Source organism: Streptomyces sp. NPDC020597 (genome assembly GCF_044335095.1).
Lineage (GTDB): Bacteria > Actinomycetota > Actinomycetes > Streptomycetales > Streptomycetaceae > Streptomyces.
Map to the genome: position 1 here is coordinate 25,227 of NZ_JBIRUL010000004.1, position 112,999 is coordinate 138,225.

General features: G+C 73.1%; 97 protein-coding genes and 2 pseudogenes (1 of these 99 running past the window's edge). 53 read left to right on the forward strand and 46 right to left on the reverse strand.

The window, feature by feature from the left end:
• A partial coding sequence (locus ACH4ZA_RS08710; protein WP_398428597.1) for a helix-turn-helix domain-containing protein occupies positions 1 to 440 on the reverse strand: 440 nt, incomplete at its 3' end.
• Positions 441 to 687: 247 nt separating this feature from the next.
• Between ACH4ZA_RS08710 and ACH4ZA_RS08715 the strand changes: the two genes are divergently transcribed.
• The 3 genes and pseudogenes from ACH4ZA_RS08715 to ACH4ZA_RS08725 all read left to right on the forward strand — a co-directional run.
• Positions 688 to 1,233, forward strand: coding sequence for a DUF4232 domain-containing protein (locus tag ACH4ZA_RS08715; protein WP_398428599.1), 546 nt, complete (start codon positions 688 to 690; stop codon positions 1,231 to 1,233).
• A 280-nt stretch (positions 1,234 to 1,513) separates the two neighbouring features.
• Entirely contained in the window at positions 1,514 to 1,864 is a 351-nt protein-coding gene (locus tag ACH4ZA_RS08720; RefSeq protein WP_398428601.1) for a cation transporting ATPase C-terminal domain-containing protein, read from the forward strand.
• 33 nt (positions 1,865 to 1,897) lie between these two features.
• A pseudogene (locus ACH4ZA_RS08725) lies at positions 1,898 to 2,191 on the forward strand (hypothetical protein); the annotation flags it as partial.
• A gap of 63 nt (positions 2,192 to 2,254) precedes the next feature.
• On the opposite strand, the gene ACH4ZA_RS08730 reads toward ACH4ZA_RS08725, so the two are convergent.
• From ACH4ZA_RS08730 to ACH4ZA_RS08750, 5 genes are all read right to left on the reverse strand, one after another.
• Positions 2,255 to 2,863 carry a hypothetical protein gene (locus ACH4ZA_RS08730; RefSeq protein WP_319275884.1) on the reverse strand — a complete coding sequence of 203 codons (609 nt, stop codon included), beginning with the start codon at positions 2,861 to 2,863 and terminating at the stop codon, positions 2,255 to 2,257.
• Positions 2,860 to 4,392, reverse strand: coding sequence for an ATP-binding protein (locus ACH4ZA_RS08735; RefSeq protein WP_398428883.1), 1,533 nt, complete (start codon positions 4,390 to 4,392; stop codon positions 2,860 to 2,862). Before ACH4ZA_RS08735 ends, ACH4ZA_RS08730 begins: the two co-directional genes overlap by 4 nt.
• Entirely contained in the window at positions 4,392 to 5,075 is a 684-nt protein-coding gene (locus ACH4ZA_RS08740) for a response regulator transcription factor (protein WP_319275885.1), read from the reverse strand. The genes ACH4ZA_RS08735 and ACH4ZA_RS08740 overlap by 1 nt, the downstream gene beginning before the upstream one ends.
• Positions 5,076 to 5,098: 23 nt before the next feature.
• Positions 5,099 to 6,721, reverse strand: coding sequence for a murein biosynthesis integral membrane protein MurJ (murJ, locus tag ACH4ZA_RS08745; protein WP_398428884.1), 1,623 nt, complete (start codon positions 6,719 to 6,721; stop codon positions 5,099 to 5,101).
• A gap of 164 nt (positions 6,722 to 6,885) precedes the next feature.
• Positions 6,886 to 8,082, reverse strand: a complete 1,197-nt coding sequence (locus ACH4ZA_RS08750; protein WP_319275886.1) for a peptidoglycan bridge formation glycyltransferase FemA/FemB family protein — start codon at positions 8,080 to 8,082, stop codon at positions 6,886 to 6,888.
• Positions 8,083 to 8,299: 217 nt separating this feature from the next.
• Between ACH4ZA_RS08750 and ACH4ZA_RS08755 the strand changes: the two genes are divergently transcribed.
• Positions 8,300 to 9,502, forward strand: a complete 1,203-nt coding sequence (locus tag ACH4ZA_RS08755) for an Ig-like domain-containing protein (protein ID WP_398428603.1) — start codon at positions 8,300 to 8,302, stop codon at positions 9,500 to 9,502.
• Positions 9,503 to 9,512: 10 nt separating this feature from the next.
• On the opposite strand, the gene ACH4ZA_RS08760 is transcribed toward ACH4ZA_RS08755, so the two are convergent.
• Both ACH4ZA_RS08760 and ACH4ZA_RS08765 read right to left on the reverse strand, forming a co-directional pair.
• On the reverse strand, positions 9,513 to 9,947 hold the full coding sequence (locus tag ACH4ZA_RS08760; RefSeq protein WP_319275888.1) for a DUF2809 domain-containing protein: 435 nt from the start codon (positions 9,945 to 9,947) through the stop codon (positions 9,513 to 9,515).
• A gap of 33 nt (positions 9,948 to 9,980) precedes the next feature.
• Positions 9,981 to 10,928 (reverse strand): ACP S-malonyltransferase, encoded by a 948-nt coding sequence (locus tag ACH4ZA_RS08765; RefSeq protein WP_319275889.1) that lies wholly within the window; start codon positions 10,926 to 10,928, stop codon positions 9,981 to 9,983.
• Between the two features lie 299 nt (positions 10,929 to 11,227).
• Here ACH4ZA_RS08765 and ACH4ZA_RS08770 point away from each other — a divergent pair, with 299 nt between their 5' ends.
• From ACH4ZA_RS08770 to ACH4ZA_RS08820, 11 genes are all read left to right on the forward strand, one after another.
• Positions 11,228 to 12,772: an acyl-CoA carboxylase subunit beta gene (locus tag ACH4ZA_RS08770; RefSeq protein ID WP_398428885.1), complete on the forward strand. Its 1,545-nt coding sequence runs from the start codon at positions 11,228 to 11,230 to the stop codon at positions 12,770 to 12,772.
• Positions 12,769 to 13,002, forward strand: coding sequence for an acyl-CoA carboxylase subunit epsilon (locus ACH4ZA_RS08775; RefSeq protein WP_398428604.1), 234 nt, complete (start codon positions 12,769 to 12,771; stop codon positions 13,000 to 13,002). Before ACH4ZA_RS08770 ends, ACH4ZA_RS08775 begins: the two co-directional genes overlap by 4 nt.
• Before the next feature lie 131 nt (positions 13,003 to 13,133).
• On the forward strand, positions 13,134 to 14,183 hold the full coding sequence (locus ACH4ZA_RS08780) for an AfsA-related hotdog domain-containing protein (protein WP_398428605.1): 1,050 nt from the start codon (positions 13,134 to 13,136) through the stop codon (positions 14,181 to 14,183).
• A complete protein-coding gene (locus tag ACH4ZA_RS08785) occupies positions 14,180 to 15,226 on the forward strand; it encodes a ketoacyl-ACP synthase III family protein (protein WP_398428606.1) in 1,047 nt (348 codons plus the stop codon). The genes ACH4ZA_RS08780 and ACH4ZA_RS08785 overlap by 4 nt, the downstream gene beginning before the upstream one ends.
• Before the next feature lie 143 nt (positions 15,227 to 15,369).
• A complete protein-coding gene (locus ACH4ZA_RS08790; protein ID WP_398428607.1) occupies positions 15,370 to 17,163 on the forward strand; it encodes an FAD-dependent monooxygenase in 1,794 nt (597 codons plus the stop codon).
• Positions 17,160 to 18,179 carry a beta-ketoacyl-ACP synthase III gene (locus tag ACH4ZA_RS08795; protein WP_398428608.1) on the forward strand — a complete coding sequence of 340 codons (1,020 nt, stop codon included), beginning with the start codon at positions 17,160 to 17,162 and terminating at the stop codon, positions 18,177 to 18,179. The genes ACH4ZA_RS08790 and ACH4ZA_RS08795 overlap by 4 nt, the downstream gene beginning before the upstream one ends.
• Positions 18,180 to 18,315: 136 nt before the next feature.
• Complete coding sequence (locus ACH4ZA_RS08800; RefSeq protein WP_319275895.1) at positions 18,316 to 18,579, forward strand: phosphopantetheine-binding protein; 264 nt, start codon at positions 18,316 to 18,318, stop codon at positions 18,577 to 18,579.
• Entirely contained in the window at positions 18,576 to 19,820 is a 1,245-nt protein-coding gene (locus tag ACH4ZA_RS08805) for a beta-ketoacyl-[acyl-carrier-protein] synthase family protein (RefSeq protein WP_319275896.1), read from the forward strand. The genes ACH4ZA_RS08800 and ACH4ZA_RS08805 overlap by 4 nt, the downstream gene beginning before the upstream one ends.
• A gap of 56 nt (positions 19,821 to 19,876) precedes the next feature.
• Entirely contained in the window at positions 19,877 to 20,848 is a 972-nt protein-coding gene (locus tag ACH4ZA_RS08810; RefSeq protein ID WP_398428611.1) for an aldo/keto reductase, read from the forward strand.
• A gap of 191 nt (positions 20,849 to 21,039) precedes the next feature.
• Positions 21,040 to 22,758 (forward strand): 3-hydroxyacyl-CoA dehydrogenase family protein, encoded by a 1,719-nt coding sequence (locus tag ACH4ZA_RS08815; protein ID WP_398428612.1) that lies wholly within the window; start codon positions 21,040 to 21,042, stop codon positions 22,756 to 22,758.
• Between the two features lie 213 nt (positions 22,759 to 22,971).
• Positions 22,972 to 23,715: an HAD family hydrolase gene (locus tag ACH4ZA_RS08820; protein ID WP_319275899.1), complete on the forward strand. Its 744-nt coding sequence runs from the start codon at positions 22,972 to 22,974 to the stop codon at positions 23,713 to 23,715.
• On the opposite strand, the gene ACH4ZA_RS08825 is transcribed toward ACH4ZA_RS08820, so the two are convergent.
• A complete protein-coding gene (locus ACH4ZA_RS08825; protein ID WP_398428613.1) occupies positions 23,675 to 24,607 on the reverse strand; it encodes a ScbA/BarX family gamma-butyrolactone biosynthesis protein in 933 nt (310 codons plus the stop codon). The two genes, ACH4ZA_RS08820 and ACH4ZA_RS08825, sit on opposite strands and share 41 nt — an antisense overlap.
• A 116-nt stretch (positions 24,608 to 24,723) precedes the next feature.
• Between ACH4ZA_RS08825 and ACH4ZA_RS08830 the strand changes: the two genes are divergently transcribed.
• Together ACH4ZA_RS08830 and ACH4ZA_RS08835 are read left to right on the forward strand one after the other, a co-directional pair.
• Entirely contained in the window at positions 24,724 to 25,407 is a 684-nt protein-coding gene (locus ACH4ZA_RS08830) for a ScbR family autoregulator-binding transcription factor (RefSeq protein WP_398428615.1), read from the forward strand.
• Positions 25,404 to 26,168: an HAD family phosphatase gene (locus ACH4ZA_RS08835; protein ID WP_398428616.1), complete on the forward strand. Its 765-nt coding sequence runs from the start codon at positions 25,404 to 25,406 to the stop codon at positions 26,166 to 26,168. Before ACH4ZA_RS08830 ends, ACH4ZA_RS08835 begins: the two co-directional genes overlap by 4 nt.
• 54 nt (positions 26,169 to 26,222) lie before the next feature.
• Here ACH4ZA_RS08835 and ACH4ZA_RS08840 read toward each other — a convergent pair whose 3' ends face one another.
• Entirely contained in the window at positions 26,223 to 26,993 is a 771-nt protein-coding gene (locus ACH4ZA_RS08840; RefSeq protein WP_319275903.1) for a glucose 1-dehydrogenase, read from the reverse strand.
• A 182-nt stretch (positions 26,994 to 27,175) separates the two neighbouring features.
• Between ACH4ZA_RS08840 and ACH4ZA_RS08845 the strand changes: the two genes are divergently transcribed.
• The 3 genes from ACH4ZA_RS08845 (at position 27,176) to ACH4ZA_RS08855 (ending at position 30,405) form a co-directional block, all read left to right on the forward strand.
• A complete protein-coding gene (locus ACH4ZA_RS08845; RefSeq protein WP_319275904.1) occupies positions 27,176 to 27,796 on the forward strand; it encodes a TetR family transcriptional regulator in 621 nt (206 codons plus the stop codon).
• Positions 27,797 to 28,153: 357 nt separating this feature from the next.
• Positions 28,154 to 29,329, forward strand: coding sequence for a transposase (locus ACH4ZA_RS08850; protein WP_319275905.1), 1,176 nt, complete (start codon positions 28,154 to 28,156; stop codon positions 29,327 to 29,329).
• Between the two features lie 269 nt (positions 29,330 to 29,598).
• Positions 29,599 to 30,405, forward strand: a complete 807-nt coding sequence (locus ACH4ZA_RS08855; RefSeq protein WP_319275906.1) for an AfsR/SARP family transcriptional regulator — start codon at positions 29,599 to 29,601, stop codon at positions 30,403 to 30,405.
• A gap of 79 nt (positions 30,406 to 30,484) precedes the next feature.
• On the opposite strand, the gene ACH4ZA_RS08860 is transcribed toward ACH4ZA_RS08855, so the two are convergent.
• Entirely contained in the window at positions 30,485 to 31,441 is a 957-nt protein-coding gene (locus ACH4ZA_RS08860) for a LysR family transcriptional regulator (protein WP_398428619.1), read from the reverse strand.
• A gap of 141 nt (positions 31,442 to 31,582) precedes the next feature.
• Here ACH4ZA_RS08860 and ACH4ZA_RS08865 point away from each other — a divergent pair, with 141 nt between their 5' ends.
• Positions 31,583 to 33,055 carry an MFS transporter gene (locus tag ACH4ZA_RS08865; protein WP_398428620.1) on the forward strand — a complete coding sequence of 491 codons (1,473 nt, stop codon included), beginning with the start codon at positions 31,583 to 31,585 and terminating at the stop codon, positions 33,053 to 33,055.
• Positions 33,056 to 33,301: 246 nt separating this feature from the next.
• Positions 33,302 to 34,129: an MBL fold metallo-hydrolase gene (locus ACH4ZA_RS08870; protein WP_319275909.1), complete on the forward strand. Its 828-nt coding sequence runs from the start codon at positions 33,302 to 33,304 to the stop codon at positions 34,127 to 34,129.
• Between the two features lie 85 nt (positions 34,130 to 34,214).
• Here ACH4ZA_RS08870 and ACH4ZA_RS08875 read toward each other — a convergent pair whose 3' ends face one another.
• Positions 34,215 to 35,600: a phosphatase PAP2 family protein gene (locus ACH4ZA_RS08875; RefSeq protein ID WP_319275910.1), complete on the reverse strand. Its 1,386-nt coding sequence runs from the start codon at positions 35,598 to 35,600 to the stop codon at positions 34,215 to 34,217.
• A gap of 646 nt (positions 35,601 to 36,246) precedes the next feature.
• Here ACH4ZA_RS08875 and ACH4ZA_RS08880 point away from each other — a divergent pair.
• The 3 genes from ACH4ZA_RS08880 to ACH4ZA_RS08890 all read left to right on the forward strand — a co-directional run bounded on the left by ACH4ZA_RS08880 (position 36,247) and on the right by ACH4ZA_RS08890 (position 38,591).
• On the forward strand, positions 36,247 to 36,450 hold the full coding sequence (locus ACH4ZA_RS08880; RefSeq protein ID WP_057577987.1) for a cold-shock protein: 204 nt from the start codon (positions 36,247 to 36,249) through the stop codon (positions 36,448 to 36,450).
• Between the two features lie 177 nt (positions 36,451 to 36,627).
• Positions 36,628 to 38,103, forward strand: a complete 1,476-nt coding sequence (locus tag ACH4ZA_RS08885; RefSeq protein WP_398428623.1) for a DEAD/DEAH box helicase — start codon at positions 36,628 to 36,630, stop codon at positions 38,101 to 38,103.
• A 107-nt stretch (positions 38,104 to 38,210) separates the two neighbouring features.
• Entirely contained in the window at positions 38,211 to 38,591 is a 381-nt protein-coding gene (locus tag ACH4ZA_RS08890) for a CBS domain-containing protein (RefSeq protein WP_398428625.1), read from the forward strand.
• Positions 38,592 to 38,660: 69 nt separating this feature from the next.
• Here the strand turns inward: ACH4ZA_RS08890 and ACH4ZA_RS08895 are convergent, their stop codons facing one another.
• Positions 38,661 to 39,032: a hypothetical protein gene (locus tag ACH4ZA_RS08895; protein WP_319275912.1), complete on the reverse strand. Its 372-nt coding sequence runs from the start codon at positions 39,030 to 39,032 to the stop codon at positions 38,661 to 38,663.
• A gap of 349 nt (positions 39,033 to 39,381) precedes the next feature.
• On the opposite strand from ACH4ZA_RS08895, the gene ACH4ZA_RS08900 reads away from it, so the two are divergent.
• Positions 39,382 to 39,720, forward strand: a complete 339-nt coding sequence (locus ACH4ZA_RS08900) for a MerR family transcriptional regulator (protein WP_319275913.1) — start codon at positions 39,382 to 39,384, stop codon at positions 39,718 to 39,720.
• A 116-nt stretch (positions 39,721 to 39,836) separates the two neighbouring features.
• Here the strand turns inward: ACH4ZA_RS08900 and ACH4ZA_RS08905 are convergent, their stop codons facing one another.
• Both ACH4ZA_RS08905 and sigJ read right to left on the reverse strand, forming a co-directional pair.
• Positions 39,837 to 41,129 (reverse strand): NAD(P)/FAD-dependent oxidoreductase, encoded by a 1,293-nt coding sequence (locus ACH4ZA_RS08905; protein WP_398428626.1) that lies wholly within the window; start codon positions 41,127 to 41,129, stop codon positions 39,837 to 39,839.
• Positions 41,130 to 41,232: 103 nt separating this feature from the next.
• On the reverse strand, positions 41,233 to 42,177 hold the full coding sequence (gene sigJ / locus ACH4ZA_RS08910) for an RNA polymerase sigma factor SigJ (protein WP_319275915.1): 945 nt from the start codon (positions 42,175 to 42,177) through the stop codon (positions 41,233 to 41,235).
• Between the two features lie 437 nt (positions 42,178 to 42,614).
• Between sigJ and ACH4ZA_RS08915 the strand changes: the two genes are divergently transcribed.
• Positions 42,615 to 45,062, forward strand: coding sequence for a SpoIIE family protein phosphatase (locus ACH4ZA_RS08915; protein ID WP_398428627.1), 2,448 nt, complete (start codon positions 42,615 to 42,617; stop codon positions 45,060 to 45,062).
• Positions 45,063 to 45,096: 34 nt separating this feature from the next.
• Here ACH4ZA_RS08915 and ACH4ZA_RS08920 read toward each other — a convergent pair whose 3' ends face one another.
• Both ACH4ZA_RS08920 and ACH4ZA_RS08925 read right to left on the reverse strand, forming a co-directional pair.
• On the reverse strand, positions 45,097 to 45,972 hold the full coding sequence (locus ACH4ZA_RS08920; RefSeq protein WP_319275917.1) for a polysaccharide deacetylase family protein: 876 nt from the start codon (positions 45,970 to 45,972) through the stop codon (positions 45,097 to 45,099).
• A gap of 220 nt (positions 45,973 to 46,192) precedes the next feature.
• Positions 46,193 to 47,770, reverse strand: a complete 1,578-nt coding sequence (locus tag ACH4ZA_RS08925) for a carbohydrate-binding protein (protein ID WP_398428629.1) — start codon at positions 47,768 to 47,770, stop codon at positions 46,193 to 46,195.
• A gap of 552 nt (positions 47,771 to 48,322) precedes the next feature.
• On the opposite strand from ACH4ZA_RS08925, the gene ACH4ZA_RS08930 reads away from it, so the two are divergent.
• Positions 48,323 to 49,147, forward strand: coding sequence for a hypothetical protein (locus ACH4ZA_RS08930; RefSeq protein WP_319275919.1), 825 nt, complete (start codon positions 48,323 to 48,325; stop codon positions 49,145 to 49,147).
• Positions 49,148 to 49,163: 16 nt separating this feature from the next.
• Here ACH4ZA_RS08930 and ACH4ZA_RS08935 read toward each other — a convergent pair whose 3' ends face one another.
• Complete coding sequence (locus tag ACH4ZA_RS08935; RefSeq protein WP_398428631.1) at positions 49,164 to 49,526, reverse strand: DUF952 domain-containing protein; 363 nt, start codon at positions 49,524 to 49,526, stop codon at positions 49,164 to 49,166.
• Positions 49,527 to 49,590: 64 nt separating this feature from the next.
• Positions 49,591 to 49,929: an SCO0607 family lipoprotein gene (locus ACH4ZA_RS08940; protein WP_398428633.1), complete on the reverse strand. Its 339-nt coding sequence runs from the start codon at positions 49,927 to 49,929 to the stop codon at positions 49,591 to 49,593.
• Between the two features lie 303 nt (positions 49,930 to 50,232).
• Here ACH4ZA_RS08940 and ACH4ZA_RS08945 point away from each other — a divergent pair, with 303 nt between their 5' ends.
• Entirely contained in the window at positions 50,233 to 50,436 is a 204-nt protein-coding gene (locus ACH4ZA_RS08945; RefSeq protein WP_057577999.1) for a cold-shock protein, read from the forward strand.
• Between the two features lie 104 nt (positions 50,437 to 50,540).
• Positions 50,541 to 52,037, forward strand: a complete 1,497-nt coding sequence (locus ACH4ZA_RS08950; protein ID WP_398428635.1) for a DEAD/DEAH box helicase — start codon at positions 50,541 to 50,543, stop codon at positions 52,035 to 52,037.
• A 39-nt stretch (positions 52,038 to 52,076) separates the two neighbouring features.
• Here ACH4ZA_RS08950 and ACH4ZA_RS08955 read toward each other — a convergent pair whose 3' ends face one another.
• Complete coding sequence (locus tag ACH4ZA_RS08955) at positions 52,077 to 53,252, reverse strand: sensor histidine kinase (protein WP_398428636.1); 1,176 nt, start codon at positions 53,250 to 53,252, stop codon at positions 52,077 to 52,079.
• A gap of 339 nt (positions 53,253 to 53,591) precedes the next feature.
• Positions 53,592 to 54,923 (reverse strand): LCP family protein, encoded by a 1,332-nt coding sequence (locus ACH4ZA_RS08960; protein ID WP_398428886.1) that lies wholly within the window; start codon positions 54,921 to 54,923, stop codon positions 53,592 to 53,594.
• A gap of 377 nt (positions 54,924 to 55,300) precedes the next feature.
• Here ACH4ZA_RS08960 and ACH4ZA_RS08965 point away from each other — a divergent pair, with 377 nt between their 5' ends.
• Together ACH4ZA_RS08965 and ACH4ZA_RS08970 are read left to right on the forward strand one after the other, a co-directional pair.
• Complete coding sequence (locus ACH4ZA_RS08965; protein ID WP_398428638.1) at positions 55,301 to 56,440, forward strand: glycoside hydrolase family 26 protein; 1,140 nt, start codon at positions 55,301 to 55,303, stop codon at positions 56,438 to 56,440.
• A complete protein-coding gene (locus ACH4ZA_RS08970) occupies positions 56,353 to 57,225 on the forward strand; it encodes a M23 family metallopeptidase (RefSeq protein ID WP_398428640.1) in 873 nt (290 codons plus the stop codon). Before ACH4ZA_RS08965 ends, ACH4ZA_RS08970 begins: the two co-directional genes overlap by 88 nt.
• Here the strand turns inward: ACH4ZA_RS08970 and ACH4ZA_RS08975 are convergent.
• The gene (locus tag ACH4ZA_RS08975; RefSeq protein ID WP_319275925.1) at positions 57,204 to 57,692 is read right to left on the reverse strand and encodes a hypothetical protein; all 489 of its coding nucleotides are present in this window, start codon (positions 57,690 to 57,692) and stop codon (positions 57,204 to 57,206) included. The genes ACH4ZA_RS08970 and ACH4ZA_RS08975 overlap by 22 nt on opposite strands.
• A gap of 181 nt (positions 57,693 to 57,873) precedes the next feature.
• Here ACH4ZA_RS08975 and ACH4ZA_RS08980 point away from each other — a divergent pair, with 181 nt between their 5' ends.
• Positions 57,874 to 58,416 carry a hypothetical protein gene (locus ACH4ZA_RS08980; protein ID WP_398428642.1) on the forward strand — a complete coding sequence of 181 codons (543 nt, stop codon included), beginning with the start codon at positions 57,874 to 57,876 and terminating at the stop codon, positions 58,414 to 58,416.
• 39 nt (positions 58,417 to 58,455) lie between these two features.
• On the opposite strand, the gene ACH4ZA_RS08985 is transcribed toward ACH4ZA_RS08980, so the two are convergent.
• The 3 genes from ACH4ZA_RS08985 to ACH4ZA_RS08995 all read right to left on the reverse strand — a co-directional run bounded on the left by ACH4ZA_RS08985 (position 58,456) and on the right by ACH4ZA_RS08995 (position 63,142).
• Positions 58,456 to 61,941 (reverse strand): tetratricopeptide repeat protein, encoded by a 3,486-nt coding sequence (locus ACH4ZA_RS08985; protein ID WP_398428643.1) that lies wholly within the window; start codon positions 61,939 to 61,941, stop codon positions 58,456 to 58,458.
• A 51-nt stretch (positions 61,942 to 61,992) separates the two neighbouring features.
• On the reverse strand, positions 61,993 to 62,322 hold the full coding sequence (locus tag ACH4ZA_RS08990) for a trypco2 family protein (RefSeq protein ID WP_319275928.1): 330 nt from the start codon (positions 62,320 to 62,322) through the stop codon (positions 61,993 to 61,995).
• Between the two features lie 115 nt (positions 62,323 to 62,437).
• Positions 62,438 to 63,142 (reverse strand): DUF6445 family protein, encoded by a 705-nt coding sequence (locus tag ACH4ZA_RS08995; protein WP_319275929.1) that lies wholly within the window; start codon positions 63,140 to 63,142, stop codon positions 62,438 to 62,440.
• Positions 63,143 to 63,398: 256 nt separating this feature from the next.
• On the opposite strand from ACH4ZA_RS08995, the gene ACH4ZA_RS09000 reads away from it, so the two are divergent.
• Positions 63,399 to 63,653: a hypothetical protein gene (locus ACH4ZA_RS09000; RefSeq protein WP_319275930.1), complete on the forward strand. Its 255-nt coding sequence runs from the start codon at positions 63,399 to 63,401 to the stop codon at positions 63,651 to 63,653.
• Here ACH4ZA_RS09000 and ACH4ZA_RS09005 read toward each other — a convergent pair.
• Complete coding sequence (locus ACH4ZA_RS09005; protein WP_398428645.1) at positions 63,650 to 64,357, reverse strand: MOSC domain-containing protein; 708 nt, start codon at positions 64,355 to 64,357, stop codon at positions 63,650 to 63,652. The two genes, ACH4ZA_RS09000 and ACH4ZA_RS09005, sit on opposite strands and share 4 nt — an antisense overlap.
• A 77-nt stretch (positions 64,358 to 64,434) precedes the next feature.
• Positions 64,435 to 65,118, reverse strand: coding sequence for an O-methyltransferase (locus tag ACH4ZA_RS09010; protein ID WP_398428647.1), 684 nt, complete (start codon positions 65,116 to 65,118; stop codon positions 64,435 to 64,437).
• Positions 65,119 to 65,320: 202 nt separating this feature from the next.
• Between ACH4ZA_RS09010 and ACH4ZA_RS09015 the strand changes: the two genes are divergently transcribed.
• The gene (locus tag ACH4ZA_RS09015) at positions 65,321 to 66,061 is read left to right on the forward strand and encodes a DUF4142 domain-containing protein (protein ID WP_319276003.1); all 741 of its coding nucleotides are present in this window, start codon (positions 65,321 to 65,323) and stop codon (positions 66,059 to 66,061) included.
• A 30-nt stretch (positions 66,062 to 66,091) separates the two neighbouring features.
• Here ACH4ZA_RS09015 and ACH4ZA_RS09020 read toward each other — a convergent pair whose 3' ends face one another.
• A complete protein-coding gene (locus tag ACH4ZA_RS09020; RefSeq protein WP_398428648.1) occupies positions 66,092 to 67,750 on the reverse strand; it encodes a glycoside hydrolase family 13 protein in 1,659 nt (552 codons plus the stop codon).
• Between the two features lie 313 nt (positions 67,751 to 68,063).
• Here ACH4ZA_RS09020 and ACH4ZA_RS09025 point away from each other — a divergent pair, with 313 nt between their 5' ends.
• Positions 68,064 to 69,011 (forward strand): LAETG motif-containing sortase-dependent surface protein, encoded by a 948-nt coding sequence (locus tag ACH4ZA_RS09025; RefSeq protein ID WP_398428649.1) that lies wholly within the window; start codon positions 68,064 to 68,066, stop codon positions 69,009 to 69,011.
• 100 nt (positions 69,012 to 69,111) lie between these two features.
• Here ACH4ZA_RS09025 and ACH4ZA_RS09030 read toward each other — a convergent pair whose 3' ends face one another.
• Both ACH4ZA_RS09030 and thrS read right to left on the reverse strand, forming a co-directional pair.
• Positions 69,112 to 70,074: a nucleoside hydrolase gene (locus ACH4ZA_RS09030; protein ID WP_319276004.1), complete on the reverse strand. Its 963-nt coding sequence runs from the start codon at positions 70,072 to 70,074 to the stop codon at positions 69,112 to 69,114.
• Positions 70,075 to 70,170: 96 nt separating this feature from the next.
• Positions 70,171 to 71,526 carry a threonine--tRNA ligase gene (gene thrS, locus ACH4ZA_RS09035; RefSeq protein WP_398428651.1) on the reverse strand — a complete coding sequence of 452 codons (1,356 nt, stop codon included), beginning with the start codon at positions 71,524 to 71,526 and terminating at the stop codon, positions 70,171 to 70,173.
• 352 nt (positions 71,527 to 71,878) lie between these two features.
• Here thrS and ACH4ZA_RS09040 point away from each other — a divergent pair, with 352 nt between their 5' ends.
• On the forward strand, positions 71,879 to 72,721 hold the full coding sequence (locus tag ACH4ZA_RS09040) for a hypothetical protein (protein ID WP_319275936.1): 843 nt from the start codon (positions 71,879 to 71,881) through the stop codon (positions 72,719 to 72,721).
• Positions 72,722 to 72,772: 51 nt separating this feature from the next.
• On the opposite strand, the gene ACH4ZA_RS09045 is transcribed toward ACH4ZA_RS09040, so the two are convergent.
• The 3 genes from ACH4ZA_RS09045 to ACH4ZA_RS09055 form a co-directional block, all read right to left on the reverse strand.
• Positions 72,773 to 73,495 carry a GAF and ANTAR domain-containing protein gene (locus tag ACH4ZA_RS09045; RefSeq protein ID WP_398428653.1) on the reverse strand — a complete coding sequence of 241 codons (723 nt, stop codon included), beginning with the start codon at positions 73,493 to 73,495 and terminating at the stop codon, positions 72,773 to 72,775.
• A 231-nt stretch (positions 73,496 to 73,726) separates the two neighbouring features.
• Positions 73,727 to 75,070 carry a tetratricopeptide repeat protein gene (locus tag ACH4ZA_RS09050; protein WP_398428654.1) on the reverse strand — a complete coding sequence of 448 codons (1,344 nt, stop codon included), beginning with the start codon at positions 75,068 to 75,070 and terminating at the stop codon, positions 73,727 to 73,729.
• 508 nt (positions 75,071 to 75,578) lie between these two features.
• Positions 75,579 to 79,349, reverse strand: a complete 3,771-nt coding sequence (locus ACH4ZA_RS09055; RefSeq protein WP_398428655.1) for a helix-turn-helix domain-containing protein — start codon at positions 79,347 to 79,349, stop codon at positions 75,579 to 75,581.
• Positions 79,350 to 79,534: 185 nt separating this feature from the next.
• Between ACH4ZA_RS09055 and ACH4ZA_RS09060 the strand changes: the two genes are divergently transcribed.
• Both ACH4ZA_RS09060 and ACH4ZA_RS09065 read left to right on the forward strand, forming a co-directional pair.
• Positions 79,535 to 80,506 (forward strand): ribosome-inactivating family protein, encoded by a 972-nt coding sequence (locus ACH4ZA_RS09060; protein WP_398428656.1) that lies wholly within the window; start codon positions 79,535 to 79,537, stop codon positions 80,504 to 80,506.
• A 373-nt stretch (positions 80,507 to 80,879) separates the two neighbouring features.
• The gene (locus ACH4ZA_RS09065) at positions 80,880 to 81,734 is read left to right on the forward strand and encodes an NPP1 family protein (RefSeq protein ID WP_398428657.1); all 855 of its coding nucleotides are present in this window, start codon (positions 80,880 to 80,882) and stop codon (positions 81,732 to 81,734) included.
• A gap of 70 nt (positions 81,735 to 81,804) precedes the next feature.
• On the opposite strand, the pseudogene ACH4ZA_RS09070 reads toward ACH4ZA_RS09065, so the two are convergent.
• Positions 81,805 to 82,224 (reverse strand): annotated as a pseudogene (locus tag ACH4ZA_RS09070) (hypothetical protein); the annotation flags it as partial.
• Positions 82,225 to 83,920: 1,696 nt separating this feature from the next.
• On the opposite strand from ACH4ZA_RS09070, the gene ACH4ZA_RS09075 reads away from it, so the two are divergent.
• Positions 83,921 to 84,367 carry a hypothetical protein gene (locus ACH4ZA_RS09075; RefSeq protein WP_319275942.1) on the forward strand — a complete coding sequence of 149 codons (447 nt, stop codon included), beginning with the start codon at positions 83,921 to 83,923 and terminating at the stop codon, positions 84,365 to 84,367.
• A gap of 77 nt (positions 84,368 to 84,444) precedes the next feature.
• On the opposite strand, the gene ACH4ZA_RS09080 is transcribed toward ACH4ZA_RS09075, so the two are convergent.
• Positions 84,445 to 85,020 carry an SH3 domain-containing protein gene (locus ACH4ZA_RS09080; protein ID WP_398428658.1) on the reverse strand — a complete coding sequence of 192 codons (576 nt, stop codon included), beginning with the start codon at positions 85,018 to 85,020 and terminating at the stop codon, positions 84,445 to 84,447.
• A 133-nt stretch (positions 85,021 to 85,153) separates the two neighbouring features.
• On the opposite strand from ACH4ZA_RS09080, the gene ACH4ZA_RS09085 reads away from it, so the two are divergent.
• The gene (locus tag ACH4ZA_RS09085; RefSeq protein WP_319275944.1) at positions 85,154 to 86,074 is read left to right on the forward strand and encodes a hypothetical protein; all 921 of its coding nucleotides are present in this window, start codon (positions 85,154 to 85,156) and stop codon (positions 86,072 to 86,074) included.
• A 52-nt stretch (positions 86,075 to 86,126) separates the two neighbouring features.
• Here ACH4ZA_RS09085 and ACH4ZA_RS09090 read toward each other — a convergent pair whose 3' ends face one another.
• Entirely contained in the window at positions 86,127 to 87,470 is a 1,344-nt protein-coding gene (locus ACH4ZA_RS09090; RefSeq protein ID WP_398428659.1) for a PLP-dependent aminotransferase family protein, read from the reverse strand.
• 188 nt (positions 87,471 to 87,658) lie between these two features.
• Between ACH4ZA_RS09090 and ACH4ZA_RS09095 the strand changes: the two genes are divergently transcribed.
• The 5 genes from ACH4ZA_RS09095 to ACH4ZA_RS09115 all read left to right on the forward strand — a co-directional run bounded on the left by ACH4ZA_RS09095 (position 87,659) and on the right by ACH4ZA_RS09115 (position 95,167).
• The gene (locus tag ACH4ZA_RS09095; RefSeq protein WP_319275946.1) at positions 87,659 to 88,441 is read left to right on the forward strand and encodes an alpha/beta hydrolase; all 783 of its coding nucleotides are present in this window, start codon (positions 87,659 to 87,661) and stop codon (positions 88,439 to 88,441) included.
• A gap of 136 nt (positions 88,442 to 88,577) precedes the next feature.
• Positions 88,578 to 90,542: an FUSC family protein gene (locus tag ACH4ZA_RS09100; protein WP_319275947.1), complete on the forward strand. Its 1,965-nt coding sequence runs from the start codon at positions 88,578 to 88,580 to the stop codon at positions 90,540 to 90,542.
• A gap of 149 nt (positions 90,543 to 90,691) precedes the next feature.
• On the forward strand, positions 90,692 to 92,635 hold the full coding sequence (locus ACH4ZA_RS09105; protein ID WP_398428660.1) for a VWA domain-containing protein: 1,944 nt from the start codon (positions 90,692 to 90,694) through the stop codon (positions 92,633 to 92,635).
• Between the two features lie 169 nt (positions 92,636 to 92,804).
• Positions 92,805 to 94,535: a methionine--tRNA ligase gene (gene metG / locus ACH4ZA_RS09110; protein WP_398428661.1), complete on the forward strand. Its 1,731-nt coding sequence runs from the start codon at positions 92,805 to 92,807 to the stop codon at positions 94,533 to 94,535.
• A 140-nt stretch (positions 94,536 to 94,675) separates the two neighbouring features.
• Positions 94,676 to 95,167, forward strand: a complete 492-nt coding sequence (locus tag ACH4ZA_RS09115; protein WP_398428663.1) for a hypothetical protein — start codon at positions 94,676 to 94,678, stop codon at positions 95,165 to 95,167.
• Positions 95,168 to 95,190: 23 nt separating this feature from the next.
• Here ACH4ZA_RS09115 and ACH4ZA_RS09120 read toward each other — a convergent pair whose 3' ends face one another.
• Positions 95,191 to 95,400 carry a DUF397 domain-containing protein gene (locus tag ACH4ZA_RS09120; protein ID WP_319275950.1) on the reverse strand — a complete coding sequence of 70 codons (210 nt, stop codon included), beginning with the start codon at positions 95,398 to 95,400 and terminating at the stop codon, positions 95,191 to 95,193.
• Positions 95,397 to 96,272: a helix-turn-helix domain-containing protein gene (locus tag ACH4ZA_RS09125; protein ID WP_398428665.1), complete on the reverse strand. Its 876-nt coding sequence runs from the start codon at positions 96,270 to 96,272 to the stop codon at positions 95,397 to 95,399. The genes ACH4ZA_RS09120 and ACH4ZA_RS09125 overlap by 4 nt, the downstream gene beginning before the upstream one ends.
• 508 nt (positions 96,273 to 96,780) lie before the next feature.
• On the opposite strand from ACH4ZA_RS09125, the gene ACH4ZA_RS09130 reads away from it, so the two are divergent.
• A complete protein-coding gene (locus tag ACH4ZA_RS09130; RefSeq protein ID WP_319275952.1) occupies positions 96,781 to 97,746 on the forward strand; it encodes a helix-turn-helix domain-containing protein in 966 nt (321 codons plus the stop codon).
• Between the two features lie 21 nt (positions 97,747 to 97,767).
• Complete coding sequence (locus ACH4ZA_RS09135) at positions 97,768 to 98,652, forward strand: hypothetical protein (RefSeq protein WP_398428666.1); 885 nt, start codon at positions 97,768 to 97,770, stop codon at positions 98,650 to 98,652.
• Positions 98,653 to 99,067: 415 nt separating this feature from the next.
• On the opposite strand, the gene ACH4ZA_RS09140 is transcribed toward ACH4ZA_RS09135, so the two are convergent.
• Positions 99,068 to 100,411, reverse strand: a complete 1,344-nt coding sequence (locus ACH4ZA_RS09140) for a polysaccharide lyase family 1 protein (protein ID WP_319275954.1) — start codon at positions 100,409 to 100,411, stop codon at positions 99,068 to 99,070.
• 337 nt (positions 100,412 to 100,748) lie between these two features.
• Between ACH4ZA_RS09140 and ACH4ZA_RS09145 the strand changes: the two genes are divergently transcribed.
• Together ACH4ZA_RS09145 and ACH4ZA_RS09150 are read left to right on the forward strand one after the other, a co-directional pair.
• Positions 100,749 to 101,114, forward strand: coding sequence for a PH domain-containing protein (locus ACH4ZA_RS09145; protein WP_319275955.1), 366 nt, complete (start codon positions 100,749 to 100,751; stop codon positions 101,112 to 101,114).
• 33 nt (positions 101,115 to 101,147) lie between these two features.
• Positions 101,148 to 101,825, forward strand: coding sequence for a hypothetical protein (locus tag ACH4ZA_RS09150; protein WP_319275956.1), 678 nt, complete (start codon positions 101,148 to 101,150; stop codon positions 101,823 to 101,825).
• Positions 101,826 to 101,855: 30 nt separating this feature from the next.
• On the opposite strand, the gene ACH4ZA_RS09155 is transcribed toward ACH4ZA_RS09150, so the two are convergent.
• From ACH4ZA_RS09155 to aspS, 3 genes are all read right to left on the reverse strand, one after another.
• A complete protein-coding gene (locus ACH4ZA_RS09155) occupies positions 101,856 to 102,896 on the reverse strand; it encodes an intradiol ring-cleavage dioxygenase (protein ID WP_398428667.1) in 1,041 nt (346 codons plus the stop codon).
• Between the two features lie 134 nt (positions 102,897 to 103,030).
• Positions 103,031 to 103,453, reverse strand: a complete 423-nt coding sequence (locus ACH4ZA_RS09160) for a hypothetical protein (protein ID WP_398428669.1) — start codon at positions 103,451 to 103,453, stop codon at positions 103,031 to 103,033.
• Positions 103,454 to 103,754: 301 nt separating this feature from the next.
• Entirely contained in the window at positions 103,755 to 105,518 is a 1,764-nt protein-coding gene (aspS, locus tag ACH4ZA_RS09165) for an aspartate--tRNA ligase (protein ID WP_319275959.1), read from the reverse strand.
• 187 nt (positions 105,519 to 105,705) lie between these two features.
• Between aspS and ACH4ZA_RS09170 the strand changes: the two genes are divergently transcribed.
• The gene (locus tag ACH4ZA_RS09170) at positions 105,706 to 107,859 is read left to right on the forward strand and encodes a SpoIIE family protein phosphatase (RefSeq protein WP_319275960.1); all 2,154 of its coding nucleotides are present in this window, start codon (positions 105,706 to 105,708) and stop codon (positions 107,857 to 107,859) included.
• Here the strand turns inward: ACH4ZA_RS09170 and ACH4ZA_RS09175 are convergent.
• Complete coding sequence (locus tag ACH4ZA_RS09175) at positions 107,832 to 108,875, reverse strand: AI-2E family transporter (protein WP_319275961.1); 1,044 nt, start codon at positions 108,873 to 108,875, stop codon at positions 107,832 to 107,834. The genes ACH4ZA_RS09170 and ACH4ZA_RS09175 overlap by 28 nt on opposite strands.
• 145 nt (positions 108,876 to 109,020) lie before the next feature.
• Positions 109,021 to 109,221 (reverse strand): hypothetical protein, encoded by a 201-nt coding sequence (locus tag ACH4ZA_RS09180; RefSeq protein WP_398428887.1) that lies wholly within the window; start codon positions 109,219 to 109,221, stop codon positions 109,021 to 109,023.
• Here ACH4ZA_RS09180 and ACH4ZA_RS09185 point away from each other — a divergent pair.
• A complete protein-coding gene (locus tag ACH4ZA_RS09185; RefSeq protein ID WP_398428671.1) occupies positions 109,187 to 109,987 on the forward strand; it encodes a Bro-N domain-containing protein in 801 nt (266 codons plus the stop codon). The two genes, ACH4ZA_RS09180 and ACH4ZA_RS09185, sit on opposite strands and share 35 nt — an antisense overlap.
• A 94-nt stretch (positions 109,988 to 110,081) precedes the next feature.
• Here the strand turns inward: ACH4ZA_RS09185 and ACH4ZA_RS09190 are convergent, their stop codons facing one another.
• Both ACH4ZA_RS09190 and ACH4ZA_RS09195 read right to left on the reverse strand, forming a co-directional pair.
• On the reverse strand, positions 110,082 to 111,053 hold the full coding sequence (locus ACH4ZA_RS09190; protein ID WP_398428673.1) for a pirin family protein: 972 nt from the start codon (positions 111,051 to 111,053) through the stop codon (positions 110,082 to 110,084).
• Positions 111,054 to 111,173: 120 nt separating this feature from the next.
• Positions 111,174 to 111,656, reverse strand: a complete 483-nt coding sequence (locus ACH4ZA_RS09195) for an SseB family protein (RefSeq protein ID WP_107443105.1) — start codon at positions 111,654 to 111,656, stop codon at positions 111,174 to 111,176.
• Between the two features lie 189 nt (positions 111,657 to 111,845).
• Between ACH4ZA_RS09195 and ACH4ZA_RS09200 the strand changes: the two genes are divergently transcribed.
• A protein-coding gene (locus ACH4ZA_RS09200; protein WP_398428675.1) for an acyl-CoA dehydrogenase crosses the window boundary here: on the forward strand, positions 111,846 to 112,999 show its 5' portion. The gene runs 673 nt beyond the window's last position; 1,154 of the gene's 1,827 nt are visible here — the first part of the coding sequence; it begins with the start codon at positions 111,846 to 111,848; its stop codon lies beyond the right edge, outside the window.

The window sequence follows — 112,999 nt, forward strand, 5'->3', positions numbered from 1 at the left end:
GCGGGGCCGGTGTCCGGGCCGGGGCCGGTGTCCGGGCCGGGGCCGGTGTCCGGGCCGGGGCCGGTGTCCGGGCCGGGGCCGGTGTCCGGGCCGGGGCCGGTGTCCGGGCCGGGGATCGAGATCGGCGTGGTCGCTCCGGGCCGGGCCGCGGAGTCCCGGTCCGCGTCCGCCGCCGCGCGCCGCACGCGTTCCCGTGCCGCGTCCGCCAGGACCCAGCGCCGGTGTAACTCGACCAGCTCCTCGGGGGTCGCCCGGCACACCCGGGCGAAGCGGGCGACGGCCGCGTTGTCACCCGGCACCCCGTCCCCCTTGCAGTACCGGTGCAGCGTCGAGGTGCTCATGTGCGCCCGTTTCGCCAGAGCTTCGTAACTCAGCCCGGATCGTTGCTTCAACTCGCGCATCAGCGCCGCGAAATCAGCGATCTCTTCCGCCGCCTTCACCAGTCCTCCATTCCGTTCGACATCCCAGGAGGGTCGCGTTTCTCCAGGTGAGAGCCGGTTCGCGCATCCCGTCGTCCCGAAACTTCCCAGGGGCATGGCGGATGGGACGCCGCACGGCACAGGCTTCTGTCATCCAAGCACGGCGCCCGGCGCGACCCGCTGCTCGGGCCCACGCAACTCCGCTTGCACGGACCGCACTTCCGGCGCGCCCACCAGCACGCCATGCACTAGAGAAAGCAGTTCTTCCATGCGTACCGCCCCTCGTTCCGTCTTCCGCGCGTCCGCCTCCTCCGTGGTCGTCGCCGCCCTCGCGCTCGTCGGCGTCCAGGCCGCCGCGCAGACCGCGACCGCGGCCACGAAGGAGGCCTCCTCGATCGTCACGTGCACCACGGCCAACACCAGGCTGACCGTCGCCGAGGCGGCCCGCCCGATCAACCACCTGCTGCTCAAGGCCACCAACACGGGCACCAAGTCCTGCTACGCGTTCAGCGCCCCCTACCTGCGGGCCGGCGTCGACGCCCAGGCCGCGATGGCGTGGGCCGACGAGAGCACACCGCAGTCCGTGGTGACGCTCAAGCCCGGCCAGAGCGCGTACGCGGGCATCCTGACGTACTCCCCCGACGGCGAGGGCGGCGCCACGGAGAAGACCCTGGGCGTGTCCCTCGCCGACCGGAACGGCGACGCGACGGGCCAGGAGAAGACCCTGAACCTGCCGAACGGCGGTGTCTTCTTCAACAGCGCCGCCACCGTCACCTACTGGCAGGACAACGCGGCGGACGCCCTCGTCTGGTAGCCGCCCGGAGTCACGCTCCCGCCGCACGCCACGGCGATCGCCCCCGTCCTTCGGGGGCGATCGTCGTGCCCGTCCTGCGGTGCGATCTTGTGCGGGCGCGCGGAAAATGAGCGCGAGGGATTCCGTCGCGCACCCCGGGGACCGCCCGAGCGGGGTCCCCGTTCGGCACGCCGTACGCACCCCACCGGCGAAGGGCTGATCGTGATGTCCGACGATGTACTTGGTGAGGTTGTCGTAGATCCGCCGGCCCTGTTCCACGGCGTACACGATGGTGGCGAAGGTGTCGTCGGAGACCGAGCTGGGCCGGCACCGCTTCGACAGCGTCGGGACCGGCCGGTCGATCGCGTTCACCGCCTTCGCCCTCTGTCTGATCGTCGCCGCGTTCGAGTGCCGCAGCGAGACGGACTCGGTGCTGACGACGTCCACCTTCGACAGCCGGCAGATGAACTGGGTGGCGCTGACCCAGTTCGTTCTCGCGGTGCTGGTGACCCAGCTGGACGGCTTCCGCCGCATCCTCGGCACGACCCGGATCGACGCGCGCCAGTTCGGCTGGGCCCTGCTCGCCGCCCTCGCGCTGCTGCTCCTGTGGGAGGCGGGCAAGTTCCTGGCCCGTAGGATCCGGAACGCCTGACGCAGGCGGCGGGGCAGAACGGGAGGACGGCCCGTGACGAGCCATCACAGCAGGCGCGGGCCGCGCTTCCCGTGGCGGGCCGTGCCCGGCATCCGCGCGATGTCGTCCTACCGGCGCGAGTGGCTGGTCAAGGACCTGGTCGCGGGGGTCGTCCCGACCATGCTGCCGGTGCCGCAGGGCATGGCGTACGCCGAGCTGGCGGGCCTCCTGATCGGCCAGCTGCCCAAGCTGCTCGGCTTCATGGTCGAGGCGGACGACCTGGTCGGCGAGTGCGTCGGCCTCGTGCGCAAGCTCGCCGACGGGGCGGCGGTGCCGGCCGCCGGCGCAGACCCCGACACCGGTGCCGAAGCGGGGCCGCCCGACGGCGGGCGGTGACCGTCGGCGCGCTCGTCAGCGGGTGACGGCGTCCGCGCCGGCGCTGCCGGGGGCGAGGCCGCAGGTCCCGGACGTCGACGCGCCGTCGCGTCCCGTCAGCTCCACGACGGACCGGCCGTCGGCGTCCAGGCCGTAGGCGATCGTGCAGGTCAGCTGACGCAGCGCGGTGTCGTCCAGGCGGTCCAGGGCGAGGGGCACGCGGGCCGTGGCCCTGCCGGCCGTGGCGGCTCCGATCCGGACCGGCACGCCGGGGAGGGCGGCGGGGAGGGAGGTGTCCAGGCCGGCGGCCCGGTCCTCCTCGTGCGGGCCGGCGAGCAGCATCATGACGATCTTCTCCGGCGCCACCGGTGCCGCCGGCGGGCCGGAGCCCTCGTCCGCCGAGCCGTCCCCGACGGTCACGGTCGAGACCTTCACCGTCCGTATCACGGGCCGCACCCGGCCGTCGGGGGAGCGGAAGAAGAGCAGCACGTCGGTGCCGCGGGTGAGGAACGCCTGGACGGTGGCGGGACCGCCCGCCTCGATGACGTCGGTCTCCGGGATGCCGCAGCCGCCGAGCAGCGGTGCGGCGAACGCGACGGCGACCGCTACGGCCGCGGCCCGCCGGCGTATCCGCGCAACGCTCATCCGCCGGCCTCCTCCGCGTGGAGCGGTATCTCGACGGTGAAGACGGCGCCGCCGCCCGGCAGGTTCCCCGCGTGGATCGTTCCGCCGTGCAGCTTCACGTTCTCCTGGGTGATCGCCAGCCCCAGCCCGCTGCCCGCCGAACGGGTACGGGCCGCGTCGGCCTTGTAGAAGCGGTCGAAGATGCGCGGGAGGGACTCGGAGCGGATGCCGGGCCCGCTGTCCACGACCTCGGTGACCAGCACGGACGGGCCCGTGGGACGCGTCTCGGTGCGCAGGCGCACCGTGACGGGCGCGCCGCCGTGCCGCAGGGCGTTGCCGACGAGGTTGGCGATCACCACGTCGAAGCGGCGCGGGTCGAGGCGGGCCCGGATGCCGCCGGGCAGCTCGACGCGGACCCGGCCGTCGGTCCAGTGCCGGTGTTGCAGCGTCTTGCCGATGGCCTCGGCGACGTCGACCTCGTCGGTGTTCAGCTCGGCCGCGCGCGCGTCGAAGCGGGAGATCTCCATGAGGTCCTCGACGAGCACGGCGAGCTTCCCGGTCTCCGCGCTGACCAGCCGGACCGCCCGCGCGGTGTCGGCGTCCAGGTCGTCGGCGTCCTCGTCGAGGACCTCCGTGACGGCGAGCATCCCGGCGAGCGGGGTGCGCAGTTCGTGCGAGACGTCGGAGGCGAACCGGCGGGCGCGTTCCTCGGCCTCGCGCAGTTCCCGTACGGAACGCTCGAGTTGGGCCGCCGACTCGTTGAACGTGCGAGCCAGGTCCGCCAGTTCGTCACTGCCGCGCACCGGGATCCGGGTGTCGAGCCGGCCGCTGCCCATGCTGCGGGCCGCCCGGCTCAGTTCGCGCACCGGGCGCAGCACGCTGCGGGCGGCGAGCAGCGCGGGTATCAGCGCGACGACGAGGCCGGGCAGGGCGCCGTCCCTGGCGGCGGTGAGCAGCGCGTCGACGTTGAGCTGCTCGTCGGTCATCCGCATGACGGCGTACAGGACGAGTCCGCTGGGCAGCACGCCCGACGCGCTCGCCTTGAAGACGGTGGGCATGGCGATGGTGAGGTAGGGGACGCCGTCCTTGACGACCCGCTCGAAGCTGCCGTGGGGGTCGGCCACCGCGGCGCGCCGCAGTTCGGGCGTGATGACGGTGGAGACGGGGTTCTCGCCCGAGGAGGCGCGCAGCGAGCCGTACTCGGCGAACACCACCCACGGGTGCGGCTTGCCCTTGCGGGCGATGTCCCGCAGCACCTCCTCCAGGCCCTCCCTCCGCACCGGCAGGGAGAAGCCCGTCTGCTGGACCTGGTCGCGGAACGACGTGACCGCCGTGTCCTGGGCGGTCTCCAGCAGCGCGTTGCGGGCCTCACGGTAGGTCAGGGCGGCCGTCGTGCCGGCGCTGACGGCCGCGACCAGCAGGAAGGCGAGCAGCAGTCGGGTGCGCAGGCCGAACGCCCGTACCCGCGAGCGCTCTTCGGCGCGCGAGCGGCCGTCTCGTCCCTCGTCGTCGGCGCCGCGGCGCGGACGCCCGCGCAGGAGGCGGGTGATCACAGCGGACCGAAGCGGTACCCGAAGCCCCGCAGCGTCTGGACGTACCGCGGGCTGCCGGCCTCGTCCTCGATCTTGCCGCGCAGCCGTGCCACGCAGGCGTCGACCAGGCGGGCGTCGGCGTGGTAGCTGTGCTCCCAGACGTGCTCCAGCAGCTGCTGCCTGCTGAAGACCTGCTCGGGGGCGGCGGAGAGGTGCAGCAGGAGCTTGAGCTCCGAGGGGGCGAGGGCGAGCGGCCGGCCGGCTTTGGCGACGGTCAGCCCGACCCGGTCGACGGTGAGCGCGCCGTACACCTCGATGGCCGGGCGGCCCGGGTTGCCGTCGTCCAGGCGGCGCAGCACGGCCCGGATGCGGGCCTCGATCACCTCGGTGCGGGCGGGCTTGACGATGTAGTCGTCGGCGCCGGCCTCCAGGCCGATGACCACGTCGAAGTCGTCGCCGCGCGCGGTGAGCATGATGATCGGCAGCTGGCTGCGCTCGCGGACCTGCCGGCAGACCTGCACGCCGTTCATCCCGGGCAGCATCAGGTCCAGCAGCAGCAGGTCGGGCCGGAACTCGGCGAGCGCGGCGAGGCCGGCCTCGCCGGTCGCGGCCGCCCGTACCTCGTGGCCGCGGCGGCGCAGACCGAGTTCGACCCCTTCGCGTACGGAGGGGTCGTCCTCGATGAGGAGCACGCGGGGCATCGGCGGTTCTCCCTCGGTGGTGGTCAGGTCCGGCGCGATCGCCGGCGCAGGCCGCGCAGCAGCGCGTCGAGTTCGGCGAGTCGCAGCGGACGGGCGAGCAGGGCGAAGGTGAGGACGACGGCGGCGGCGCCGGCAGTTGCGGCGGCCAGGGCGCCCGCGGCCGCCGCGCCCAGGGTCGCGAGGTGGCCCAGCGCGGTGGCGGGGACGGCGGCGATCAGCAGCCGTCCCTGCGCGCCGACGGCGGACGAGCGCAGGGGGCGGGCCACGCCGAGCCGGCGGCTCAGCACCCGGCCGGTCACCGCCCAGCCCGCGCACAGCGCCAGCGAGTACGCCGCCGCCATGCCGGTGACCGCCCAGCGGGCCGGCAGCAGGTGTGCGGCGGCCAGGGACAGGGCCGCGTTGAGGGCGACGATCACGAGGTTGAGCAGGAACGGCGTCCGGGTGTCGGAGAGCGCGTAGAAGGCGCGGGACAGGACGTACTGGCCCGACAGGGCGACGAGTCCCGGCGCGAAGGCCATCAGGATCCCCGCCATGGCGACGGTGTCGTCGGCGTTGGTCCTGCCGTATCCGAAGACGAGGGCCATCACCGGCTGGGCCAGCGCGAACAGCGCGCAGGCGGCGGGTACGACGGCAGAGGCGCAGAGGCGCAGGGCGTGGGAGACGTCGCGGCGCAGGCCGGCGGTGTCTCCGTCGGCGGCCGCCGCGCTCATCCGGGGCATCAGCGCGGTCACCACGGAGACGGTGACGATGCCGTGCGGGACGACCCACAGGACGTAGGCGTTGTTGTACGCGCCGAATCCGGGGCCGCCGTCGAGGCCCGCGGTCGTGGCCAGCGTCGTGGTGACCCAGTACGCGCCCTGGTTGGCCAGCACCAGCAGCACCAGCCAGCCGGCCGAGCGCAGCGGACGGGTCAGTCCGCTGCCGCGCCAGTCGAAGCGGGGCCGCCAGCGGAAGCGGGCCGCACGCAGCGCGGGGACGAGGGCGAGCGCCTGGACGGCGATGCCGGCGGTCGTGCCCCAGCCGAGCACGGCGGTCTCGGTCGCGGTGAGCGTGTCCCCGCCGCCGAGGGCCAGCGCCAGGTACCCGCCGAAGACGGCCATGACGACGACGTTGTTCAGGACCGGCGCCCACATCATCGCGCCGAACCGGCCGCGTGCGTTGAGGACTTGACCGAGCAGCGTGAACAGTCCGAGGAAGAAGATCTGGGGCAGGCAGTAGCGGGCGAACGCGATGGTCATGGCCGCCTGCGGGCCGGTGTAGTCGGTGTACGCGTCGACGATCGCGGGAGCCGCCCACACGGCGACCGCGGTGATCGTGAGCAGGGCGACGACGCAGACGGTGACCAGCCGGTCGGTGTACGCCTCGCCCCCGTCGTCGTGCTCCTTGGCGGCCTTGACCAGTTCGGGCACGAAGACGGCGTTCAGCGCGCCGCCGAGGAGCAGCATGTAGACGATGGTGGGCAGGGCGTTGCCGACGGCGTAACCGTCGGCGGTCGGCCCGATGGTGCCCACCGCTGCCGCGACCACGGCGGACCGGACGAAGCCGGTGGCCCGCGAGACGACGGACCCGGCGGCCATGACGGCGCTGCTGCGTCCCGCGGAGGCCGCCTTCGCCCCCCTCGCCCCCTTCGTCCCCGTCGCCTTCATCGCCCCCGGCGTCTGCGTCGGCGTCTCCGGCGCCTTCGCGCACCCCGCGTCGGCCGTGTCCGCCGTGTCGCCGGGTATCGGCGCCGGGGGCGCTCCCGTCGTCGTGGTCGGCGTGGTCGGCGTGGTCGGCGTGGTCGGCGTGGTCGGCGGTGGTGTCGTCCGCTTCATCGGCGGTTCAGGTATGCCTGGAAGGCACGGTGGAGCGCGTGGTTGGCGCTGCCGGTCATCGGTCTCTCCCATTCCCCCAGCGTCTCGACGACCTGTCCGCCGGTGCCGAGCTTCCAGCGCAGAAGTCCGTACGCACGTTCGTCGGGATCGAGAGTGGAGGGTACCCCGCGCATGTCGTAGACGTCGGCGCCGAGAGCGTGGGCGTCCAACAGCATGCGCCACTGAAGGGCGTTGGACGGCCGGACCTCGCGCCGGTGGTCGGCGGAGGCGCCGGTCTGGTACCAGGCCCGTCGGCCGACCGTGATCAGCGTGTGGGCGGCCAGGACCTCTCCTCGGTGACGGGCGAGGTACAGCCGCATGCGGCCCGGCTCCTCGGCGTTGAGCGCCGCGTACTGACGCTGGTAGTAGGCGAGCGAGCGGCCCAGCCGGAAGCCGTCGCGCCGCTCGGTGACGCCCAGCAGCCGGTGGAACCCGGGGAGGTCCGCCGCGCTGCCCACCACCACCTCCACGCCCTCCTTGCGGGCCCGGCGCACATTGCGCCGCCACTCCTGGTTGAGCCCGGACCACAGGTCCTGCGGGGTGCGTCCGGCGAGCGGCACCTGGAAGACGTGCCGGGGCTGGGCGTCGCCGTCCCCGCCGGTCCCGTCGTCGCCGCAGCGGCGCCAGCCCCGGGCCCGCAGCCGCTCGGCGACGGCGGCGCCCAGCGGGTCGACCTCGCTGGCGAGGACGTCGCCCAGGCGCCGGCCCGGGCCGGAGAGCGGCTTGAGCCGGGCGGCGTCCCAGCGCCGGTAGGCGGGCGACGGGCCGAGGCGCACGGCGAACGCGCCCGAGCGGCGCAGGTGTTCGAGAAGGGGGTCGAGCCAGCCGTCGACGTCGGGGTCGTTCCAGTCGGCGACGGGCCCCTCGGGAAGGTACGCGAAGTACTTGCGGGTGCCGGGGAACTGCCGCAGCAGCACCAGGGCGACTCCGGTCAGCGCGCCCGCCTGCGGATCCGGTCCCCAGCCGAGGAGTTGGGAACGCCAGCCCTCCTTGACGTCGGCCCAGGACGGGCACTGGAGGAAGCCCGCGCCGAGGGCCGCGCCGTCGGGGGTCGCGAGGAAGGCGCGGTAGGTCTCGGCGGTGATGGGGCGCAACGTCACGCCCCGGTCCCGGGCTTGGCACACACGGCTGGGCGGCACGAGCAGCGCTGACACAGTCTGAGCCTCTCCTTCTCCCCGGACCTGTCGCGGGGACACAGCAGATGCTCACAGCGGCCCATGACCGCTCCGCACGGTGAATGTGACCGGACCATGACCGTTCCTCACCAGTCGCCATCACATTGCTCCATAGCCGCTGACCTCGGGTTTTCCGGCTCTACAGTCACGACATCGCCGATTCGCCGACTCCGTTCCGTCCTTCCCGGAGGTCCTGTTGCCCCGCATACGCGCACTCGCCCACGCCCGCGTCCGGGCCGCCGTCGTGGCCGCCCTGCTGACGTCGCTCGCCGCCTGTTCGTCGGGCGCCGGCCCGGGGCGCTCCGACGACAAGGGACCGTCGGGCGCCGCCGACCGTCCGGTCACGGTCACCGTCACACCGAAGGGGACGAAGGTCCCGGCGGGCCGGCCCGTGACGGTCACGGCCTCGGGCGGCCGGCTCACCTCGGTGACCGTCACCGACGCCGAGGGCCGCCGGCTCGCCGGCCGGACCGCCGCCGACGGCCGGTCCTGGGTCTCCGACCGCAACGCCGTGCCCGGCGCCGCGTACACGGTGACGGCGGCGACCCGGACCGACGGCGGCGCCGCCAAGAGCACCAGGGCCTCCTTCACCACGGCTGCGGCGGACAAGGTCAACAAGGTCGACTGGCGACCGGGCGCCGGCGCGACCGTCGGCGTCGCCCAGCCCATCTCGCTGGTCTTCGACCGCCCGGTCAAGAACCGCGCCGAGGTCGAGAAGCGGCTGCGGGTCACCACCTCGAACGGCACGACCGGCTCCTGGGGCTGGATACGCGACTGGTCGGGCGGGGACCGGGTGGACTGGCGGCCCGAGACGTACTTCAAGCCGGGGACGAAGATCACGCTGAACGCGCAGCTGAACGGCACCGACTCCGGCCCGGACGGCGGCTGGTTCGTGCGCGACTACACGACCACCTTCACCGTCGGGGCCCGGCAGATCGTCAAGGTCGACCTGGACAGCCATCAGCTCACCCTCGAGCGCAACGGCGAGACGGTGCGGCGCATACCGGTCTCCGGTGGAACGCCCGGCGGTGACAAGCGCTCCTGGCACGGCACCGCCGTGCTCATGGCCAAGGAGGGCACGATCAACATGAACTCCGAGACGGTGGGCCTCGGCAACGCCTACGACAAGATGGTCGACTACTCGATGCGGCTGACCTGGTCGGGCATGTACGCGCACGCCGCACCGTGGAACGCCCGCTTCTTCGGCTCCGCCAACCACAGTTCCGGCTGTATAGGGATGAGCGACGCGAACGCGGCCTGGCTGTACGGGCAGGTGCGGCCGGGCGACCCGTTCGAGATCAGCGGCAAGGAGACCAAGGGCGTGGTCGCTCCCGGAAACGGCTTCGGCATGTGGAACCTCTCGTGGGCCGAGTGGCAGCAGAAGAGCGCACTGCGCTGAGACGCGGCCCTCAACGCAGCCCGGCACCCCGGCCCGAGCGGCCCGCGCGCAGCGCGGTGTGGACGGCCCAGCCCGCCGCCGCGCCCACCGCGTACCAGAGCAGGTCGGGGGCGTTGAAGGTGGAACCGAGCACGAGGCGGGCGAGGGCGCTGCGCCGGGAGAGGTCCGCCGGCACGGAGCTGAGCTGCAGGAACTCCACGGCCCAGCTGGCGGCCAGCGCGCTCGCGGCGGCCGTCAGGGGCGTCACCCGGGGAGCGACGGCCACGACGAGGGTGAGCAGCAGCACGGTGTAGAGCGCGTCCCCGCCGTACTTGGCCGCGTCCCCCGCCGCCACGGCCCTGAGCCCGAGCCCCGCGCCGACGGTCGCCGCGGCGGCGACGGCCGCCGCCAGCCGGGTCCGCAGCGGGTCGGCGGCGGCGCCGCGGGTCTCGGGGATGCCGGTCACGGGGCCCCATACTGCCGGACGGCCGCGCGGTCGTCAGGCCGCCTGCGGGACCGGGACCTCGAAACGGCGCGACGGGACCGCGGGCAGGGTCCGCTTCGCCAGGCCGGCGAGGGTGGCGCCGGGACCGATGTCGAGGAACGCCGTGGTCTGCAGCTCTTCGTGCAGGACGTGCAGGGTGTCCGCCCAACGGACCGGGCCGACCAGCTGCCGGGCGCACAGGTCGCGCCAGTGGTCGCCGCCCCGGTGCGCCCGGGCGTCGACGTTGGCCACCACGGGGAGCGTGCCGGGTGCGAAGCGCGTCCGTTCCAGGGCGCTGCGCAGTGCCGTGCCGGCCGGCTCCATGTAGGGGCTGTGGCAGGCGGCGGTGACCGGCAGGACGGCGTAGCGCAGACCCGCGCCGGCCGCACGGGCGGCGGTGGCCGCCACGGCCGTGCGACTGCCGGCGACCACCGTCTGCCGGGGGCTGTTGTGGTTGGCCACCCACAGCTCGGCGCCGTCCCGTCGGGCCTCCTCCACCAGGGCCGTGACCTGCTCGGGGCCGCCGCCCATCACGGCGGCCATCGCTCCGGGCCGCCGCCGGGCCGCCTCCGCCATGGCCCGGCCCCGCTCGCCCACCAGCCAGGCGCCGTCGGCCGGCGTCAGCACCCCGGCGGCCACGAGGGCCGAGTACTCCCCGAGGCTGTGCCCGGCGACGGCCGCGACGTGCACGGACGGATCGTGCCGGCGGAACTCCGACCAGGCCAGCAGGGACGCGGTGAACACCGAGATCTGGGCGTGGTCGGTGCGGGACAGGGTGTCCTGGTCCGCCGTCAGCAGCAGCTCGGCGACGTCGAACCCGCTGGCCCGGGAGACGGTGTCGACCAGTTCCCAGGACGGCGTGGCCCGCCACGGCTCGCCCATGCCCGGGCGCTGCACCCCCTGGCCGGGGAAGAGGACGGCGTACCGCGGCTCGGCGGTGGTTCCGTGAACGTGCGCGACCATGATCTGCCCTCTCGATGTTCCGACAACGGTCGAAAGACATCGTGCGGTGCCGCCGCTCAAGCTCCGGACGGTGTTCTCCTCACGCCCCGGCGTGCCCTTCGCTCAAGGCGTGGAAAAGAATTCGGCGGCTGTTTCAGGGCTTGAGTCAGGCATTGTCCGTGACCCCGAACCCTTCTTTCGGGCGGCCTCGGTCCAGAGGCGTCCGGATCGGAGGACAAGGCATGACGACCCTGGTCGAGAACCCCGTGGCGCACAGCCCGGCGCCGCCTGCCGCGCCGGAACCGGAGCGGCCCGACAGCATGCACGTGCGGGTGGAGGAGCTGCGGCGGCTGCGTGCGGAGGTGCAGGCGGGTCCCGGACAGCGGGCCACCGAGGCGCAGCACGCGAGAGGCAAGCTCACCGCCCGCGAGCGCATCGGACTGCTGCTGGACGAGGGCTCGTTCACCGAGCTGGAGCCGCTGCGCCGGCATCGCGCGACCGGCTTCGGTCTGGAGCGCCGCAGGCCGCACACCGACGGCGTGGTGACCGGCTGGGGGACCGTGGAGGGCCGTCAGGTCTTCGTCTACGCGCACGACTTCCGCATCTTCGGCGGTGCGCTCGGCGAGTCCCACGCGGCGAAGATCCACAAGCTGATGGATCTCGCGGAGGCGTCCGGAGCCCCGCTGGTGAGCCTGTGCGACGGCGCGGGCGCCCGCATCCAGGAAGGGGTGACCGCGCTCGCCGGGTACGGCGGCATCTTCAGCCGCAACGCGCGGGCCTCCGGCGTCGTCCCGCAGATCAGCGTGATCCTCGGCCCGTGCGCGGGGGGCGCGGCCTACTCGCCGGCGCTCACCGACTTCACGTTCATGGTCAGGGGCGTGGCGCAGATGTTCATCACGGGACCGGACGTGGTGCGGGCGGTCACCGGCGAGCAGGTGAGCATGGACGAGCTGGGCGGCGCCGACGTGCACGCGTCGGTGTCGGGCGTGGCCGCGTTCGCGTACGACGACGAGGCGAGCTGCCTGGAGGACGTGCGCTACCTGCTGTCGTACCTCCCGTCCAACAACCGGGAGTGCGCGCCGGTGCTGCCCTGCGACGATCCGGCGGACCGGCGCACCGACCGGCTCGCCGGCCTGGTCCCCGCCGACCCCTCGCGCGGCTACGACGTGCGGGACGTCGTCGAGGAGATCGTCGACCACGGCGAGTACTTCGAGACGCACCCGACCTGGGCGCCCAACGTCGTGTGCGCCCTGTCCCGGATCGACGGGCACGTGGTGGGCATCGTCGCCAACCAGCCCCTCGCCAGCGCCGGGGTGCTGGACATCAGGGCGAGTGAGAAGGCCGCGCGGTTCGTCTCGCTGTGCGACGCCTTCAACATCCCGCTGGTCACCATGCTGGACGTGCCCGGCTTCCTGCCCGGCGTGGACCAGGAGCACAACGGGATCATCCGGCACGGCGCCAAGCTGCTGTACGCGTACTGCAACGCCACCGTCCCGCGCATCCAGCTGATCCTGCGCAAGGCGTACGGCGGCGCCTACATCGTCATGGACTCCCGGTCGGTCGGCGCGGACCTGTCGTTCGCCTGGCCCACCAACGAGGTCGCGGTGATGGGCGCCGAGGGCGCCGCGAACGTCGTCTTCCGCCGGCAGATCGCCGACGCCGACGACCCCGCGGCGATGCGCGCGCGGATGGTCGGGGAGTACCGGTCCGAGCTGATGCACCCGTACTACGCGGCCGAACGCGGCCTGGTCGACGACGTCGTCGAACCGGGCGAGACCCGCGCGGTGCTCGCCCGTTCGCTGGCCATGCTGCGGACCAAGCACCGGGCGCTGCCGCAGCGCAAGCACGGGATCACCCCGCTGTGAGCGCCGCGTCCGGCGTGCCGTCGCCGGCCGACGCGCCGCGCGAGGCCGCCTTCCGCGTCGTCCGCGGCAACCCCGACGCCGACGAACTGGCCGCGCTGGCCTGCGTGCTGACCGTGCTGCGGGCGCGCGCCGAGAGCGGCGGCGGCGAGGCGGCCGGGCCCACCGCCGGCCGCGCGAACTGGGACCGGGCCGGAAACGGTTACCGGGGCCCGCTCGCCTGGGTGGGCTGACCGCCGGCTTCCGGCGCCCCGCCCTTTGAGTCCGCTTTTAGTGAGCGCTTTGCCACCCCCCTCGACAATGAAATCACGCGAGAGAAAAGGGAATCGACCCCCACTCGCGCCGCATCAGGAGGACGAAGGAAATGACCTCTGAAGAAAAGAAGACCTGCCTGCCGGGTGCCGCCAACCTCGAATTCATGCGCACCGTGGACCGTTCTCTGCTGCACCGCTGGGCACTTTCCGAGGTGTTTCTCACCGACGCCCGCAAAACCGGTGAGGAGGAATATCTGGCGGCCGCCCAACTGCCCCCGCTGCACGCCTACTACACGGAGCACACCTCGCGGCTCGGCGCCCCCGACCCCATGCTGCTGCTGGAGTGCTGCCGGCAGGCCGAGACCTACGGCGGCCACGAGTACGCCGGGGTCTCGCGCAGCAGCAAGTTCCTGCTGCGGTCCTGGTCGATGGAGCTGCCGGGGCTGCTGACCCTGCCGCAGCAGGAGCGGCCGGGCGAGCTGCGCATCTCGGTGCGCACGAGCAACCGCCGCGGCACCCCGGGCGACGTCCGCAGGCTGTCCTTCGGCGTCGACATGAAACTGGCCCAGCGCTGCCTCGGCTTCGTGCGCATGGACGTCGGCTACATCCCGTCCGAGGTCTACGACACGGTCCGTCTGCAGGGCCGCGGCCGGCCGCTGGTGCCGTTCCAGGACCTGCCCCGGCAGACCGCGTACGTCGCCCCGCACCTGGTGGGCCGCAGCGACCCGGCGAACGTCGTCCTCAGCTCCGTCACCGTGGGCAGCGACAACGCCTCCGCGTCCGTGCGGGTCCCGCTGGACAACCGCAGCATGTTCGACCACGGCCAGGACCACGTGCCCGGCATGGTGCTCATGGAGGCCGCCCGCCAACTGTGCCTGCTCGGCGTGTCCGACCTGTGGGGCGCCTCGGTCAGCCGCAGCACGGTCGCCGGCTTCGAGTTCTCCTTCACCCGGTACGCCGAACTGGACGTGCCCACGACGGTGCACATCCGCAAGACCGAGCCGTACGCGCACGAGGACAACCTCAGTCTGATGCTGCCGGACCTGCGGACCTTCCACATCGACTTCGAGCAGGACGGCGACGTCATCGCCTCCGGGCGGATGCACACCACCACCGCCTCGACGGGCGTCCCGCTGCTCGACGGCGAGGAGTGCGTATGACCCGCGCCGGCGCCCCCGACGGCATCTGGCTCGCACCCGCCGAGTGGCTGCCGCCCACCGCGCACAAGACGGTGGACGCACTGGCCGCCGGCCGGGTCACCGCCGAGGAGGCGGACGCCATGGGGTACGGGCAGCTGCCCGTCTCCCCCGACCTGTCCGCCCCCCGGATGGCGGTGCGCGCCGCCCGGCTCGCCCTGACCCGGGCCGGGGTCCCCGCCGGTGACCTCTCCGCCGTCCTGCACGCCTGGACGTACTACCAGGGCCACGACTTCTGGTCGCCGGCCCACTACGTCGCCGCCGGGGTGGGCGCCCTGGACGCCGTCCCGACCGGCGTCCAGCAGATGTGCAACGGCGCGGCCGCCGCCCTGCGCACCGCGGTGCACCAGCTCACGGCGCGGCCCGGCGACGGACCGGTCCTGGTGACCACCGCCGACCGCTTCGCACCGCCGGGCTTCGACCGCTGGGGCGGCGACTACGGCGTCTGGTACGGCGACGGCGCCACCGCTGCCGTCGTCGGCGCCGGGTCCGCCCCGAGCGGCGGCCTCTCCCTGCGCGCCCTGTGCACTCGGGCGGCGCCGGAGCTGGAGAGCGCCCACCGCGACACCGACGGCTTCCACCCGGCGCCGCACACCCGCGGTGCCGCCGTGGACGTCCGCCGGACCAAGAAGGCGTTCCTCGCCGAGCAGGGCAAGCCGCGCTTCCTCGACCGGCTGCGCCGGGAGACCACGGCCGTCCTGGCCGCCGCGCTGGCCGAGGCGGGCGTCTTCGCCGGCGGCGAGCGGCTGAGCACCGTGCTGTTGCCGCGGCTCGGCCGGGCCACCGCCCGGGACGTGTACGGCCCCGCCGTCGCAGAGGTCACCGACGCCCCGGCGGCCGACCTGGGCGAATACACCGGCCATCTGGGCGCCGGCGACCTCCTGTCGAACCTGGCCGCGCTGGCCGTGGACAGCGGCCCGCACCGCCTCGAACGCGGCGCGTACGCGGCCGTGTTGAGCGCGGGTGCCGGGTTCACGTGGAGCGCCGCCGTGGTGCGGCGGACCTGACCCGGCGGACCGCCACCCGTCCCCTCCCCCTTCCCCTCCGAACCGCGCACCGCCCCGTCGCACGTGCGCACCTGCGCACCCGCACACCCCCCACACCTGATGAACCGCTTCGCACTTCGCTGAACTTCGTCGAAAGGACTGTCATGGCGTTCCCCCAGCGCGAGGACCCCGGTGAGCGGCGTCCCGTCCTCGTCGTGGGCGCCGGCCCCGTGGGACTGGTGCTCGCCACCGAACTGCTCGCGCAGGGCGTCGCGGTCCGGCTGGTCGACCACTCGGCCGCCGGCCCCGCCCAGCACTCCCGGGCCAGCGTCGTCTGGCCGCGCAGCCTGGAGCTCCTCGGCCGCATCGGCGCCTCCGAGCCGCTGATCGAGCTGGGCAACCGGCTGGACTCGGTCCAGTACTACTCCGACAAGCGGCACCTCGGCGCGATCGAGATGAGCCGGCTCACGGACACCCCGTACCCCTTCGGCGTCGTCGTCCCGCAGGACACCACGGAGGAGGTGATCCGCACCCGGCTGGCCGCGTACGGCGGCGAGATCGAGGCCGGATCCCTCACCGGGCTCGACACCTCGGGGCCCCGGCCGGTCGCGGAGGTGCGGCAGGCCGACGGGCGCACCGAGCTGATCGAGGCGGACTATGTGATCGGCGCGGACGGCGCGCACAGCGCGGTGCGCCGCTTCGCCGGGATCGAGCTGCTGGGCGCCGGCGACGACGTGCTGTTCGCGATCGGCGACGGCCCGGTGGCCGGCGACCTGGACCAGCACGCGCTGGTGTACTGCTACTCCCGCTCCGGCGCCCTGGGGATCGCCCCCTTCGGCGACGGCCAGTACCGGCTCGCCATCAGCGTGCCGGACTGGCGGGGGGAGCAGGGCCCGCCGCCGGAGCTCTTCCAGCGGTTCCTCGACGAGCGTTCCCCGCGGCCCGGCGTCGTCGGCGAGCTCGACTGGTCGACCATCTTCCGGGCCCGGCGCCGGGTCGCCGAGACCATGCGCGCGGGCCGGGTCTTCCTCGCGGGCGACGCCGCCCACGTGTTCAGCGCGGCCGGCGCGCAGGGCATGAACACCGGCATCCAGGACGCCGTCAACCTCGCCTGGAAGCTGGCCGGCGTGGTCCGGGGCGCCTTCGAGCCGGGCATCCTCGACACCTACGACAGCGACCGCCGTCTGGCCGCGGAGCGCATCGTGCTGACCACCGCCAAGCAGACCGGCTGGGGGCTGTTCAAGCGGCGCCACGAGCTCGCCCTGCGCGACGTCACCGTACGGCTGGCGCACCGGACCGGCGTGCTGCAGCGTTTCGGCGGCCCGCTGATGGCGCAGCACGACGTCAGCTACCGGCCGGCCGAGTCCCTGCGCGACACGCTACCGGGGCTGACCCGCAGGATCCGCGCCGGCGACCGGCTGCCGGCGTTCGCCGCGCACGACGACCCCCAGCCCGGCGCCGAACGCTGGCCGTCGATCGACCCGGCCCGTCTGACGCTGCTGCTCTGGGCCGGCGACCGTCAGGACTCCGCCTGGCTGGCCGCCCATGCGTCCGTCTCGGCGGCCGCCCCCGACGGAGTCCCGGTACGGGACATCTCCGCCTGGCCGGGCTTCGCCCCCCTGCTCGGCACCGCCCCGAGGGCCCTCGTGGTCCGCCCCGACGGCCATGTGGCGGCGATCGTCCCGCCCGAGGCGACAGCGGTGCGCACGGCACTGCGCAGGGCGGGAAGCAGCTTCCGGGCGGGGGACGGCGTCCGGGGCGTCCGGGCGGGAAGCGGCTTGCGGACGGGCGGCGCCCCCGAGGCGGCCGCCGGGGGCGGCCCTGCCCCCGCGAGCGCACCGGCCGACGTCGCGGCGGCGGCGGACGCGGTCCCGCAGTCTCCGGCCGCCCGGCTCACGGCCCTGGCAGCGCACGCCGACCGCACGGGCGGCAACGAGCCGGGGGAGCTGGCCTCATGAGCCGCGCCGCGGTCCTGTGCGGTCTCGGCGGCGCCCTGCCGGCGAGGGCCGTCTCCAACGAGGAGCTGGCGGAGCAGCTCGACACCTCCGACCGGTGGATCCGCACCCGGACCGGGATCGGCCGGCGTCATGTCGTCGCCCCGGGCGAGGCCACCTCCGACCTCGCGGTGGCGGCCGGCCGGGACGCCCTCGCCTCGGCCCGCCGGACCGGCGGGCCGGACGCGGCCGACGTGGACCTGGTGGTGCTGGCCACCAGTACGCCGGACCGGCCGTGCCCGGCCACCGCGCCCGACGTCGCCCACCGGCTCGGCCTCGGGACGGCGCCCGCCTTCGACGTGTCGGCGGTGTGCACCGGGTTCGTGTACGCGCTCGCCGCCGCCTCCTCCATGATCTCCGCGGGCCTCGCCGAACGGGCCCTGGTGATCGGCGCGGACACCTTCTCGACCATCCTCGACCCGGCCGACCGCACCACCCGGGCCATCTTCGGCGACGGAGCCGGGGCCGTGGTCCTGCGGGCGGGCGAGGCGGACGAGCCGGGCGCGCTGCTCGGCTTCGACCTCGGCAGCGACGGCTCGGGCGCCGACCTGATCACCGTGCGCGCCGGAGGCTCCCGGCAGCGCTCCACGCCCGGCCCCCCGGCCGACGGGGACCGCTACTTCACCATGGACGGCCGCCCGGTGTTCACCCGGGCCGTGCTGGACATGAGCCGGTCCTCGCAGGCCCTCCTCGACCGGGTCGGCTGGACGCCCGCCGAGGTGGACAAGGTCGTGGCGCACCAGGCCAACATCCGCATCCTCAACGCCGTGGGCGAGCAACTCGGCCTGGAGGAGAAGCAGATCGTGGCCAACCTGGACCGGGTCGGCAACACCGTGGCCGCCTCGATCCCGCTCGCCCTGCGCGACTCCGCCGCCGACGGCGAGCTGCGGCCCGGCCATCGCGTGCTCCTCACCGGGTTCGGCGGCGGCCTCACCTGGGGCTCGGCCGCGCTGGTCTGGCCGGCCCTGGAAACCGGCTGACCCCCACCGGCGGCGCAGAGGGACACCCGCCCGCCGACACAACCCCACAGCCCCACAGCCCCAACGGCACCCACACCACCGACACCACCGACACCACCGACACCACCGAGAAAAAGAATCACGAGAGGAAACCACCATGAGCACTCCCGTCATCCAGGTCCAGGAGTCCCTCAAGCACCGCGTCTCCGTCCTGATCAGCGAGAAGTTCGGCCTCGACGAGGCGGAACTGCTCTCCGGCGCCACCTTCGACGAGCTGGAGATCGACTCCCTGATCCTCGTGGAGCTGAGCCTGATCCTGCGCAAGGAGATGGGCATCGTCCTCCAGGAGGGCGAGCTGAAGTCGGCCTTCACCCTGGACGAGGCCGTCAACGTGATCCGCGCGAAGGCGGATCAGGCATGAGCGGCGTCGCCCGGGGCCGCGGCGTCGCGGTCACCGGCATGGGCCTGATCACCCCGGCCGGCATCGGGGTGGCGGAGAACTGGCGGCGCGTGCTGTCCGGCGTCTCCGCTGGGGCCACCGACCCCGAGCTGAAGGGCGAGAAGGTCGACATCTCGTGCCGGGTTCCCGGCTTCGACCCGACGGCCGAGCTGGGCCGGCGCACCGCCTGGAAGCTGGACCGCTTCACCCAGCTCGCCGTGGTCGGCGCCCGGCAGGCGGTCGCCGACTCCGGTCTGGACACCGGGTCCTGGGACTGCACCCGGGTCGGCGTGGTCATCGGCAACTCGCTGGGCGGCGCGGCCACCCTGGAGAAGCAGCTGCGCACCTACTCCGAGGGCACCCCCGAGGACGTGTCCGCGCTGATGATCCCCATGAGCATGGTCAACATGGTCGCCGGATACGTCGCCATGGACCTGCGCATCCACGGTCCCAGCCTGGTCACCGCGACCGCGTGCGCGTCGGGGGCGTCCGCGATCGGCACGGCCCGCGAATGGCTGCTGTCCGGACTGTGCGACGTCGTCCTGGCCGGCGGCACCGAGTCGGCGATCAGCCCCGGCACGCTCAACGGGCTGTCCCGAATGGGTGCGTTGTCGGGCCGTACCGACGAACCGGGCGCGGCCTCACGGCCGTTCGCGGCGGACCGGGACGGCTTCGTGGCCGGCGAGGGCGCGGCGATCCTGGTGCTGGAGCGGTGCGCGGACGCCACCGCCCGGGGCGCCCGGCGCTACGCGGACATCGCCGGTTTCAGCGCCACGTCCGACGCGCACCACGCCACCGCCCCGCACCCGCGGGGCGAGGGCCTGGCCCGGGCGCTGCGGGCCGCCCTGGACGACGCCGGAGTGCTCCCCGACGAAGTGGAGCACGTCAACGCGCACGGCACCTCCACCCCGATGAACGACCTCACGGAGGCCCGGGCCCTGCACTCGGTGCTCGGTGACCGCGCGGCAGTCTCCTCCACCAAGGGCGTCACCGGCCACACCCTCGCCGCGGCGGGCGCCGTCGAGGCGGCGTACACGGCACTGGCGCTGTACCACGGCGCCGTGCCGCCCACCGCGAACGTGCGGTCGCTGGACCCGGCGATCGACGTCGACATCGACGTCGTGACCGGCGCGGCGCGGCACCGGCGGATGAGCGTCGCCGCGAGCACGTCCCTGGGGTTCGGGGGGCACAACGCCGCCCTGGTCCTCACCGCCGCGGCCTGACGGGGCCGGGGTGCCCGCACCCCGGCCCCGGCCCCGTCCCTCTCACAGGAAGGAACATGTCCTTGAGCACGCGCAGCCTCGGTCCGACCGGATTCGACGTCCGTCCCGTCGGACTCGGGTGCATGGGAATGAGCTGGGGCTATGCCGAGTCCCAGCGCGACGACACGGTGTCGGTCGCGGTGATCCGGCAGGCCCTGGACGCCGGTCCGGTCCTGCTGGACACGGCCGACGCCTACGGCGAGGGCCACAACGAGACCCTCGTCGGGCGTGCCCTCGCCGGACGCCGTGGCGACGCGGTGGTGGCGACCAAGACCGGCATCGTCGTGGACGACCTGGCCACCCGCGCCCTGAGCCGCGACGGTTCCCCCGAGCACATCCGCCGTTCGGCCGACGCCTCCTTGCGGCGGCTCGGCGTCGACGTGATCGACCTGTACTACCTGCATCGCGTCGACCCCGCCGTACCGCTGGAGGAGTCGTGGGGCGCGCTGTCCGAGCTGGTGCGCGCGGGCAAGGTGCGCCACCTCGGGCTGTCGGAGGTGACCCGGGAGCAGGCCGACGCGGCCCACCGCGTCCATCCGGTGGCGGCGGTGCAGTCCGAACTGTCGCTGTGGACCCGCGAACCGCTCGTACCGGGCGCCGGGATCTCCGGCTGGTGCGCCGCGCACGGCGCCGCCTTCGTGCCGTTCGCCCCGCTGGGCCGGGGATTCCTCACCGGCCGCTACACCCGGCCGGACGACTTCGAGGCCGGCGACTTCCGCGCCGCCAACCCCCGTTTCACGGGGGCGGCGTTCACCGCCAACCTGCGCATCACGCACACGGTGGAGAAGGTCGCCGCCCGGCACGGGGCGACCGCCGCCCAGGTCGCCCTGGCCTGGACCCTCGCCCAGGGAGACCACGTCGTCCCCGTCCCCGGCACCAAGCAGCCCCGCTATCTGGCGGACAACCTGAACGCGGCCGGCCTGCACCTGACCGCGCAGGACCTGCGGGACCTCGACACCGCGCCGGCCCCCACCGGCAGCCGCTACTGACCGCGCACCGGCCCCGCCCCCTGGGCCGGACGCCCAGCACGCCCGTCACGCCCGTCACGCCCGTCGCACCGGCCCCTCCCGCGGCACCCCGCCGACGGTCTCCGACCGTCCTCCACCGCCCTCGACAACCCTCGACCCGCCGACCGCCGACCGCCCGACCGCCCGACCGCCTCGACAAGCAGGAGCACACCATGCCCGATCAGCCGGACGGCGCCCTCGCGCCGTCTCCGTACACCGTCGCCGTCGTCGGTCTGGGCGGCACCGGACTGGCCCTGGTGCGCCGACTGGCCCGCGCGGGGCTCACCGTCGTCGGCGTCGACGACGACCCGGCGGCTCTGGGCCGCGTCCGGGACCTGAGCCCGTCCGAGCGCCCCCGTACCGTGACCCGCTTTCCGGCCGGGGTCGCCACGGCCGACCTGGTCATCGAGGCGGTGCCGGAACCGGCGGCACTGAAGCGGCTGGTGCTGGCCAAGGTGCGCCGGCACCTGAGGCCGGGCACCCCGGTGATCACGACGGCGCTGACCACGCCCCTCGCCGACCTCGAGGAGGCCGCCGGCCCGGACCTGTTCGCGCTGCGCTTCCTGCGCGCCGACGACCTCGACGCCGTGGAGGTCGCCCGCGCCGCCCGCGCCGGTGACGCCGCCGCCGAGCGGGTGGAAGGCGTCCTCACGGCGGCCGGGATCACCGCGCACCGGGTCGTCGACCGGGCCGGCTCGCTCGCGCCGGGGCTGCTGCTCGGCCTGCTGAACCGGGCCGCGTGGATGGTCCACGACGGGTACGCCACCGCCGAGGACGTCGACACCGCGATGCGGCTCGGCTGCGGCTGGCGCGAGGGTCCGCTGGCCGTGCTCGACGCGATCGGCCTGGACACGGCCCGTGACCTGCTCTCCCGCCTCGCCGAAACGGCCGACGGGCACACCGCGCCGGCCCCGGTGCTCGACGAGCTGATCGCCCGGGGGGCGCTCGGCCGCAAGACGGGCCGCGGCTTCCACCGCCACGACCGGGACGCGGGGCGGGGCCGGCCGGCGGAGCCGACCGCCCCGCCCGGACGCCGGGTCGTGGTCGTCGGTTCCGGGACGATGGCCACCGGCATGGCGGAGTCCTTCGTGCGCGGCGGCTTCGACACCACGCTGCTGGCCAGGACCGAGGAGAAGGCACGGGCGGCCGCGGAGCGCGTGCAGTTCGCGCTGCAGCGCACGGCCCCCGACGAGGAGGCAGGGGGGAGCGGCCTCACGGCGACCGCGGACCGCTCGGTGCTGACCGAGGTGGACCTCGTCGTCGAGGCCGTGGCGGAGGACCTGGAGGTCAAGCGCGCGCTGTTCGCCGAGCTGGGCGAGGTCTGCGCGCCGCGCACCCTGCTGGCCACGTCCACCTCGAGCCTGTCTGTCGCCGACTGCACCGAGCCGGCGGGCCGGCCGGCGGACGTGCTGGGCCTGCACTTCTTCAACCCGGCCCCGGTGATGCGCCTGGTGGAGCTGGTCCCGGCGAAGGGCACCAGCGCGCACAACCTGGCCCGTGCCCGCGCGGTGGCCGAACAGCTCGGCAAGCAGGCCGTGCAGTGCGGCGACCGGGCCGGCTTCATCGTCAACGCGCTGCTCTTCCCCTATCTGAACCAGGCCCTGGAACTGCTGGACGCGCAGGCCGCGACGACCGCCGTGCTGGACGCGGCCGCGCGCAGCGTGGGGGGCCAGCCGCTGGGTCCGGTACGGCTGCTCGACACGGTCGGCGCCGATGTGGCCCTGGAGGTGCAGCGCCGTCTCCACGCCGACCCGCGCTGCCGGTCGCCGCGGTCGGCCCCGCTGCTGGAGCAGCTGGTGGCCGCGCGGCACCTGGGCCGCAAGACGCCCGGCAAGGGCGCCCGCACGTATCTGGCGTCCCGGCCCGCGGCCCCGGTGCCCGCGACCGTCTGACCGCACCTTCGGGGCCAGGCCCGGACCGGTCGCCACCCCCGGGGTCGGGCCGGGCCCCTCCACCACCTCCGGTGCGCGGTCCGGCCCCGCCGCCCGCCGCCTCCCGGGTGCGCTACCGGTCCCGTCGGTGCGGCGGCCCGCCGCCCCCGGGCGCGAGGCCGCCGCACCGGCGCCGACCGCCCTCCCCCCCTCACCGTACGAAAGGCCCACTCCATGTCCGCTGCCCCCGGCGCACCGCACGACGACCCCGTCGAGATCGCCTTCTTCGACGTCGACGAGACGCTGATCACCGTCAAGAGCATGTTCCGCTTCCTCGAGTTCCACTACCGCGAGCGCGGTCTGCCGCCGTCGGCCTACGAGGAAGCGGCGGGCGCGCTGCGGAGCAGGTCGGCGGCGGGCGTCTCACGGCTGGTCACCAACCGCGAGTACTACCGCCTGTTCGCGGACCGGCCGCGCGAGGAACTGTTCTCGCACGGCCGCGCCTGGTTCGCGGCGGAGCTCGCCGGCGGCACGCTGCTGCACCAGCCGGTGGTGTCCGCCCTGCGCCGGCACCAGGCGCAGGGGGCGCTGATCGTGCTGGTGTCGGGCTCGTTCCGGCCCTGTCTGGAGCCGGTCGCGGAGTTGCTCGGCGCCGACGAGATCCTGTGCAGCGAGCCCGAGTACGTCGGCGGCTACTGCACTGGGTTGGTGGAACGCCCGGTCATCGGCGTCGAGAAGGGCCGGCTGGCGCGCGCGCTGATGCGGCGGCGCGCGGTGTCCCCCACGCACGCCGCCGCCTACGGCGACCACGCCTCCGACCTCGACCTCCTGCGCTCCGCGGGGCGGCCCGTGGCCGTCGGCGACGACCTGGTGCTCGGCGCCCATGTCGCCCGGGTGGGCGGAGACACGCTGCCGGGGATCGGGCGGGACGCGAACGTCAGCCGACCGGCTCCTTGGCGACCGACACCAGCGCCGTGAAGCACAGCTCGCCTTCCTGATGCATCGTCACCAGAAAGCGTGCGCGGCCGAGTTGGTCGTCGGGGAGATGACGGGCTTCCACCCGGCAGGGCGAGTCGAGCTCGACGTAGCGGTGGAAGACGGTCTCCATCGCCTCGGCGAGGCCGACCCTGGGGTGCCGCACCGTGCGCACGGCCTGCTTGGCCGCCTCGAGCAGGAGGATGCCCGGGACGTGGTCGGCGGGGTGGTCGAAGTACATCGGGTGGTGGGTGTCGATCCGCAGCTGCCAGCGGTCCGGCGCGTCGGTGGGTGAGAGCACCACGTCCCGGAACTCCTCGCCGGCGCCGGAGACCGGCGGCGGCAGCGGACGGCTGCGGGCCAGCTCCATCATGCGGTGGGCGTCCCCGTGGGAGCCGCGCAGCCGGTCGTAGACGGCGGGCGGCTGGATGGTGAACCGGGTGTGGGCGGTGGCCAGCTGCTCGCCGTCGCGCAGCACGGTGAGGTCCAGGGACAGGGCGCAGACCCGGCCGCGGCGGCGGACCACGTCGTGGCAGCGGATGTGCAGGTCGGGCCGGCCGCCGACGCCCTCCTCGCGCAGGATCCCGAGGTCCAGGGTGTAGCGGTACTCGCTCCACAGCAGACGGTGGTCGAACGGGACGTCGTACCCGGCGTGCGACAGCAGCGGAAAGGTCTGCCGAATCGTTTCCGTGAGCAGGACGGCGCTCCCCTCCCCCCGGTCGCCGGGCGCCACCAGGCGGCCCGCGTCCGTCCAGTCCGCCGCGACCAGGAACTCGTCCTCCGCCAGGCGCTTCAGCCCCGAGAGCAGCACCTGGCCGCCGTCGTGCTTGTGGACGAGGTCCTTCGCGACCCGGACCGCTCTCGACACCGCTGCAGCCGTCACCGTCTCGTTCATGTGGAACCCCCCAGTTGTCCAGCGTCGACATGCGCTGCCCCCGCACGGTGGCGGAGGCGCACCACGGCCAGTAACATAGAGGACGTTCTTTTTCTTGTCGAGACCGGGATGACGCCATGGCACGAGCGAACACGAATCGCGCGCCCAAACAGGAGCGCGCGATTCACACCCGAGAGCAGCTGCTGAGGGCGGCCGCCGAGGTCTTCGACGAGTACGGCTACGCCGGCGCCGGGATCAACAAGATCCTGCAGCGCGCAGGGGTGACCGCGGGGGCCCTGTACTTCCACTTCAAGGACAAGCAGAACCTCGCGATGGAGGTGATGAACGCCCAGCGCGGCACGATCGAGCCGCATGTGCCCACCACCGGCCTGCAGCGCCTGGTGGACATCACCCTCATCTGGTCGCACTCGCTGCAGGCCGACCCGATGCTGCGCGCCGGCGTCCGGCTCACCGGCGAGCAGGCCGCCTTCGGCCTGCAGGACGCCACGCCGTACGCGGTGTGGGCCCGCAGCTTCGAGGAATGTCTCGAAGCGGCGCGCGCCCAGGGCGAGTTGCGCGACCACGTGCGCATCGACGAGCTGGCCGAGTTCGTCGTCGGCGCGTGCACCGGCATGCAGGAGTACGCGCAGGTCGTCTCCCGGCGGGCCGACCTGCCGCGCCGCACGGCGAACATGTGGCGCCTGCTGCTGCCCGGCATCGCCACCGACTCCGCTCTCGACGGGATCGAGAACAGCGAGGAGCGCGCTCTGTCCCTGTGGACGTCCGTGAGCGTGCCGGCCCTGGGGGAGGAACCCGCATGACGACCGACCGCCCGCACCGCCCGCTCGTCCCGCACCGTCCGCACCGTCTGCACCGTCTGCGAGTCGCCGCCGTCAACATCGACGGCGTACTGCTCGCGGACACCTTCAGCCCGCTCATCCACCGGTTCGTCACCCGCCGCGGCGGCGTGTACTCGGCCGACGTCGAGCGCAGCGTCTTCTCCCAGCGGCAGGCCGACGCCGGGCGGGCCATGGCGGCGGCGGTGCCGCAGCCGATGACCGGCGAGGAGGCCCTGGCCGCCTACTTCGAGGAGCGCGCCGCCCACCTCGCCGACCACCCCGTCGAGGTCACCGAGGGAGCCGAGGCGCTGCTGCGGCGGCTGAACGCCGCCGGGCTCGACGTGGTCTGCTACGGCGGCCTGGCCAAGACCCACTTCGACGAGCATCTCGGTGCGTACGCCGGCCTGTTCGCCCCGCCCCACTACCTCTGCACCAACGACGTGCGCCCCGGACTGCGGGAGATCACCGCGCACTTCGGGCTGGAGCACGGCCAGGTGCTCTTCATCGACGACGTGGCCCGGGTCGCCGAGGCGGCGAGAGCCCTCGGGGCGCCGTTCATCGGCCGGCCGAGCCGGTTCGCGCACAGCCACCAGGCCGAGCTGATGCGCGAGGCCGGGGCACGTCATCTCGTGGACGGGCTCGACGAGATCGACGACGCCCTGCTGCGCACCGTGGACGAGGAGGCGTCGGCCGGCACGCTGTGGCCGGCGGGGGCCGTCGACGCGGCGCCGACCGCCCGCTAGTGCCGTGACCGGGAGGGCCGCGCCGGCTCGCGATCCCTCCCGGTCGCCGCACGCTCAGACGGCCAGCGTGCCGCCGTCCACCGGGACGGTCGCGCCGGTCACGAACGACGACGCGTCGCTGCACAGCCACAGTGCCGCCTGGGCCACCTCGACGGGTGCGGCGAACCGCTTCTGGACGGCACGCGCGAAGAACGTCTGTTCCACGCCGGGCATCTGCGCGATGGCCGATTCCATCATCTCGGTGAGCGTGCTGCCCACGGCCAGGGCGTTCACCCGGATGCCCCGGTCCCCGTACGAGGCGGCCGCCGCCTTGGTCAGGCCGATCACCGCGTGCTTGGCGGCCACGTAGGGCGCGCCCACGCCGGTGGCGATGAGACCGGCCACGCTCGCGGTGTTCACGATGGCGCCGCCGCCGGTGCCGAGCATGGCGCGGATCTGATGGCGCATGCAGTTCCACACGCCCCGGACGTTCACGTCCATGACGGCGTCGTAGTCGTCGTCCGACATCTCGTGCAGCTCGGTGCCGAGCGTGCCGTAGCCGGCGTTGTTGAAGGCGGCGTCCAGGCGGCCGAAGCGCTCCACCGCGGTCGCCACGACCCGTTCGACGTCCTCGCCGCGGCGGACGTCCCCGGGAACGTAGGCCGCCCGGCCTCCCTTGGCCTCGATCTCCTCGGCCACCGAGGCGAGTTGTTCCCGGCGGCGGGCCGTCAGCACGACGGCCGCGCCGTGCTCGGCGAAGAGCCTGGCCGCAGCGGCGCCGATGCCCGACGACGCTCCGGTGATCATGACGACGCGGTCGCTCATCACGTACGGTTGTTCGATCATGGCACTCAGTCAAACAGGTGCCCGCCAGACCGTCAGCCGGTTCTTGCAGCCCTTACCGGCCAACCTGCCAAGAACGTTCCGAGCTGCTGCTTTTCCCGATCTCTTGGTAATTCCTTGACCTATGGTGGGTCTGGTCGCGGGCCGGCCGCGACGCACGGGGGCGGGAGGAGGTGCGCACACAGGTGGCGAGACAGGAGAGGGCCGAGCAGACCCGGCAGCGGATCGTCAGGGCCGCGGCCGCCGAGTTCGCCGAGCACGGTTACGACGGCACCTCCCTGCACCGGATCGTCAGATCGGCCGGGGTCACCATGGGCGCGCTGACCTTCCACTTCCCCAGCAAGTCGGCGCTGGCGGACGCCGTCCAGGAGGCCGGCACGACCGCCACCCGCGAGGTGATGCTGGGCGCCGAGGCCGCGCCGGGACTGCGGGGCGTCCTCGACGAGGTGCTGACCCTGGCCGACGCGATGCGCGGCACACCGAGCATCCGCGCCGCCGCCAGGCTCACCCGGGAGGGGCACGCCGACGGTCACGGCTGGTACGACTCATGGGTTCCCGGCCTGCGGGCGGCGCTGGAGCGGGCCTGGCGCGAGGAGCGTCTGGACGGCGGACTGACCCCGGTGGCGGCCGCCTCCCTGCTCTCCCACATCCTGCTCGGCGTCGAAGCCGCGACCACCGCCCCGGACGCGCTGCGCACGGCCACCGGCGACGGCCCCGAGGAGAGCCTGGCGCAGGCGCTCAAGGCGCTGGGCGCCCTGCTGACGCCGGCGGCCCCCTCGGCCGCCGCCGGCCCGGTCCAGGACTGAGCCCTTCCCCGGGCCCGGCGGACGACCCGATCGCGACTCGACTCCCGAGACCGCACAACTCCCATGACTGCTCGACTCCCATGACCGCTCGACCCCCATGACCGCTCGACCCCCATGACTGAATGCGCCGTTCCGCACACGGGCCGTATCGCGCCACCGGGACGGGCATCGCGCCCCGGACGCCCGTACGAAATTTTCCGCGCCCGGCCCGCGACCCGGCGCCCCGCTCCAGCCGCAGCTCAGACCCGCCGGGCACGCCGCCGCGGGGCTCCCTCCCGGCCCGCGCGCCGGAATCGGACCTAGAAACATAGAGAATGTTCTGTATATTTGCGGCTACCGGGAGAGAGGAGTCCGTCCATGCATCCGGCCACCGAGCGCGTTCCGCCGCCGGCCCAGCGGCTCTTCGCCCATCTGCCGCGCGCCGACCAACGGCGTTGGGCCGGCGTCTACTTGAAGGGTCTGCTGACCACCCAGGGCAAGAAGTCCCTGCGCCGCATAGCGGCCTCGGTGACGCCGTCCCCGACGGCGGCCCAGTCACTGCAGCAGTTCGTCAACGACAGCGCCTGGCCGTGGCGTCCGGTGCGCGCCGAACTCGCCCGCTGGGTCGCCGAGCACTCCGCCCCGCGCGCCTGGACGCTCTCCCCCGTGGTCATCCCCAAGCGGGGCGCCCTGGCGGCCGGCGTTCACCGGCGCTTCGTCCCCGCCGTCGGACGCACCGTCAACTGCCAGCTCGCCGTGGGCGCCTTCCTCTCCGGCGACCACGGAGACCTCTCCGTGGACTGGCGGCTGTACCTGCCCCGGCGCTGGACCGAGGACGCCGCGCTGCGGCACCAGGCCCGCATCCCGCAGGACACCGGCCACGCCACCGCGACCGAGCTGTGCCTCGGCCTCGCGGACCGACTGGCGCGGACCACGCCCGAGATGCCGCCGGTCGTCGTCCACACGGACGGACACATCGACGCCGCAGCCGTGATCGAGGGCCTCGACGCGCGCGCTCTGGACTGGATCGTGGCCGTCCCCGACACCCTGCCCCTGTCGCCCGCCCCGGTCGCCGACCCCCACCCGGCCGACACGATCCCACCGCACACGGTCCCGGAGCCGGCGCACGACCTGCTGCGGCGGCACGCCCGTCCCTCCGTCACCGACCCCCTCGCCCCCGGGCGGCCCCGGTTCGGCGCCCTGCGGGTGCTGCTGCCCGCGCACCATCGGCCGGCCCTGCTGGTCGGCGTCTGGACCACCCCGCGCCCACGGCCCGACCGGGTCTGGCTGACCAACCTGCCCCCGGCGTGGCACACCCGGGCCCTCGCGGTCATCGGCTCCGCCACGGCCGCACGGGTCGGGGCCGCCGAGGCCGAACTGGGCCTGCACGACTTCGCGGGCCGGTCCTACCCGGGCTGGCACCGCCACGCCACGCTGGTCTCCGTCGCCTCGGCCCACCGCAGGCTCGGGCACGAGGTGTGCATCGCCCCGTGCGGCGGCCCGCCGCCGCACCGGGGAGGACGCGGCCGGCCGCCGTACGCGGAGGACGGCTGACCTCCGTACGCGGAAAGCGGCCGGCCGGCGTACCCCCTCGACGGTGACCGGGCGACCGGCCGACCCCCTCCCGGCGATCCGGGCGACCGGCCGACCCCCCTCCCGGCGATCCGGCCCCGCATCGCAGGGCGCCACACCGCACCGCACGCACCACACCGCACGCACCACACCCGCAACAAGGGACCCCGCAGCGACGCAGGGCTCCCGCCGACCGCTCACCCGCACACCGTCCGCCGCATTGCGGTGCCGCCCAACCCTGAGGAGGGGCTGTGGAGTTCCGTGTCCTCGGACCGATCGACATCCGCGCGCAGGGGCGTGACGTCACGCCCAGCGCGCCCAAGCAACGGCAGGTGCTCGCCCTGCTCATGGCGAAGGCCAACCACCGCGTCTCCGTGCCGGCGCTGCTGAGCGAGGTGTGGGACGGCGAGCCGCCCCGCACCGCCACCACCGCCCTGCAGACGTACATCGGGGCGATACGCAAGGCGCTGGCGGCCGGCTCCGGCGCCGGCGTCCGTGAGATCGCCGAACACCGGCTGGTCACCGACGGCAACGGCTATGTGCTGCGGCTGCGGTCCGACGAATGGGACCGGCCCCGTTTCGAGCGGCTGGTCCTGGAGGCCCGCGGCCTGCTGGACGAGCGCGAGCCGCACGCCGCCGCCGAGATGCTCGGCGAGGCCCTGGCCGTGTGGCGCGGGGCGCCCTTCGGCAACGTCCGGCTCGGCAGCCGGCTCACCGTGCAGGCCCGGGTGCTGAACGAGGCGCACCTCGCCGCCTGCGAGGCCCGGATCGACGCGCTGCTGCTGTGCCGGCGCTTCCAGGAGGCCGTCGGGGAGGCCGTCGCCCTGGTGGACGAACACCCGTACCACGAGAACCTGCACACCCAGCTGATGCGGGCGCTCTACGCCTCGGGCCGACGTGCCGCCGCGCTGGAGGTCTACCAGTCCCTGCACCGCCGGATGACCGACGACCTCGGCATCCCGCCCTCGCCCTCCACCACGACGCTCCACCACGTGATGCTCCAGGACAGCCCCGACCAGCGCTATCTCACCGCGGCGGGCGCGGGAGGCCTGCAGTGACCCCCGACAGCCGCGCACACGGCCGATGACCGGCCCCGAGCGCCCGTCCCTGCGGCCGCCGCGCGCCCGGCCGACGGCCTCAGACGCCAGGCTCCCCGCGCGGGCGCCCGTCCGTCCACAGGCTCTCCACCGCCCGCGAGGGGCCGCCCACCGCGCGTACCCGCTCCATGGCCACCTGGACGAACGCCCGTAGCCGCGCCGTCTCGTGGCCGGTGGGCCAGACGAAGGCGTAGTCGATGTCCGGGGCGTCCGAGAACGGCCTGAAGACCAGGCCCGGACGGCTGTAGTAGTGCGCGCCGGCCGCCGCCACCGGCGTCACGCCCTTGCCGGCGAGAACCAGGGAGAGCGCGTCCTCCCAGTGCGTCATGGCCTGCCCGTGCGGGATGGGCCGCCCCGACGGCGTCTGCCGCGGGAAGTGATGGTCCAGCCAGTGCGTGGGCACGTTCCCGGCGACCGTCAGCAGCGTCGCCTCGGCGAGATCCTCCATGCTCACCGACGCCCGCCTCGAGAACGGATGCCCGGACGACATCAGCAGCACCCTCGGCTGCGAGACCAGCACCGGACCCAGCGTCAGATCCGGCTCGGCCAGCGGGGGTTCGGTGACCTGGAGCTCGACGTCCCCCGCGCGCAGCGGACCGTACGGGTCCGAGATCTGCACCTGGCGGATCTGCACGTCCACACCCGGGTACCGGCGTCCGAACCCCTCGGCGATGCTGTGCAGCAGATGGCCCGTGAACGCGCCGGAGAAGCCGATCCGCAGCGAGCCGGTGATCCCCCGCCCGGCCGCCATGGCCCGGGCCACCGCCTCCTCGACCCCACGCCACGCGGGCGCGAGATCGCCGCCGAGCTGTTCCCCGATGGGCGTGAGGACGACCTGACGGCTGGTGCGGTCGAACAGCTTGGCGCCGATCCGGCGCTCCAGCCGGGCGATGGTCTGACTGACCCTGCTCTGCGAGACGCCCACCCGCTCGGCGGTCCTCCCGAAGTGCAGTTCCTCAGCGAGGGTCAGGAAGATCTCGATCTCCTGGCGTTCCATCACCGGTTCCCCCGCACCCCCTCACACCTGCGACCTCGAACGATGAGCCCAGCGAATCGATCGTTGCACAGATCGTCCTTGTTGCGCAGGTCCGCCGATTCGAAGCTGGAACGGCCAGCGAGACACCAGGAAGGACCCCTCATGGCCGTCACCGAATCCTCACCCCCCGTCCACTCGGCACGCGAGGCCGCCGCACCGCCCGAACCCGCCGCCGGCGGCTCCGTCTTCGGCCCGCACGAGTGGCTGGTGCTGATCACCCTGTGCTGCGCCACCTTCATGTGCGGCCTGGACTTCTCCATCGTCACCGTCGCGCTGCCCGACATCGGCAGCGCCCTCGGCTTCTCCTCCGCGGGCACCCTGCAGTGGGTGGCCACCGCCAGCCTGCTGCCGTCGGCGAGCCTGCTGCCCCTGTTCGCCAGGGTCGCCGACCTGATCGGCCGTAAGCGCCTGTTCACCCTCGGCGTCGCCGTCTTCACCCTGTTCTCCCTCGGCGCCGCCCTCGCGAACAGCCCCGGCATGCTCATCGCCGCCCGCATCGGCCAGGGCACCGCCGCGGCGATGATCGCCCCGTCCGCCATCGCCCTGATGACCGGCTACTTCCAGGAGGGCCCCAAGCGCGCCCGCGCCCTGGGCCTCAACGGCGCCGTCATGTCGCTCGGCTTCGTGTTCGGCGCGCTCGGCGGCGGTGTCATCACCAACGGCTTCAGCTGGCGCTGGACCATGGTCGCGCTGTGCGTGATGGGAGCGCTGGCGCTCGCCGGCGCGCTGGCCCTGCCGGCGATCCACGAGTCCGGCGCCGCCCGCCGGATGGACATCCCCGGCGCGATCCTGGCCACGCTCGGCCTGTTCGGCCTGGTCTACGGCATCTCCACCGGCGGCGACGAGGGCTGGACGCAGCCCGCCGCGCTCGGCCCGATCGTCGGCGGCCTGGTGCTGCTGGTCGCGTTCCTGCTGGTCGAGCGGCGTCACCCGGAGCCGCTGGTGCCGCTGTCGGTGCTGAACCGGCCGTCCGTGAAGTGGTCGGGGCTGTTCGGCGTCGTCACCTTCGGCATGTGCGCCGGCACCACCGTGCTGCTGAGCCTGTACATGCAGGACGTGCTGGGCTTCACCGCCCTTCAGGCCGGTCTGAGCTACCTCGGCGAGGGCGCCGCCGCCACGCTCGGCGGCATGTACGTCGCCCGCCTGCTCGGCCGGTTCGGCGGGGTGAAGGTGCTGGCCGCGGGCCTGCTCATCCAGGGCCTCGGCACGGTGGCCATGTTCGCCCTGCCCCAGGACGTCAATCTGGCCGCCCTGCTGGTCACCTCCTCCGTGATGGGCCTCGGCCACGTCTTCAGCGTCGTCTCCTTCATCACCGTGATGACGACCGGAGTCACCGAGGAGGACCAGGGCGTCGTCGGCGGGCTGTCGCAGCTGCCGCAGTACGTGGCCGCGATCGGCGTCTCGGGTCTGAGCGCGATCGCCGCCGCCCGCACCAACGCCCTCTCGTCGGGCGCCGCCCCGTCCCCCGCGGACATCCTGGGCGGACTGCACGCGGGCATGGTCACCGCCGGCGTCGTCGCCCTCGCCGGCGCCCTGCTCGTCGGCGTCGTACTGCGCAAGCGGACCACGGTCTAGGGGCCCGTCGCTTGGACCACCCCGCAGTCGCGGGGCCGGCGTCGGCACGTCCCGCCGGCACCGCCCGCCGGAACCCGTCCGCGCACCCGGCGCGGCCGTCCCCCGCCCCACGGCGGACGGTCGCGCCGCCTGCGTATCCGCCCAGCCCGCCGGTCCGACCCACCCCGGCTCGAGCCGCCCCGTGTCCGGACCCGCGCCCGGGTCCGGGCCTCGCGGGCGTCGGCGCCGCCCGCGAGGAGATGTCCCGTGAACGACAGCCGCCTGCGCAGGCCCTCCGCCGTGCGCACCCTGCGCGTGGGGGAGCTGAAGGTCAGCTATGTGCCCGACGGGGCGATGCTGCTGAAGCCGGCCGGCATTCCGCCGGCGGCCGTCGACCGGCAATGGAGCAGGTACGGCGCCTATCTCAACGACACGCGCCGCCTCGTCGCCAACACCGGCGGCCTGCTCGTCGAGCACGGCGGCCGGGCCCTGCTCATCGACGCCGGGTTCGGTCCGCGCGCGGTGCCGGAGGACCCCGCTCACCCCGACCGGGGCGCGGTGCACGGCGGGTCGCTGCCCGGCAACCTGGCCCTGCTCGGGCGCTCGCCCGACGACATCGAGTCGGTGGCCTTCACCCACCTGCACCCCGACCACGTCGGCTGGGCCTGCGTCGACCCGCCCCTGTTCGGCCGGGCGACCTTCCTGATCCCCAAGGCGGAGTGGGACCACCGCGACCCCGCGCTCACGGCCCTCGGACCCCGGACGAGGCCGGTGCTTCCCGGGGAGGAGGTGTTTCCCGGGGTCCGCGCCCTGGATCTGCCCGGCCGCACCGCCGGGCACACCGGCTTCGTCATCGCCTCGCACGGCGCGCGTCTGCTCGCCTTCGGCGACGCCCTGCTGTCCTCGCTCCAGGTACGGCACCCCGAGTGGTCCGCGGTCTCCGACGCCGACCCCGCGGGGTCCGAGCGGCACCGCCGCGCCCTGATCGCCGAGCTCCTGCGCCCGGACACCCTCGGCTTCGGCATCCACTTCGCGGACGTCGTCTTCGGCCGGGTACGGCCGCAGGGCGACAGCGCGGTCTGGCACCCGCTGTGACCTCGGGGCCCCGGACCCGGGCGCCGTCGGCACGCCGAGCACCGGCCGGCATGTCGAGCACAGGCCGGCATGCCGACGGCCCGGACTACAGCGGCTTCACGGCGGAGGCGTGCTCCTGCGGTTCTGCCTGCCGGGGCAGCACCGGCTTCGGCTCCCACGCCGCGGTGGTCCGCAGATACGCGTAGACGACGGAGCCCGTCGCCAGCACGAGAAGCGGTCCGTAGAACCAGGGATGCCCGGCCATCTCCAACGGCAGGTAGCGGTACGACAGCAGGAGCGCGGCGAAGACCGTCGTGCCGTACGCGACCAGCCGGACGCCCGACTGCGCCCAGCCGCGGTCGTGGGCGCGCAGGGCTCCCTCGATCGTCAGCGTGAACACCACGCCGGCGAGGATGTCCGCGCCGTAGTGGAAGCCGAATCCCAGCGTCGCGGCGAGCGTGGCGACCAGCCAGAACGCACCGGCCCAGCGCAGCGTCCGCGGGCCCTTGCGGGTGTGGATGAAGATCGCGGTGGCCCATGCCGTGTGCAGGCTGGGCATGCAGTTGCGCGGGGTGACGCCGTCGAACGGCATCGGGTGCGGGGGGCCGATCGGCGGCGGCGTCGTCGGCCACAGGTCGGCCACCGCCCACTGCACGCTGGGGTGCGACTCCTGCCACAGGCTGACCGCGGTCCAGTGCTCGGAGCCGTCGCCGTAGGCGAAGATCGGCCCGACCACCGGGAAGATCATGTAGATGCCGGGGCCGAGGAGCCCGATCGCCAGGAACGTGCGCACGAGATGGTGACGCGGAAAGCGGCGCTCGGCCGCCACGTTGCGGAGTTGGTACAGCGCCACGAGCACCGCGGCCACCGGCAGTTGCCCGTAGACGAAGTCGAGGACGTTGAAGCCGATCGCGCCGGTGGCGGTGACGGCCCGGCCCACGAGCCACGACGGGTTGCCCAGCGCGTGATCGGCGATCGCGACGTACTGGTCGAGCACCATCGGGCGGGTCGTGGAGGTGATGAGCAGCCAGGTGTCCCCGGTCTTGCGGCCGGCCATCAGCAGCAGGGCCAGCCCGGCGCCCTTCAGCAGCAGGGCGCGGTCACGGCCGGTGCGGCGGGTGAGGGCGACGACCGCGCAGCCGATGGTCACCCACAGCGCCCCGTTGCCGAAGGGGTGGCCCTCCGTCACCTCGATGCCGGCCGCCCACCGGACCAGCAGGAAGCCGAGGTCGATGCCGATCGCGGCGCCGACCGCGATGAACCGTTGCCGCCAGTCCACCACCACCAGCATCAACGCCATGCTGGCGTACAGCAGGCCACCCGATTTGGGCGGGAATATCACCTCGCGCGCCTGACTGGTGATCGGCCCCGGCAGACCGTAGTGACGCGCGACGAACTCCAGCGTGACGAACAGCCCGAGCGCCGCCGCACCGGCCGCCGCCCACAGGACGGCCTTCGGACCCGCTGTTCGCGAGAACACCCGTGTTGGCATAGATATCAATTGTCTGACCAGTGTGTGAGATGCGGGCTGAACAGGTACTTCGCGTGCCGGATGGCGGGCCCTTCCCCACAGGACGGACAAGGAGGGGCTTTCGTCACGAGTTCGAACATGTTATCGGAGCGCTGTGCGGGATTCCCCGGAATGTGGCTCGGTCGTCATTTCGATCACGCTGCCGGTCGCCGACGGCCGACCGGGGCGCGGCGACGCCGGTCCCGGACGAGGCTCCGGCGAGACTCCCGAGAAGGTCATGGGACGGGCCCGGGCCCTCCCGTGCAGCCGGGCGGCGCCGTCCACTCCGTGTCCATCCACGGCACACTGCCCGACCGGCCGGCCTACACACGGATACGGCCTCGCACGGCACCCCCGCCCCCGCCCCTGCCCCCACCCCCGCAACGTCACGGGGCGGGAGAGCAATATCTGTTTTTGCGAAATGAGAAATGGCCGCTGCGCCCGTGGAGCATTTCTGGGGCCGCGAACGGCCCGAAGTTATTCGCCGCACAGGGCCGATCACGACGTGCTACTGTCGTTGTCAGTTGCAGGTGTGGTTGCCAGAAGGTTTGTCCGACGGCTGATCATCACGGCGACACGGAATCCGCACAAGGCGTATTCCTGACACCGTCTCCGAAGGAGAAACATCATGGCCACCGGAACCGTGAAGTGGTTCAACGCCGAAAAGGGCTTCGGCTTCATCGAGCAGGACGGCGGCGGCGCCGACGTCTTCGCCCACTACTCCAACATCTCTGCCCAGGGCTTCCGTGAGCTGCTCGAGGGCCAGAAGGTGTCGTTCGACATCGCGCAGGGCCAGAAGGGCCCGACGGCCGAGAACATCGTCATCGCCTGACACCGGCGCAGACTCGTTCTTCGCAGCTGGGGCCCGCACCTGGGGGTGCGGGCCCCAGCTCGTTTTGTTTTCCAGGGCAATTCCGCCCTGTCATCACCGGCTCGTTCTCGCGATTTTCAGCGCCGTTCACTTTGCTGCGGAAATCCCTTGATACGTGCCCACATCGAGGAGATCCGCATGAATCGCGACCGCACGAACCGCGCATACGGCCGCCCCGGAGGAAGCCGCGCCACCGGCCGTTCCGGTGTTTCGCGCCGCTCCCACGGCCACGGAAACCGGCCGGCCGCGTCGGCCGAGTTCGCGTTGCCGAAGACGATCACGCCCGCGCTGCCGGCCGTCGAGTCGTTCGCCGAACTCGCGCTGCCTCAGCCGTTGTTGGCCGCACTCGGCCAGGAAGGCGTGAGCGTGCCGTTCCCGATCCAGGGGGCGACGCTGCCGAACTCGCTGGCCGGCCGGGACGTCCTGGGCCGTGGCCGCACCGGCTCCGGCAAGACCCTCGCCTTCGGCCTCGCCCTGCTCGCCCGCACCGCCGGACAGCGCGCCGAACCCCGCCGGCCCCTGGCCCTCGTCCTCGTCCCGACACGGGAACTGGCCCAGCAGGTCACCGACGCCCTCACCCCCTACGCCCGCGCGGTGCGCCTGCGCATCGCCACCGTCGTCGGCGGCATGCCCATCGGCCGCCAGGCGCACGCCCTGCGCGGCGGCGCCGAAGTCGTCGTCGCCACGCCCGGGCGCCTCAAGGACCTCATCGACCGCGGTGACTGCCACCTGGACCATGTCGCCGTCACCGTCCTCGACGAGGCCGACCAGATGACCGACATGGGCTTCATGCCGCAGGTCACCGCCCTGCTCGACCAGGTACGCCCCGAGGGGCAGCGGCTGCTGTTCTCGGCGACCCTGGACCGCAACGTCGACCTGCTGGTCCGCCGCTACCTGACCGACCCGGTCGTCCACTCGGTCGACCCGTCGGCCGGCGCGGTGACCACGATGGACCACCACGTCCTGCACGTCCACGACGCGGACAAGAACCGGGCGACGACCGAGATCGCCGCGCGGGACGGCAAGGTGATCATGTTCCTGGACACCAAGCACGCGGTGGACCGGCTGACCGGCCATCTGCTCGGCAACGGCGTCCGCGCCGCAGCCCTGCACGGCGGCAAGTCCCAGTCGCAGCGCAACCGCACCCTGGCCCAGTTCAAGGACGGGCACGTCACGGTGCTGGTCGCCACCAACGTCGCCGCCCGCGGCATCCACGTCGACAACCTCGACCTCGTCGTCAACGTCGACCCGCCCGGCGACCACAAGGACTACCTGCACCGCGGCGGCCGCACCGCCCGCGCCGGCGAGTCCGGCACCGTCGTCACCCTCGTCCTGCCCCACCAGCGCCGCGGTATGACCCGTCTGATGGCCGACGCCGGCATCGACGCGCGCGTCACCCCGGTCCGGTCGGGCGAGGCGGAGCTGAGCCGCATCACCGGGGCACGGACCCCGTCCGGCGTCCCCGTCGTCATCACCGCGCCGGCCGTGGAACGCCGCCGCCGCACGTCGTCGCCCGCCCGGGGCCGCCGGGGCCGTGCCGGCCAGAGCCGGCCGGTCGTCACGGCGGTCCGCCGCCGGACGCCGGGCCGGCCCGACCTCGACTCGGCGGCCTGAGACCCGTTCCGCGCCGGGGCCCGGGGAGAGCACCGCCTCCCCGGGCCCCGGCGTACCCACGGCACTCCCCCGCGCAGGAACCCGAACCCTCACCGCAGGAGGCATCTTTGACGCCGGCTCAGACGCAGTACCGCACCACCGCGCACCCCGCCCCCGCGACCGCGGCCCTGACCACGGCCATCGGGGACGGCGTCGACGCGCACACCCCCCGGGTCAGTGACGACATGACCGTCGAGGTCGCCCTCGCCGTCATGGCGGGCGCACGCGTCGGGTACCTGACCGTGTGCGACGGGGACGACCAGAGCACGGGTGTGGTCACCCTGGCCCGGCTCGCCGCCCTCCGCGGCAGCTCCGCGTACACGGACCGGATCCGTCTGCGGGACGTCCTGGACGGCTCGCCGCGATCGCGCGGGATCCGCTCGGGCGCCCGACCCTGCGACGCCGGTGAGCACACCCGGACACCGGGCGGACTCGCCCTCGCCCACTGACCCGGTGCGTGGTCTTTCGTGACCGCCGGCCGCCGCCGCGTCCCTCGGGACGCGGCGGCGGCCGGCGTCTCACCGGTCGAAGTAGCTGAAGTCGCCCACGGTCCACGCGCCGACATCCTTGATCGCGACCCGGTACATGCCGCCCGCCTCGGGGATCCCCAGGTTGCCCTGCAGGATGCGGGCCAGATGGAAGTGCAGGTGCGTGGGCGCCTCGCCGCCGCTCCTGCCCTCCCGCGGGTCACGGGCGAAGATCTCGGAGAACGGGCCCAGCCGGTCGGAGTCCTTGAGAACCTCCGCCACCCGCTCCCTCCACACGGCCTCCGGCGCCAGCCGGCCGGTGATGACGGCGCCGCCCACGACCACGGTCAGCGACATCTGATTGCTCGGCTCGGACTCCACCGCGGCGGAGATGGCGACGAGCAGCTCATCGGGGTTCGACATGAGAGCACATTTTATGCAGTCGCCGCTCCGCGTACCGCCCCACGGTCGAGCACCCGTGGACCGGGCGGCACGGCCGGCACCGGTCGGCTCCTGATCGGAGCGCGACGGGACGGGGCCGCCGCCACCGCGCCCGCCACCCCCGCCACAGCTCTTGTCGCAGGTCGAGGGGGTTCCTGCGGCGCCGCGGGAGGGACGCGCGGCGACGGCGCGCCGCACCTCCCGTGCCCGCCGACCGGCGGTAACCGAAGGTCGGCACCGCGGCAGGACCGACAGATGGTGTTGAATTTCCCCCGGGGCCCTGGTGCCGTACGGCGCCGGGGCCCCTCGACGCGTTGCACAGCGAGGTGACATGACAACGGACAACCCTCTCGGTGATCGTCTGGACGACGACGACTACCCCGCATACACGATGGGCCGGGCGGCCGAGATGATCGGAGCCACCCCGGGGTTCCTGCGAGCCCTCGGTGAGGCTCGGCTGATCACCCCGCTCCGCTCGGAGGGCGGACATCGCCGCTACTCCCGCTACCAGCTGCGGATCGCCGCCCGCGCCCGGGAACTCGTCGACCGGGGGACGCCGATCGAGGCCGCCTGCCGCATCGTCATCCTCGAGGACCAGCTCGAGGAGGCCCAGCGCATCAACGCCGAACACCACCGGGCCGCGGACCGGGGATCCGGCCCCACCGACTGACCGCCCGGGCGCGGGCCGCCCAGAGGGCACCCGCTCCGGAGCACTGCGGCGCCCGCCGGGGAGCCGCTCGACGGGGGCGCCGCCCCGGTGACGACGGCGCCCGGTCCCGTGGCGCGTCACGCCGGCGCCTTGACCCCCGGGTCCGCCGAACCGGCCGATTCCGTCGCTGCCGTCGCTGCCGTCGCTGCCGTCGCTGTCGTCGCTGTCGTCGCTGCCGTCGAGTGACCCCGGTTCGCCGGGGCCGCCTCCTCCCGCTCCCGCACGACCGGACGGCGCCGGGACGGCCCGAGCAGCGGGTGGGCGACGCCCCAGGCCGCGCCCTTGCAGACCAGTTCCTTGTAGGCGGCGGCGATCCGTCCCGTCAGGGCCGCCCGCACGGCGCGGTCGTCGCCGGTGACGTACTGGATCAGGCCCTCCTTGCGCCCCAGCGAGATGCACTGGTTGAAGTAGCGCAGCGGCGTCTCCGGGAGCTTCCCTCCGGTCAGGCGGGCCGCGACGGCGTCGGCGGCCTGCCACGCCATGGGCACGCCCGAGGCGCACGACATCCGCAGCGGCTTGTCGCCGACGCCCTTCGCCATGGCCGCGTCGCCGACGGCGTAGACGTCCGGGTGCGAGACCGAGCGCATGGTGCCGTCGACCACGATCCGGCCGGTGTCGGTGACCTCCAGGGCCGTGGCCTGTGCGATCGGGTGGACGGCGAAGCCGGTCGTCCACACGGTGACCGCGGCCGGGACCGATCCGCCGTCGGCGGTGGTGACGCGGTCGGCCTCGACGCCGGTGACGGCGGCGTGCTCGTGCACGGTGATGCCGAGCCGGTCGACGACCTTCCGCAGATGCCCGCGCCCCTTGGGCGACAGCCAGTCGCCGAGGCCTTCGCGGGCGACGAGGGCCACGTCGAGGTCCGGGCGGGACTCGGCGATCTCGGTCACGGCCTCCAGGCCGGTGAGACCGCCGCCGACCACGACCACGGGCTGCCCGGCGGTGAGCCCGGCGAGGCGCTCACGCAGCCGGAGCGCCCCGGGACGGCCGGCGATCTGGTGGGCGTGCTCGGCGACGCCGGGTACGCCCTGGTCGTTCCAGCCGCTGCCGAGGGCGTACACGAGCGTGTCGTAGGCCAGCTCCCCGGCGCCGTCGGCGTCGACGACGGCCACGACCTTGCGGTCGACGTCGACGCCGGCGACCCTCGCGAACCTCAGCTCGACGCCGGTGCCCGCGAACATCTCGTCGAGCGGCCGGGGCGGGAGGTCCTGACCCACCGCGAGCTGGTGCATACGGACGCGCTCGACGAAGTCGGCCTCGGCGTTGACGAGGGTGACGGCGACGTCTTCGGGGCGCAGCCGCCTGGCGAGGCGGCCGGCGACGATGGCGCCGGTGTAACCGGCTCCGAGGACGATGATGCGGTGCTGCATGTCCCTGCTCCTGTCTTGAGCGGATTCGCCTCCTGAACCGGACGGCCCGCCGTTTCCTGACAGGTGGGGGATGTGAAGCACGTCACATCGACGGGGGCGGGTGTCAGAAGGGGACGACCAGGGGTTCGCCGTGGTCGTCGGCCGCCCACCGCTCGGTCGCGCGTTCGAGCTTGTCGGGGTTCACCTGGTTGCGGAACGCGGCGATGCCGTCGGCGGTGACCTCGAGGCACATGACGCCGATGACCCGTCCGTCGACGACCGCGACGACGGCGGGGCCGCCGTTGGCGGTCGTCGCGTACATCCCGGGCGAGCCGCCCACCAGGGCGCGCTTGGCCTTGCCGGGCTTGAACAGGCCCCGCAGGAACTTCGCGACGGCGAGGGCGCCCTCGAACGCCGTGGCGCGGGCCGGGACCTTGCCGCCGCCGTCGCCGATCGAGACGGCGTCCTCGGTCAGCAGCCGCACCAGCGGCTCGGTCCGGCCGCTGGTCGCGGCCTCCAGGAACTCGTCGATGATCCGCCGGGCGGCCGCCTCGTCGATCTCGGTGCGGGTCCTGCCGTCCGCGACGTGCTTCTTCGCGCGGTGGAAGATCTGCTGGCTGGCGGACTCGGTGAGGTCGAGGATCGCGGCGATCTCCCGGTGCGGGTAGTCGAACGCCTCGCGCAGCACGTACACCGCCCGCTCGTTCGGGGAGAGGCGCTCCAGCAGGGCGAGGACCGCGTACGACACGGACTCGCGCTGTTCGGCCGTGTCGGCAGGGCCGAGCATCGGGTCCCCTGCGAGCAGCGGCTCGGGCAGCCACTGGCCCACATAGGTCTCGCGCCGTGCGCGGGCCGAGGTGAGCTGGTTGAGACACAGGTTGGTGAGCACCTTCGTCAGCCAGGCCTCGGGGACCTCGACGCGCTCGACGTCGGCGGCCTGCCAGCGCAGGAAGGTCTCCTGCACGGCGTCCTCCGCCTCGCTCGCCGAGCCGAGAAGGCGGTAGGCGATGGCCCCCAGACGGGGGCGTGCCGCCTCGAACCGGTCCACGTCGCTCATGGTCAGGGCCATGACCGGAATTCTAGGCCGAACCTCCGACGCAGCGTCCGGCGTCTGCGCCACACGTATCGGCCGACGCTCGCCCGGCCGGCTCTCGGCTCGGTCTGCGCTCGGCTCGGTCGACGCTCGGCGCCCGGCTCGGTCGACGCTCGGCGCCCGGATCGGCTGGCGCTCGGCGCCGCGCGCCCTCCGGGGCTCCGCCCGGCCACGTCGGCCCCTCCTCCCACGCCCAAGATCCACCGAGATGCCCGCAGAGTCGTCGCGCCGCTGCCAGACTGGACGCGACGGACGGATGCGTCAGGAGTTTCGGCTTCCGGACGGGTGTTCGGCGGGTCGGAGTGCGGAACGCTCACCGGTGGAGGCGGCGCACGGCCGTCCCGCACGCCGGGGCGTGGTCCCGGCGGACCCGGCCCTGCGACGGGCCGGGCGAGAGCGAGGCGGAGTGGCCCATGAACGGTAGAGGTGTCACATCCCGGGGCACGACGCCGCAACGCGCGCCGGAGGACTTCGCGGTCGTCGTCGACGGGCACGGGGCGGTCACGGCGTGGAGCGCGGGGGCCGAGCAGGCCCTGGGATACCGGGCCGCCGAGGTCGTGGGCCGGCCGGCCGCCGACCTGCTCGCCGCCCAGCTGCCCGAGTCGGCGCGGCGCCATGTCGCGGCGGGCCGCCGGACGACCAGTGAGGTGGCGCTGCGGCACCGCGGCGGAGACCGTGTGGTGCTGCGCTTGCAGGCGACGCCGATGGCGGACGCCGGCCCCGGGCCGCTCTGGCTGGTGACGGGCGCCGGGCCGCCGAGCGAGCCGGTGCGAGCCGAGCCGGGCACGGCGGCCCTGTGGGACCTCACCCTCGCGCAGCTGCCCGTGCCGGTGGCGGTCTACGACCGTGCGGCACGACTGGTGTCGGCCAACGCGTCGATGGCCCACGTGATGGGCCTGACCGTCGAGGAGATGCGGGGCCGGACCCTGTGGGAGATCGAGCCCACGAAGCCGTTCGACGAGTACGACCGGCTGCAGCGGCAGGTGCTGCGCACCGGCGAGACGGTGTTCCACGAGGCGCACGGCAGGGCCCCCGGCGAGACCCGGGAGCACGCCTGGTCGATGTTCATCTCACCGCTGAAGGACGAGGCCGGCACGGTGCTCGGGGTCTCGGCGGCCGTCTTCGACACCACCGAACAGCACTGGGCGCGCCGGCGCCTCGCGGTCCTCAACGACGCCGGCGTGCGCATCGGCAGCGCCCTGGACGTGACCCGCACGGTGGAGGAGCTGGCCGACGTCGCCGTCGCCGGATTCGCCGACTTCGTCACGGTGGACCTGCTGGAGTCCGTCGTGCTGGGCGACGAGCCGGAGCCCATGCGGCCGGACCGGCCCGCGGTGGTGCGCCGCGCGGCGCAGCGGTCGGTGCTGGAGGGCTGCCCGGAGTCGGTGGCGGCCCCCGGCGACGCCGTGCGCTACCCGGTCGCGACACCGCCGATGCGTACGCTGATGGCCGGCCGGGGCACCCGGCACACGGCCGGCGAGCCGGGGATACAGGAATGGATCAGATCCTCCCAGGCCCGGGCCGACTCCGTCTCCAAGTACATGATCCACTCCTTGATGCTGGTCCCGTTGCGCGCACGCGGCGTGACCCTCGGCCTGGTGCACTTCCTGCGGCACCGCACGGGGGACGCCTTCAGCGAGGACGACCTGCTGCTCGCCGAGGAGATCGTCGCCCGGGCGGCGGTGAGCGTGGACAACGCCCGCCGCTACGCCCGGGAGCGCCGCACCGCGCTGGCGCTCCAGCGCAGCCTCCTGCCCGTGCGGCCGGAGAAGCTGACGGCGATGGAGGTGGCGTACCGCTATCTGCCCGCCGGTTCCGGCGCCGACGTGGGCGGCGACTGGTTCGACGTCATCCCGCTGTCCGGCGCCCGGGTCGCGCTGGTCGTGGGCGACGTGGTGGGCCACGGCATCCACGCCTCGGCCACGATGGGCCGGCTGCGCACCGCCGTGCGGACCCTCGCGGACGTCGACCTCGCCCCCGACGAGCTGCTCACCCAGCTCGACGACCTCGTCCTCAGGCTCGACCGGGAGGAGGGCCCGGAGGCCCGCGGGCGCGCGCAGGACGCGTCGGGGGAGGTCGGGGCGACCTGCGTCTACGCCGTGTACGACCCGGTGTCCCGGCGCTGCACCATGGCCCGCGCCGGACATCCGCCGCCCGCCCTGGTCACCCCGGACGGCGACGTGCGCTTCCTCGACCTGCCGGCCGGGCCGCCGCTCGGGCTCGGCGGGATGCCGTTCGAGTCCGTCGAGGTGGAGCTGGCCGAGGGCAGTCTGCTCGCCCTCTACACCGACGGCCTGGTCGAGGCCGCGGACCGCGACATCGACGCCGGTCTCGCCCTGCTGCAACGGGCGTTGACCGGCCCGGCCGTACCGCCGGCGCCGCTCGAGGAGACCTGTGACGACGTGCTGCGCACGGTGCTGAGCGGCCGTCCCGGCGACGACATCGTGCTGATGGTGGCGCGCACCGCCGCGCTGGACGCCGAGAAGGTGCGCACGTGGCGGGTCGCGCGGGATCCCGCGGCGGTGGCCCGGGCGCGCAAGCTGGCGGGCGAACAGCTGGCCGCGTGGGGGCTGCCGGAGGCGGCGTTCGCCACCGAACTGATCGTCAGCGAACTCGTCACGAACGCCGTGCGGTACGGCGGCGACCCCATCGTGCTGCGGCTCATCCGCGACGCGTCGCTCATCTGCGAGGTCTCCGACGGCAGCAGCACGGCCCCGCACCTGCGGCGGGCCCGGGTCTTCGACGAGGGCGGGCGCGGGCTGCTGCTCGTCGCCCAGATCGCGGAGCGCTGGGGCACCCGTCAGACGCCCACCGGAAAGACCATCTGGGCGGAGCAGTCCCTGCCGGCCGACCCGGCCTGAGCCGGTCCGACAGGTAGCCCTACGACAGGTGGCCCTACAGGTAGTCCTCCAGGCGGGCGACGGCGAAGCCCTGTTCCTGGATGTGCCGCAGCATGTTCGCCGTCATCTCGGTCATCGTCGTGCCCTTGAGCTCGGACGGTCCGCGGAAGTGGGCCAGGATGATGTCGCCCGGGTGGAGTTTCCTGTCGCCGCGCTGGTACTGCATGTTCGTGATCTGCATCGACTCGCGCCACAGGACGATCGCCTCGAGGCCGCAGGACGCCGCAGCGGCCCGGGTGTCCTCGTTCCAGTTGCCGTAGGGCGGGCGCAGCAGCCTGGGCGTGGTCCCGTACTCCGCCTTGAGCTTGGTCTGCTGGCCGCAGATCTCCTGCTTCTGGGCGCTCGCGCCCAGGGTGCGCAGGTTCGGGTGGGTCAGGGTGTGGTTCTGGACGCCGTCGCCGAGGTGCTGGAGCGGCTTGAAGTAGCCGTAGTCGGCGCGGATGGCGGCGTCCGTCAGGAACATCGTGAAGGGGATCTTCAGTTCCCGCATCATCGTCACGAACTTCGGGTCCTTCTCGGCCCCGTCGTCGAACGTGAGGAAGACGATCTTCTGCTTGGTGGGGATCTCGCTGATCACCGGCACCCCGCCGCCCTCGGCCGCCTTGGGGGACGGCTTGGTCGCGGGCGGCGCGGGCGGCGCGGCGAGCGGTTCGAGCCCCCACTTGCGGTAGGCGGCCGCGGTGGCCGCCCGCGCGTCCGGCTCCGTGCCCGCCCGCGCGCCCGCCTCGCCGGCCCGCTTGGCCGAAGCGGAGGCGTCAGGGGTGGCGGAGGAGGACGAGGATTCCGCGCGGGCCCCGGTCGTACAGCCCGTCGCCAGGCCCGCCGTCAAAAGGAGACAGGCCAGCGCCGCCCCCCTGATCCGCCTGTCCACCGCGCGCCCACCCCATGTCGTCCCGTGCGTTCACCTGTTCGTGTGGTTCGTCCTTCTTGACGACGAACAGATGTCCGAGGTTCCACCGTGACCTCGGATGTCGCGCACCTCACCGGCCGGGGCGGCCCGGCCGGGCGGGGGGCGGGGCGGGAACGGCGCCGGCCGCGTCCGCCCGGCGCCGTCACGGCGCCGGGCGGACGCGGCCTTCGAAGCACGCCGCCTAGAGCGAGACCTGCCGGCCTCCCAGGGTCACGACCAGGCGGCCGTCCGAGGCGAAGGACCAGCCGAGGGCGCCGGAGTACGAGGCGCACCGGCTGCCGTTGGAGCCCGACCAGAACTGGTTGGAGCCATCCGCGTCGCCGACGGTCTTGTCGTTCGAGCCGCTGACCGAGAACCGGCAGGAGGTGTTGCCGCGGAAGACCGACGTCCCGGCGTCCCACGAGTAGTTGCGCTGGGCGTTGTCGACGCTCAGGTTGTTCGACACCGCCATGGAGCCCGGGTTGCTGTTGTAGGTGAACCCGTGCTTGCCGTTGTGGAAGGCGATGCTGCGCCGCACCACGTGGTTCACGGCGATGTCGTCGCCGCCGAGCTTGTAGCCGTTGCGGTCGCCGTTGGAGTTCACGGTCCCGTCGGAGAGGGTGCCGTTGTTGTAGGACAGGGAGTCCTCGACGGTCACCGGGCCGATGGCTCCGGTGTCCGTCTTGGTGTAGAGGTCCCAGCCGTCGTCGATGTTGTTGTGCGAGACGGCGTAGCGGAAGACGTTGCCGGTTCCGGTGGTGAGCTTGGCGGCGAAGCCGTCGGCGTCCTCGCCGTCGGAGTCGGCGTTGTCGTGCGACTCGGCGCTCAGGATCAGGTTGCGGGCCGGCCACTGGGCGGCGGGCGTGGTGGAGGCGATCCGGCCGAGCTGGAGTCCCGTGTCGCGGTTGTAGCGGGTCACCGTGCGCTCGATGACGTTGTCGCTGCCGCCGACGTAGATCCCGTTGTCCCCGGCGTGCTGCACGACGAGACCCTTGACGTGCCAGTACGAGCCGAACAGCTGAAGCCCGCGGTTGGCCGGACTCTCGCTCTGCGCCGAGAAGTCGAGCACCGGCGTCTCACCCGGGTAGGCGGCCAGCGTGGTGCGGGCGGAGGCCGTGCCGTTGCTGGTGGCCGGGACGGTCACCGTCGACGCGTGGGCGTACGTGCCGCCGCGCAGGTAGATGGTTCCGCCGGCGGCGACCCGGCCGATCGCCGAGGCGAGGGTGGTCGGCGCGGTCTGCGTGCCGGCCGCGCCGTCGACGCCGCCCGGGGCCACGTAGAGCGCGGAGCCCGCCGGCGGTGTCGTGGCGTCGGACACGTCGGCGTCGAGACGGTCGACGTTGGGCAGTCCGGCGGACGTGGTGGGGCTGAGCCGGATCGTGTTGGCGCCCGCGGCGAGCGACACGGTGAGCGTCTTGGTGACCCATGTCGACCAGGCGCCGGTGGCCTCGAAGGACGGCGTCTGCACCGTCGTGCCGTTGACGACCAGCGCGGCCGGGCGGGCGGCCGCCGCGCCGTTGGCGAAGCGGACGTTCAGCGTCGCCGTGCCGGCCGTGGCCGCGTTCACGGTGAACTGGGCATATCCACCGGTTGAGTTGGCTCCGTTGCAGAAGCCGCTGCCGGAGTACCCGGTCCAGTCGGAGTCGATGGTGCCGGTGCAGACCGCCGGGGAGGCCTCGGCCTCGTAGCGGGTGGTGGCGGCCTGCGCCGTGGTGCCGGACAACGCGACGAGCACGCCTGCCACCAGGCCGGCGCAGGCGATGACGGGTCTCACAAGCATGTCGTTCTCTCCATCTCCAGGACGGTGCGGGTCGTCTGCCAGAGGTACGGAAAGCGCTTTCCCCCGGAAGCTAGGGGTACTGTCCTGAACGCGTCAATAGACGTGTACATGATTTTCGTTCACATGGATGTACGCACAGGGCGACAGTTGACGCAAATACCCCGAGTGGGGTCCCGGCTCCCCGGCCGCCGGGGACGGGCGCGCGCCGCATGCCGACTTCCCTCAACACATTCGCGCAGGAGCATCACACAGGCTGCACACAGTCCTCCGTACGAGTCGTTAGCGTTGCTGGCCGTTCGACCCCCCGTGCGAACGTGATCAGGTCGCGGCCCCGACGGAGCGACGGCACGTCAAATAGGAAGACCGCAGATGGACTACTGCTCCTCGTGTCGTCGGCATCTCAACGGAGCCCTGGTGTGTCCGGGGTGCGGCGCCTACGCTCCGGACATCGCCCCGATACCGACCCGCGGACACGCCGTCCGGGCCGCAACCGCACGGGCGACGTCCCCGTACGCGGCCCCCGCGCCCGTCACCGTCGCGCCTTTCGCCCCCATGTCCTCCGAGCGCGTCACGGACCGGGCTCTCGACGTCGCCCTCGGTCTCGAGGCCGACTCCGGGATCGACGCGGACGTCGACGCGGACGTGGACCTCACGAGCGAGACGGCCTCCCCGGCCGTGGCGGCGGTGTCCGCGGCGCCCCAGGGCCGGGCGGCACGGCGGCGCCAGCTGGCCCGCTGGAAGAAGAACCAGCGGCGGGCCGTGGTCGTGACGGCCGTGACGCTCGTCAGCGGGCTCGCGGTCGCCGCGCTGGAGCGGCAGAACGGCGACCGGACCCAGGCGGCCTCGGCGCCGGAGACCCCCACCGCCGCCGGCGGGGAGGAACCGACCCTGGAGCACACCGTCCCCACGGTGAGCCGTTCCGACGGCCACCGGAACGCGCCGTCCGCCACCTCCCCGTCACAGCCGGCGGCCACCGGGCACACCCGGCAGCAGGACTCGCCGTCGGGCGACCGTCCGGACTCCGCCGCGGCCGCCGACACCGCTGCGCAGTCGGCACGGACCTCCTCGGGACAGCAGCGGGGACACGGATCGTCCGTCCAAGGCTCGACGGTCGGCGCCCTGACCGGAACGGCCGGGCAGCAGCCCTCCGCCCCGGCCGCGACCGGCGACTCCGGCGCCTCGACGTCGGCCTCGGGCTCCGGCTCGAACCCGGGCTCGGAGCCGGCCTCGGGCTCCGGCTCGAACTCGTCTTCCTCGTCCGGCACTTCGGGTTCGTCGTCGTCCTCGTCGTCGTCATCGGCGTCCGGGACGAGCTCCGGGACGGCGTCCACCTCACCGTCCGACGTCTGCCTGCTGGGCCTGCTCTGCCTCGGCTGACCTGACCCCCTCTGCCTCAGCCGACGTCCGTCAGACCCGTCGCCCGGCCGTGCGCGTCCCAGCGGACCTCCAGAACGCGCACCACGGCGTCCCGGTCGAGCGGTCCGAACACGTGCGGGAACAGGGTGCCGGGGGAGACGCCGGGCGGCGGAGCGGGGTCGGCCGCCTCCCACGCACACCGGGAGGCGAGCCGTTCCTCGTCGAGGACCAGCGCCAACAGGGGCCGGGGGCCGGTCCGGTAGAAGGCGTTGACGACGGCGAGCGTGGTCTCCGCGTCGGGCGAGCAGTGCACGAACCCGTCCTCGGCGAGAGAGGCGGGCGCGTAGGGCCGGTCGGCTCCGGCGTTCCACTCGTCCGAGTGCACGACGTGATAGATCATGAGCTGTTTATACAACGGCCTCCGTACGGCAACCCGTACGGCACTCGAGGGCCGACTCCCGGCTCTATTCGCCTTCCGGGAGTTCCACGATCGCGCCCTTCCCGTCGAGTGTGTGCGTGCTCCAGTAGACGTACCACTTGTCGCCGACCTTCTCCGGCACCTTTCCCTCCGGATAGCGGGCCCAGCCCTCGGCCGGTTCCTCGCCGTCCGGCACGCAGTCCCCGCCGCCGCTGTTCACCGCGAGCACCGGGTAGTGACCGCCTCCGCAGACGGCCTCCTCGAGCTGCAGGGAACAGCCGGTGAGCGTCGAAACGGCCGCGGCCGCCGCGGCCGCCGCGGCCGCTCCGGCCAGCACGAGCCCCCGACCTGATCGAACACGTACTCGAATGTCGGTCTTTCCCACGGTGGACTCCTCTGACGGCCGAAGCCTGGCTGCTGACGCGTCCAGCCTGTCGCCACAGGGGCCCTCGCCTCCTGAGTACGGGTACTCAGCGCGACGCGTACGGGAACCCAGAAAACTGTTCCCGCTCTTCATCCCGACCTGTGCTACCGTGAGAAAAGTGGCAGTTTCGGTTACCAGAGGCTTCAGAGTGCTCTTTCGACCTTCCGTCGACGGGCACTCTTTTTGTTTTTGGGGCTTTTCTGATGCTGCGACACCGGTTCCGCAAGGTGCGGGCACCGGGCATTGCCCCAAAGGAGATACAGCATGGCATCTGGCACCGTGAAGTGGTTCAACTCGGAAAAGGGCTTCGGCTTCATCGAGCAGGAGGGTGGCGGCCCGGACGTCTTCGCCCACTACTCGAACATCGCCACGTCCGGCTTCCGTGAGCTTCAGGAAGGCCAGAAGGTCACCTTCGACGTGACGCAGGGCCAGAAGGGCCCGCAGGCGGAGAACATCCTCCCCGCCTGAACCGTCGTCTGAGTCTGTTTCAAGCGGACGACACGACCGGGGCCCGCACTCCTGAGTGCGGGCCCCGGTTCATGGCGTCCGGAAGTTTTCGAGAAAGGCACCGGATGAACCGCAACAGCTCGGTCCGCTCCCGTACGGACCGGCGCCAGGGCGCGCCCTCCCGTACGGCCAAAGCCGGGCGGAGCGGACGCGGGAGCCGACCCGCCGCGTCCGGCGGTGAGTTCGCGGTGCCGGTGACGCTCACCCCGGCGCTGCCGCCGGTCGAGGCGTTCACCGAACTCGACATGCCCGAGCGGCTGCTGGCCGCTCTCGACGCCGAGGGCGTCACCACGCCGTTCCCGATCCAGGGGGCGACGCTGCCGAACTCGCTGGCCGGCCGGGACGTCCTGGGCCGTGGCCGCACCGGCTCCGGCAAGACCCTCGCCTTCGGCCTCGCCCTGCTCGCCCGCACCGCCGGGCAGCGCGCCGAATCCCGTCAGCCGCTGGCCCTCGTCCTCGTCCCCACCCGGGAACTGGCCCAGCAGGTCACCGACGCCCTCACCCCCTACGCCCGCGCGCTGCGCCTGCGCATCGCCACCGTCGTGGGCGGACTCTCCATCGGCCGGCAGGCCAACGCCCTGCGCAGCGGCGCCGAAGTCGTCGTCGCCACGCCCGGGCGCCTCAAGGACCTCATCGACCGGGACGACTGCCGGCTGGACCAGGTCGCGGTCACCGTCCTCGACGAGGCCGACCAGATGGCCGACATGGGCTTCATGCCGCAGGTGACGCGACTGCTCGACCTGGTCCGCCCCGACGGCCAGCGGCTGCTGTTCTCGGCGACGCTCGACCGCAACGTCGACCGGCTGGTGCGGAACTACCTGCACGACCCCGTCGTCCACTCGGTCGACCCGTCGGCCGGCGCGGTGACCACGATGGACCACCACGTCCTGCACGTCGAAGACGAGGACAAGCACGCCGCAACGACCGAGATCGCCGCCCGCGACGGCCGGACGATCATGTTCCTGGACACCAAGCACGCGGCGGACCGGCTGGCCAAGAAGCTGCTGGCGGTCGGCGTCCGGGCGGCCTCCCTGCACGGCGGCAAGTCCCAGTCGCAGCGCACCCGCACCCTGACCCAGTTCAAGGACGGCCACGTCCGCGTGCTGGTCGCCACCAACGTCGCCGCCCGCGGCATCCACGTCGACAACCTCGACCTCGTCGTCAACGTCGACCCGCCCGGCGACCACAAGGACTACCTGCACCGCGGCGGCCGCACCGCCCGCGCCGGCGAGTCCGGCACCGTCGTCACCCTCGTCCTGCCCCACCAGCGCCGTGAGATGACCCGCCTGATGGCCGACGCCGGCATCACCCCGCAGACCACCCAGGTCCGCTCCGGGGGCGTCGAGCTGAACCGGATCACCGGGGCGCAGTCGCCGTCCGGCGTCCCCGTCGTGCTCACCCCGCCGCCCACCGCCGAAGCCCGGCCCGCCCGCAGGAGCCCGGCCCGCGGAGGCGGCTCCGAGCGCGGTTCCGAGCGCGGCGGCTCCGCCTCCCGCCCCCGCAGGCCCGCACAGGGCCGCCGCCGGTCGCCCGCCAAGGGCAACGGCACGGGCGGCCGCTGAGAGAGCGGGCGGGCGGCCGCTCCCGGCCGCCGGCCGCGCTCATGCCCGGGCGACCGGGAACAGGGCGTGGACCCGCCATCCGTGGCCGGACGGCAGCGGCCCGGTCGTCAGGTCGCCGCCCAGCGCGGTGACCCGTTCCCGCAGGCCGACCAGGCCGAAGCCGCCGCCGTGGGCCTCGGCCGGCAGGGGGGCGCCGCCCTGGCCGTCGTCGACCACGCTGACGTCGAGCCGGCCGCCGTCGAGGTCGAGGCGGACGGTGACGGCGCGGGCGTCGGCGGCGTGCCGCCGCACGTTCGTCAGCGCCTCCTGGACAACGCGGAAGGCGGCGGCCTGCACCTCGTGCGGGAGGTCGTCGCCGACGGCCGGGGAACGGTGGAGGGCGACCAGCTGGCCGGGCCGTCCCGCGAAGTTCTCGACTAGGCCGGCGACGCCGGCCAGGTCGCCGACGGGCCGCCGGTCGGCCTCGGGCGTGTCCCGCAGGACGCCGACGGTGCGCCGCATGGAGGCGAGCGCCTCGGTGGCGGCGCGTTCGATGCCGGCGAGGACCGGGTCGAGCCGCTCGGGACGGTTTGGCGCGGCGCTCGTCATCATGCGCGCCACCTGTGTCTGCACGAGGATCCCGGTGACGTGGTGGGCGACGAAGTCGTGCAGGTCGGCGGCGATGGCGAGGCGCTCCTGGCGGCGGGTGTCGTCGACGGCGACGGCGCGGCGGTAGTCGAGCGAGCGCAGGTAGGCGGCGAGCGACCCGACGAGCAGGACGAACACCAGTCCGATGACGACGTAGGCGAGCCCCACGCCCGCCGTGGACCACAGCGGCCAGAACCGGCGGCACGGCGTGGCGAGGAAGGCGAGCGTGTCCAGCGCCGCGCACGCGACGAGCCGGTTCGGCGGGCAGTGCCGCACCGCGACGAAGAGAAGGCACAGCAGGACGGCGAGCTCGCCCGGCCCGAAGGAGCTCTCGCGGTCCAGGACCACCGTGGCGACCGTGTACAGGGTGGACAGCAGTGCGGGGACGACGGTGCGCAGCTGCGGGGTGAGCCATGCCGGGCGCCGCGAGGCGGGCCACAGCACCGCGACCAGGCCGACGGCGAGGACGACCGCCGGGCCCCACAGCTCACCCTCCGCGTCGGCGATCACCAGGTCGAGTACGCAGGCCGCCAGAAGGGCGCCGACGGCCGCGCCCCGCGCACTGCCCCGTAGCCAGGCTGATCTCATGCCGTTCACGGTAGGCGCAGACGCGGCGGGCGGTATCGGCCGAACGGTCGAGGCGGTGCGGCCGGGGCCGCGGACACCGTCCGCCGCTCGCCGGTGCCGGCCCGTCCGGGACAGGGGGCGGTAACGAGGAAGAGCCCCGTCCCGTGGACACGGGGCGGGGCTCTTCCTGATGGAGCGCCGGGCAGGCCTTGCACCTGCATTTCCCCGCAGGAAGCGGGGCGTCTTTCCTTGGACCACCAACGCAGAGGTCGTTCACCGTTTTTTCTTCCCGGTGACCGGCTCAAGATCAACCTTACCCCATTTCCGGAGCCCTGTTGACCAAGAGCAGCCGCGAAACGGTCAGGCGACGTCTTCCACCTTCAGCTCCGGTCCGACGACCAGGGTGACGACACCCGCCGCGGCCGAACCGTCCGCCGTGGGACGCAGGTTGGGCAGCCGGGACGCGAGGACGGCGGCCTTGCTCTCGAGGCCCGACGGATAGGTGACGGTCGTCCTCGCCACCGTCCCGGGGGCGTTGCCCGTGCCGGTCACGGTGTAGCCGGCCTTCTTCAGCCTCTCCGCGACGGCCGCCGCACGCCCCGGGACGCCGGTGCCGTTCAGCACCTGGACCCGCACGCTGGAGGCGTACACCACGTTCTTCTTCGAGGCGTCCAACTGCGCCTTGGTGACCTCCTTGTCCTTGGCCAGGGAGGTGAACAGGTCGGTGGCCTGCGGGTACTGCCACACGACGTTGGCGCCGTCGCGGGGCTGGTCGGCGACGCGCCCGTAGTTGGGCACGGTGAGGAAGCTCAGCCGGTCGCTCGGGATCCCCTTGAGCTCGTCCGCGAGCCCGTACAGCGGCTTGATGCCGGCCATGTCGGGGTCGGTCGTGAGGGACTTGGTGACCGACTGCAGGAAGCCGTACATCGCGTCGGGGCTGGTGAGCTTGGACTTGGCCTTCTTGGCCAGGGCGTCCATGAACTCCTGCTGCCGCCCGATGCGTCCGATGTCGGAGTTGTCGCCGATGCCGTACCGGGCGCGGACGTAACCGAGCGCCGTCTCGCCCTTGACGGTCTGGCAGCCCGCCTCCATGTCCAGACGGGCCTTCTCGGAGTGGATGGCCTGCTTCGGGCAGACCTCGATGCCCTCCAGCGCGTCGACCATGCCCTTGAAGCCCGAGAAGTCGACGGACATGAAGTGGTCGATGCGCAGACCGGTGTTGGCCTCGACGGTCCTGATGGTGCACGCGGCGGCCTCGGCGACCTTGCCGTTGCTGCCGCCGATGGCGAAAGCCTCGTTGATCTTGAAGTGGTGCGGCGAGGACGACGTGCCGTCGCCCTTCTGGCACCCGGGTATCTCCACCCACGAGTCGCGCGGGAAGGACACCACCGAGGCCCACTTACGGTCGGCCGGTATGTGCAGCACCATCAGCGTGTCGGACTGCATGGTGGTCAGGTCCTTGCCGTACTTGGCGTTGGCGCCCTCACGGCTGTCGGACCCCACGACCATGATGTTCTTCGAGCCGGGGCTGAGGTTCTGCGGACGGTCGCCGCCCAGCTTGTCGTCCACCTCGGCGGAGGTGATGTTGTCGTTGAGGTCGTGCCAGATCCACGCGGCGGTCCCGCCGGCCCCGAGGAGGACGACGGCGCTCACCCCCGCGCCCCAGGCGACGACGCGCCCGCGCCGCGTCAGCCGCGGCCCGCCTGCGCGGCCCGCCTGCCGGCTCCCCCGGCCGGCCGCCCGCACCGGTTCCTGCCCACGCCTTCTCGTTCCGCTCACCGGCGCTCGCCCCTCCGCCTCGGCCGTTCCACCCCGTACACCGTGCCCGGATCACCGACGCCGGTCGCCGACGCCGGAACCCTGCTCCCGTGCAGGAATACGTCCCAGAAGGCACTGTCGCCTCAGAAGACCCCCAACTCCCCCCATCCGGTTGCCTCGTCACGCGACATCACGGCCGGCGAGGAAGCCGTCACACACCGCTTCGCCGTCGTCCGACGCCCGCATACCCGTCCGGGTGGTTCTGGTGGGAGTGGGGGGTGGGGTGGGGGTGGGGGCGTCATTCTGTGCCGGTGTTCCGCTCCCCACGCGCCCGACGCGTCCTGATCACGCTGCTCGCCGTCCTCCTGCTGCTGGCCGGGCCCGCCTGTGTGCCCGTCGGGCGGGGGACGGGGGCGGCGACCGGGGCGTTCGGCGCGTACGTCGGATACGACGACGCCGGCGTGCGGCGGATCGCCGCGCTGGACGAGTGGCTGGGCCTCGCCACGCCCCGGGTGGGGCACGCGTATCTGCCCGGGGACCGGTGGAGCAACATCGAGGGGGCGCCCGGCTACCTGGAGTACTGGGCGCGGTGGACGCGGGCGCGCGCGGGCCGGATGTTCGTGCTCAACGTGCCGATGCTTCAGGGCACCGAGGACCACGTGCCCGACGCGGTCGTACGGGAGGAGCTGCGCCGCGGGGCACGCGGCGACTACGACGGGCACTTCCGGGCGCTGGCCCGGCGGCTCGTCGGGCTCGGACTGCCGGACGCCGTGCTGGTGGTGGGCTGGGAGATGAACGGGACCACCTACACCCATCGGTGCGGGCCCGATCCGCAGGCCTGGAAGCGGTACTGGGTCAGGATCGTGGAGGCCGTGCGATCGGTGCCGGGCGGGCGGCGGTTCCGCTTCGAGTTCACGCCCAGCCGCGGACGGGACGCCGTCCCCTGGACCGCCTGCTATCCGGGCGACGCGCACGTCGACGTCGTCGGCATGGACGCCTACGACCAGCCCGCCGGCATGTCCTTCGCGGAGCAGGTCGCCGAGCCCTACGGCCTGGCCGAGCACGTCCGGTTCGCGCGGGCGCACGGCAAGCCGGTGTCGTATCCCGAGTGGGGGCTGTTCCGCAACGGCGACGACCCGGAGTACATGCGCGGCATGCTCGACTGGTTCGCCACGCACCGGCCGCTGTACCAGACCATCAGCGACTACTGTCCGCACGGCGTGTGGCGGTGCGCCGACAACCCGCGGTCCTCGGCCGTGTACCGCTCCCTGGTGGGCGCGGGAGGGGGCCGTCCGGCTGAACCCGGGGCCTCCGTCCGGCCGGGCGCCGCCCTTGGACGCACCATCGGTCCGATGATCCGGAAATGGGACGAGAACATCATCGGCGCTGCCCGCGGACGCGGGCGCGCCTCAGCGCCGCGACCGGGGCCGCCCTGCTCGCCCTCCTGCTGACGGCGTTCGCCGCCGTGCCCGCCGCAGCGGGGGGCGACGGACAGCGTCACCGGGCCGTCCGGGCCGTCCGCGTCCACGAGCAGGCGCGCGAGCGGGTCGACCGGCTGCGCGAGGCCGGTGCCCTCCCGTCGGCCGTCGAAGAGGCCGAAGAGCGCCGCAAGGCCGTCCGCGACGACCTGTGGGACCTGCTTCGGGCGGGCGCCAGGGAGACGGGCGACCCGGTCGCCGTCGACCCGTCCGGACGCGCGGGCCGCTGTCCGTTCGGGGACCGCAGCCGGGCACCCGAGCAGCGCTCCTCCCCCTGGACGGCCCCGACCCGCCGCTACTGGCTCTCCGCCGGCTACGCCGCGAAGGGCTCCCGCTGGGCCCGCCGCCACACCGGCCAGGACTTCGCGGTGGACTCCGGGACCCCGGTGTACGCCGTCGGATCCGGCGTCGTGCGCTTCACCACCTGCGGGGACGGCTTCGGCAACCAGGTCCTGGTACGGCACGGGGACGGCTACTTCACGCAGTACGCCCATCTCTCCCGCATCGACGTACGCCGGGGCCAGCGCGTCGCGGCCGGCCAGCGCCTCGGCCTGTCCGGCAGGTCCGGCAACGTCACCGGACCGCATCTGCACTTCGAGGTGCGGATCACCCCCTACCTCGGGTCCCAGGTGCCACCCCTGCCGTGGCTGCGCCGCAAGGCCGTGCAGGTGTCCGGAGCGCCGGTGCTCCCCAGGCCCGCAACGGGGCCCGGTGGCCGCCCCGGCGAACGGGCGCCTCAGCCCTGGAGCGGGCGGTAGGAGGCCAGGGCCCAGATGACGAAGACGTCGATGGCGATCTGGATGACCGCCCAGACCGGTGCGTACGGCAGGAACAGGAACTGAAGGATCAGGCTGAGCGAGGCAAGCACGATGCCGCTGATCCGGGCCCACTCCGCCTTCTCCACCCCCATCAGCAGCGCCCACCCGGTCGCCGTGGCCACGATGCCCACGATCAGCAGGACCCAGCCCCAGCCGGTGAGGTTCATCTCGTAGACGTAGCTGCCGACCCGGGAGTAGACGTCGTCCTCGGCGATCGCGGCGATGCCCTGGAAGACGGCGAGGACACCGCTGACGAACATCAGCACGCCGCCGAAGACGACCCCGCCCGCGGCCAGTCGACCGCCGGCCGGGGGCGAGGCCCAGGCCGGCGTGCCGGTGCCCTGGTGGGAGGGGTCCCACACCGGGGACCCGTGCGGCGACGGCTGTGAGTGCGGCTGGTCGCTCATGGGATTACCCCGTCTCTGTCTCGGTCTCCGGTCGCGGTCTCGGCGACCGTCCCTCGACGATCCGTCCGGGCGGGGGCCGCCACCACGGGGGTGCGCCGTTCGGGTGAGCCGGCATGCGGGCGGGACGGTCCGCGCCTTCACTGGAGATTCCGAGGACTCGGGGACACGACCTGGAGGCGTGATGGCAGCGAACCGCAGAAGCCGGAAGAGGGGGCCCCGTCCGGCGGCGGTGCGGGGCGCGGCCCTGCTGACGGGGCTCGCCGCGCTCACCGCGCTCACCGGCTGCTCGGGGGACGACAGCCCGTCCTCCGTGGCCAGCAAGGCGGCCTCCGCCGCGCAGTCGGTGGGCGCTCAGGCCACCGCCGCCGCCTCCTCGCTCGCCTCGCAGGCGTCGGAGGCGTTCGAGTCGGCGACCGCGGAGGTGGGCCGCAAGCTCGACGGGATCGAGAACGGCGTCGACGCCAAGAGCGACGTGAAGCTCGGCACGCCGACCGCCGACGGCGACCGCAGCGCGGTCGAGGTGACCGTCACGAACAGCGCCGACTCGACGAAGTCCTTCGCCGTCGAGGTGGACTTCAAGGACTCCGGCGGCAAACTGCTCGACTCCGTGCTCGTCACCGTCACCGACGTCCCGGCCGGCAAGAGCGCCAAGGCCATCGCCCGCAGCCACCGCGCCCTCTCCGGCGAGGTGAAGGCGGAGGCGGCGCGGGCGGTGCGGTACTGACGCGGTCCGGCCGGGCGTCGGGTGCTCACAGGCGGACGGTCACCGGCCGACCCGCTTCACCGCTCCGCTCCTGCCCGGGCCCCTGCCCAGTCGTGGGCGCCGCGCGGTCCGGCGCCGCCCCGCCGTGACCGCCAGACCCGCTGCCAGCGCCCCGCACGTGAGGGTCAGATACAGCGGCAGGCCCACGAGGACGCCGGCCGCCGCGATCAGCAGCCCGGCCCCGGCGTGCCACCCGAGACGGCGCCGGTCGAGGACCCGCCGACGCCGTACGTGCAGGACGTACGGCCGTCGCGTGGACATGCCCGGGGGTCTCCCGTCCGTGTCCGCGGCCGGGGCGTCGCCGCCGCCTCTCGCTCGTTCGAGGCTCCACAGGACTGCGAGGGATTCTCGGAATTCCCTGGCGTGGGCGTCCGGATACGCCTCCACCAGCGGCTCTCGCAGCGCGACGGCCTCGTTGATGGCGTCGAACGCTTCGCGGTCGCGGTCGAGTTCATGGCACTGGACGGCCAGGTTGTGCAGTCCGGTGGCCAGTTCCACCGTCAGGGCTTCGGCGCCCGCGTCGATCTGCGCCCGGAGGATGCCCACGCACTCCCGGACCGCTTCCAGGCCTTCTTCGCGGTGTCCCGTGTCGGCCAGCTCGATCCCCATGTTCTGCAGACTCTGGGCGAGGTCGGCGAGGTGGGCGTCCGGAAGGGCGGCAGCCAGCGCCCTTCGGATCTCCACGGCCTCACGGATCGCCGCCAGACTCTCCTCGCGCAGCCCGGCGACGCCGAGTTCGACGGACAGGTTGTTCAGGGAGCCGGCGAGGTCGGGCAGATGGGCGTCGGGCGCCAACTGCGCCAGTTCGCGTTTGATCGCCACCGCCTCCCGCACCACGGCCAGGCTCTGGCCGTCGTCCGACCCTTCCTCCGACGCCTCGCCGAGCTGCCCGGAGAGGTTGGTCAGGCTCATCGCCAGCCCGTGCAGGTGGGCGTCGCCCGGCTCCTTCTCGACGAGTCGCCGATGGATGGCGACCGCCTCCCGCACCACTTCGATGGCCTCCTGGCGCCGTCCCAGCCTCCCCAGGTCCAGGGAGAGGTTGTTCAGCGTTCCCCCCAGCGCGGCGCGGCCGGGGTCGTCCACGGCGAGCATCCGCTGGATGTCCACGGCCTGCCGGCTCGCCTCGAGCGCCTCCTCGCGCCGGCCGAGCTGTCTGAGGATGTACGAGCGGTTGCTCAGGACCAGGGCCGTGTGCGGGATGACGCTCCAGGAGTGCTTCGCCCCCTGACCCCGCAGAACGGCCAGACACTCGGTGTTGGCGTCCAGCGCCTCGGCCCACCGTCCGACGTCGCCGTACCGGTAGCAGAGTTCGGCCAGGGCCGCGGCCAGTCGGTCCCTGACCTTGTTCTGGCTCTTGCGGGTTCGTCTGCGCCGCTCCAGCTCGCTTCGGTACATCTCGACCAGCCGCAGGGTGAGCGCCAGCGCGAACGGGGCCAGTTTCTGGCTCTTGGGCGGCAGCTGCTCGGTCAGCTCCGCCAGCCGGGGCGCGGAGAGGCCGGACTCCTCGACGATCCGGATCAGGGCGTCGAGGATCGGCTGCGGTCGTTCGACCTGGGTGACCACCTGAAGGGCCTGTCGCATGAGGGACGCCGGGTGCCGGACGATCAGCGCCCCGAAGCCCTCCCGGAGCACCGCTTCCCGTTTCGGGTGCGCGGCGGCGCGGGCGTACAGGGTCAGCAGATGGCGGATCCGGGCCGGGGAGGCGTCCACGAGCAGGCGTGCCGCGAGCTCGGGGGCCTCGCTCAGCTTCTGTCCGACGAACACCTCGACCAGCCGGTCCGGTTGGAGCATGTCCCAGGGGCCGTTGCCCGCCGCGGGATACACCGAGGCCATCCAGTCCCGCACCTTGGCACGCCGGTCCTGTGGCTGGTCGTGCAGACCGGGGACCAGACGGAGCAGGGCGTCGGCTTCCTCCCGGGCGACGGAACCGGCCAGAAAGGCCGTCGCGAGGGCGTCCGTGAGCGTGGTCATGGTGAGTGCGGGGTACAGACCGGCGGCCCGTGCCGTCGTCGTCCAGTACCTGCGTTCGTGCAGGAGGAACCGGTCCTCCGCTTCCGCCGCCGGCCTCTCGGGGCCGCCCGGGGGTGTCCCGGCCTGCGGTTCGGGGCCGGCCAGATCCAGCAGGTCGGCCAGGGCGGTCAGGTTGAGGGTCAGTGCCACGCCCGGCCCGGCGCCGTCCTCCCGGGGCTCGGAAAGCCGGCCCGCGAGGGCTTCCCAGTCGTGGCGCCGCCAGGCGGGCATCCGGCCGAGTGCGTGCGCGAAGGTCGTCACGGCGGTCCGGTAGAACTCGCCACGGCTGTCGGCGTCCGGGGCCAGTGGTTCCAACCGGGTGACATGGGCACTGCCCAGCATGGCTTCCGCCGTGCGCGACTCGGCCGACAGACCCTCCCACCAGTCGTCGCCGGTGCGGGCCAGCATCAGCAGCTTGACGGTGGCGCCTCGCCCGTGCCGTGTCAGCGCCTGCAGCAGAGCGGCGACCTGGGCGGTACGGGTCTCGGCGTAGTCGATCACGACGAGCAGCGGGCGCGCGGTGGCGGCGAGGGACGGCAGGCCGTCGTCCGGGGCGTCCCGGTCGAGCCACAGGGTGGCCCAGTTCCCGGCCAGTTCGTCGGTGAGCCGGATGGCGAGGCGCGTCTTGCCCTGTCCGCCGGGGCCGTGCACCAGCCAGGCCCCGAATCCGGGCCGCTCGGTCCACGCCCGCATCTGCTCCAGCAGCTTCGTGCGGCCGTGGAAGGGGACGACGGCCTCGCGGGCGGACAGCAGGCCCGCGGGAGAGGACGGCGGGGTGCGTGAGGTGACCGTGTGGGAGGGATCGCACAGGGCCTGCCACTCCACGGGCTCCAGCAGCGTGCGCACCGGAGTGTCCAGATGGGCTTCCAGGGCTTCGCGGAAACCGGCCCGGTGGAACAGCACATACGCCGGCACCGCTTCGAGCCTTGAGTGCCGCCATCCCCCGGAGTCGGAGCACACGACCCCCGTCAGCAGGTCTCCGCAGAAGAGCGCGGCACCCGAGAGCCCACCCCACGGCGACTCCTTGGCGGACCCGCCGCCCGACGGCGGCGACCCGTTCAGGGTGACCAGATGGCGGTTGGCGATCTGGTGGTCCCCCGGGCTCACCGTCCCGGTCGGTTGCAGGGTGTCGACGGCCGGACGGTCCCGCTGTGCGACGTCCGGCACCCCCCAGGCCTGGCACGGCGTTCCCGGGCTGTCCGTCACCAGGCGGCCCCAGCGGACGGGCCCGCCGGGCAGGTCGGGCCAGCAGGGATCGTCGAGTCTGACGAGCGCGGCGTCGTCCTTGCCGTCGGGCTCGCCCCGCCAGACCACCGTGCCGCGGCAGCGCTCCGGCCGTCCCGGCCGGAAGACGGTCACGCCCGCACCGGTCTCCGGCACGACGTGCGCGGAGGTCAGCACCAGGCCGGAGGCGATCACATAGCCCGACCCGTGCGACCGGTCGCCCTGCACTCCCAGGACCCGGCGACGCTCCATGAAGCGCTCCTCACATCAGCCACGAGGCAGGCGGGCGGACGGCCACGCGTCTCAGTCCGCGATGTGGTCCGAGAGGTCACCGGGTCCGTCGTGCCGTTGTCCCGAGCTGTGGATGAGCAGGTCGCCGCCGTCGGCGCGCCGGGGCGAGAGGGAGACCTTCACCCGGTGGACGCGTTGGTGGGACAGGCCCGCCTTGACGTCCGCGGACACCACCCAGGCCCGGAAGCCGGCCTTCGCCTCGGTGTCGGCCCGCAACTCGACGGCGAACTCGAGCTCGACGGAGTCGGCCCGGAAGGAGATCTCCCGCCCCGCGCCCTCGGTCGCCGCCGTCAGAAGCTCGTCCCGGATCGAAGCCACGGCCTTGCTGAGTTCGATGTCCACTCGTGCCCCCTTGCATCCCCTGGGCGACCACCCCCACGGAGTCACTCCATGGCCCCACAGGGTAGGGGGGTTTCGCCGGTCGTGCCCATGAAACGACGGGTTCGCCGTGGCCGGCTCAGGCCATCCAGAAGAAGACGGCCGTCATGCGCTTCTCCTCGAGCGTGGTGCCGGAGTAACCGGTGGCGCTGTGCACGAGGTTGGCGTTGTACAGCAGCAGACGGTTGTGCCGGTGGGGCACCCGTACGTCCTCCTCGAAGGCGTCCGGCGCGACGAACCGGGTGCCGAGGGCTTCCACGAGGTTGTTGTGCGGGGCCTGGACGACGTTGCCGCCGAGCCGCCCGCCCGGCAGGGACTGCCGGTAGAAGCTGGTGCCGCAGTCCTTGGGGACGGCCGGGTTGAGGTACAGCACGGCCGCGTACCGGCACAGCGCCCGTGAGTCGGAGTGCGGGCGCGGAGTGCTCTCCCCCGCGCCGACGACCTGGACGCAGTTGTGGTTGAGGGTGCCGCCGCCGGGGGCCTGCTGCACCCACAGTTTCCGCGCCCCCGTCGCCTTGCGCACCAGCCGCTCCACACGGTCGAGTTCACCGGGTTCGAGACCGGGCATGGTGCGCAGTCCGGGCCAGCTCTCCGAGGTGTAGGGGTGGCCCTTGACCCAGTCGTCCTTGGCGAGACAGCGCGCCCGGATCGCGGTGATGTCGGGCTCGGGGAAGACGTCGTCGATCACCCAGTAGTCCCGGCCCCTGGTGGGTTTGCGGTAGGGGAGGACCGGGAGCGTGGCGGCAGCCCTCGCGGGCTGATGGGGCCGCTGTGGCATGGACATGCAGCGAATCTAGGTCGAGGGATCCTCATGACTCGCCCTCCCGTTCGTCCGGACTCCTCCGTGAAGCGGTCAACCTTTCCCCCGGGCGGTCAACGGTTCGCCAACTGCCCATGGCGCCCCCCGCGTCGGCATTCGCGCGCTTTTGCGCGTTCTCGGCACGTCTTCCGCACGCCTTCCGCACGCCACGCACAGACCGACTCCCGGAATTGTGGCGTCCGTCACAGCCGGCGTGGGCTGCGGGTGCTGAAGTGACCCGATGATCGGTCTCGTGATCCGCGTGCTCCCCTTCTGGGTGCGCGAACCCCTGCTCGTCGTCTTCGGTGTCGTCTTCAGCGGCTTCCTCTTCTATGCGGCCGTCCGGGACGGCGAGTGGCAGATGGCCGCCATCGGCGCGGCCGTCGTCCTGTTCACCGCGATCCGCATGTACACCATCAACCGCGCCCTCCAGGAACGCCGCCAGACGAAGGCCATGGAGGGCGCGAAGCACGTCCAGCACGCCGAGGGCATCTAGGGCATCGCCCCGGAACACACCGTCACCTCGTCGCCCAGCGCTATCCGGCCCGCCCGGCGGACCTGGAAGTAGGCGCCGAAGGCGATGCCGCCCGCCTCCGCCCGGCGGTAGTCCGCCAGCGTGCGCAGGGGTTCCGGGCCGGCGCGGCGGCCGGTGCGCTGGTCGACCATGGTGATGGCGCAGCGGATCGTGTCCTCGGTGAAGGCCAGTTCGGCGCCGGCCACGGCGAGGCGGGCGGCGCGGTCCTCGGTGTGCGGGTCGTCCCAGCCGTCGACGACCAGATTGGGTCGGAAGCGGTTCATGGGGAGAGGGGCTGCTCCCCGGGCGGCGAGGCGGCGGTTCAGGGCGTCCAGGCTGGCGCGCGAGACGACGTGCAGACGGTGGGCGTTGCCCGCCGGCGGCCGGACGAGGGTGCTCGGGACGCCCAGGAACTCCGTGAGCCAGGCGTGCACGTCCGGGCCGGCCGCCCGGACCGGGTCCCGGCCCGGCGCGTGCAGCGTCACCTCGCCGTCGCTCGACTCCGGGGAGATCAGCGCCATCCGGGGGTCTCCCCACTGCCAGCGCAGCTCGCCCTTCTCGTCGGCGATCGCGTACGTGCGGTCGTACGGCAGACCGGTCGGCGTGAGCGCCGCCTCCGTGAGCGTCACCCCCGCGCATCCCTTCACCGGGTAGTACGTGATCTCCGACAGTCGTGCCGTGCTCATCCCCATGCCGCCATGCCCCCCAAGTCCCTGTCCCGTCTCACGTCGTGCCGCTTGGTGCCGCGTCGCCGCGTCCCGCCTCAGTCCGTCACCAGTGCCATGACGAAGCCGTCGTACCCCTTCTCGCCCACCGTCTGCACCGCCGTCGCGGTCAACTTCGGGTGCCGGGAGATCAGTTCGGTGAATGTGCGGACTCCCTGGACGCGCGGGTCGGTGCTCGCCGCGTCCGTGACCGCGCCCTCGCGCACCACGTTGTCGCCGACGATGACGCTGCCCGGCCGGGTCAGCCGCAGCGCCCACTCCAGGTAGAGCGGGTTCGAGGGCTTGTCCGCGTCGATGAAGACCAGGTCGAACGGCTCGGCCGGCCCGCCCCCCGGCCCCGGCTCGGCCGCCAGGAGCGGCAGCGTGTCCGACGCCTTGCCCACCCGCAGGTCCACGACGTCCCGCAGGCCCGCCCGCGCGATGTTCGCCGCCGCCGTCCGCGCGTGCCGTTCGTCCGCCTCCAGTGTCACCAGACGGCCGCCCTCGGGCAGGGCGCGGGCGAGCCAGAGGGTGCTGTAGCCGCCGAGGGTGCCGATCTCCAGGATCGTGCGGGCCCCCCGGATGCGGGCGATCAGATGCAGCAGCTTGCCCTGGTTGGGCGCGACCTGATGGGGCGGCAGACCCGCGGCCTCGCTGCCCGCGCCGGCCGCGAGCAACGCGTCGTCCTCCTCCACCAGCAGGTCGTTGAAGTAGGCGTCGACGGCGGTCCAGGTCTGCTGCACGGCGGGTCCCCTCTCGAACAGGTGAGTTCCTTATGGGAACTTACTAGTTCGGCCGGTGCACCGTCCATCAACTTTTCGGCGATCGGATGAGTCCGAACGGCTCCGCGCGCGTACTTCTCTTCGTCCGGGTCCCCACCGGGCGAAGACACGACGGCGGATTCCCCGACGGGCAGGAGGAACGGTGGCACTTTCGCGCAACATGATGGGAACTATTTTCGTGGGGGGCGCGCTGACCCTGACACTCAGCGCCCTCGCGTACCCGTCGATGCTCGGCCTGGACACCGTGTCGACCTCGGGTGACCGGATCATCGCCAACACCCAGTGGGGACCTCTGACCGAGAGCGACCGGGACTTCGTGGTGAAGGTCCGGGCCGCCGGGCTGTGGGAGTACCCGCTGGGCCAGATCGGACTCCAGAAGAGCCAGACCCCGGCCGTGCGCACCGCCAGCAACCACCTGATCGACGGTCACGGCGCGCTGGACACCAGCTGCCGCAAGATCGCGCCGATGCTGAACATCCAGCTGCCCAACGTGGCCAGCCCGCAGCAGGAGGGCTTCGTCACCCAGCTGAAGGCGGAGAGCGGCAAGCAGTTCGACACCGACTTCGCCAACATCCTGCGCATGACGCACGGCTCGATCTTCAACACGATCGCCAAGATCCGGTCCACGACGAAGAACACGCTCGTGCGCGCACTCGCCGACCAGGCCAACGACACCGTGCTGGACCACATCACGGTGATGGAGAAGACCGGTCTGGTCGACTTCGACACCACCCTGTTCAACCAGACGACGCCGCCCAAGCTGCCCCAGTCGGACATGACCCCCCCGGTCCCGCCGGCCGGCCAGCCCATGGTCGTCCTCAACCCGCCGCCGACCGCCACCTCCACCCCGCTGGACCTCAGTGGTGTCGTCAACGGCAACGCCCAGCCCGGCACCGGCCAGTAGCAGGCCCCTCGGCCCGCGCCGCCGGGGCGCTCACGCCAGCCAGACCGTCGTGTCCGGCGGCAGCGTTCCCGTGCCGCTGCCGTCCGGGGCCGGGGGCGCGCTGCTCAGCAGCACCTCCCCGGCCGGCAGCGGCACGGGCGTGTCCGACAGGTTCGCCACGCACCGCCAGCCGTCGGTGCGGGCGAACGCCAGCACGCCCGGAGCGGGATCCGGCTCCCAGGTGAGCTCCTCGCCGGCGAGCAGCTTGCGGCGCAGCCGCAGGGCCGTGCGGTAGAGCTCCAGGGTGGAGCCCTCGACCCCGTCCTGCGCCTCGACGGCGTACCGCGCGAAGGCGGGGGGCTGGGGCAGCCAGGCCCCCGCGGGCCCGAAGCCGTACGACGGCCCCGCCGACGTCCAGGGCAACGGCACCCGGCACCCGTCGCGGCCCTTGCGGGTGTGCCCCGACTGCTCCCACACAGGGTCCTGGAGCACTTCCACGGGCAGGTCGGCCACCTCGGGCAGGCCCAGCTCCTCCCCCTGGTAGAGGTACGACGAACCCGGCAGCGCCAGCATCAGCAGCGTCGCCGCGCGGGCCCGGCGCAGGCCGGCCGTCTCGTCGACCTGCGGGGCGAGTCCGTCCGACAGGAGCCAGCCGCCGTCGTCCGTGCCGGGCGGGAGCATGAGGCGCGAGGCGTGGCGTACGACGTCGTGGTTGGAAAGGACCCAGGTCGCCGACGCGCCGACGGCCCGGGCGCCGGCCAGCGAGCCCGTGATGACCGCACGGATCGCCTCGGCGTCCCACACCGCCTGCAGGTACTCGAAGTTGAACGCCTGGTCGAGTTCGTCCGGGCGGGCGTACAGGGCGCGGCGGTCGCCCGGCACCCATGCCTCGGCGACGGCGGTGCGGGGCGGGGTGTACGCGTCGAGGACGCGCCGCCAGTCGCGGTAGATCTCGTGGACCTCGTCGCGGTCGAAGAAGGGGTGCGTGCCCGGAGCGAGCCGGGCGAGGCCCGCGTCGCCGCTGAGCTCCGGCGCGCCCAGGTCGCGCAGGGGCTCGGCGAGGTCCTTGGCGAGGGCGTGGGCCACGTCGACGCGGAAGCCGTCGACGCCCCGGTCGGACCAGAAGCGCAGCGTGGTGCGGAAGTCCTCACGGACCTCCTCGCGGTCCCAGTTCAGGTCGGGCTGCTCACGGGCGAACAGATGGAGGTACCACTGGCCGTCGGGGACGCGCTGCCATGCGCTGCCGCCGAACACGGACTGCCAGTCGGTGGGCGGGAGCACGCCGCCCGGGCCGCGGCCGTCGCGGAAGACGTAGCGGTCGCGGGCGGGCGCGCCGGGGCCTGCGTCCAGGGCCTCCTGGAACCAGGGGTGCCGGTGGGAGGTGTGGTTCGGCACGAGGTCGACGATCACCTTCAGGCCGAGCCGGTGGGCCTCGGCGGCGAGGGCGTCGAAGTCGGCCAGGGAGCCCAGGCGCGGATCGACGTTCCGGTGGTCGGCGACGTCGTAGCCGCCGTCGGCGAGCTCGGACGGGTAGAAGGGGGAGAGCCAGAGGGCGTCCACGCCGAGGGCGGCGAGATGGGGGAGCCGGCCGGTGACGCCCCGCAGGTCCCCGAGGCCGTCCCCGTCGGCGTCGGCGAAGCTGCGCGGATAGACCTGGTAGACGACGGCCTGCCGCCACCAGTCGGGTCGATGGGGGGAGAAATCGGTCATGCACGCAAGTCTGTCCACTGTGCCCGGAAAGTGAACGTCGGACTGTTCGGAACAGATCATTCCGTACGTGGGGAACAGGTGACGGAATCTTGAACTCACACGGGTTTGACGCAGGTTGACAGCGGTCCGGCATGCACACGACGATGGGTCCACGCTGTGGCCTCTGTGACACGTGTGGCCTTCGTGGCAGCTGTGACCGACGAGCCCGGCGGCCTTCTCCGCTGCTCCGCTGCTCTCCTGACGCCTTCCGCTGATGCCTTCGGCCTCTGATCCGGACCAGTCAGCCCGGCGACTCGCCAAGAACGGGATCCGTATGTCCATAGCGCGAACTGCCACCGTGCGCCGCCTGCTGGGGGCGGGCGCCGTGTCGCTCACCCTGTGCGCCGCCTCCGTCGCCGCCGCCTCCGTCGCCTTCGCGGGCACCGGGACGCCCGGCGGCGACGGCTGGAACTCCGGCGGACACTACCGTCCGGGGACGGGTGCGGGCACCGAGACGCAGACCGACCGCTGCCAGTTCTCGCTCGACGGAACGCACTTCTTCGACTCGGTGCGCGTCGACGACCAGAACCTCAAGCCGACCGAGGACGGCAAGATCCACGTCAACGTCCGCGCCGCCGGCGACGCGACGACGTGCACCGCCTCCCTGGCCTCCTACCTCGCCCACGGCTCCAGCTTCGCCACCTCCGGCGAGCAGGTCTTCGTCGACTTCGACACCGTGACGGTCAAGCCCGGCGGGTCCGAGAGCCTCGACATCGCCGTGCCCGACGCGGGCTGCTTCGCCCAGATCGACCTCTACCGCGGCGCGGTCAGGTTCGACGGCAAGCTCGACGCGAAGGACGGCTTCGTCCACGGCGACCTGCCGAAGGGGCCGAACCGCCCGGTCATCAAGGACAAGCTGATCGCGGCCTGGAACGGCGGCACGAAGGACTGCACGGTCACCGAGCAGCCGCCGCCGGTCACCCCGCCGTCGGGCAGTGCCTCCGGCAGCCCGTCCGGCAGCCCGTCGGGCACGCCGTCGAAGCCGTCGGACAGCGACACCACGTCGCCGTCCCCGTCGCCCTCCGACAGCGGCTCGCCGACCCCGTCCGCCTCCGAGTCGACCACCGCGCCCGCCCCGACGCCCAACGGCGGCGGCGGCGACCTCGCGGAGACCGGCGCGAGCAGCGACACGCCCCTGATCGCGGGCGGCGCGGCGGCCCTGCTGGCGGGTGGCGCGGCGATCGTCGTCGCCACGCGGCGCCGCAAGGCCACGCGCGCCTGACGCCAGGACCGGCGCCGGCCCCGAGCCGGCGCCGAGGCCGGGTGACACGGCGAGTGACGGGACGGCCGTACCGGATGACCGGGCGGCCGTTCCGCCGTTCCTAGACGCCCTCCACCGCGGTCAGCCACAGCTTCACGTAACGCTCCACGTCCACGTCCAACGCCACGTCCACGAGGGCCTGTTCGCGCACACCCTCGTGGATCTCGGACTCGCCGGGACGCGGCCTGCGGTCGACGACCGTCTGGCCGCGGGACGGACCGGGGGCGAGGGAGACCTCGACCGGGAGGAGCTCGGTGGTCAGGCCCGCCGGGTCGGCCACCGCGCAGAGCGCGCCCGCGTCCCCCAGGCCCCCGGTGGGCGTGGGATCGCCGGAGCTCGCCGGGTCACGGTGCGCGAGGAGTGCGCCCGCGAGCTTCAGTCGCGGCTCCGCGCTCGCCCGCAGCCGCGCCACGTCCGCCGCCGGGACCAGGACCCGCTGGAAGACGTCCAGGCCGTACATCGTGATCGGCACGCCCGCCGTCAGCAGGATCGCCGCCGCCTCCGGGTCGTGCCACACGTTGAACTCCGCGACCGGCGTGGCGTTCCCCGTGGTCACCGCACCGCCCATGAACACGATCCGCTCGATGTTGCGGGTCACCTCCGGATGGGTGCGCAGCAGCAGGGCGATGTTCGTGAGCGGCGCGGTGGGGACCAGGGTCACCGGGCGCGGGGAGGCCAGGATCTCGCGGCGCAGCAGGGTCACCGCGTCCACGTCGACCGGGCGGCGGGTGGGGGCGGGCAGGCCCAGGTCGCCCATGCCGTCCTGACCGTGCACGTGCGACGCCGTGCGGACGGGCTCGATGAGCGGGCGCTCGGCGCCCCGCGCGACCGGGATGTCCCCCGCGCCCGCATGCTCCAGCACGGTCAGCGTGTTGCGGACCACCCCGTCCACGTCGGTGTTCCCGGCCACACAGGTCACCGCCCGCACGTCCAGGCCGGGATGGCGTACGGCGAACAGCAGGGCGAGGGCGTCGTCGACGCCGGTGTCGCAGTCGATGATCACGGGAATGGGCTGCTCGGGCACTTCGCTCGCCTCGCTCGGCTCGGCCGACTCGTTCGCCTCGGTCACCAGGGACTCCTTCCGCACCACGGTCGTCCACGACCCTATGCGGGCGCGGGCTCACTCCCACAGCGCGGTACCGCGCGCCGCCGCCCGCTCGGCGATCCGCGCGACCAGGTCGCGGGCCGGCAGCTCACCGGGGCGGCGGCCGTCGCGCAACCGTAGTGCGACCCGCTCCGCACCTGCCTCCCGCTCCCCGATCACCGCCTGGTACGGCGCGAGCCGCGCCGCCCGCACCCGGGCCCCGAGGCTGCCCTGCTCGGGACCCGCGAGCTCCGCTCGCAGCCCGGCGGCCGACGCCCGGCCCACCAGCTCCTCCGCCGCGTCCCGCTGCGCCTGCGACACCGGCAGCACGACCAGCTGCACCGGCGCCAGCCAGACCGGGAACGCACCGCCGTGCTCCTCGATCAGGTGGGCGACGACCCGCTCCACACTGCCGACGACGCTGCGGTGCACCATCACCGGGCGGTGCTTCGCCCCGTCGGCGCCGACGTAGTGCAGGTCGAAGCGTTCGGGCTGGTGGAAGTCGATCTGCACGGTGGAGAGGGTCGCCTCGCGGCCGGCGCGGTCGGTGATCTGCACGTCGATCTTCGGCCCGTAGAAGGCGGCCTCGCCCTCTGCCTCCTCATAGGCGACGCCGGCGCCGTCCAGGACCTCCCTGAGCAGCGCGGTGGCCCGCCGCCACAGCTTCGGGTCGGCCACGTACTTGCCGCCCTCGCCGGGCAGCGAGAGCCGGTGCCGGGAGGCGCTGATGCCCAGGTCGGCGTAGGCGCGGGCGATCAGGGCGAGCGCCGCGCGGGCTTCGTCGACCGCCTGCTCCAGGGTGCAGAACACGTGCGCGTCGTTGAGCTGGATGGCCCGCACGCGGGTCAGTCCGCCCAGCACCCCGGACGGCTCGGAGCGGTACATGCCGCCCAACTCGGCGATACGCAGCGGGAGTTCGCGGTAGCTGCGGGAGCGGGAACGGTAGATGAGCGCATGGTGGGGGCAGAGACTGGGCCGCAGGACGACCTGCTCGGCCCCGAGCTCCATCGGCGGGAACATGTCCTCGCTGTAGTGCGCCCAGTGGCCGGAGATCTCGTACAGCTCGCGCTTGCCGAGTACCGGCGAGTACACGTGCCGGTACCCTGCGGCCCGTTCGGTCTCCCGGACGTACTCCTCCAGGGTGTGCCGGACGATCGCCCCGTCCGGCAGCCAGTACGGCAGACCCGCGCCGATCAGGGGGTCGGTGTCGAACAGCCCGAGTGCGCGGCCGAGGCGGCGGTGGTCCCGCTCGTGACCGGCGTCGGCGCCCTCGCCGTCCTCTTCCGGGCCGTGCCCCGGGGCGAGGCCCCGACCGGGAGCGGGGCCCTGACCGGAGGCGGAGTGGCGGCCGGGGGCGAGACCGTGGCCGGGGGCGGAGTGGTGGTCGTTCACGGATGGGGCTCCCTCGCTCGGGGCGGGGCGAGAGACCGGGAACGCGGAAGCCCCGGGGCGCTCACCCCGGGGCTTCGGACATCCAGTCATGGATCAGCGCGCCGGGACGGTCTCCGGCGTCGTCGTGCGGGACGGCTGGGCGCGCTTCACGCCGCCACCGTAGCGACGGCGCAGCACGGCACGCCATCCCTTTTCCCGCCCTCGCCCACCCGCCCGCACCAACGCCGGTAACCCGTACGGACCGCCGCGCTGGTCCCCCCGGCGCACCGGTGCTGACGTGGGAGAAAGCACCCCGGATCGCCCGGCGCCGGCATCGGCCCGGCGCCCGCGCCCACTCCTGGAGGCACCCCCGATGACCCGCCGCCCTCACCTGGCCTCCACGCTCCTCCTCACCGCCGCCACCGCCCTCACCTCCGGCTGCGCCACCCTCGGCCTGGAGCATCCGCCGACCGCCGCTCCGGCCACCCCCACCGTCGAGCGGTCGTCGGCCAAGCCGTCCGCGCCGGCCGCGTCGGCGGGACTGACCAAGGCGCAGGCGCAGGCCGCCCTCATCACCGAGCGGGACCTCGGCGCGCCCTGGACCGCGACCCGCGGCGCCGCGACCTGGCGGGACGGGATGCTCAAGGCGACGGCCTCACCGGCCGACTGCGGGCGGCTCCTCGACGACCTCTACGCCGACGAGCTGCTCGGCGGACCGGTCCGCGCGGTCGTCGCGCTCGACGACCCGGACTCCGGCGCGCAGCTGCGCTACCAGCTCACCGGCAGTCGCCCGGCGGACGTGGACCGCACGCTGGCCCGGTTGAGGACGCTGCCGCAGACGTGCGCCCGCTTCACCGCCAAGGCGGCCGACGGGGCGGTGCTGGACGTGCAGGTCTCCGAACTGCCCCTGCCGGAGGTGGGCGACGCCCGGCAGGGACTCCGGGTCACGGTGACGCGCTTGGCGGGCGCCGTGCCGAACGCCCCGGAGAACGCCGGACAGGACCCCGCACAGGACCCCGGACGGGAAGCCGCCGAGAACGGCGGCGATCCGACGGTCCTCACTCTGGACGTCGCCGCCGTACGGGCCGGCGAGGACGCCTTCGCCCTCACCAACGGCGGTCTCGGCGACGTCCCCAACGCCGCGACGCAGGCGGCCGTGCAGTTGGGCGTGAGCCGGCTGACGGACGTCAGAAAGCAGGGGCGGGTGCAGATCTGAGCGTGCGTGGGCGCCGTGGGCGCCGTGGGCGCTGCGCGGCGGTGCTCCCTCTCAGAAGTCCGGGTCGTCGAACCGCGTGCGGTGCTCGACCACGTCGTGCGCGAGTTCCAGCACCGTGCGGTCCCCCGCGAAGGCGTGCCCCCGCAGGAGCGCCAGCGCCTCGTCCGCGGGGACGCCGAGTTGCGCCATCAGCATGCCGACGGCCCGGTACACCTCACCGTGATCGGTGGCCAGCGGGCTGAGCCAGAGACCGGCGCCGTCCGGGCCGTCCTGCTCGTCCCGGGGCAGCGCCAGCAGCACCGCCGTCACGACGTCGGCCACCGCCCGGGCGGTGCGCACCTCCTCGGCCGCCAGCTCGCCGGGGACGTCACGGTAGAGGTCGAGCGTGCCCACGCACACCGCGCGGTCGCCCAGCGGCAGCGCGTACACCGACCGGACCCCGGCGGCCGCCGCCTGCTGCGCGAACACCGGCCAGCGGCCGGCGTCCCGGTCCGAGGTCAGGTCGGGAGCGGCGACCACGGCGCCGGTCTCCGCGGCCTCCAGACCCGGCCCGTCCCCCAGCGTGACCTCCATCTCCAGCACGTACGCCGCGCCCTTCCCGCTCGCCCCCAGCGGCACCGGCATGCCCTCGCCGCGCAGCGAGACGCTCGCGCCGCTCACGGGCAGCAGCTTCAGCACGGCGTCGCACAGCCGCTGCGGGACGTCCTGGGCGACGGCGTCGCCCGTCTCCCTGGCGATGACGTCGGCGACCCGGTCCCGCTCCCGGTCGGTCACGCCCGTCACCTCCGTCCGCCGTCCCGCCCGGCCGTCCGCGCGGCGCGGCTTCCGTCGGCCGAGTACCCCGGGCCCACCAGGGAAACCGGTGCTGCCGGGGCCGTCGGAAACCGGTGCTGCCGGGGCCGTCGGAAACCGGTGCCGCCGAGGCCGTCGCGCCGCGGGCGGGCGGCGCGGGGCGGGCGGCGCGGGGGCGGGACTGCCGGGGGAGGTCGCGTCGGGGGGCGGGGGCTACAGGGGAGGCTGTGCCGGGGCGGGTCCCAGCGTGGTCGTCCCGGGGGCCGTGCGGTGACCGAGACCCGTGCGGTACGCGTCGAGCGCCGCCTCCACCCGCCCCGTACGCCGCAGCAGGTCCCCCAGCATCCGGCACAGGTCGGCGAGGTCCCCGGCCGCGCCCGCACGCTCCAGCAGGCTGAGGGCGCGCACGTAGTGCTCCTCGGCCGCCTCCGTGTCGCGGGCGTCCTCGGCGATGATGCCGAGGAGGCGGTGGGCGCCGGCCGCGTGCACGGCGCCGCGTTCGGGGGACAGGTCGCCGAGCACCTCCCGCAACAGCGCGGCGGCCTCCTCCGACCTGCCCCGGCGGTGCAGCACGTCGGCCAGCTCCACGGCGACCTGACTGCTGTAGAGGACGGCGCGCTGCGCCGAGAGCATGGCCTGCGCCTGCCTCAACTCGTCCTCGGCACGCCCCATTTCACCGTTCTGGGCGTACACGTAGCCGCGCATCCAGTGACAGTTGGCGAGTTCGGTGCGCAGCTGGAGCTGGCGGTACAGCTCGGCCGCCTTGGCCAGCGAGGCGTCGGCCTCCGCGAGCCGCCCCTCGGCGAGCAGCGTGCGGGCCACCGAACGGTGCATCCGGGCGACCAGCGCGGGGTCGGCGACCTGCGGCGCGAGCGCCAGGGCGAACTCGGCCGCCTGCGCCGCACGGGCCGCCGCCCCCATGTCCATGTACGGGCCGATGACCGACGCGTACAGAAGCAGGAGCGCGTCCGGGTCGTGCAGCCCGCCCCGGTTGAGCTCGTCGAGTGTGGACTCCAACAGGTAGACCGCGTAACGCAGTTCGCCCGCCAGGTAGTGGGCGACGGCGCGGCCGCGCAGAGCGGGGACCCGCGCGGGCAGCGGGGCCCCGGCGAGACGGCTCTCCGCCCGCTCGAAGAAGTCGCGGGCCGCGTCCAGGTCTCCGGTGTCGATCCCGCACTCGCCGAGCCCGAGCAGCGCGCCGGCCTGCTCCTCGTCGAGCGCGTGCCGCTCCGCCTCCGCCAGCAGCGCGCGGTACTGCCGTGCCGCCTCCTCGGCCTCCCCGGTGGCCAGCAGGCGCCGGGCCTCGGTCAGCCGCAGCCGCAGATCGGTGACGAGGCGTGCGGGCCGGCCGGTCGCCAGTTCCTCGAAGTCGACGCCGAGCCGCTCGGCGAGGTGCCTGAGCGCCTCGTCGGAGGGCCGCACCCGGCCCGCCTCCAGCGTGGAGACATAGGCAGGGGTGTAGGTCGGCTCGGCCAGCTGGCGCTGGGTCAGTCCGCGCTCGACGCGCAACCGCTGCACCCGGCGTCCGACGACCTCGGGCTCGTCCCGCTCCATCACTCCCGGCTCCCCCAACCGACCTTGCGCCTCTTGCCGTTGGAGCATTCCAGCCCCTAGGTTAAACAGTGAGTTAAGCACGCTTAACCGCTTGCTGACGTGCGTATCGCAGTCGCCGACGTTGCGAGGTAGCCGTGTCCGGAAACCCCTCCGCGCGCCCTTCCGCACGCCCCACCGCGCCGTATGCGAGAGCACTCGCGGCGGCACTGGTGACCGTCACGGCACTGATCGCGGCCGCCAACGCGGGCCCGGCCGCCACCACCGACACGGTTCCGTCCTCGCCGACGGCCCAGCAGGACGCGGCCGGCCGCCGCTGACGCCGCGGGCCGGGCGGGTCCCGGCCGCAGCCGACGCACTCCTCCGACGCGCCCCGAAGCGGTCCGGGGGCGTGACGGAGTCGGGCGTCCCCGTCGGGCGGAGTCGTTGCGGTCGCCGTTCCCGGTCATGCCGTTCCGGCAGTCGCCGCCCTCCCTGCCGCCCGCTCCACCACAGTGATCAGCGCGGGCGCCGGTCAGTCCGCGCACACCTTCCGGTACGGCACGCCGGGCACGTACGTCCGCCACTGGGCTCTGGTCGGCCCGGCCCCTCCGGCCCGTGCGCACACGGTCTCGACCGCCCGCTCGGGGTCGATCGGGTACCGCTGCAGCGGCACGTGCGCGCTGCCCGCGTACACCGTGCCGCCGTCGGCGCCGAAGGCGACGGTGTCGATCCGCTCGCCGGACGTCGTCAGGGGTGAGCCCAGCGGCTGCTGCGTGGCGACGTCCCAGAGCTGCAGGCTGCCCGCCTCACCACCGACCGCCAGCGTCGTTCGGTCGGGGCTGATGGCGAGGGCGCTGACCGCTTCCGAGGTGTCGCCGAAGATCCCGTCGCCGATGTCGTCGGGGAGGGCGGGGAACACGTTGCGCAGGATGCCTGCGCGTTGGCGCAGCCGGCCGTCCCACAGTGCGACCCTTCCCGACTGGTCGCCTGCCGCCAGCAGCGAACCGTCGGGGGCGAAGGCAAGGGCGCCGATCCCCTCGCCCTGGACGAGGTCCCGGTCGCCGGCCTCACCCGCCGGCAGGTCGGCGACCTCGTTGTCGCCGACCAGGAGCCGGCCGTCCGGGCGGGCGGCCAGGTGATTGCTGGACAGGGCGGGGAGGACCGCCGCCCTGCGGTCGTGGGCCGTGTCCCAGAGCTCGTTGCTCAGCGTGCCGACGCCCTCGGCGTCGGCGGTGGAGAGGTGGGCGCGAGTGAGGTAGAGGGCGCGGGCGCCCGGGCCGAGGGTGAGGCTGACCACCGCACCGGTCGACGTCTGCGCGGCCAGGTTCAGGGTCGTGCGGACACGGGCCTCGGGGACGTCCCAGATCGTGAACGGCTGCCGGGACGTCTCGCTGCTGGAGGACGAGACGCCGTAGGCGAGTGCCCTGCCGTCGGGAGTGAACGCCAGCAGTGCGGAGGTGTCCTGCGGATACACCGGGAACGCGGGGTCGGTGGGCGCCGGGAACCGCGGCGAGGGCAGCGTGCGCAGCAGATGTCCGTCGACGGTGTCGCGCAGTTCGACGCGGTAGCGGCCGCCGGTGCGCCTCGCCGTGGCGAGGGTGCGGCCGTCGGGGCTGAGCAGCACCTTGTCCATCGGGGGCTCCTGCCAGGCGGTGGTCACGGCCGCGGAGACGTCCAGCGTGTGCACCGTGCCGCCCTCCAGGTAGCGCAGCACCGCACGCGAGGCGTCCCAGGCCAGGCCGCTGTACAGATGCTGGTTGTTCAGGGAGTGCCGGAACACCGGGGCCGCGACGCCCGGCCGCCACACCCTGATCTCCTGCGCGTCGGCGGTCGCCAGGAACCTCCCGTCCTCGCTGAAGGACACGCGCGTCACCCCGGTGTCCTGGAGGTCGGCCAGCTGCCGCCCCGACCGGACGTCCCAGACGAGCACCCCCGTCGGGGTCAGCGCGGCGAGCTGTCGCCGGCCGCCGAGCACCAGCAGCGCGCCCTCCCGGCCGCAGATCTCACCCGAACCTTCCCAGTGGCCGTGCACCGTGCGCCTTGCACGCAGGTCCCGTACCAGCGGCGGGCCTCCGCCGGTCGGGCAGGCCGCGACCAGCCCGCTGTCCGGGCTCGCCGCCACCACCGCGGTGTCGTCCGCCGCCGTCCGGAACAGCGTTCGGCCGTCCGCGATGGAGCGCACCTGCACCTCCGGGTCGTCCGAGTCGGACACGAGGTAACTGCTGCCGGAGAACTCCACGAGGGACGAGTCCGTCAGCAGGTCGCCGCGCCACCGCCCGGCAACCGTGTCCCACAGCCGCGCCCCGCCGTCCTCCAGGAGCGCCAGCAGTCGCCCGTCGGGGCTCGCTCCCACCACCTGGCTGTACTGCGGCAGCCGGCCGGACCCGGTCCGCCGGTGCCGTGCCACGTCCCAGGTCCGCCACTCGCGCCCCTCGACGCTGAGCAACGTACGCCCGGAGTCCGTGAGATACCGCGAAAGGCCGTCACCCGACGCCGGGTCGCCGAAGGTGTCGAGTTCCCGCTGGCCGAGCGAGCCCAGCAGCGCGCCGCGGGTCTCCGGAAGACGGGCCGTCCGCCAGGCGGCGACGCCGAGGATCTGCGCGGTGCGCGGGTCCGTGGTGCGCAGGGCGTCCGCGACGGAGGCGAGCCGCCGGGCCGCGTCCTCGGTGGCGCGGCGCTCGTTGTCCCGGCTCTGCGTCCAGGCTGACAGACCCGCCACCAGCGCCATCACGAGGACGGTCGACAGCACGCCCAGCGCGGTCCGCGCGCGGCGCGTCGCCCGGACGGCGTCCCGGCGTTCCGCGTCGCGGGCCGCGCACGCGGCGATCAGGAACTCCCGTTCCGTCGCGGTCAGGACGGGGTCCCGCGCGGGGTCCGGGAAGTGCTCCCCGGCGTGGTCGAGCCGGGCTCCCCGGTACAGGGCTCCGGGATCACGGTCGTGCTCCAGCCAGGTACGGGCGGCCTCGGTCAGGGCCCGGTGCCGGCGCAGACGCTCGCGATCCTGGTCGATCCAGCCCAGCAGTCGCGGCCAGCAGGTGATCAGCGCCTCGTGGGCGAGGTGGACGCCCTCCTCGTCGGCTGTCACCAGCCGGGCGCGGGCCAGCCGCTCCACCACGACCGGGACGTCGGGGTCCGCCCACTCGTCGAGTTCGGCGCGGGTGAGCGGGCGGCGGGTGTCGGGGGCTCCCCGGCCCGGCTCGATCATCCGCAGCAGCAGCTCCCGTGCGGCCCGTCGCCGGTCCGTGGTGAGCTGCCCGTACACCTCCTCCGCGCTGGCCGCGATCGCACCGCGCACCCCGCCCGTCGCTTCGTACGCGGCCAGCGTCAACATGCGGCCCTTGCGCCTGTGCCAGGTCTCCAGCAGGGCGTGCGAGAGCATCGGCAGGCCACCGGGCTGGTCGAGGACCTCTTCGACGATCTTCGTGGTCAGCTCCCGCTCCACCAGGTGCCCGACCGCCTGCGCCGGTCTGACCACCGCCTCGCGCAGTTCGTCGGCGGTCATCGGGCCGACCAGGAGTCCGGCGCCGCGCAGGGCGTCGGCCAGGTCGCGGTGCTCGGCGCAGCGGGCGTAGAAGTCGGCGCGTACGGAGATGAGGACCCTCAGCCGGCTGTCCGGGTCGCGGGCGGCGAGCAGCAGGCCGAGGAAGCGGGCCCGCTCGGCGCGGTCCCGGCAGAGGGTGAAGACCTCCTCGAACTGGTCGACCACCACCCAGCTCTCCGGCTCCCCCTCGGCGGGCGCCAGCAGATGGCCGTATCGCTGCGCGGGCCGGTCTCCCGGGGTGAGGACCCGCAGGACCGACGGCCGGCCCCGGGCCGCGATCTCCTCCCTGAGCCGCGGGATGAGCCCGGCCCGCAGAAGGGACGACTTACCGCTCCCGGACGCTCCGAACAACACCGCGAACCGGTGGTCGCACACCAGCCGGTTCACCTCCTCGACCAGCCGGTCCCGGCCGAAGAACAGCTCACGGTCGCCCGGCTCGAACCGGGTGAGCCCCCGGTACGGCGCCGCGTTCTCGTCCTGCGCACGTGCCGTTCCCGCCGCCTCGGCCTCGGCCTCCTTCCAGCGGGCCTCCCACTCCCCGGCATCCGCCCCGCACGCGCCCGCGTACCCGCGGACCACGGCGAGCGACGGCAGCCGCTCGCCGGCCGCCGCCTGTGACAACGTTGTCGCGGAGAACCCGGCCGCTTCGGCCATGGCCCGGTAGGACAGGCCGCCGGCCGCCCTGCGCAGTTCACGCAGCTCGTGGGCGAGTCGCTGAACGGGACCCGCCGACGGGTCCAGCGGTCTCTCGGGACGCCCCATGCGCTCGTACCTCCGTACACCTGACGAAAGCGACATCAGGAGCGATGACCATACGGCCCGTCCCGTAACACCCGGGTTGCGCCCAGGTGAACGAAAGGGAACGCCGGACGATCAGTCGCCTCCCCGGCCGAATTGATCGGCCTGGCCGACGAACATGCCAATCAACGTTCCGGTTGCGAGCGTCGGTGACGGAAACGCCGGACCACCGGCACCCCGAGCATCTGGAGAACAGCGCGATGTCCCGAATCAACCTCTTCCGCAAACTGCGCGCATCGACCGTCGTCCCGGCCGCCCTCGTCGGCGCCCTCGCCGTCACCGGGGTGAGCGGGCTCACGGCGGGGCACCAGGCGTCGTCGACCGGCGGACAGGTCCAGCTGGTCAACGAAACGGTGCCGACCGACGGCATGAGCTACGACCTGACGACGGGCGTCCACAAGGACCTCGCCCACCGGTACGACTCGATCATCCGCGACATCCGCGGCCGGGTCAGGGGCACCCCCCTCTACGGCGGCACCGTCCTCACCCGCAACCGGACCGACTACTTCCCGGTCACCCTGGCCATGGGCCGCAACCAGATCACGCTGGTGCTCGACGCGAGAAACCTGTACGTCGTCGGCTGGCGCAACGACGGCACGAACGTGTACTACCGGATGGGCGCGGGGCCCGCGACCTACGCCGGGGCGCATCCGGTGAACCTGTCCTGGCTCAACTACAGCAACATGGAGCAGAAGGCCGGCATCGGCCGGGACAGTCTCGGCATCTCCCTGAGCAGCATCCAGGGATCGATCAGCGACCTGGGCAACCTGCACTACCAAACGGCCGGACGGGACCAGGCCCGGGCCATGCTGATCCTCACCCAGGCCTTCGCCGAGGGCGCCCGCTTCGACTTCATCTCCTCCCGCGTCAGCGAGGCGATCAGGGGCGGCCACAGCTACTACCCGGGCACGACGTCGACGATCAGCTCCGACGGGTCGAGCAGCAGCAGGTTCAACGTGACGGGCATGGACTTCGAGAACAACTGGGGTGGCCTCTCCGACGCCCTCCAGGCCGCGACGCACAACCACACCGCCCCCCACTACCCGATCGGCGAGGGCTTCCTCTCGACGCTGGCGGCCATCGACGCCCAGCTGGCCGTGGCGCTCTGGCACAAGTTCTGACGACGCCGTGACGAGCCGCCCCCGGCGGGACACTTCCCCGTGCCCCCGGGGGCATCCCCCTCCCGCCCCGGGGTGCTTCCCCTGCCCCGCCGGGGGCTTCCTCGCGGCGTGCGTCGCGCGGGAGGCGCGACCGCGTTCCAGAAGACCATCGAGCGGTCCACGACCACGACCCGGACGACTGCCGCCCGGCCGACGACGCGAACACCCATGCCATCCGTTCGACCCGTACACGTACGGTCACCGACGGCTCCGGAGAGTTGATCGCCCTGGTGAAAGAGGGTGCCGATCAACTCTTCCGGTTGCCAGCCTCAGTCTCGTCACCCCGGATCCGCACGACTTGCGGACCCGCACCTCGCAACGGGAGTAACCGAGCATGTTCAAGACAACCGAGAAGACCACGATGTCCCGCGTCCGCAAGGCCGCCCTGGTCGCGGGCAGCGCCGCCGCCCTGGCCGTGGGCTTCGCGGGCAGCGCGTCCGCCCAGATCCTGCAGCCGCTGAGCGCGCAGGCCTCCGCGTTCCAGAGCAAGTACCAGCCGTTCTTCGACTACACGCAGAACAGCTGCTACCCGGCGACGGCCGTCGACGCGAACGGCCACGCCAACGGTGGTCTCGAGACGACCGGCACGACCGCCGGCGGCTGCCACACCGACCACCTCGGCCAGGCCAACACCTACGTCCGCACCGCCTGCGACGCCAACTGGTGCGCGTACATGTACGCCCTGTACTTCGAGAAGGACCAGGGCACGGGCGGCCTCACCGGTCACCGCCACGACTGGGAGAAGGCCGTGGTCTGGCAGAAGCGGGGCGCCGAGACGCCCTCGTACGTGTCCGTCTCCCAGCACAGCGGGTTCCAGACGAAGGCGTTCAAGCAGACCAACCACGACGGCAACCACGTCAGGGTCGTCTATCACCTGGACGGTGCGACGACCCACGACTTCGTCTTCGCCAACGCCGGACAGGTTCCGCAGGCCTGGGGCAACCACCAGTGGGACGCGCCCGACCTGATCGGCATGGACAAGATGAAGACGAAGTACCCGAAGGCCTTCAACAAGCTGTGGACCTTCGACTGGTCGGGCGACGACGCCGGCCAGGGCGCGACCGGCGCGAACTTCCCCCTCCAGGACTTCCAGGGCCACTTCTCGAGCGGCCTGAACACCGCCCGGAACAGCGTGAACAAGGCGTTCCCGAACGCCATCCCGTCCTTCAGGCCGAACCTCGCGCTCTGACGTCCGTCCCGCCCCGAACGCGGCCGCCGACGCACCGTTCTCCATTCGCGTCGGCGGCCGCGCGTCCCGGTCACCCCTGGGTCTGCAGTTCCCGCAACTGCTGCTGGACGTGGTCCAGCGCGCCCTCGCGCCGGCCCGGCACCCGGGCCCGCAGCTCCGCGATCGCCTGCCCCAGCGCCCGGGCCCGCGCCGCGTCGGGGATCCGCCCCCACTGGTGGTGCGCCCGGTCGGCCGCCGCCTCCACGGCGGGCGCGTCGACCGGCTGACCGGCCTCCAGCCGGGCGAAGGCGACCGTCATCCAGGTACGGCAGCTGCGCTCGGCGTCCCCCGCGAACATCGCCAGGTCCGCCCGCACCTCGGCCCAGTGCAGCGCCTCCTCGGAACCGGACCCGTACGACGCTGCCGCGGCCTGCTCCAGCCCGGCGGCGAGCACGTCGGCGTCGGCGTGCCGCCCGGACCGGACGGCGGTGGAGATGGCCGCGTGCGGATCGAGGTCGCGCCTCTCCCGCCCACCCCGGGACACCCCGCCCCCGGCGGCCCCCGGCGCGGGAACCCGGGACCGGGAGGTCACGGCCGTCGGCTGCGCGGGAGTCGGCTCCGCGGGAGTCGGCTCCGCGAGGACCAGACCCTCGGACGCGGCGGAGACGGGGACCCCGACACGCACGGCAGAGGCGGGAGCGGGGACGGGGGCAGGAACAGTGGCGGTGACGGGGATGGGGGCGGGGGTCACGGCCGGGGCCGCGTCGGAGATCCGCACCGGAGCCGCGTCGGCCGGTACCGCCGGTGCGGCAGAGGAGGGCACAGCCGGCACATCGGCGGGCACGGCCGAGACGGGGGCGGCCCCGGACGCGGAAGCGGCGGACGCGACCGCGTCGGCCGGCGGGCCGGAGACGGGGACGCCGGGCTCGCAGGTGCCGGCGGCCATTTCAGGGGCATCCGGCCCCACGGAGCCCACGGAGGAGCCGACGGGCACAACCGGGACGACGGGGACGACGGGGGCGGGGAGGACGGGGGAGCCGGCGGTTATGACGGATGCCGTCGGTGCGGCGGACGCGACGGGCGCGGCGGGGCCGCCGAGATCGGCAGGCTGGACGACGACGGCGACGGCGGGATCGCCGGGCGCGGCGGGGCCCGCGACGAGGGCGCCGTCAGGCGCGCCGGAGCCGCCCGCGGGGATGCCCGCGGCCGCGGGGACGGCAGTCGCCGGTGGCGAGAACGCGGGCCGGACGGGGACTCCCGCCGGCGCGGCGGACGTGGGCCGGACCGGGGCGACCAGGGTGAACGGGGCGACCGGGGCGACCGGGGCGACCGGCGCGGCTGAGCCGGGGAGCACCAGGTCGCCGACCTCGCCGTCCCCGGCGATCCGGGCCAGCGCCGCCTGGTGCAGCCGATCGAGCGCCGGACGGCCCCCGCTGCGCAGTATCGTCGCGACCGCCTTCATGTACGTCGGCGCGGCGACCTCCCGTCGGCCCGGCGGCGGCGCGATCCGCCCGTAGACGGCGGTCGCCTGCCCGCAGTCCAGCGGGTTGCCGCGCAGCCACTGCCAGGTCTCCGGATCCGCGCGCAGGTCGAGCACGGCCGTCGTGGAGCCGGGCGCGCGCAGCCGCAGCTCCTCCCGGAACCAGTGCCAGGGGAACCCGGTGTAGCGCACGGTGGAGGACGTCGTCCGGGCGAGCGCCAGGTGCGGCAGTCGCTGCCGCCGGTCGAGTTGCAGCTGACCCGCGACGAACAGGGTCAGCGGGCCGGGCGCGGCCGCGGCGGCCCGCAGCCGGGTCAGCACGGCCTGCGGCTCCAGCGGATCGGCCAGTTCGACGACGTTCGCGGTGTCGGCGCCGGCCAGCACGGGAGGCGGCACGGCCGCCAGCACGGGGAGCACCGAGGCCGCGTCGACCAGACACCCCTTGCCCCTGGGCGAGGCCGCGAGCAGCAGCACGGTTCCGGGCATGGTCCCCTCCCGCATGTCCCCTCCCCTGTCGATCACGTACCTCAGCACCGTAACCGCTGCTGCTGCAAAGGGGAGCCTCAGGCCTGCAAACCTCCCCTTACGGGGCCTTCGTCGCCCTTCGCGGACCGCGGACCGGGCGCGCCGTCGCCGGACTTCCGCACGCAATACGCGCATCCGACTTGCCACCGCCCCCGCCCAGGTGTGCCCTGGAAGGCAGGGGCGAGGAGAGAGGAGTCCTCTCATGGCTCATGCGGTACCCGCGTCAGGCGTACGGACCCTGTCGGCACCGACCCGTATCCCCGACGTCTTCAGTGAACGGACCCACCGGGCCGCGGAGTGGACCACAGCCGTCGGGCTGGGCCTCGTCTACGGCTACTGGGTCGCGGCCAACAACCGCGCCGGAGGCCCCATCACCGGCTGGAACCTGCTGCTCGGCTTCGTGAGCGCGTTCGCGTTCGCGGTGCTCTGGCTGGGCGTGCACGCCGTCGCCCCGCGGCTGCGGCGCGAACTGCACGCCGGGCTGTGGGCGGTGTTCGCAGGCTGCGCCTTCGGCTTCATGTACAGCGAGACCGGCGCGAGCGTGCTGCGGTCGACCGGCTGGGCGCTGGCGGTGGCGGCGTCCACCTTCGCGGCGCTGTTCTTCCGCTTCTACACGCGTGAGGACGCGGACGGAAACCGCATCCGCTAGGCCCCCAGGAGGGACGCATCCGCACCCGGGCCCCGGCGGTGTTCCGCCGGGGCCCGGGTCTTCCCTCATCCCTCCACTCACCGGCCGGCCGGTACCCACTCCCAGCCGTCCGACGAGGCCTGTGACGTCCCGGAGACGCTGAAGCTCCATGTGCCGGAGAAGCTGAACGACCCGGAGCCGGACACGCCGAACGAGCTGTCGGTGAACGGGTCGTCCCAGTTCGTCCAGTCGCCGTCCTTCCACCGCGGGCACGGGTCGGCGCAGTCGGGCACGTGTGCGCGGCCGACGTCCACGAAGGCGGCGCTCGCCCAGCCCTGGGCGCCGTAGAGCCAGTACCAGTCCGGGTTGCCGTTCACGCTCTGGCCCTTGACCCTGCACTGCACCAGGTCATGGCTGCCGGGCGCGAGCGCCGCGACGACCGGCGCGTGCGTCGTGGGTTCCTGTCGCACGTTCAGCTCGGTGCGGGAGACGACGGTGCCGCGGATCGCGTCGCCGCCGCCACTGGCGGGCACGGCAGACACGGCAGGCACGGCCGACGCAACAGGCGCGGCAGGCACGGCAGGCGCGGCGGTGGCGCCGCTCGCCGCGACGGCGAGGGAGCCGCCGGCGAGCAGGGCCGCGGCCAGGGTCCTCAGGGCCACAGTGGTGCGCATGATCGGCCTCCTTCTCCCCAGAACCAGGAAACACCCGTTCGGGGGAACCCTCCACCGGAAGGCGTGACCGGGACGCCACCCGTACGGCCGTCATGGGCTCGCGCTCCCCGTCCCGGGCCCGTTGCCTGGAGACGTGTCCCGAAGCCTGCGGACCGCTCTCTCGGCCGCCCTCATCGCCCTGTGCTGCCTGCTGGTGCCGTTCGGCGCGCTCGCGGCGTGGGCCGCGTACGGCCTCACCGACACGCGCAGCTACGTCACCGCGATGGCGCCGCTCGCCTCCGACCCCGACGTGCGGGACGCCGTCGCCGACACGGTGGGCGACGGAGTGGCGCGCGAGGCCGGGATGAACCCGCTGTTCCTGCGCGACGCGTTCCGCTCGTTCACCGCGACCCGCGCCTACCGCACCGCGTGGGACGCGGGCAACGAGGCGGCCCACACCGCGGTCATGCGGGCGCTCCAGGACGACCGGGCCGGCCGCGACGGACGTCCCGTCACCGTGGACCTGGCGACCGTCACCACTCCCCTCAAACAGCAGCTGACGGTGGATCACGTGCCGTTCGCAGCACGCATCCCCATCCATCACACGCAGGTGGCGCTGCTCCCGTCCGACGACCTCGCCGCACTCCGGAAGGGCTACCACGTGCTCGACGTCGCAGGTTTCTGGCTGCCCCTGGCGGCCGTCGTGTTCGGGGTGGCGGGCGTCGCGGTGGCGGCCTGCCGCCGCCGGGCGGTCACGGCGACCGCCCTCGGCACCGCGCTCGGCGGCGCGTTCCTCGGCCTCGCGGTCGCCCTCGGCCGCCGTCTGACCCTCGACGACCTCCCCGACGAGGCGCACCGGCCGGCCGCGGGCGCGGTCTACGACGCCCTCACCGCCAGCCTGCGCACGGCCTCCTGGCTGCTGCTGGCCCTGGGCCTGACGGTGGCCGCCGCCACCTGGCTCAGCCGCCCCGGCGCACCCCTGGCCCGTCTCCTGCGGCACCGGCGTCACCCCGCGGCCCCCGCCGCGGCGCCGGCCCCGGCGCCCCCTCCGGAGCCGACCGGCGTCAGGGCCTGACCGGCGACGGTCGAACCGCCGGCCGGGGCGCACGCGTCCGCGTCGGTCCGGCTCAGCCCACCCCGCTCGCCGCGGGTCCGCCCGCCGCTACGCCGGCCAGCACCCGCAGCGCCCGGGCGAGTTCCCGCTCCGGGGCCGAGGCGAGCCCGAGCCGGACGGCGTCCGGGGTGCGGTGCGGGTCCACGGCGAAGGCGGAGCCGGGGGTGACGGCGATCCCGTGGGCGGCGGCCGCGGCCGTGAAGGTCTCGGCGCGCCACGGCGCGGGCAGCTCCCACCAGGCGTAATAGGCGCGCGGATCGGTGCGGACGGCGAACCCGTCGAGGTGTTCGGCGAGGATCGCCTGCCGGCGTGCGGCGTCCGCCCGCTTCCCCTCGACGAGCCGCCGCACCACGCCCTCCTGCGTCCACCGCGTCGCCGCCTCCACGGCGAACCGGCCCGCACTCCACCCGCCCGACCGGACGGCGGCCGCCACCTCCCGGGTCCGGTGCTCCGGCACGACCAGGAAGCCGACGGCCAGGCCCGGCGCGACCCGTTTGGAGAGCCCGTCCACCACGTGGACCAGCCCGGGGGCGTGGACGGCGAGCGGCACGGCGTCCGGATGCAGAAACGACCAGATGCGGTCCTCGACGACGGGCAGCCCCAACCCGACCGCGAGCAGCCCGAGTTCGCGTCTGCGGTCCTCGCCGGTGATCGCGGACGTCGGGTTGTGCAGCGTCGGCTGGAGGTAGAGGGCGCAGAGGGGGGCCGCGCGGTGGGCGGCGGCGATCGCGTCGGGCCGCACGCCTTCCGCGTCGCCGGCGAGCGGCACAAGCACCACGCCCAGTCGCGCGGCGATCTCCTTGACCAGCGGATACGTCAGCTCCTCCACCCCGACCCGGCCGCCCGGCCGGACCAGCGAGGCCAGCGCGGCGGCGATGGCCTGGCGCGCGTTGCCCGTGAAGAGGAACCGTTCCGGCTCCGGCCGCCAGCCGGGGACGGCGAGCAGCCCGGCGGCGGCCTCGCGCGCGGCCGGCGTGCCGTCGGCGGCGCCCGGCCGCAGGGCCTCGGTCAGCACGTCCGGCCGCAGCAGCGGTGCCAGCACCGGGGCCAGCAGCTCCGACTGGCCTGCCGCGCAAGGGTAGTTGAGTTCGAGGTTGACGGGTGCGGCCGTGGCCGTCTCCACCAGCGCCCGCCCCTGTGCGGCGGGCGGCGCGGCCCGCACGAAGGTGCCCCGTCCCACCTCGCCCACCACGAGCCCGCGCCGCACGAGTTCGCCGTACACCCGCCCGGCCGTCGACGGCGCGATGCGGTGCCGTCGGGCGAACCACCGCTGCGGGGGCAGCCGTTGGCCGGGACGCAGCCGTCCGGCGGCGATGTCGTCGGCGATGCGGTCGGCGATCGACCGGAAGTCGGCCATCGGAACACGGACCTTCCTCGAGGGGCGCCCACGACGCCGCCGTCACGGGCCGGTGCCGTGGGCATGGGCCGGTGCCGTGGGCACGGGCTCCCGGGCTCCCCTGGGGCACGGGCCGGCGCCGTCGCCTCATTGCACCGAGAGCAAAGATCTTATTGCACCGAGCTGCGCGGCCGCCCTACCGTCACCGCATGGCACCCTTCCTCGCATACGGGGACGAAGGCGCGCAGACAACCCAGGCGCTCCCCCTCGTCCTCGTCCACGGCCACCCCTTCGACCGCACCATGTGGGCTCCGCAGATCCACGCCTTCTCCGTCTCCCGCCGGGTGATCGCCCCCGACCTGCGCGGCTACGGGGCGTCCCCGGTGACCCCCGGCGTCACCCCGCTCTCCCGCTTCGCCGAGGACCTGGAGGAACTGCTCGACGAACTGAAGGCGGAGGCGTTCGTCCTGGCCGGTCTGTCGATGGGCGGCCAGATCGCGATGGAATGCTTCGCCCGCTTCGGCGACCGCGTCCGCGGCCTGGTCCTCGCCGACACCACCCCGGCCCCGGAGACCCCCGCCGGCCGGACGGCGCGCAACGACATGGCGGACCGTCTGCTCGCCGAGGGCATGGGCGGCTACGCCGACGAGGTGCTGGAGAAGATGGTCGCGCCCACCGCGCACCCCGAGGTCAAGGCGCACGTCCACCGCATGATGACGTCCACCGACCCGGAGGGCGCCGCGGCGGCCCTGCGCGGCCGGGCCGAACGCCCCGACTACCGGCCCCTGCTGACCCGCGTCGCCGTCCCCGCCCTGGTCGTGGTCGGCGAGGACGACGCGTACACGCCGGTCCCGGACGCGGAGGCGATGCACGCCCTGCTCCCGCACTCCGTGCTGCACGTCGTCGGAGGCGCCGCCCACCTGCCGAACCTGGAACGGCCGGCGGAGTTCAACGAGGTCCTGGCACGGTTCCTGGCGACCGTGCAGCCGTAGGACGATGACGGGCGCCGCCACCCGTCACCCGGGGACCCGCCTGCCCCCTGCGGGCCCGCCCGCCGCCGCGGGCCTCTGCCCCGGGCGGTGACTCCGCGCCGTTCTCCGCCTTGACCTGCGCGCCCATAATGAGCGCATGTCCCGCGAGTTCCCCATCGGCCTCACCCCTCCCGACTGGCTGGTGCGGAACCTCCAGCCGCAGCGGGCCTCGCCCGTCAACCGGCCCGCCGTCGCCCGCGCCGCGCTCGCGATGACGCTGCCGCTGGCGGTGGGCCTCGCCGTGGGACAGCCCCAGTACGGGGCGCTCGCCTCCATGGGCGCCCTCTCCGGAGTCATCGGCGACACCGCCGACGCCTACCGCATGCGGATCCTGAACATCGCGGTCCCCCAGCTGTTCGGCGCGGTCGGCGTGACCCTGGGATCCGCCGTGTACGGGCTCGGCTGGCCGGCGGTGGCCACCGTCACCGGCGTCGCCCTGGTCTCCGGGATGATCTCGACGATCGGGGCCGTGGCGTCCGTGTCCGGACTGCTGCTCCTGCTCAACTGCGTCGTCGGGGCCGGGCTGCCCATGCCCGGCCCCTGGTGGCTGGCGCCCCTGCTGATGACCGGCGGCGGACTGCTCGTGCTCCTGCTCGCCCTGCTGGCCTGGCCGCTGCGCTCCGGGGTCCCCGAGCGCAGCGCGGTCGCCGCCGCGTACCGCACGGTCGCCGACCTGCTGGCGGCCTGCGGCAGCGACGTCCCCGACGCCTACGAGGACGCCCGGCACACCGTCACCCAGTCGCTGAACCAGTCGTACGACCTCATCCTGGCCCGCCGCACCCGTCACCACGGTCGCAGCCCCGAACTGACGCGACTGGTAGCCCAGCTGAACGCCGTCACCCCGGTCGTGGAGGCGGCTCCCGCGGCCCACCTGGCCGGCCGCCCGCTGCCCAGGGAGGTCCCCGAGGCGGTGCTGCACCTCGCGCGGGCGGTGGAGACCGGCTTCACCGGCCCGATAGACCTGCGGCTGCCCGCCCCCGCCTCGGAGACCTCGCGTGCCGTCGACCACGCCCTGCGGCACGCCGCCGAGGTGGTCGCCGCCCCCGACGCCGAACCCGGCGCCCCGGGCGCCGGCGCGGCGGACGACCGGCTCGGCCGTCCGGCGGGGCTGCGGGCACGGGCCGCCCACGCCGCCCGGGACGTCGCCCTGTCCGCCGCGTCCTGGCGCTACGGCCTGCGGCTCGCCCTGTGCATCGGGCTGGCCCAGGTCCTCGTCTCCACGGTCCCGGTGGCCCGCTCCTACTGGGTCGCCCTCACCATCACCTTCGTCCTGAAGCCGGACTTCGGCTCGGTCTTCTCCCGCGCGCTGCTGCGGGCGCTGGGCACGGTGGCCGGACTGGTGGTCGCGGCGGCCGTGCTCTCGCAGGTGCCGAGGGGGTGGTGGGACGTGCCGGTGATGCTCGTGCTCGCCCCGCTCATCCCCGCGCTCACCCCTCGCGGCTACGGCTACCAGACGGCCGCGATCACCCCGGTGATCCTGCTCCTGTCGGACACCCTCAACCACCAGGGAGCCGCACTGCTGCTGCCCCGCCTGGCGGACTCCCTGATCGGCTGCGGCATCGCGCTCGTCGCGGGTTACCTGCTCTGGCCGGAGAGCTGGCACACCAGGGTCGGCGACAAACTGGCCGACGCGGTCGCCGACACCGCCCGGTACGCGGACGCGGCCTTCGGGCCCGACGTCGACCCCGCCGCCCGCGCCCGCATGCGCCGCCGCCTCTACCGCGACCTGTCGGTCGTCCGCACGGAGTTCCAGCGCGCGCTGACCGAGCCGCCGCCGACCGGACGCCGGGCGGCCGCCTGGTGGCCGCTGGTCGTGGCGGTGGAGCGGATCGTGGACGCGACGACCGCGGCCCGGGTCCGCGTGAAGCACGGGGCCGAACCGCCGTCGGCGCAGGAGGTCGCCCGGGTCACGCTGCAGCTGGACGAGCTGGCCGAGGGCCTGCGGGACACGGAGGTCCTGTATCCCGTCCGCACCGACCTCACCGGACCGGCGGACAGCGTGCTGCAGCCCCTGCGCCAGGAGATCGCGGCGGCACGGGCCATCGCCTCACCCACCGCATGAGGCCCGCACGGCGGGCTTTCGAGGCGGTGTTGACACACCCGTGTTCCGCACACTCACCCCTGCCCAAGATCACCGCCAGGGGCCGCTAACCTTACGTGTCCGTCCTGGCCAGGGATCGACGGCTACAACTCATGCGAAGGGTTGCGCAAATGGGCATTCTCACTCTCCTGCGGAATGCATTCGGCAGGTCCCGCAAGGGGCGCACGGCCGAGGCAGAGGGTGCGGAACAAGTTCCTTCGCAGGAACAGACCGCCGCCGCGGAGCCGTCCGCGCCGACGTCGACACCGACGCGGGTGCAGGAACCGGCACTCCCCTCCCCCTCTCCCGAGCCCACTCCGACGGCCCAGGTCCCGGAGCCCCGCACGGAGTCCCCGAACGAACACGACCTGGTGGCGGCGGCCTTCGACAACGTCACGGTCCCCAAGCCGACGAGGTCCGAGGAGAACACGGCCGCCGAGCCGGAGGCGTCCACCGCCCCCGGAGCGCCGACCGAGACCTCCCCCACCGCCGACGCCGAGCCCGAAGCCACGGCCACGCCGCAGGCCCCCGCCGAGCCCGACACCGACGACCCGGCGGAACCGGAAGCGACCGCCACCGCCGACGCCGAGCCCGAGACCGACGCGTCCACCGAGGTCGCCGAAACCCCGGCGGAGCCGACGGCGGACGTCGCGGCGAACGCCGAGCCGGAGGCCGCGGCCGAGACGGAGCCGCAGACGGCGGCCGACGAAGCCGCGGACACGGCCGACGCGGACGCACCCACCGAGGAGCCCGAGGCGACGACCCCGGTCATCGAGGCGGAGGCCGAGGTGGAAGCCGAGGCTGAGGTGGAAGCCGAGGCCACCGCCGCCGAACCCGAGGCGGAGGTGGACACGCCCGCCGAACCCGAGGCGGAGGTGGACACGCCCGCCGAGCCCGAGGCGGCGACGCCGGCCACCGCAGACGACACCGAGGCCGAGCCGCAGGCCGACGCCACCGCCGAGGCACCGGCCGAGGCGGACGCACCCGCCGAGGAGCCTTCGGCGGACGCCGCCGATGAGCCCGAGGCGAAGGTGGAGGCCGAGTCGAAGGCCGAGGCCACCGCCGAGGAGCCCTCGCCCGAGGCGGAGCCGACGGCCGAAGAGGTGCCCGCGCCCGAGGTGCCCGCCGAGCCGGAGGCAGTGGCGGACGAGCCCGCCGCCGAGGTCCCGGCTGAGCCGGAGCCGGAGGCCGCCGAGGGCGGTCCCGCCGAGGAGCCGACCGCGGACGCGGCACCGCAGCAGGACGCCGAGCCGGAGGCGGAGGCCGAGCCGGAGGCGGAGCCGGCACCCGAACCCGCCGCGGCGGCAGCCGAGCCCGCACCCGCGGCCGCCGACGGCGAGGACGCCCCGCAGGGGCCACCCGCACCCGACGACGAGAGCCGCACGGGTGGTGCGGGTGGGAACGACGAGGCCGACGCCGAAGGCGAGGCTGAGCCCCGCGCCGCGGTACCCGCAACCCTCCGCACCGCGTACACCGCCGCAGCCACCGCCCTCGGCAACGCCGGCCTCGCCGACGCCCGGGCCAAGGTCTACCTCGTGCTGGACCGCTCCGCGAGCATGCGCGCCTACTACAAGGACGGCTCCGCCCAGGCCCTCGCCGAGCAGACCCTCGCCCTCGCGGCCTACCTGGACCCGGCGGTCACGGTCCCCGTGGTCTTCTTCTCCACGGAGCTCGACGGCACCGGCGAGCTGACCCTCGCCGAGCACGAGAACAAGATCGACGAGCTGCACGCCGGCCTCGGCCGCATGGGCCGTACCAGCTACCACGCGGCCGTGGAGGAAGTCCTCGCCCGCCACGGGAAGGAAGCCCCGGGCACCCCCGCCCTGGTGGTGTTCCAGACGGACGGCGCCCCGGACGCGAAGACCCCGGCCACCCAGGCCCTCACGGACGCCGCGCAGAACCACCCGGCCGTCTTCTTCTCCTTCGTCGCGTTCGGTGAGCACGACAACAAGGCCTTCGACTACCTCCGCAAGCTGAAGACCCCGAACACGTCCTTCTTCCACGCGGGCCCGACCCCGCGCGAGCTGACGGACGCCGAGCTGTACGAGGGCGTCCTGGCCGCCTGGCGCCCCTGACCCGCCCGACGGCCCGCCCGACCGGGGCCGTCGCCCTGTCCGTACCCCCGGCCGCCCGCTTCCCACCCCGTAAAACGGGAGGCGGGCGGCCCACCCGTGTCGGCTACGATTTCAAGTTCAAGGCCCATAAGAGGACCGCCGAAGAACGACCGACTGGGAGCAGCCTCCGATGGCTCGACACCTCATCACCAGCGCCCTTCCGTACATCAACGGAATCAAGCACCTGGGCAACATGGTGGGGTCCATGCTCCCGGCGGACGTGTACGCCCGGTACCTCCGCCAGCGCGGCCACGACGTCCTCTACATCTGCGCGACGGACGAGCACGGCACCCCCGCCGAGCTGGCCGCCAAGGAGCAGGGCCTCCCGGTCGCCGACTTCTGCGCGCAGGCGCACGACGCCCAGAAGGCGGTCTACGACGGCTTCGCGCTGGCCTTCGACTACTTCGGTCGCAGCTCCTCCCCGCAGAACGTCGAGATCACCCAGCACTTCGCCCGCCGCCTCAACGAGAACGGGTTCATCGAGGAGCGGGCGATCCGCCAGGTGTACAGCCCGGCCGACGGCCGCTTCCTCCCGGACCGCTACGTCGAGGGCACCTGTCCGCACTGCGGCTACGACAAGGCCCGCGGCGACCAGTGCGAGAACTGCACCCGCGTCCTGGACCCGACGGACCTGATCGACCCGCGCTCGGCGATCTCCGGCTCCACGGACCTCGAGGTCCGTGAGACGAAGCACCTGTTCCTCCTGCAGTCCAAGCTGCAGCACGAGGTCGAGGAGTGGGTCTCCCGTCACGAGGCCGACTGGCCCCAGCTGGCCTCCTCCATCGCCCGCAAGTGGCTGACCGAGGGCCTGCACGACCGCGCCATCACCCGCGACCTGGACTGGGGCGTGCCGGTCCCGGCCGACACGTGGCCGGAGCTGGCCGCCGAGGGCAAGGTCTTCTACGTCTGGTTCGACGCCCCGATCGAGTACATCGCCGCGACGAAGGAGTGGTCGGACGCCGCCCCCGCCGGTGAGACCCGCGACTGGAAGTCGTGGTGGTACGAGGCCGACGGCGGCGAGAACCCGGTCCGCTACACGGAGTTCATGGCCAAGGACAACGTCCCGTTCCACACGGTGATGTTCCCGGCCACCGAGCTGGGCGTGCGCGAGCCGTGGAAGAAGGTCGACTACGTCAAGGCCTTCAACTGGCTGACGTACTACGGCGGCAAGTTCTCCACGTCCCAGAAGCGCGGCGTCTTCACCGACCAGGCGCTGGACGTCCTCCCGGCCGACTACTGGCGCTACTTCCTGATCGCCAACGCCCCCGAGTCGGACGACTCCTCCTTCACCTGGGAGCACTTCACTGCCACGGTGAACAAGGACCTGGCCGACACCCTGGGCAACTTCGTCAACCGCGTCCTGTCCTTCTCCAAGAAGCGCTTCGGCGACGAGGTCCCGGCGGGCAACGCGCCCGGCGAGGCGGAGACGAGGCTCGGGGAGCAGATCGCCGAGCTGCTCGCCGAGTACGAGTCGCAGATGGAGTCGCTCCAGTTCCGCAAGGCGGCCGCAGCGCTGCGCGCGCTGTGGTCGGCGGGCAACTCCTACCTCGAGGAGAAGGCCCCGTGGCTGGAGATCAAGACGGACAAGGACGGCGCGGCCCTCACGCTGCGCACGGCGATGAACCTGATCCATCTCTACGCGGTGGTCTCCGAGCCGTTCATCCCGGCGACGGCGAAGATCATGCGTGAGGCGTTCTCGCTGTCCGACGACACCGCGACCTGGGTCACGTCGGACGAGGCGAAGGCCCTCGCCTCCGTCCCCGCCGGCACCCCCTTCACCGTCCCGCCGGTCCTGTTCGCCAAGCTCCAGGACGAGGACCTGGCGGCGTACAAGGAGCGCTTCGGCGGCACCGAGGAGTGACGCGCCGCGCCCGGGGAGGGACGTGCCGCGTCCCTCCCCGGGCGTCCGCAGGAGAAGCCACAACGGAGAAGATGTAGAGGAAAAGGCGAAGAGGTTCCCCCCTCTTCGGCATGTTCTCGCCAAGCCGTATGGTTTCCGCCATGGCAGTCCCCGAGGTCATTCCGATCGCCTACCAGCCGAGGCACCGCACCGAGTCCATCGGCCGGTACGCGGACGGTCAGTTCCTCGCGTCGGTCACGTACGCCTTCCCCCAGGGCTTCCGGCTCGACGACGGCTGGGAAGAGTACAAACGCCTCTACACCGTGCTGCACACCTTCGACGCCGAGGGCCGCTACCGCGACTCGGACATCTGGTGCGCCGGCACGTGGGCCGAGCAGCAGCGCAACCCGCACGGCGACGACTCGGTCCTCACCCGCGCCCGCGTCCGCCTGGCCACCCTGCTGCGCAGCCTGCCCCGCCGCTCCTACACGGACATCGCCGTCCGCCCCTTCCACCTCACGTACGAGAACGTCCTGTTCGGCCTCGTCATCCGCGAGGACAAGGACGACGACGGCGAGCCGGAGACCTGGGCGGAGCTCTACCCGGACCGCCTCGCCTTCGCCGCCCCCTGGGACGGCACGTACGACACCTGACCGCCCCCGCGAGCCGATTCCCCTCAGCCCTCCGACGCGTGCGCCACGAAGTTCGCCCATGCGCCCGGCGTGAGCGCCAGGCGAGGCCCTTCGACGTTCTTGGAGTCGCGGACATGGACGGTGCCGGGAGCCAGGGCGATCTCAACGCAGGAGTTGCCGTCCGTGCCGCTGCTGTAGCTGCTCTTGAACCAGTCCAGTTCAGAGGCGTCCTCGGTGGAGGCCTTGCGGATCATGTCTCTCCCAGCAGTTGTTCGATGAAGGCGAGCGACTCTCTCGGCGGGAGAGCCTGCGCCCGGATGGTGCCATACCGCAGTTCAAGGATGCGCAGGTCCCTGGGCTCAGCCGTCGGTCGGCCGTTGAACGCACCGTCACTGCGCCCCACGGCCGTACCGTCCGGGAACTTCAGCAACTCGATCTTGCCGTCCACACCTGGATGGGCATCGGTGTTCGTCGGCATCACCTGAAGCGTGACGTGGTTCAACCGCCCCACCCCCAGCAAGCGTTCGAGCTGACGCTTCCACGCCATTGTGCCTCCGACCGGTCGGCGCAGCGGTGTCTCTTCCAGGACGAAGTGGAGGGAGGGCGCCGGGTCGCGCTCGAACACGGTCTGTCGAGCCAGACGGGCTGCCACCATGCGCTCCACGTCGTCCGAGGAGTAGGGCGGCTGCGCAGCCTCGATCAAGGCGCGGGCGTGTTCCGGTGTCTGCAACAGCCCGTGGATGCTGTTGCACTCGTAGATACCGATTTCAACCGCGTTGCTCTCCAACTTGCCCAGCTCTCGAACCTTCTTCGGATACCGGACCTTCTTCACGTCCTCCCAGGCCGCCGCAACGAGCCCGCCCGCTTGCAACACCTCGTCGGCTCTGTCCAGGTACTCCTGGCGAGGGATCCGCTTCCCGCCCTCAACCTTGTAGACGAGGTCCTCCCCGTATCCGACCGCCACCGCGAAGTCGGCGGCGCGCATCCCCACCGACTCCCGGCGCAGCCTCAACTGCCGCCCCACCGTGGCCAGTACGGCCACCCCCCACTCGTCGTCCGGGTCCACCTCCCACCCCGGCTCGTCCGCCTCGGTCCGCAGCCGTACCGCCTCGCCGTCCACCGACATACCGCACCCCTCTGTCGTCCCGCCGTGCCGTGACGCCCCTACCCGCAGGCCCGGTTCCGGCGGTCCGGACAGCGGCCGACAAGCTCCGGACAGTAACCCTGCGTATCAGCGCTGTCACGGCTCACGGTAAGCACGTGCGGCCAGGCCCGGCCGCGTGAACGGCGAAAAGTCCACCCACCGTACGGGATGAATCGATCTCACACCCGCCTGACCAGCGGAAACAACACAGGCACCGGAACCCGACCACGTGGGTTCCGGTGCCGTCGGCCGTCTTCTTTCCAAGGACCACCGGGGAGAAAGAAACCCCACCAAGCCCCACCCCTCCCGCCCACGGCGCATGCTCACTCTCGCGAGTGAACATCACCAACTCAGCTGGATTCGGTACCGGTTGCCTGCTCTACGCTCAGCGCGACACAGCACAACGCACATGCCCCAGACATACGACGGCCCTCGCAGGGACTGGCATCCCGTTGCGAGGGCCTGACCACCAAGGAAGACGCCCTTCCCGATGGACACTGAAAACCCTAGCGCGCCCACGCACGCCCAGTCCCGTACCGGCGAAGAAAACCCCCCTCCCGGTGACGCCCACGCGGAAACCCATCCCGCCGGAGTCGTCCACGACAACGCCCGCCACACCACCCGCTTCACGGTGATCGGCAACCACCTCGCGCAGCACCCCGATCTCTCGGGGCTCGCCATCGGGCTGGCCGTGCACATCCAGTCCCTCCCCTCCGGGACCAAGGTCGACATCAAGACCCTCGCCGCCCGCTTCCCCGAGGGCACGACCCGTATCGCCGCAGCCCTGCGCGAACTGGAGACCCACGGCTATCTGCGCCGTCCCCGCGAACGCACCGAGAGCGGCCGCATCGTCACGCGCACCATCTCCTGCAATCAGCCGGGCCGTCGTGGCAGCACAGCGCCCCACACAGCGCCGAGCCGACACGGCAGCGCATCGCCGGACGCCCCCAACCCTCCGCCCGCCGGGCAGCGACGCCCGGAGAAGAAGCCCCCGCGCCGCGCCCTCCCCGCCGTACCGCAGCCCGGGTACTCCTCCCCCACCCTCCTCCAGACCGCCACGGACGTCCTCGCCGGCCTCCGCCGCCGCGACCCCCGCCTGCTCCTCTCCGCCACCGACGCCGAACACCTCGCCCCCGGTGTCGCCGCCTGGCTGGAACGCGAGGTGCCCCCCAACGCCGTGAGCCGCGCCCTGAGCAGCGACCTGCCGCTCGAGCCCCTGCACCGCCCGGCCGCCTTCCTGGCCCACCGCCTTGCCGCCCAGCTCCCACCCCTGCCGCCCTACCGCGCCCCCGAACAACCCCCGCCCATCAAGCACCCCCTCCAAAACTGCGACACCTGCGACCTCGCCTTCCGAGGCCCCGAACCGGGCCTTTGCGACAGCTGCCGCGCCCATCCGCCCGCCCCGAACCTGCAAGCCCTGAGCAGCACCCCAGCACCCCAGCGCCCCAGCGCCTGACGAGAGGCCTGAACCCGCTTCATGGTCAGCTCCCCGCACGAGGCGATGCACCGGATCTTCCAGCACGATCTCGAGCTCTTCGGTCGCGTCTCGCGCATCCTCGGGCTCGGACTCCCCACCCCCGTGAAGATCACCGTGCTGCCCACCGACCTCACCGAGGCCAGCCCCGTCGAACGCCGTGTGGACACGCTCTTCCGTCTGGACAACCCGGAGTACGGCCCCTTCATCCTGGCCATCGAGGCGCAAGGAAAGAAGGACCCCGCCAAGCCTGCCAGCTGGGCGTATTACACCTCGTACGTGTGGACGAAGTACCGGATCCCCACGGCGCTCATGGTCGTGTGCCAGGACCACGCGACAGCGCGGTGGGCTCAGCAACCGGTGACCAGTGGGCCGCCACAACTACCCACGCTCACCATGAAGCCCCTGGTAGTGGGCCCTCACAACATGCCCGTGATCACCGATCCGGACGAGGCCCGAGCAGACCTCGCGCTGGCCGCTCTGTCCGCGATCACGCACGCTGCCGATCCGGACATCGGTGCCATACTGAAATCCCTGTCCACCGCTCTGCGGGGTGTCCCCGAGGACATCGCCGACCCGATCGTCGAGTTCACCGCACAGGGCCTGGGCAAGCGCCCGGCGCAGCAGATCTGGAGGAAACTGGTGGCTGTGGACCTCTCCTTCTACAAGTCGTACATCTCGGAAGAGATCCGGGACGAGGGCCGCGCCCAGGGCCGCGCCCAGGGCCGCGCCGAAGCCTTGCTGCTCGTCCTGGAACAGCGCGGCATCGACGTGCCCGAGGACATCCGTGAACGCATCACGGACTGCGACGACCCGGAAACCCTCGGCCGCTGGCTCGCCCGATCCGTCACCGCTCCGACAGCTGAGGACGTCTTCGCAGACGAGTAACCACGACTCCCAACCGGCTCGCCACCCCCGAAACACGGAGTGCCGCCCCGACACCCGGTCCTCCGGTCAGCTGGAGGTGCGACTGTGACCGGCGACAGCTGGCGCAGGCGCGCGCTCGGGGAGGACGATCCCGCCGAGGCGGAGAATGCCGCACGTCTCGTCGACGCACTGGGTACCGAGGACCGGGACGACGAGGAAATCGAGGCCGAAACACCGCGCGAGCCGCCTGGCCGCATCACGCGAATACGCCCCGGCCGCCAGGCTGGCAGAGGAACTCCAGCTCCGCCTGACCGGTCCGGCCGCTGCGGATGTTCCGGCCGGGGCACCCCATGGAGGACACGATCATGCGTGGCAGGTGGGGACGCGAGGGCCGGGGGCTCGTGGTCTCCCGGCCCTCGCGCGTATGGAGGGGGTGCTACTTCAGGACGCCCGCGCCCGTCGTCGTCGCCAGGGAGGTGGGCAGGTTCTTCGCCGACGTCTCCAGGCCCGCCGTCAGGGTCGGGGTCCAGTTGACCGTCGTTTTGAGGTCCTTCGAGGACGCGGCGTTGTAGGCGGCGACGACGTCGGTCACCGTGCCGTTGACGAGGTTGCCGGAGCCCTTGACCGCGCCCGTGCCGTCGCCGCTGAGGAGCTTCGCGACCTTGCCGCCGGACGGCAGCTTCCAGTAGTTGTTCTCGGCGACGACCTGCGCCTTGGCGCGGGAGTTGATGCTGTACTGCGTCGCGTAGCCGTTGAGGGGCGTCACGTCGTACAGGTTGTTGTAGATGTGGACCTGGCCGACGCGAGCCAGCGGGGCGCGCTGGACGATGCCCTTCCAGACGTTGTGGTGGATCGAGACACGCAGCTTGCCCGCCGGCTCGCTGTCGCTGCTGCCGATCAGCATGGTCTTGTCGTGGTTGGTGAACTGGTTGCGCGAGACGGTCACCAGGTCGGAGCTCTTGGTGATGTCGAGGGAGCCGTCGTGGATCTGGAACTCGCGGCCGTAGTACTTCGGGTTGACGCTGTCCAGGTGGGGCGCGTCGGTGAACGTGTTGTGGTCGGCCCAGACGTGGGTGGCGCCACGCAGGGAGACCGAGTCGTAGTTGGAGTTCCAGTTGCCGGTGGAGCCGTCGGTCGGGTCCCACTGAGGGAAGCAGTCCTCGGTGGCGGCGAAGTTCAGGTTGCGGACGATGACGTTGTCCACGTTCTGGATCTGGAGCATGCCGCCTGAGATGCCGGCGGCCGTGCCGGGCACGCCGACCAGGCTCGTGTTGGCCGGCACCTTGAAGACGACGTTCTTCGCCTGCTTGGTCTGGGCGGCGGCGCGGGCCTTCTCCTGCGTGCCCGAGGGCAGCTTCGAGCGACCGTACACGGCGGGGTCGTACGCCTTGAGGTACGACGACAGCGAGTAGCCGGTGCCCGCCGCGTAGTCCGCGCAGGTCAGCTTCTTCCCGGCGTCGTTCGTGTTGGCGTCGATCGTGCCCTTGACCTTGATGATCCGGGGGGCGGTGTCGGACGCCGAGCCGAGCGCCTTCACCAGCTGGGCGCGGGTGGAGACGGTGAAGGTGTGCGCGGCGTCGGCCTTGGCGCCACCGGTGGTGCCCGCGCCGGAGGAGGCCCAGCCGTCCTTGGCCGCGAGCGTCTGGTGGTACAGGTCGACGGGTGAGGCGTTCGCGCTCATCACGACGACACCGGCGCCGACGCCGGCGGCCACCGCGGCGGCGGTGACCACGAGGACGCGGCGCGAACGGAGGGACCGGCGGTGGGAGGCAGCTGCCACGGGGGGATCCTTACGGGGAGGAGCTGGCTTACGACCGGTCAGTGGTCGCCGTGCGGTGAAGAGTTGCCGCTCGTCGAGAATTTTTTCGGCGGGCGTGGACGCCGCACCAGGAAACGCCTTCACGATTCCCGCACCACCCCCTTAAGGTGCGCATCGGGGGCGAACGGCCCGCACGGGGGAGGGATCACCGCAGATCGGCGGACCGGACGCGGCCCCCGGACAAGGGGGGCCGCCCCCGGACCGCGGGGGCGCGCACGCGATACGGCGGCACGCCCACACCGACGCGCTCACCCACCGGCACACCCACACACCGGCACACACCACCTGGGGGACCCACATGGCACTCTTCGGCAACGCGCACCCCATCGACCCCGCGCAGGCCCAGCAGGACTACGCGCGGCTGCTGGGGCAGGGGGAGCAGGTGCAGGCCGCATTCCTGCTGATCCGCGACACCATCCTGTTCACGGACCGCCGTCTGATCCTCGTCGACAAGCAGGGCATCACCGGCAAGAAGACGGAGTACCACTCCGTCCCGTACCGCAGCATCACCCACTTCGCCGTGGAGACGGCCGGCACCTTCGACCTCGACGCCGAGCTGAAGATCTGGGTCTCCGGCTCGTCCATGCCGATCGAGAAGACCTTCACCAAGGGCGTCGACATCTACGAAGTCCAGGCGATCCTCACGCAGTTCGTGGCGAAATAGCGCCCTCGCCGGGCCGCCTGGTACGACTACGCGGTGGACCTTCTGCGACCCCACCTCCGCCTGCTGGCCGAGGTCTTCGGGACGGCCGTCCCCGGCGCCCCTTGGGCGCTGGCGGGCGGCTACGCCCTGCAGGCGCACGACCTGATCCAACGCCCGCACGCCAACCTGGACTTGGCGACGGAGAGCGCGGTGCCGATGTCCCGGCTCGCCGAGTCGCTGAGCGCGGCGCTCACCGCCGCGGGCCGTCACGGGGTGACGCTCGAGGACAGGGACCCGCTGTCCGCGCACCTGTCCGTGCCGGACGCCGGCACGGACACGGTCCTCCGGTTGGCCCTGCACAAGGAGACGTTCTGGAGCGCGCCCGTCGCGACCCCGTACGGGCCGGCGCTCGCGCTGGGGGACGCGGTGGGCACGAAGATCCGGGCGCTCTACGACCGGGGGCTGGCCGTCGACCTGATCGACGCGAGGGCGGCGTCCGCCCGCTTCACCCACCCCGAGCTGGAGGAACTGACCCGCCGTCACGCCCGGGACGACTTCGACCTGCCCGCCCTGCGGACCCGTCTGGAGGGCACGGACCACTTCCCGGACTCGGCGTTCGAGGCGTACGGCCTGACCGAGGACCAGCTCACGGACCTGCGGGCGTGGGCCCAGGTCTGGTCGACGGACATCGCGGAACGGCTGCTGGAGGAGGGGGCGTCACCGGACGAATGAGCGGGACGCCCCCAGGGGCGCGAGCGGCGGTCAGCCGGACGAGGCCGACGCGCCGGGCTGGACGCCGCCGTCGGTGCCGTCGTGGGTGGTGTCCGGCTCTACGGCCATGGTGATCGAGCCGACCACTCCCCTCGCGATGTTCTTCCTGTCGTATTTCAGCTTGAGGAGACCTCCCCGGGTGCCGCTCTGGTCGTAGATGGTGTCCTCGGTGAGGGTGGTGCGCTCGGTGGTGCTGGTGGAGTAGGGCGCCACCGCGGCCGAGGCGAGGACGGCCGTCTCGTCGAAGAAGAACTGCCCGGTGTGGCAGGCGTGACCGCCCTCGTACCCGGCGTCGGTCCACTTCCCGTCCACATGCACCTTGGTGTGGATGTGGACGGTACGGCCCCGGTACCAGCCCGGGAACACCGTCTTGAAGGTGACGCGGCCCTGCCGGTCGGTCCTCCAGGTGCCGCGAAGGTAGCGCTCGTCGTCGGTCGGCTCCGCGTGGCCGCCGCCACCCCCGCCGCCGGAGGGCGGCTCACCGGTCGGAGCGCCGGTGGGCGCGTCGGACGGCGTGCCGGTCGGAACGTCGGTGGGTGTGCCCGTGGGGGCGCCGCCACCACCGCCGCCGGTGGAGAGGCTCTCGTACCCCGAGTAGATGCCGAGGGCGTCGCAGTGCCAGATGTCGACGGCGGCGCCGGCGACGGGCTTGCACGTCCGGGAGTCGATCACCTTCAGGGCGAGGGTGAGGGGAATTCCCTCCTTGTCCTCGGTGATGTCCCGGCGGATCTTGTCGGCGTCGATGTAGTAGGGGCCCTCGGTGGTCTCTGAGGTGAGCAGGTAGCAGGCCTCTGCGGAACCGGCGGAGGCCGTGGCCTCGGCGCCGCCCTTCGCGGGCTTCTTCTCCCCGGCGAAGGCGCCGGCGGCGAGTGCACCGCCCGCGCCGACGGCGACGGCCGCGCCCGCACCGGCCACGACGACCTTGCGGCGTGTCAGATCCCGCTTGTGCCGCGGCCCTTGCCGTCCGGCCGTGGCCTCCGGACCGCCGGTGACGTCCTCGTTGCTCGCGTTGTACTCGTGGTTTCCCGTCATGGCCGCGAAGGTAGGGACCGGGGCTGTCAGGGGCGTGGGAACGACCTGTGGAACGGCAAGGTCGGGCAGCGGGACCACGGCACACACGTCTGTTTTCGGCCTGCTCCCGGCAGCGGCGCCCGGCGAGCCCTGTCCTAGCGGGGCCGTCCTAGCGGGCCGCGAGCGCCGACGCGGGCCCGCGCGGGGCCGGTGCGGCAGGGCGGGGTCCCAGACCCGCGCGCGGCCGCGAGGTGCTCGAGACCCGCCTTCGCCATCCGGGTGGCCTCCTCGTACTCCGCGGGGGTGCGCGCCGTGCCCAGTCGGTTCCGGGCCGCGCGGTGGCATTCCGCCGCGTGCGTCAGTGCGCGCTCCGCCGTCACGTCGGCCCCGGCCCAGGCCCGTACGTCCGGCGGGACGAGCCCGCCGGCCAGCCGGACGAGCCAGTGGTTGGCCTCGGCCTCCGCGTCCAGGCCGGACGCGGGACGCCGCCGCCGGTCCCGGCGCTGGGTCACCACGCACACCACCGCGCCGACGATCAGCAGCATCGACAGCACGATCGCGAACCCCGTGGAATCCATCGCCGGCTCCCTTCGCGTACCGGCCCTCGCCGGCCCCTGGTCTGGTCTGGTCTCTTCTCCTTCATGGTCCGGCGGCCCGCTGTGCCCGCCCCGGGATGTTCCTGTGGGGCGCTGGTGAGGCCCGCAGGAGGGGAAGGGCGTCGAGCGCCTGAGTGGCGAGTACCCCGGACGGGACCCGTCCAGTCGGGCGAGGAGGGCTGTCAGCCGTCGCCGGGAGAACGGGAGTGGCCCGGAACCGATGTCGGTCCCGGGCCACTCCCGTTGTTCCGGCCTGCCCTGTCCTTCCCGGGCCGGCTGCCGCCTACTTCGGCTGCGGCTTGCGCACCGACAGGTGCAGCTCCCTCAGCCGGGCCTCCTCCAGCTCCGTCGGCGCGCCCATCATCAGGTCCTGGGCGTTGCCGTTGAGCGGGAAGGAGATGGTCTCGCGGATGTTCGGCTCGTCGGCCAGCAGCATGACGATGCGGTCGACGCCCGGGGCGATCCCGCCGTGCGGCGGCGCGCCGAAGCGGAACGCGCGCAGCATGCCGGCGAACTTGTCCTCGACGGTCTCGCGGTCGTAGCCCGCGATCTCGAAGGCCTTGAGCATGATCTCGGGCTCGTGGTTGCGGATCGCGCCGGAGGACAGCTCGACGCCGTTGCAGACGATGTCGTACTGCCAGCCCAGGATGTCCAGCGGGTCCTGGGTCTCCAGGGCCTCCAGACCGCCCTGCGGCATCGAGAACGGGTTGTGCGAGAAGTCGATCTTGCCGGTCTCCTCGTCCTTCTCGTACATCGGGAAGTCGACGATCCAGCAGAAGCGGAAGACGTTCTCCTCGAAGTGCCCGGCGCGCTTGGCGGCCTCGACCCGCACCGCGCCCATGATCTTCGAGACCTCGTCGAACTCGCCGGCCCCGAAGAAGACGGCGTGGCCGGCGGCCAGCGACAGGCGCTTGGTCAGCTCGGCGACGTTCTCCTCGGTGAGGAACTTCGCGATCGGGCCGGACAGCGAGCCGTCCTCGGCCACGCGGACCCAGGCCAGGCCCTTCGCGCCCTGCGTCACCGCGAAGTCGCCGAGCTGGTCGAAGAACTTCCGGGACTGCGCGGCGACGTCCGGCACCGGCAGCGCGCGGACGTGCTTGCCGGCGAAGGCCTTGAACTCCGAGCCCTCGAAGACGTCGGTGATGTCGACGAGCTCCAGCTGCGCGCGCAGGTCCGGCTTGTCGGAGCCGTACTTCAGCATCGACTCACGGAACGGGATGCGCGGGAAGGGCGAGGTGACGTGGCGGCCGCCGCCGAACTCCTCGAACAGCTCCGTCATGAGCTTCTCGATCGGCTGGAAGACGTCCTCCTGCTCGACGAAGCTCATCTCGACGTCGAGCTGGTAGAACTCGCCCGGCGAACGGTCCGCGCGCGCGTCCTCGTCACGGAAGCAGGGCGCGATCTGGAAGTAGCGGTCGAAGCCCGAGATCATCAGCAGCTGCTTGAACTGCTGCGGGGCCTGCGGCAGGGCGTAGAAACGACCCGCGTGCAGCCGGGACGGGACGACGAAGTCGCGGGCGCCCTCGGGCGAGGTCGCGGACAGGATCGGCGTCGCCATCTCGTTGAAGCCGAGCGCCGTCATCTTGTGCCGCATCGCCGAGATGACCGACGTGCGCAGCATGATGTTGCGGTGCATGCGCTCACGGCGCAGGTCGAGGAAGCGGTACTCCAGACGCCGTTCCTCGTTGACCCCGTCCTCGGCGTTGATCGTGAAGGGCAGGGGCTGAGCCGCGCCGAGCAGCTCCACCTCGCCGACCTCGACCTCGACCTCACCGGTCGGCAGGTCCGCGTTGACGTTCTCCGCGCCACGCGAGACGACCTTGCCGTCGATGCGGACCGTCGACTCCTTGGTCAGCTTGTCGAGCGCCTCGTAGGCGGGCGTGCCCGGCCGGGCGACGAGCTGCGTGATGCCGTAGTGGTCGCGCAGATCGATGAAGAGGATGCCGCCCAGGTCGCGCCGATTGTGCAGCCAGCCGCTCAGCCGGACGTCGGTGCCGACGTCAGAGGCGCGGAGCTCGCCGCAGGTGTGGGACCTGTACCGATGCATCGTCGTTCATCCAGTCTTCGCGGATCGGGGTCTGGGATTCATGGTGTTTCACGTGAAACAACCCCCAGAGTACCGGCCACGCCACGCGGGCCTCCCCCCATTACCGGGCGCCGGAGACGGCCCGGGCGCGGCAGGAACACCCGGGGATCAGTGGCACTCTTCGTCTCCGTCTTCTTAAAGTGGGGCAATGCGCACTGGCGAGCCGCTGCCCGCCGTGGGGGACGTACTCGCCGCCCTCGCGACCGGCCTGTGGCACTGGGACACCGCCACCGGGCTGGTCACGGTCGACGCCGAGGCTGCCCGGCTGCTCGGGCTGCCCCGGGAGGAGACCGTCCTCACGGAGGCCCAGACCCGGGCCCGGCTACACCCCGTCGACTGGAACGAGATCACCGGGGTGATCCAGCTCGCGGTCGCCGAGGGCACCCTCGCCGAGGTGCGGATCCGCATCATGGACGACCGGGGACGGGTGGTCCGGGTCGTCCGCAGCCGTTCCAAGCCGTCCTTCGACCCGGTCAAGAAGGCGTACGAGCTGATCGGCACCCTCCAGGAGGTCACCGAGCCGACGCCGGGCACCCCGGCCGGGCGGACCGCCGTCACGGGCGACTGGCGCCGGTCGCGGGAGGCGTTCCTGCTGGACGCGGGCCGGGCGCTGGCGGAGGCGCGGTCCACCGAGGAGGTGCTGCGGGTCGCCGCCGGACTGTCCATGCCGGGTTTCTCCCCGGACGGACTCGCCGTCTTCGGCGTGGAGGGCGACCGGCTGACGATCATCGGCCACCACGGGCACCAGTCGGGCGACGACGACCCCTTCACCCAGATGTCCATCCATACGGACTATCCGGCCGCCGAGGTCGTGCGCACCGGGCGTGCCGTGTACCTGTCCTCCCCCGAGCAGTACAAGGAGCGCTACCCGCTGACCTGGCCGCTGGCCGCGCCCTTCGAGCGTCACTCCTGGGCGTTTCTGCCGCTGACCGTGGCCGGCCGCACGATGGGCGCCTGGATGGCAGGCTTCGCGTACCCGGTGGCGTTCACCCCCGACGAACGGTCCGTGCTCACGACGGTCGCCAGGATGCTCGCCCAGGCCCTCACCCGCGCGGGCGCGGCGGAGACCCAGCGCGAGCTGACCGACGGCCTGCAACGCTCCATGCTCCCCACCCTCGGCCCCGAGATACCGGGCATGACCCTCGCCGCCCGCTACATACCGACCGGCGGCGGCCTCCAGGTCGGCGGCGACTGGTACGACATGATCCCGCTGCCCGGCGGCGCGTCCCGGACGAACCCGGGGGGCGGCCGCTTCGCCCTGGTCATCGGGGACGTCCAGGGCCACGACGTCCGCGCGGCGGGTCTCATGGGACAGCTGCGCATCGCGCTCAGGGCGTACGCCGCCGAGGGCCACCGCCCGGACGCGGTCCTCTCCCGGGCCTCCGGATTCCTGCACGGCCTCGCCGACGCGGACGGCGGCGCCGATCTGCGGTTCGCCACCTGCCTGTACATCGAGGTCGATCCGGTGACCGGGGTGCTGGAGGCGGCCCGGGCCGGCCATCTGGACCCGGCGGTCCGGATGGCCGACGGCACGGTGCTGGTCCGCGCCACCGCGGGCGGGCTGCCGCTGGGCATCGACCCGGACGCCGACTACCCCACCACCCGGCTCGCCCTCGAACCCGGCGAGGCCCTGATGCTGTGCACCGACGGCCTGCTCGAGACCGGAGGCCACGACCTCGACACCGGCTGGCGGCGGGTCCGCAAGATCCTGGAGTCGCACGACGGCGACCTCGAGGAACTGGCCGACGCCCTGGTCCAGGCGGTGCACGGCCCCTCCTCGCACCACACCACGGGTCCGCTCGCCGACCGCCGCGAGGACGACATCGCCGTACTGCTGCTCTGCCGTCAGGGCGCGGGCGGCTGCGGTCCGAGCGCCGCGCCGCTCCCCGCCCGGCAGCCCGTGCGCCGCTCGATGCTCACGGTCGCGCAGGCCGAACCGGAGCGCATCGCCGTGGCCCGGCAGCAACTGCGCGAACTTCTGCACGACTGGACCTGCGACGACCAGGTCGACTCGGCCGTCCTGCTCGTCTCCGAGACCCTGACGAACGTCCTCGTGCACACCGACGCCGACGCGCTGCTGGTCGCCGAGGTCACCGGCGCGCCGGGCGAACGCCGGCTCCGCATCGAGGTCACCGACACCAGCGACGACCTCCCGCACATGCGCCGCCCCGGCGAGCTGGCCTCCTCGGGCCGCGGTCTGGTCCTCATCGAGCTGCTCGCGGACACCTGGGGCGTGGCGCCGCGGGGCGAGGGCAAGAGCATCTGGTTCGAGCTCTACGAACCGTCGGCGACGGCCCCGTAGCGCGTCCGAAGCTCGTGCAGGACCCCGAAGCCGGCCGCGGTCACGGGCACGGCGAGCAACATGCCGAGGATCCCGGCCACGGACGCCCCCGCCGTGATCGCGACCATGACCACCGCCGGGTGCATCTGCACGGTCCGGCTCTGGACCACCGGCTGCAGCACGTGCCCCTCCAGCACCTGCACCGCGAGCACCACGCCGAGCGCCCACAGCGCGATGACGAACCCGCGGTCGGCGAGCGCGACCAGCACGGCGACCGCTCCGGAGAGGAAGGCGCCGAGATAGGGGATGTACGCCCCGACGAAGACGAGGGCGCCGAGCCCCACCGCCCCCGGCACATCGAGGACGAGCAGCCCGACGGTGATGCACACGGCGTCGATGAAGGCGATGAACGTCGTCCCCCGCATGAACCCCTCGACGGCGCGGAAGGCCCTGCGGGCCATGGCCTCGAGGGTGTCGGCGCTGCCGCCCGGGGCGACGGACCGCAGGACGCCGACGGCCCGGTGCGAGTCCCGCAGGAAGAAGAACACGAGCAGCAGCGCCAACACGGCCATGGCGATGGTCTCGCCGACGACGCTCACCCCGCTGATGACATTGGAGGCGGCCGTCCCCCCGAACTTGGTGAGCAGCTCCTTCGCGTTGGCGGCGAGATCGTCGAGCGAGGTCCCGGCCGCCCCGAAGTGGTCGGCGATGCTCCGCCCCGCCGATCTGAGCGCGGCGACGATCTGGTCCCCGCTGTCGATCAGCGCGGCGACGACGATGTACACGGCCCCGCCGACCACGGCGACGACGGCGACACACGTGATCCCGGCCGACAGCGACCGCGGCACCCCGGCCGCCACCATCCGCCGGTGCAGCGGCCGCAGCAGCGCGGTCCCGAGCAGCGCGAGCAGCACGGGGGTGACGGCTGTGCGCAACTCCGCGCACAGCCGGATCCCGACGTACCCGACGCCCGACGCGAGCAGCACCACGGCACACCAGGCGGCGAAGCGGCGGGCGGGAAGCGGGAGCAGGTGCACGGCTCCAGCGGATCACGGCCCCGCCGGCTTGTCCTGACCTGACGGCCGCCCGGGTGACGGGACATGACTCGCACTCAGAATCGAACACGCGCTCCCTGAAGGGTGAACATCCCTACCGGAGACGGGTGTTGCCCTGGACATATGCCTACCGTCCGAGACGGAGGTGATGCTCGATGTACGAGCAGAACAACACACCGCCGCCGAAGCAGTCGGCGGCACAGCAGGACGCGATCGACGTCAACGACTTCGTGTTCGCGGCGACGGGGGCGCGGCTCAGGAGGCTGACGACACCGGACGGGGAGCACTGGTTCGTGGCGGCGGACTTGGCCACGGAACTCGGGTACATGAACACGCGCCAGGCGCTCCTTGCACATGTCGCAACAGATTGCACCCGGTCGCTGGGCGAGATTGCACAAGGCGTCTGCGCAACAGACACCTCGCGCAAACTTGCAGCTCACAGGCTGCAAAAGTCGATGAAGATGGTGAACCTGAAGGGCCTCATCAGGCTCGTCAACGGCTGCACCAAACCGGCCTGCGAGCCGTTCAAGGCATGGGTGTCCGACGTCATCCTGACCGTCCAGCAGCAGGGTTCCTACGCCCTGGAACCGGCCCCCGTACAACCAGCCCCCGCAGGCGGTACCGCGTACGTCATGCCGGAGCAGGTCGTCGACGCCCTGGTGCGCCTCGAAGAGCGCAACATGCAGATGGACGAGTGCCTGGCCGCCTTCGCCGGGGAGCGCAACGACCTGCTGCGGCAGATCAACCACAGCCAGAGCAGGATGGCCGACGCACTGGACGACATCGCCGACGCCCTCGGCCGCCGTGCCGACCGCTCGCGGCCCGTCGACGAAGCGGGGCTGACGCCCCAGGAGCTGCTCGCCCTGTGGAGGGCGAAGAACCTCGTCGTCACGGACGACGTGCACGCGGTCGCCGCTGTCCTCGCCCCGGCGCTGGTGCGCGGCGAAGCCCACTACCGCGTGGAGGAGATCGCCACGCGTACGGGGCTTCCGCACGACCGAGTCCATGACTGCCTGCGGATGCTGCTCAAGCGGGGGTGTCTGCGGCAGACAGGCTGTTCCACCGACGGAGTGCCGGTTTACGTACTGCCGTAGCCGCCAGGTGACATGAGGCAGGCCCGAAGTCGCAAACCAGAGTTGCGGCTTCGGGCCTTGTCACACCGTAGCGGTTTCAGGGCGGGCCGGAGGGTTAGATGCCCTTCTCCGTCATCCCGTGCACTGCCGGGATCGTGCCGAGGCGGCCCTTCTGGAAGTCCTCGAACGCCTGCTGGAGCTCGGCCTTGGTGTTCATGACGAACGGGCCGTAGTGGGCCATGGGCTCACGGATGGGCTGTCCGCCCAGCAGCACGACCTCCAGGTCCGGCGTGTTCGCGTCCTGCTTCTCGTCCGCGCGGACAGTCAGCGAGGAGCCCGCGCCGAAGACCGCGGTCTGGCCCAGGTGGATCGGGCGACGCTCCGCGCCGACCGCGCCCTTGCCCGCGAGGACGTAGGCGAGGCCGTTGAAGTCCTCGCGCCACGGCAGGGTGACCTCGGCGCCCGGCGCCACCGTCGCGTGGATCATCGTGATCGGCGTGTGCGTGATGCCGGGACCGGCGTGCCCGTCCAGCTCGCCCGCGATGACCCGCAGCAGCGCGCCGCCGTCGGGGGTGGTGAGGAGCTGTACGTGTCCGCCCCGGATGTCCTGGTAGCGCGGCGCCATCATCTTGTCCCTGGCCGGCAGGTTCACCCACAGCTGGAGGCCGTGGAAGAGACCGCCGGACATGACCAGCGACTCCGGCGGCGCCTCGATGTGCAGCAGGCCCGAGCCGGCCGTCATCCACTGGGTGTCGCCGTTGGTGATGGTGCCGCCGCCGCCCTGGCTGTCCTGGTGGTCGAAGATCCCGTCGATGATGTAGGTGACGGTCTCGAAGCCGCGGTGCGGGTGCCAGGGGGTGCCCTTGGGCTCGCCCGGCGCGTAGTCCACCTCGCCCATCTGGTCCATCATGATGAACGGGTCGAGGTGACGGTAGTTGATCCCGGCGAACGCGCGGCGCACCGGGAAGCCCTCGCCCTCGTAACCGCTGGGCGCGGTCGTGACGGCGAGCACGGGGCGTGCCACGGCCTCGGCCGACGCGGTGACGCGCGGCAGGGTCAGCGGGTTCTCGACGGTCACTGCGGGCATGTCCGTACCTCCTTGGGCGGCGCACGTCTCATTTTAGTTGAGCATTGAACTTTCTGCCACCCATAACGGCGAAAGCCCGGAGGGCATTCCCTCCGGGCCGCATCGCACGGGTGCTCCGTCTCAGCCGTACATCCGGCGCATCGCGAACTCGACCATCTGCTCCACGGCCTTCGCGTCGAACACCATCCGGTGCTCGCCCTCCATGTCGAGGACGAAGCCGTAGCCGGTGGGCAGCAGGTCGATCACCTCGGCGCCGGTGATCACGAAGTACTTGGACTCCTTGCCCGCGTACCGGCGCAGCTCCTTGAGGCTGGTGAACATCGGGATCACCGGCTGCTGGGTGTTGTGCAGGGCGAGGAAACCGGGGTTGTCGCCACGCGGGCAGTAGACCTTGGAGGTGGCGAAGACCTGCTGGAAGTCCTCGGCGGCCAGCTGACCCGTGGTGAACGCGCGCACCGCGTCCGCGAGGGACGGCGGGGACGGTTCCGGATAGAGGGGCGGCTGCTGGCCGTACCCGCCATGGCCGCCGGGCATCTGCTGCTGCGGCGTCGCGTACTGCTGCTGCGCAGCACCGCCGTCCATGGGCTGGCCGTATCCGTACATGGACGCAAGCGTACCGAGGCGCGCCGACGGCGGAGCGAGGTAGACCCTTCTCACACTTGGACGACGGGGGTTGCAACTTATTACCGACGGGTAGCATCATCGTAGGTACTTGCTACTTGTCGGTATGTGAACCAGCGCGAGGATCCAGTGCCTCGCCCATCTCTCCAACGGATTCCGGGAGCCGTCGCCATGGGGCACTACAAGTCGAATCTTCGCGACATCGAGTTCAACCTCTTCGAGGTGCTCGGGCGCGACAAGCTGTACGGCACCGGCCCGTTCGAGGAGATGGACACCGAGACCGCGAAGAGCATCCTCGGCGAGCTGACCCGCCTCTCGGAGAACGAGCTGGCGGAGTCCTTCGTGGACGCCGACCGCAACCCGCCGGTCTTCGACCCGGAGACCAACACCGCGCCGGTCCCCGCCAGCTTCAAGAAGAGCTACCAGGCCTTCATGGACTCCGAGTACTGGCGGCTCGGCCTGCCCGAGGAGGTCGGCGGCACCACCGCCCCGCCGTCCCTGATCTGGGGCTTCGCGGAGCTGATCCTCGGCGCGAACCCGGCCGTGTGGATGTACTCCTCCGGCCCGGCCTTCGCCGGCATCCTCTTCGACGAGGGCAACGACGTCCAGAAGAAGATCGCGCAGATCGCCGTCGAGAAGCAGTGGGGCTCGACGATGGTCCTCACCGAGCCCGACGCCGGTTCCGACGTGGGCGCCGGCCGCACCAAGGCCGTGCAGCAGGAGGACGGCTCCTGGCACATCGAGGGCGTCAAGCGCTTCATCACGTCCGGCGAGCACGACATGTCGGAGAACATCATCCACTACGTCCTCGCCCGCCCCGAGGGCGCCGGCCCCGGCACCAAGGGCCTGTCCCTCTTCATGGTCCCGAAGACGCTCTTCGACTTCGAGACCGGCGAGCTGGGCGAGCGCAACGGCGTCTACGCCACGAACGTCGAGCACAAGATGGGCCTCAAGGCGTCCAACACCTGCGAGATGACCTTCGGCGACCGGCACCCCGCCAAGGGCTGGCTGATCGGCGACAAGCACGACGGCATCCGCCAGATGTTCCGCATCATCGAGTTCGCCCGCATGATGGTCGGCACGAAGGCGATCTCCACGCTCTCCACCGGCTACCTCAACGCGCTCGAGTACGCCAAGGAGCGCGTCCAGGGTCCCGACCTGGCGAACTTCATGGACAAGGCCGCGCCCAAGGTCACCATCACCCACCACCCCGACGTGCGCCGCTCGCTGATCACGCAGAAGGCGTACGCGGAGGGCATGCGCGCCCTCGTCCTCTACACGGCCTCGATCCAGGACGCCATCGCGGTCAAGGAGGCGGCCGGCGA

Excerpts from the sequence above, each read along its gene's own strand:
- ACH4ZA_RS08765 (WP_319275889.1), bottom strand. The coding sequence starts at position 10,928 with ATGGTCGCGCACGTTCACGGAACCACCGCCGAGCCGCGGTACGCCGTC.
- ACH4ZA_RS08830 (WP_398428615.1), top strand. The coding sequence starts at position 24,724 with ATGGCACGAGCGAACACGAATCGCGCGCCCAAACAGGAGCGCGCGATT.
- ACH4ZA_RS09130 (WP_319275952.1), top strand. The coding sequence starts at position 96,781 with ATGGACACTGAAAACCCTAGCGCGCCCACGCACGCCCAGTCCCGTACC.
- ACH4ZA_RS08790 (WP_398428607.1), top strand. The coding sequence starts at position 15,370 with ATGGCGTTCCCCCAGCGCGAGGACCCCGGTGAGCGGCGTCCCGTCCTC.
- ACH4ZA_RS08950 (WP_398428635.1), top strand. The coding sequence starts at position 50,541 with ATGAACCGCAACAGCTCGGTCCGCTCCCGTACGGACCGGCGCCAGGGC.
- ACH4ZA_RS08930 (WP_319275919.1), top strand. The coding sequence starts at position 48,323 with ATGTCCTCCGAGCGCGTCACGGACCGGGCTCTCGACGTCGCCCTCGGT.
- ACH4ZA_RS08995 (WP_319275929.1), bottom strand. The coding sequence starts at position 63,142 with ATGTCCATGCCACAGCGGCCCCATCAGCCCGCGAGGGCTGCCGCCACG.
- ACH4ZA_RS09145 (WP_319275955.1), top strand. The coding sequence starts at position 100,749 with ATGGCACTCTTCGGCAACGCGCACCCCATCGACCCCGCGCAGGCCCAG.
- sigJ (WP_319275915.1), bottom strand. The coding sequence starts at position 42,177 with ATGGCCCTGACCATGAGCGACGTGGACCGGTTCGAGGCGGCACGCCCC.
- ACH4ZA_RS09095 (WP_319275946.1), top strand. The coding sequence starts at position 87,659 with ATGGCACCCTTCCTCGCATACGGGGACGAAGGCGCGCAGACAACCCAG.
- ACH4ZA_RS09090 (WP_398428659.1), bottom strand. The coding sequence starts at position 87,470 with ATGGCCGACTTCCGGTCGATCGCCGACCGCATCGCCGACGACATCGCC.
- ACH4ZA_RS09015 (WP_319276003.1), top strand. The coding sequence starts at position 65,321 with ATGGGAACTATTTTCGTGGGGGGCGCGCTGACCCTGACACTCAGCGCC.
- ACH4ZA_RS08980 (WP_398428642.1), top strand. The coding sequence starts at position 57,874 with ATGGCAGCGAACCGCAGAAGCCGGAAGAGGGGGCCCCGTCCGGCGGCG.
- murJ (WP_398428884.1), bottom strand. The coding sequence starts at position 6,721 with ATGAAGGCGACGGGGACGAAGGGGGCGAGGGGGGCGAAGGCGGCCTCC.
- ACH4ZA_RS08975 (WP_319275925.1), bottom strand. The coding sequence starts at position 57,692 with ATGAGCGACCAGCCGCACTCACAGCCGTCGCCGCACGGGTCCCCGGTG.
- ACH4ZA_RS08900 (WP_319275913.1), top strand. The coding sequence starts at position 39,382 with ATGACAACGGACAACCCTCTCGGTGATCGTCTGGACGACGACGACTAC.
- ACH4ZA_RS08925 (WP_398428629.1), bottom strand. The coding sequence starts at position 47,770 with ATGCTTGTGAGACCCGTCATCGCCTGCGCCGGCCTGGTGGCAGGCGTG.
- ACH4ZA_RS08770 (WP_398428885.1), top strand. The coding sequence starts at position 11,228 with ATGCACGTGCGGGTGGAGGAGCTGCGGCGGCTGCGTGCGGAGGTGCAG.
- ACH4ZA_RS09100 (WP_319275947.1), top strand. The coding sequence starts at position 88,578 with ATGTCCCGCGAGTTCCCCATCGGCCTCACCCCTCCCGACTGGCTGGTG.
- ACH4ZA_RS09080 (WP_398428658.1), bottom strand. The coding sequence starts at position 85,020 with ATGCGCACCACTGTGGCCCTGAGGACCCTGGCCGCGGCCCTGCTCGCC.
- ACH4ZA_RS08875 (WP_319275910.1), bottom strand. The coding sequence starts at position 35,600 with ATGCCAACACGGGTGTTCTCGCGAACAGCGGGTCCGAAGGCCGTCCTG.
- ACH4ZA_RS08820 (WP_319275899.1), top strand. The coding sequence starts at position 22,972 with ATGTCCGCTGCCCCCGGCGCACCGCACGACGACCCCGTCGAGATCGCC.
- ACH4ZA_RS08800 (WP_319275895.1), top strand. The coding sequence starts at position 18,316 with ATGAGCACTCCCGTCATCCAGGTCCAGGAGTCCCTCAAGCACCGCGTC.
- ACH4ZA_RS08865 (WP_398428620.1), top strand. The coding sequence starts at position 31,583 with ATGGCCGTCACCGAATCCTCACCCCCCGTCCACTCGGCACGCGAGGCC.
- ACH4ZA_RS09120 (WP_319275950.1), bottom strand. The coding sequence starts at position 95,400 with ATGATCCGCAAGGCCTCCACCGAGGACGCCTCTGAACTGGACTGGTTC.
- ACH4ZA_RS08985 (WP_398428643.1), bottom strand. The coding sequence starts at position 61,941 with ATGGAGCGTCGCCGGGTCCTGGGAGTGCAGGGCGACCGGTCGCACGGG.
- ACH4ZA_RS09125 (WP_398428665.1), bottom strand. The coding sequence starts at position 96,272 with ATGTCGGTGGACGGCGAGGCGGTACGGCTGCGGACCGAGGCGGACGAG.
- ACH4ZA_RS09040 (WP_319275936.1), top strand. The coding sequence starts at position 71,879 with ATGACCCGCCGCCCTCACCTGGCCTCCACGCTCCTCCTCACCGCCGCC.
- ACH4ZA_RS08945 (WP_057577999.1), top strand. The coding sequence starts at position 50,233 with ATGGCATCTGGCACCGTGAAGTGGTTCAACTCGGAAAAGGGCTTCGGC.
- ACH4ZA_RS08740 (WP_319275885.1), bottom strand. The coding sequence starts at position 5,075 with ATGCCCCGCGTGCTCCTCATCGAGGACGACCCCTCCGTACGCGAAGGG.
- ACH4ZA_RS09135 (WP_398428666.1), top strand. The coding sequence starts at position 97,768 with ATGGTCAGCTCCCCGCACGAGGCGATGCACCGGATCTTCCAGCACGAT.
- ACH4ZA_RS09020 (WP_398428648.1), bottom strand. The coding sequence starts at position 67,750 with ATGACCGATTTCTCCCCCCATCGACCCGACTGGTGGCGGCAGGCCGTC.
- ACH4ZA_RS08935 (WP_398428631.1), bottom strand. The coding sequence starts at position 49,526 with ATGATCTATCACGTCGTGCACTCGGACGAGTGGAACGCCGGAGCCGAC.
- ACH4ZA_RS08810 (WP_398428611.1), top strand. The coding sequence starts at position 19,877 with ATGTCCTTGAGCACGCGCAGCCTCGGTCCGACCGGATTCGACGTCCGT.
- ACH4ZA_RS09155 (WP_398428667.1), bottom strand. The coding sequence starts at position 102,896 with ATGACGGGAAACCACGAGTACAACGCGAGCAACGAGGACGTCACCGGC.
- ACH4ZA_RS09025 (WP_398428649.1), top strand. The coding sequence starts at position 68,064 with ATGTCCATAGCGCGAACTGCCACCGTGCGCCGCCTGCTGGGGGCGGGC.
- ACH4ZA_RS09000 (WP_319275930.1), top strand. The coding sequence starts at position 63,399 with ATGATCGGTCTCGTGATCCGCGTGCTCCCCTTCTGGGTGCGCGAACCC.
- ACH4ZA_RS08895 (WP_319275912.1), bottom strand. The coding sequence starts at position 39,032 with ATGTCGAACCCCGATGAGCTGCTCGTCGCCATCTCCGCCGCGGTGGAG.
- ACH4ZA_RS08825 (WP_398428613.1), bottom strand. The coding sequence starts at position 24,607 with ATGAACGAGACGGTGACGGCTGCAGCGGTGTCGAGAGCGGTCCGGGTC.
- ACH4ZA_RS09195 (WP_107443105.1), bottom strand. The coding sequence starts at position 111,656 with ATGTACGGATACGGCCAGCCCATGGACGGCGGTGCTGCGCAGCAGCAG.
- ACH4ZA_RS09005 (WP_398428645.1), bottom strand. The coding sequence starts at position 64,357 with ATGAGCACGGCACGACTGTCGGAGATCACGTACTACCCGGTGAAGGGA.
- ACH4ZA_RS09065 (WP_398428657.1), top strand. The coding sequence starts at position 80,880 with ATGTTCAAGACAACCGAGAAGACCACGATGTCCCGCGTCCGCAAGGCC.
- ACH4ZA_RS09170 (WP_319275960.1), top strand. The coding sequence starts at position 105,706 with ATGCGCACTGGCGAGCCGCTGCCCGCCGTGGGGGACGTACTCGCCGCC.
- aspS (WP_319275959.1), bottom strand. The coding sequence starts at position 105,518 with ATGCATCGGTACAGGTCCCACACCTGCGGCGAGCTCCGCGCCTCTGAC.
- ACH4ZA_RS09115 (WP_398428663.1), top strand. The coding sequence starts at position 94,676 with ATGGCAGTCCCCGAGGTCATTCCGATCGCCTACCAGCCGAGGCACCGC.
- ACH4ZA_RS09160 (WP_398428669.1), bottom strand. The coding sequence starts at position 103,453 with ATGGATTCCACGGGGTTCGCGATCGTGCTGTCGATGCTGCTGATCGTC.
- ACH4ZA_RS09075 (WP_319275942.1), top strand. The coding sequence starts at position 83,921 with ATGGCTCATGCGGTACCCGCGTCAGGCGTACGGACCCTGTCGGCACCG.
- ACH4ZA_RS08835 (WP_398428616.1), top strand. The coding sequence starts at position 25,404 with ATGACGACCGACCGCCCGCACCGCCCGCTCGTCCCGCACCGTCCGCAC.
- ACH4ZA_RS08860 (WP_398428619.1), bottom strand. The coding sequence starts at position 31,441 with ATGGAACGCCAGGAGATCGAGATCTTCCTGACCCTCGCTGAGGAACTG.
- ACH4ZA_RS08715 (WP_398428599.1), top strand. The coding sequence starts at position 688 with ATGCGTACCGCCCCTCGTTCCGTCTTCCGCGCGTCCGCCTCCTCCGTG.
- ACH4ZA_RS08955 (WP_398428636.1), bottom strand. The coding sequence starts at position 53,252 with ATGAGATCAGCCTGGCTACGGGGCAGTGCGCGGGGCGCGGCCGTCGGC.
- ACH4ZA_RS08815 (WP_398428612.1), top strand. The coding sequence starts at position 21,040 with ATGCCCGATCAGCCGGACGGCGCCCTCGCGCCGTCTCCGTACACCGTC.
- ACH4ZA_RS08785 (WP_398428606.1), top strand. The coding sequence starts at position 14,180 with ATGACCCGCGCCGGCGCCCCCGACGGCATCTGGCTCGCACCCGCCGAG.
- ACH4ZA_RS08905 (WP_398428626.1), bottom strand. The coding sequence starts at position 41,129 with ATGCAGCACCGCATCATCGTCCTCGGAGCCGGTTACACCGGCGCCATC.
- ACH4ZA_RS08970 (WP_398428640.1), top strand. The coding sequence starts at position 56,353 with ATGGGACGAGAACATCATCGGCGCTGCCCGCGGACGCGGGCGCGCCTC.
- ACH4ZA_RS09190 (WP_398428673.1), bottom strand. The coding sequence starts at position 111,053 with ATGCCCGCAGTGACCGTCGAGAACCCGCTGACCCTGCCGCGCGTCACC.
- ACH4ZA_RS08780 (WP_398428605.1), top strand. The coding sequence starts at position 13,134 with ATGACCTCTGAAGAAAAGAAGACCTGCCTGCCGGGTGCCGCCAACCTC.
- ACH4ZA_RS09105 (WP_398428660.1), top strand. The coding sequence starts at position 90,692 with ATGGGCATTCTCACTCTCCTGCGGAATGCATTCGGCAGGTCCCGCAAG.
- ACH4ZA_RS08880 (WP_057577987.1), top strand. The coding sequence starts at position 36,247 with ATGGCCACCGGAACCGTGAAGTGGTTCAACGCCGAAAAGGGCTTCGGC.
- metG (WP_398428661.1), top strand. The coding sequence starts at position 92,805 with ATGGCTCGACACCTCATCACCAGCGCCCTTCCGTACATCAACGGAATC.
- ACH4ZA_RS08850 (WP_319275905.1), top strand. The coding sequence starts at position 28,154 with ATGCATCCGGCCACCGAGCGCGTTCCGCCGCCGGCCCAGCGGCTCTTC.
- ACH4ZA_RS08840 (WP_319275903.1), bottom strand. The coding sequence starts at position 26,993 with ATGATCGAACAACCGTACGTGATGAGCGACCGCGTCGTCATGATCACC.
- ACH4ZA_RS08885 (WP_398428623.1), top strand. The coding sequence starts at position 36,628 with ATGAATCGCGACCGCACGAACCGCGCATACGGCCGCCCCGGAGGAAGC.
- ACH4ZA_RS08915 (WP_398428627.1), top strand. The coding sequence starts at position 42,615 with ATGAACGGTAGAGGTGTCACATCCCGGGGCACGACGCCGCAACGCGCG.
- ACH4ZA_RS08795 (WP_398428608.1), top strand. The coding sequence starts at position 17,160 with ATGAGCCGCGCCGCGGTCCTGTGCGGTCTCGGCGGCGCCCTGCCGGCG.
- ACH4ZA_RS08730 (WP_319275884.1), bottom strand. The coding sequence starts at position 2,863 with ATGAGCGTTGCGCGGATACGCCGGCGGGCCGCGGCCGTAGCGGTCGCC.
- ACH4ZA_RS08805 (WP_319275896.1), top strand. The coding sequence starts at position 18,576 with ATGAGCGGCGTCGCCCGGGGCCGCGGCGTCGCGGTCACCGGCATGGGC.
- ACH4ZA_RS09055 (WP_398428655.1), bottom strand. The coding sequence starts at position 79,349 with ATGGGGCGTCCCGAGAGACCGCTGGACCCGTCGGCGGGTCCCGTTCAG.
- ACH4ZA_RS09180 (WP_398428887.1), bottom strand. The coding sequence starts at position 109,221 with ATGTACCCGAGTTCCGTGGCCAAGTCCGCCGCCACGAACCAGTGCTCC.